Source organism: Pedobacter sp. MR2016-24 (genome assembly GCF_026239655.1).
Taxonomy (GTDB): Bacteria; Bacteroidota; Bacteroidia; order Sphingobacteriales; family Sphingobacteriaceae; genus Pedobacter.
Genome location: NZ_JAPIVO010000001.1, coordinates 346,029 through 461,371 on the forward strand (window position 1 = coordinate 346,029; position 115,343 = coordinate 461,371).

Genomic DNA, 115,343 nt, shown 5'->3' on the forward strand with positions numbered 1-115,343 from the left:
CACCAATGTTAGTGATATTATATAATTCAATATTACTGGCAGAAGCATGGATATAATCAGCGATATCATCAACCGCACTGGCTAAGGCATGTATATCTTCCCTGTCAAATGGCGTAATGAAGTTTTTACTTAATTCCAGGAAGATAGAATGCGTGATGTCGTCTCCAACATGCTCTAAACGCTCAATTTCTTTGATATACTCTTTTCTTTTTTCAAGGTCTTTCGCACTTAAAGCAAGAAAAAGCGCTTCTGAGATCTTCAATACATTACTTCCGGCTTGTTCAAAAAGCGGTTGGAATTTTTTGTCTTTGGGTGTAAAGAACTTAAAGATGTTATTCATGTTAACTATAAAATATGATTACAAAAGTAGCAAGCCTATGTTAAGTTAGTGTTAACTGTTAACATTAAATGCGTTTTTCTTTAAAATTAGCCAAGTTTTTGTAAGGTAAACGCGAAAGTAGTACCAATTTGCAGAGTGCTTCTTACTGATATAATCTGCTGATGTGCCTCTAATATGTGTTTAACGATGGCCAGACCCAGACCGGTTCCACCGACTTCTCTCGACCGGTGAGAGTCGATCCTGTAAAAACGTTCAAATAATCTGGAAAGGTGTTTTTCATCAATTCCAATCCCGTCATCAGTCACTTCAACCAGATATTGATCATGTAATTCAAAAATCTTTATGGCAGTTGAGCCGTTTGTATTTCCATATTTAATGGAATTGGAAATAAGATTAATCATTACCTGCCTGATCTTCTCCCTGTCTGCATTCACAAAAGCCGGGTGCATATATTTCTCTTTAAAAAAGAGTTTAATGTCTCTTTTTTTTGCTTTGTCTTCCAGGCTCTCCATTACTTCTTTTGCCAGTAATACAAAGTCAAATTTCTGATAATCAATAGGGATTTCTCCTGTCTCAAGTTTAGAGATAGAATCAAGGTCGTTAATCAGGTAACTGAGGCGCTCTACGTTCTTTTCTGCTTTCTTCAGGAATTTTACTGCCATCTCAGGATCATCGATCAGGCAGTCCTGCAAAGTTTCTATATATCCCTGAATAGCAAATAGCGGAGTTTTAAATTCATGTGAAACATTGGAAAGGAATTCTTTCCTGAACTGCTCTTGTTTTTTTAGGAGGTCTATTTCCTTTTTTTTTGCTCCTGCCCATTCTTTTACTTCATTTTCTACATCATTAATAGGATCTGAACTTACATATTCTCCTAAAGCATCTTTAAGGTCCTTACCCAATTTCAGGTTATGGATCAGCTTATAGATGAGTTTGATTTTAGAGTATATATATTTTTCAAGCAGGTAGTAAAACATGATAAAACTCGTAATAAAGGACACTCCGAAAGAAACCAGCATAAAATACCAGCTTTGCTGAAAGTGAAAATTTACCAGCCCGATAGACAGGCCTACTGCCAGTGCAGTGATTAATACGAGAATGCTTAACTTCATAGAGGCAATTTACAAGATAATTTTAAAATTCCATGTTAAGTTTTAAGCCCTTGATTTTATAGCTATACTTGTTTTTCAGTCAGGTATTTCCAATACCTCTTTGGTACATGCTGTACATGCAGTTTTGTATTTTTTCTTGCCGGAATATTGGCACTTTTAAAATAATCCTTCCATAGTAATGCATACAGTCCTTCTTTCTCCGAGAGTACATGCGCAGAAGATTGTAAGAGAGTTGGCCTTTCCTTGAAATCTATATTGATTTCTTCTACTTTATCTAAATCGTAAAACAAACCATAGTTTCTCTTGATGTCATAAATAATCCATTGCTGATCTGCATAACGGTTTCTGAAATGGTTCATGATGAGTGGTAAAACATTAAAATCAGGATCTATACCGCAGTAAAATATGCCATCTGCGGTGTGCTGGAACCGGATAAAAGCTTCCATCCTGTGTTTCTCCCTTTCAACTTTCCTGGCAATCTGACTCAGTAGCAATACATCCGGATTACCATAGTTTTTTTCTGCTCCCGGCGGGTTAACAAACAGGTAACAGCTAAATTCAAATAATGCAGTATAAGCTTCTTCCAGTTCTGATAGGTAAGTGCAGTAAAACCGGCGAATCCAGTCCTTCGCTAATTTGCCCTGTAAGCCTTTCCAGACCCGCTCTGCTTTTTTAGGATCATTATGAATAAATAGCGGAGTAGTGAAAGCTTCGGGTTGAAAAGTAGCTTCTGGCTTCAAACATATTTTTCCGGGCTTGCGCTCAAACCACTCAAAAACTGTACAAAGCAAGCCTTCAAAACTGCCATCGAAAACGTAGATTTCCATTTAAAAAAGAATAAGTTGACTGGTATCCGTCTTCAGGTATTTACTCTGGCTTTCAGCAAGAATAAATGATTTAATTTGAGTACCCTGAAAATCCTTGAGCTGGTAAGGCGTATCTGCACATTTGATAAAATGTTTTGCACGGTTATAGGAAACACCTATCTTTTTTAACTGATCGATACGCAGTTTCCCGAACTTCCTGGCCTGTACAATTTTTTTTGCAGAGCCTACGCCAATGCCCGGAACACGAAGGATTACTTTATATGCAGCTACATTAATATCTACCGGGAAGTGCTGCAGGTTACGCAGCGCCCAGCTTAATTTTGGATCAATATCAATATCCAGGTGTGGATTGGCATCATTCAGGAGTTCATTGACGTGAAATCCATAGAAGCGCATCAGCCAATCTGTTTGATAAAGTCTGTTCTCCCTGACCAATGGTGGTTGTGTGCCAAGAATAGGCAGCCGGTTATCGTTGCTGATAGGAATATAGCCGGAATAATAGACGCGTTTCAATGAGAAATTCCGATAGTAGGCATCAGCAGTATGCATAATGTCTTTGTCAGTTTCTGGTGTTGCGCCAATGACCATTTGCGTACTCTGACCGGCAGGAACAAATTTAGGAACACTTTTAATCAGTTTGCGCTCTTCTTTAAACTGAACAATTTGATTTTGAACAAAACCCAGGGGTTTGATCACATCCTGGTGACTTTTATCGGGTGCGAGCAGTTTTAATCCGCTCTCGGTTGGCATTTCCAGATTTATACTCATCCGATCAGCATACATTCCTGCTTCACGGATCAGTTCTTCACTTGCCCCTGGAATAGTCTTTAAATGGATGTAGCCATTAAAACGCTCTTCCAGTCTTAATTTCTTAACTACCCTGAGCAAACGCTCCATGGTGAAATCGGCATTTTTAAAAATACCTGAACTCAGGAATAAGCCTTCGATGAAATTTCTGCGATAAAAGTTCATGGTCAGCTGTACAACTTCCTCTACAGTAAAGGCCGCTCTTTCGATATCATTGCTTTTGCGGGACACACAATAGGCACAGTCAAAAATACAATGGTTAGTCAACAGAATTTTTAATAAGGAAACGCACCTGCCATCTTCCGTGTAGGTATGACAGATGCCAGAGGCGTGACTGTCGCCAAGCCCTTTATTATCATTTTTTCTATTCCCTCCACTGGAGGAACAGGAGACATCATACTTTGCCGCATCGGCAAGAATGTTAAGTTTTTCTCTAATACGTTCTGACATAGGTATATGTGATTGCTAACAAATATAGTATATTTATACTAATAAAATTAGCTAATCATACCCCTTTAGGGAATAATTCTAGATCAGACCTTCCCATTCTTTATAAAACTGATCCAGGTAGTGTAACATGAAGTCGTGCCGCTGACCCGCAATCTTTCTGCCTTCAGCTGTTTTCATCAGGTCTTTCAGCCTGAGTAGTTTCTCGTAAAAATGGTTGATTGTGGGTGCTGTCGTGTTTTTATAAGCTTCTTTGCTCATATTCAGATCAGGTACGATAGCCGGATCATACATCAGCCTGTTTTTAAAACCACCATAGGTGAATGCCCTGGCTATACCAATAGCCCCGATTGCATCTAATCTGTCCGCATCCTGAACAACATCAAGTTCTTTAGAATAGAATGTTATATGGCCAAGGCTGGCCTTATAACTTAAGTTACGGATGATTTGCTGTACATGAAGGATTGTTTCTTCTTTCAGCAACAGCGTCCTGAGAAAGTTTCCTGCTGTAATCGGACCGATTTCTTCATCGCCATTATTAAATTTACTGTCTGCAATATCATGTAATAAGGCGGCTAAAGCAACAATTAAATGATCGCCCTGCTCAGCCTTATTGATATTCAGGGCAGATTTATATACCCTCTCAATATGAAACCAGTCGTGCCCTGCTTCCGCTCCGGCAAGTGTTTCCTTTACAAAAGCGACTGTTTTCTCTATTATTTCATCAGTATTCAGTTCCATGCAGCAAAGATATCCGAATCCCGCCAGATTTTTCAGTTAACCGAAATTCCGGTAGATGGAGGCATCAGCTGAATTACATCTTTGTGATCTAATGAGATCAGTTGCATCACTTCAACTTCCAGTATAATCGCTATCTGAAATAATCTATCTAGTGTTATTTTACTGTAACCCAACTCAATTTTACTGTAAGCATTCTGAGAAATCAGCAGTTTTGCAGCCAGATAATCCTGTGTATAATTTCTAAATTCTCTAATCTTTCTAATGTTGCCCGCAACAATTTTCGGCTTTAATTCAGTAGTTTCTTTCATAAGAATATATTTTAATTGTTGTTCTTTATGAGTTGTCAGCTTAAAATAAATGCCTCTATAGCCCCCATAAGTCCAATTTATTCTGTTGAGGAGTATTAACGAAAAAATATATAAGGCGGTTTTCGGCAGGGATTATCAGGAACCCTTTCACCAGGATATAAGTAGATAATCGCCTACGTCTTTTGGCTGTGAAGGGTTCAAAGAAATGTAAAACGCAAAGGTGTAATGTATTCCTGTAGGTTGTTCGCAATGTGACCGCTTCGTGATCCTTAATCTTGTCATTCGCGTTAATGTTTAAAACATAAACAAAAGAAAAATAAACTGAGTTTTTGTAGAGGCGTAGCCGAAAACCTAAAATAGAGTAGGCATAACCAAATAGATAAGAAAAATGAATTTTCAGGAATTGAATCAAAACGAAATGGCGGAGATTAATGGTGGCGGATTATTGGATGGTGGATTGTTAGGTGGCGGCACTTCAGGTAATATGCTTGGCGGCTTAACTAGCGGACTGGGTATTAATAATCTTTTGTCGATATCAAATGAAAGTACCAGTACTGGTGGCAACAAAACTTCTATCACAGTTGGTAATGGTTTAGGCCTGAATTTAGGCGGGATTTTAAACGGTCTTAACTTATAACGCACGCTATGTGCGAACGGTCATTAATGCTATTTTGTTGTTTTAAAAACACAACGTGAGGGCGTAATCTATTCAGTCAGGTTGTTTGATAAACAGGTCTTTACAAAACCCAATGGCCATTGTTCGCGTTATTTACCTAAACAAGCATGAAAGAATAAAATCTGATTTCTTGTATAGGAATAGCCGAAAACCTAAAATAGAGTAGGCAATTATTAAATAGTTGAAATTATGAAACTTCAAGAATTGAATCAAAACGAAATGACAGAAATTAACGGTGGCGGATTATTTGGAAACAGTGATTCTGCAAGTCAGGGTGGATTAAATGGTGCCCTGAGCATCGGAAATTTATTATCATTCTCTAATGAGACCCAGGATGGGGATGAGAGTTCTAAAAGTTCATTCTCCCTGGGTAATGGTATCGGTCTGAACTTAGGCGGTATCTTCAATAGTCTTCAAGGCTAAGAAAACGATTGTTTAATAAAAGCAACCAGCATAAAAGGGAGAAACTCACAAGTTTCTCCCTTTTGCTTTACAACTGGTACTAATTAAAATGCATCAGACTATTATAATCTCTAAACTTCTGTATCAGCATATAAAAACACATTATGGGTCCGCATAAATATATTTTTCCTCAGGAGATTATTGAAAATACGGCAGAATTTCATTTTCACAGCCACAATTCAACCACCAAAATAGTGTACCAGGCATTGCTGATTATACTTGCGGTCGCATTTGCAGGTCTTTTTTTTATAAAAGTGGATGTCAACGTAAAGAGCACCGGACTTTTCCGTCCACTGGAAGAGCGTAATGATATCAAACCATTAGTTTCAGGAAGGATAGATTCTGTATTTATCAGGGAAAATGCCCATGTGAAAGCCGGGCAGGTGCTGCTCACCATCAAAAGAGAATCGCTGGAAGGAAAAAACGACGTTTTACATCTGCAGCAAGCCGATGCAGATGCACAGCTTGACGATTTGGGAAAGCTGATTACTGCTTACAAAAAGAATGACTGGTCTAAAAGGCTAAAGCTGGAATCAGGTATTTACAGTCAGCAATATAGTCTGTTTATGCAAAGAATTGCAGAAGCGAGGTCACGTTATGCAGTGGCCAGAAGGAATCATGAGCGTTTTCTTTACTTGTACAGGCGACAAGCTGTGTCTGCGGTAGAATATGATGATGTAAAGCTTAAACTAGATAACATCAGTAATGAACTTTCACTGATAGGTGAAGATCAGGGGAGTAAATGGCAGACGGAACTGAATGCACTGAAGACGCAGACACGTGAGATGAGTTCTCAGGATGAGCAATATGCGGAAGAAAAGGAGTTTTACACCTTACGTGCAACGGTAACCGGCTCGATACAACAGCTAAAAGGTATCCAGCCGGGGAGTCTCATTAGTGCCAATGAATTGCTCGGGGAAATTTCCCCGGATTCGGGCATGATAGCCGAAACCTATGTATTGCCTAAAGACATTGGCCTACTAAAAATCGGAACAAGGGCAAGATTCCAGATCGATGCGTATAATTATAATCAATGGGGCATGGTAAGTGGCAAAGTGATGTCTATTTCAAATGACATTTTTATGGATGGCGGTAAACAACCCTATTTTAAAGTCAGGTGTTTACTGGACAATCATCAGCTCCAGCTAAAAAACGGTTATGTTGGAAAGATAAAAAAGGGGATGACTTTACAGGCAAGGTTTTATGTAACCCGCCGTACTTTATTCCAGTTATTGTATGATAAGGCCGATGATTGGCTAAATCCGAACGTATCTGTATCACCTGAAAAAGGAGGCGAAGCATGAGTGTATTTAAAAAAATAGTAGGATCCTTTAAAAACTATTTATCTGAACGGGATAAAAACAGGCGCATTATTGTGAAACAGCACGATGCGACTGATTGTGGTGCTGCTTGCCTGGCGTCTATCGCAGCACATTACGATCTTGATCTGCCTATCGCGCGCATCCGTCAGTTTGCTTCCACAGATACAAAAGGGACCAACGTACTGGGATTGATTGAAGCTTCCGGTAAAATCGGCTTCACGGCAAAAGGAGTTCGTGGTACTTACGAAAACCTGTTTAATATTCCATTACCGGTTATTGCACATGTTAACCAGCAAAACATGCCGCACTATGTGGTGATTTATAAAATGACGCAGTCTCATCTGGAAATTATGGATCCAGCCTACGGTGAAATGCAGAAGATTACACATGATGAATTCCGGCAAAAGTGGACAGGTGTATTGATCTTATTACTGCCTGGCGATGATTTCTCTGCCGGGAATGAGCGCATCAGTATTGAGCAAAGGTTTATTTATCTGCTTAAACCTCATCGTTCAGTTTTGCTCCAAGTGCTGGTCGGCTCTATTTTTTACACTATACTGGGTTTGTCCACTTCCATCTTTCTGCAAAAAATTGTAGATAATGTGCTGCCAGATGGCAATACAAATCTGCTGAACCTGATGGGAACGGTGATGATTGTAATTATTTTCCTGCAGATATTTATCAATCACGCAAAGGCATTGCTCACAATCAAGACCGGGCAGCAGATTGATGCGCGACTAATCCTGGGATACTACAAACATCTGCTGAAGTTGCCACAGCAGTTTTTTGATACAATGCGTGTTGGCGAGATTATATCCAGGATGAATGATGCAGTAAAAATACGTGCATTTATCAATGATGTCCTGATCGGATTTCTGGTAAACATATTCATCTTATTTTTCTCTTTCGCCCTGATGTTTACCTACTACTGGAAGCTTGCCCTGATCATACTCACTGTTGTGCCTTTATATGCTGTGATCTATTATTTTTCTAATAAGGTCAATAAAAATACCCAGCGCAAAATGATGGAGAAAACAGCTGAACTGGAAAATCAGCTCGTAGAATCAGTTACCGCAGTCAGTACTATTAAAAGGTTCGGCCTGGAAAATTTTACCAATCTTAAAACAGAAATCAGGTTTGTTAACTTGCTGAGGACGATCTACACTTCCGGGATCAACTCTTTATGGATCGGGAATGCAAGTGGATTTATCGGCAGTCTTTTCTCTGTTATATTACTGTGGACAGGTGCTACCTTTGTGATCAATAACCTGATTACTGCGGGCGAGCTTTTATCTTTTTACGCGATTATAGGTTATTTTACTGGTCCGGTAGTCAGCTTAATAGGGATGAACAAGGTTTTACAGGATGCCAGGATTGCGGCGGACAGGCTTTTTGAAATTATGGACCTTGAGCGGGAAACTACGGAAAATAAGGCGGAGCTGACAGTAGATATGCTGGGAGACGTACTGTTTAAAAATGTCAATTTCCGTTATGGAACCAGGGTTACCGTTTTTGATGATTTTAATCTGAACATCCCTCAGGGTAAAATCACTGCGATAGTCGGTGAAAGTGGCTCCGGTAAAACAACCTTACTGTCTTTATTACAAAATATTTATCCCTTGCATTCCGGCAGCATCCAGATTGGCGATTTCGATATCAAGTATATTACCAACGAAAGTTTAAGGAGGATAGTGGGGGTAGTACCGCAGGATGTTCATCTTTTTGCGGGGAATGTGATTGAAAATATAGCAGTGGGCGATATGGAGCCGGATATCAAAAAGATTATCCGGATTTGCGGAGAGATTAATATCCTCGAATTTATTGAAAAACTCCCAAATGGCTTTGATACCTATCTGGGGGAAAATGCCGGGAACTTGTCCGGGGGACAAAGACAGCGTCTTGCTATTGCCCGTGCATTATATAGGGAACCTGAAATTTTGATTCTTGATGAGGCGACTTCCTCACTGGACAGTACCGCAGAAGAGTATATCTACAAAACTATCGCCTACCTGCGTGAGCAGGGAAAAACCATTATACTAATTGCACACCGGCTCAGTACTGTTGTCAATGCCGATAAGATTGCGGTGCTGAATAATGGCTTATTGATCGAAGAGGGTACACATGTGGAATTGCTTCAGCGAAAAGCGGCTTATGCGGCGATGTGGCAAAAGCAATTCCCTATGTTTGAACAATCCGGAACTTAATCTTCCGGTTGTTCCCTGGGTGGTGTTTTAGGCTGTGGTCTTTCATCGTCAGCTCTTTTTGAACCATCATACAGTTCATATTCCAGCATACGGCAGTCCAGCTTGCCGTTATAAAATTCAAGTTTGCGCGAAGCTTTCAGTCCGATTTTTTTAGCAAGATCAGGATTTCCCGTGAAGATGTAACCGCTGTAGCCTTTACATTCTTTTTTCATAAAATCGCCAATGCGCTTATAGGTCAGCTCCAGTTGTGAGTGTACACCTAAACGTTCTCCATATTCCGGATTAAATACTACCACACCTTTTCCGCCTTCAGGAACCTGCGTATCTGCAAAATCACATACTTCAAAAGTAATCAGCGTATCTACACCAGCAGTCTGCGCATTTTTACGACTGATATCTACTGCATCTTCGGAGATGTCAGTTGCAACAATCTGCAGGTCTGCATTTTTAATTACCTGATCCTTAAGGACCCTGCGTTCTGTGAAAAATACCTGTTCGTCATATCCCAGGATATGCATAAAGCCATAATTCATGCGGAACAACCCCGGTCTGCGGTTGGTTGCCATCAATGCGGCTTCAATAGCCAGGGTTCCCGAACCACACATCGGATTAATGAAAGGAGATTTCATATCCCATTTGGTACTCATCACTACGCCTGCAGCAAGTGCTTCCAGCATAGGTGCTTTTCCGGGAATTTTACGGTAACCATGTTTTGCCAGTGTTTCTCCGGAAGTATCCAGGAAAATATCTGCTTCATCGTCTTTCCAGTAAAGGTGAACTACGGTTTTATTAGCATCCGATCCTGAATTGGGACGAATACCTTTTTTGTCTTTTATTCTGTCAACAATAGCATCCTTAACTTTCAGGTTAGTGAAAAGCGGGGTTGTAATTGTTGGGTTGTCAACGTTGGATGTAACTGAAAAATAACCTGAAAAATCGATCAGATCTTCCCATGGCATGTCGACCAGCTCACGGTATAATTCCTCAGGATTATTAGCTTTAAAGCTATTTAAACAGTATAAAATCTGACTTGCACATCTTAAGTTTAAGTTCAGTTTGATACACTCTGTTAAAGTAATATTCAGCTCTACCCCGGTAGGGAAATCTCTTACGATTTCGTAGCCCAATGCTTCAACTTCTGCCACCAGATATGGTGAAAGTCTTTTGTTACAGGTTAAGATAACCTTACTTTTGTTGTGGAAAACTTGCATAATTATTGTGCTAAGTTATCAATAAAAATATAGAGATTTGAAGTTGATAGTAGAATAAAAGAGTATTTGTTATGGAATTAAAAGGAAAAGTGCATGAAATCGGTGCATTACAGCAGGTGAGTGAGACTTTTAAAAAACGCGACCTGATCATAGAATATGCAGAAAACCCTACTTATCCTGAGTATATCAGGTTTGAGGCTTTACAGGATAAAACCGCTTTATTTGACAGTCTGAAAACTGGCGATGATGTTGAAGTTTCTTTCAATCTTCGTGGTCGTCCATGGACAGATAAAGCAGGAAAAGTGTCCTATTTCAATAGTTTGGTAGTTTGGCGTATCAATGCACTTACTAATAGTGCTGGTGCTGCTGCAACGCCACAATATGCACCTCCGGCAGATTTAAACAATGCGCCAGGTGAAGAGGATGATCTTCCATTCTAAGATTTTTTAAGAAAACAAATTTTACGTTGGGTGCCGGAATTTATTCCGGCATTTTTTTTTGCTCAAGTGTTTGACATTTACTGTGTTAAAAATTGTTAAAATCACTCTTTATTCTATACTCTTGCTTATTTTTGACAATCATTTATGAAGAAAAAAAGCCTTTGGTTGATTACCGGTTTGATGACCATAGCCTTGCTTGGCGTTTTCGTCATGCAGTTGTATTATATCAGGGAGGCATACCGGCTCAAATCACAGCTTTTCGAGCAGGAAGTCAATCAGGCGCTGAGCGGCGTTGCCAATAAAGTGCAGCGTTTAAACGCGGTAGACCAGATCAATAAAAAGGATTTGGAATGGCGGATTAAAATGGAGAATCAGCACAGAGATAAAACGCTGAAACTGATTGAGCTTGACCAGAAATTTAAGGAAGAAGAGCGTAAAAGGAAATTTGCACAACAGAAGCAGGTGATTGACGAGCTTAATTACCAGGACGGAATGATCAGAAAGTTCTATCTTAATCCTACCATCATCTCTGAAGCTGAATATTTTGCTCTTGCTAACCAGTCCACTACCCCTTTAGATGTGGATGTAAATGTAGGCTTTGATGCAGATCTTAAAATTATTGGTGGTGATGTGCGAAAAACCTTTCGTATGGGTTCTGCCAAGACATTTGATCTCGAGCCTCAGAAGCTGCCTGACAGTATCCGTTATTTGGTTTACAGTAAATATGATATGCAGCCTTTCAGAGTGTCCCTGCCAAGCCTGAATGGAGATATGCGTGTGAAATTCAGAATTGAGGATGAAACAGCAAAAAGAAGACATGAAAATGAACTGAAAGCATTGCAGGATGACACTGTACAACAGATCAGTCAGAATGATTTCAACGTGCTTGAAGCTGCAGCGAAAGAGATGAGTCAGGTTGCTGTGCCATTAAATCAACGGATCTCCCCTGCTGTACTGGATGCTATTTTACGGGCAGAGCTGCTCAATAAAAATATTAACCTGAAATATGGCTTCTGGTTGAAAAGTGTAACGGGCGATTCTGTCCTTTTCCGAAAAGTTGCAGCAATGGAGGGAGAACCTTTGCAGGCGAATACTTTTAAAACTACCCTCTTTAGTAATGATGTAATCAGAGATCCGGGGATGCTTTATGTAAATTTTCCGGAAAGAAATTCATTGATATTCAGTAATCTGAGCGTTACCATGGCTTCTTCAGCCGGTTTGCTGCTGGTATTGATCTCTATTTTCTCTTATACGCTTTATGCGATTCTGAGACAGAAAAAGATATCAGAGATGAAGACGGATTTTATCAATAATATGACCCACGAGTTTAAAACACCGGTCTCCACAATTATGATTGCCAGTGAAGCGCTCAGAGATCCGGAAATTCTCGAAGATAAAAAAAGGATCAGCAGGCTGGCAGGAATTATTTATGATGAGAATGTAAGACTGGGCAATCATATTGAGCGTGTGCTGAGCATTGCACGTCTGGAGAACAAGGAGCTGGAGTTCCATGTTGAGCCGGTAGAGATGAATACCCTGATTGCTGCAGTGGCAGACAGTATGCATCTGCAACTGGATAAAAAAGGAGCAGAACTGATTTTAGAGCTGGATGCAGACCCTTCGGTTATTAATGGCGACGAACTGCATTTGTCCAATGTCATCTATAACCTGATCGATAATGCCAATAAATACAGTGTTGATCCACCAATAATTACACTCCGGACAAGAAATGCCGGAAAAAACTTAATCATCGAAATTGAAGATGAAGGAATTGGAATGACTAAAGAGCAGAGCAAACGTATTTTTGATCAGTTTTACAGGGTTCCTACAGGTAACCTGCATGATGTGAAAGGATTCGGGCTTGGATTAAATTATGTACAGGATATCATCGTGCAAATGAATGGCAGTATTAAAGTACGCAGTGAGAAGGACAAAGGAACAGTGTTTGAAATAATTATACCCCTTAATTGACATGAAGAAAATTTTATTAGTAGAAGACGATCCTAATCTTGGCATGTTATTGCAGGATTATTTACAACTGAAAGGTAAGTTTAATGTTGTGCTTTGTGTTGATGGGGAAGAGGGGCTGCGCACTTTCAATAAACAAAGTTTTGATTTATGTATCCTCGATGTGATGATGCCAAAAAAGGATGGATTTGCACTGGGTAAAGAAATCAGAAAGACCAATGAAGATGTACCTATTATATTTGCCACAGCTAAGGCGATGATGGAGGATAAAGCTTCTGCTTATGATCTTGGCGGGGATGATTATATCACAAAACCTTTTCGCATTGAAGAGTTACTGCTGCGGATTAATGCACTCCTGAAGCGCGTATCGGTGAAAGAAGTTAAACCTGCAGGGCCTTTACAATCACAGTTCCAGATTGGGGAGTACAATTTTGATTTTACCACACAAATGATCCAGTTCAGAGGTCAGCAGCAAAAATTGTCAACCAAAGAAGCAGAACTGCTGCAATTGCTTTGTTTAAAACAAAATGCTGTGCTTACCCGTGAAGAGGCTTTGTTGAGCATCTGGCATGACGACAACTATTTTAACGGGCGTAGTATGGACGTGTTTTTAAGCAAACTCCGTAAATATTTAAAAGAAGATCCAAAGGTAGAAATACTTAATGTCCATGGTAAGGGCTACAAACTGCTGGTAAACTAATTGGCGCGGGGTTGATTTAGCTTAAGGATCTTAATCTTTAATTAATTATATTGTTAATTAAATATCTTCTATTCTTATTACCTTTGTCACCAATGATCGTATCGCTAAATTTGAGCTACCAATATGTCTGAATATAATCCTGCTGAACTTGCTGCCAAATTTATCAATTATACTTCAAGGCATATCTTCCTTACGGGTAAGGCTGGTACGGGGAAGACTACTTTTTTAAGGAGCTTAATTGAACTGACACATAAAAAGGCAGTTATCGTAGCTCCCACGGGGATTGCTGCGATTAATGCTGCGGGGGTGACTATCCATTCCCTGTTTCAGCTCCCTTTTGGTACCTATCTACCTAAACAGCCTACAAACGAACCTTTTAACCAGCAATACAATACGCCAAAATCTATTGTCCGTCATTTACAGATGAACACCACCAAAAGGAGGATTTTTCAGGATCTTGAATTGCTGATCATAGATGAGGTGAGTATGCTGCGTGCCGATCTCCTGGATGCAATTGATATGGTTTTACGTTATATCAGAAAAAATAATGCAAGTTTTGGTGGCGTTCAGGTATTGTTTATCGGCGATTTACATCAGCTCCCCCCGGTTGTTAAATCTAATGAATGGCAGTTGCTCGGAGAGTTTTATAACAGTGTTTATTTCTTTGATGCACATGCGTTGCAGCAAAGTCCGCCAGTATATATTGAACTGGAAAAAATATATCGTCAGGCAGATTCAGTATTTATCAATCTGCTCAATAACCTGAGGAATAATGAAATTACAGTAGATGATATCAACCTGCTGGAGAAGTATTACAGCGCTGATTTTGTACCGGCGAAGTCGGAAAAATATATTACGCTGACTACCCATAACCAGCGGGCAGATACGCTCAATAAAAAAAGCCTGGAAGAGCTGGCCGGGAAATCGCACTATTTTAAGTCGGCCGTAGAAGGTGAATTCGCTGAAAATTCTTATCCTGCAGAGCATTTGCTTGAACTAAAGCTTGGTGCGCAGATCATGTTTATCAAAAACGATCAGTCAGGTGAGCGCCGGTTTTTCAATGGTAAGATTGCCACGGTGATCGATCTTAAAGAAGATACTATCGAGGTAGAGACCGAAGGGGAAAGAGAAAGGATCATCCTGGAAAAATACACCTGGAAAAACATCAGGTATACCAACCATAAGGTCACCAATGAGATAGAGGAAGAGGTGATTGGTAAGTTTATTCAGTACCCTATCAAACTGGCCTGGGCCATCACCGTACATAAAAGTCAGGGTTTAACTTTTGATAAAGCGATTATAGATATTGGGAATGCTTTCGCGCCCGGACAAATTTACGTGGCGTTATCACGCCTCCGTTCTTTGGATGGACTGGTGCTTACCTCGCAGATTTCCCGTACAGGGATTCGTCAGGACCAGAATGTATCTCATTTTGCAAAAAACAAACAGCAGCAGGAAGCGCTGGACGCACAGATTAAACTGGAAAGTGAGTCCTTCTTAAGGACTTATCTGATGCAGTGTTTCGATCTGAATCCGCTGGATAATTTTGTTTATGAGCATGTGCATTCCTACAGCAAAGACATCAACAAATCTGCAAAGCAGAAACATGTGAAATGGGCACAGCAGCTGTTGAAAGATCTCAGTGAGATTAAGCTGCATGCAAATAAATTCCTGAACCAGATACAGCGCTTAAGCCACGAACAAACGGAGGAAGGGCTGGCTATACTTTTTGAGCGTACCAGACTTGCTGAAAACTATTTTAATCCATTGATTCTGGACCTCTCTGCCCGAATTTTTGAGCGTATGGAGCTGGTGAAACAAGATAAGCAGGTGACAGCCTTTTTAACCGAACTGCTGGAAATGGAATCATTGTTTTATGAGCAGTACAAAAAGATGCGTAAAGCTACCGCCTTGTTAAAAGCGACTATAGAGGGAACCGAATTTACCAAAACCGATGTAAGTGCTTTACTTAATCAGGCGGACCGCGAGCTGCAGATGAAGAAAGTTTTTGCAATGCCGAATACGCTCGACTTTACAGCGAAGAAACCACGGGCAGCAAAGACGGCGAAGGTGAAAGTGCCCAAGCCGGACACAAAAGAGGCTTCTCTGGAAATGTTCCGGGCAGGAAAGTCCATCGAGGAGATTGCCAGAGAACGGAATATGGTGGCAGGGACAATTGAAGGACATCTTGCACATTATATTGCTTTGCAGGAGATCTCTGCGAAAGATATTCTTGGTGCTAAAAAGCTGGACAAGATACTGGAAGCCATAAAATTATTGAAGACGCTAAATCTCAATCCGATAAGGGCACACCTGGGCAGTAAATACACATTTGGTGAAATCAAGATCGGTATTGCAGCACATCTGGCGGAGGGAAACTAGATTTTAATTTCACCTTCAAAAACCAGTTCAGCAGGACCACAAAGAAATACATTGGTAAATTGATGCCCATCATAATTAAATTCGATGCGTAGTTTTCCACCCAAAACTTTAATGTCGGTTTTTAGATCGCCGGTTTGCTGGTTGTGCTGTGCCATAGCCAGGGCTACCGCAGTAACACCTGTACCACAGGCATGAGTTTCATCTTCAACGCCGCGTTCAAATGTGCGTACGAATAAGTGATCGCCTTTATCTTCAACAAAGTTCACGTTGATTCCCTCTTCTTTATAAGTGGGGTTATTACGAATAGCAGCGCCTGCGTTAAAAACGTCCAGTTGATCCAGTGCCGTAGTCTGTTCTACATAATGCGGAGACCCGGTGTTCATTACATACGCGCTTCCGTCTCTGCTTACTTTATCCACGTCAATCATTTGTAAATCAACCCAGTTACCCTCTGCTGAAATTTTGGCATAATGCATGCCATCTACTGCCAGAAAGTTAGTTTCCTGAGTTATGATTCCCAGGTGCTTAGCGAAAGCAACGATACATCTGCCTCCATTTCCACACATGCTGCCCAGTTTCCCGTCAGCATTAAAATAGAGCATTTCAAAATCGTAAGCTGGATGGTTCTGTAATAACATCAAACCATCGCCACCTACGCCGAAACGCCTGTCGCACAATTGTAAAACACTATTATTATCCTTATATTGAAAATGTTCATCCCTGTTGTCAATTAAGACAAAGTCGTTGCCCGCGCCCTGATATTTATAGAAATGAGTAGTTGCTGGATGTGCTGGTTTGGTATTTAACATTTTTTAACAGTTATAGGATGTTCTGGTGATACAAATATCGCGCTAATGGTATTAAATTTGAATATAAAGATGAAAAGAAATGTTGCTGTTCAGATTTGAAATAACACATTAAATTTTAAGGTTACATTTTTCGGATACAATTAACTAACAATAACACATATGAAAAGAATAGCATTAATAGTTTTAGCTGCATTTATAGGTGGTGCAGCAGCAATTGGTGGTTACAAGATGTTAGAAAATAACACCACCGGTCTAACGCTGGCAGAAAAGCAGAATGTTCATTTTGCCAGTAACCCAAGTACAATCTCATCGGCAGGATCAGTAGATTTTGTTCAGGCTGCAGCAGCGGTTTCCCCTGCGGTAGTCCATATTAAAACAACATTTGCTTCTTCAGGCAGTTCTGGTGGCGGTTCGCCGATGGATATGATGGAAGAGTTCTTCGGTGGCGGTCGCGGTGGCAGAAGTCAGCGTGCACCAAGAGCAGCATCTGGTTCCGGAGTAATTCTCACTCCTGACGGTTATATAGTGACGAATAACCATGTAGTGGAAAACGCAGAAAAGATCCAGGTGATTTTATCAGACAGACGTAAGGTTGAAGCCCGCGTGATTGGTAGAGATGCCAATACTGACCTGGCCTTGATTAAAGTTGACGCTTCTGATCTGCCTGTAGTGAAAATGGGTAACTCGGATAACGTGCAGGTAGGTGAATGGGTGTTGGCAGTAGGTTTCCCGCTGGATTTGCAAACTACCGTAACAGCAGGTATCGTAAGTGCAAAAGCACGCTCTATAGGTATTCTGGGCAGAGGACAGCAGCCAACTGAAGAAGAGTATGAAGAATATCAGCGTACGGGTAAAGTAAAACAAAGAACAAATAACTCGATTGAATCCTATATTCAGACTGATGCAGCGATTAACCCTGGAAACAGTGGTGGTGCATTGGTGAATGCGAATGGAGAGCTGGTGGGTATCAACTCCGCTATTGCCTCTCAGACAGGTACCAATGAAGGTTATGGTTTCGCTATTCCTGTAAATCTTGCGAAAAAGATCCTGGAAGATTTCAAAAAATACGGTAGTGTAAAACGTGGTTATGTAGGCGTAACCTTCCAGGAATTGAACGCAGATGCAGCTGAAGAACTAAAAGTAAGTGATGTAAGCGGATTGTATGTAAGTGATGTATTGCCAAATGGTGGTGGTGCTGCGGCAGGTATCCGTAAAGGTGATATTATCAAAAAAGTAGGCGGCAGAGAGATCTTTTCTTCTCCTGATCTGCAGGAAACAATCGGTCGTTTAAGTCCGGGTGATAAAGTGCAGCTGACCATTTCCAGAGACGGAAAAGAGCAGAACGTGGGGGTAACCCTGAAGGGCGACGAAAGCATAGGCAAACCAAGTACAGCTCTTGCCTCGCGTGCTACAGGAACAACCATCAGTAAACTGGGCGCATCATTTGCACCGGCATCTGCAGCTACCAAAGCGAAATATGGTGTTAAAAATGGTGTTGTTGTAACCGGAGTAGAACCGGGTAAGGCATTTGATAACCTTGACATCCCTAAAGGATTACTGGTAACAGCTATTAATGGTAAAGCGGTGAATAACGTAAGAGATATAGAAGCGGCTCTGCCGACCTCGAGAAGTGGTAAAACCACAGTATCGGGAGTAGGGCCAAATGGTAATTATACCTTCAGCTTCAACTAATATTTAAAAATGTAGATTTCCGGACGGGAAGTGGCAAATGTCGCTTTCCGTTTTTTTATGCAATTGATTGTAGCTGATCAGACTGCAATCGATAAGAATCAGCTTCAAAAGCGATTAGAACGTTTCTAAATAGATTTTAGAACTTGCATCTGTATAAATTAAGTCATTTATTAAATACTTTTGCAGGAATAGAACTCAAATATATAAATCTAATGGCTAGTTTCGGAAACGCTTTTTCCTCATCTATAGGAAAAAAACTAATAATGGGTATCACCGGCCTGTTTCTAATCTTATTTCTTATCGTGCATTGTTTCATCAATTCATTGATATTTCTGAATGACGGTGGTCTAACATTCAACCTTGGTGCTCATTTCATGGCAACCAACTGGTTAATCAGAGGATCTGAGATTATCCTGATGCTGGGTTTATTGGCTCACATTGTTCAGGGTCTGCGTTTAACCTTCCTGAACCAGGCAGCACGTCCTGTAAAGTATGCGGTAAATAGCGGTAATGCAAACAGTAAATGGTATTCCCGCTCTATGGGATTGCTTGGAACACTGTTATTAATATTCCTGATTGTTCATTTGTCTAACTTCTGGGTGGTTTCCCGTTTTACCGGTATTCCTACTGAAGATGCAAACGGGCATGAGGATTTGTTCGCTGTAATGAAAGAGACCTTCCAGAATGTATGGATCGTGGTATTGTATGTATTGGCTATGGCTTCTTTGTTATACCACTTACTACACGGTTTTGCTTCTGCATTCCAGACACTTGGATGGAACCACAGAAAGTATTCTCCACTAATTAAAAGCGTAGGTGTCTGGTATTCAATTATCTTATCAGTCCTTTTCGCAGCCATGCCTGTAGCTATCTATACAGGTCTTATTAAATAAATTTCGAACGTATAACGCTAAATAAAATGGCAGATTTTAATGCAAATATACCGGAAGGGGAACTAACCGTAAAGTGGACCAAGTTAAGGTCTTCTATGCCTCTGGTTAACCCGGCCAATAAAAGAAGTATAGAAATTGTTGTAGTAGGTTCAGGACTTGCAGGTGCTTCGGCAGCTTCAACCCTTGCCGAAATGGGATATAAAGTAAAGGTTTTTTGTTTTCAGGATTCACCAAGACGGGCGCACTCTATCGCTGCTCAGGGTGGTATCAATGCGGCAAAAAATTATCAGAATGATGGTGACAGTGTTTACCGTTTATTCTATGATACAATCAAAGGTGGTGATTACCGTGCCCGCGAAGCTAACGTTCATCGTTTAGCTGAAGTAAGTACAAGTATCATCGATCAGTGTGTGGCTCAGGGTGTACCTCTGGCAAGAGAGTACGGCGGACTGCTGGATAACCGTTCATTCGGTGGTACACAGGTACAGCGTACGTTCTATGCAGCAGGGCAGACTGGTCAGCAGTTACTTCTTGGTGCTTACAGTGCGCTTGAGCGTCAGATTGGTATGGGTAAAGTAGAGATGTTTACCCGTCATGAAATGCTGGAAGTAGTGGTAATTGAAGGTAAAGCACGTGGTATTATTGCACGTAACCTGATCACCGGAGAACTGGAGCGTCATTTTGGTCATGCTGTTTTATTAGGTACAGGTGGTTATGGAAACGTATTTTACCTGTCTACCAATGCCATGGGAAGTAATGTTACTGCGGCATGGAAAGCACATAAAAAAGGAGCTTTCTTTGGTAATCCTTGTTTTACACAGATTCATCCTACATGTATTCCTGTTTCAGGAGATCACCAGTCTAAATTAACCCTGATGTCTGAGTCATTACGTAATGACGGACGTATCTGGGTGCCTAAAAAGAAAGATGATCAGCGTAAAGCTTCGGAGATTCCTGAAGATGAAAGAGATTATTATTTAGAACGTCGTTATCCTGCTTTTGGTAACCTTGTACCACGTGATGTGGCCTCAAGAGCTGCTAAAGAGCGTTGTGATGCCGGTTATGGTGTAGGTAAGTCTAAACTGGCTGTTTACCTTGACTTTGCTGCTAACACGGAGCGCTACGGACGTATTGAAGCTACTAAACACAATATTCAGAATCCGGATCATGCAACTTGCATGCGCCTTGGACGTGAAGTGGTAAAAGAGAAATATGGTAACTTGTTTGATATGTACGCGCAGATTACGGGTGAAGATCCATATGAATTGCCAATGCGTATTTATCCTGCAGTTCACTATACCATGGGTGGTTTATGGGTTGATTATAACCTGATGACAACTGTACCTGGATTATATGCATTAGGTGAGGCCAATTTCTCTGACCATGGTGCCAACCGCTTAGGGGCATCTGCTTTAATGCAGGGCCTGGCAGATGGTTATTTTGTAATCCCTTATACTATTGGGGCTTACTTATCAAAGGAACTGGCAACAAAACCAATTCCACTAGATCATCCTGCTTTTGTTGAGGCCGAAGCCAGTGTAAAATCTATCCTGGATAAGTTTATCAGCATCAAAGGAACCAAATCTGTCGATTTCTTCCATAAGAAACTGGGTCTGATTATGTGGGATAAATGTGGAATGGCACGTAATGCTAAAGGCTTAACTGAAGCAATTGCAGAAATCCAGCAGTTGCGCAGAGATTTCTGGAGCGATGTACGTGTTCCCGGAACCGCTGATGAATTCAATCCTGAACTGGAAAAAGCTGGTCGTGTGGCCGACTTTATCGAGCTGGGTGAACTGATGTGTATTGATGCATTAAACAGAAATGAATCTTGCGGAGGACACTTCAGAGAAGAATATCAGACTGAAGAAGGAGAAGCTTTAAGGGACGATGAAAACTACGCATATGTAGCTGCATGGGAATTTAAAGAAGGTGTTAAATTTGAGCTGCATAAAGAAGAGCTGAAATTCGAGAATATCAAGATTGCACAAAGAAGTTATAAATAATCTAGTACTAAAATCTCAATACCATGAGTACAGGAAATATGAATTTAACGCTGAAAGTTTGGCGTCAGAAGAATAATAAAGCCAAAGGTAATTTGGTGGATTATAAATTATCAGAAATTTCTCCTGATATGTCTTTCTTAGAGATGTTCGATGTTTTAAACGAGCAGCTGATTAACAAGGGCGATGAACCAATTGTGTTTGATCACGATTGCAGAGAAGGTATTTGCGGTGCATGTTCAATGTATATCAATGGAAGACCACATGGTCCGAAAGAGGGTATCACTACCTGCCAGCTGCACATGCGCTCATTTAAAGATGGAGATACCATTGTTGTAGAACCATGGAGAGCGAAGGCTTTTCCGGTAATCAAAGATTTAACGGTAGATCGTACTGCGTTTGATAGAATTATTGCTGCAGGTGGCTTTATTTCAGTTAATACAGGGAATGCACAAGATGCTAACGCATTGCCTATTCCTAAGCTTCAGGCAGATGCTGCTTTTGAAGCTGCGGCTTGTATAGGTTGTGGTGCTTGTGTAGCTACTTGTAAAAATGCTTCTGCAATGCTTTTCACTTCAGCTAAGATTTCTCAGCTGGCATTATTGCCTCAGGGTCAGCCGGAACGCTACCGTCGCGCGCAAAGCATGGTAGCGCAAATGGATGCTGAAGGTTTTGGAAACTGTACAAATACAGGTGCCTGTGAAGCGGAATGTCCTAAAGGAATCTCTCTGGAGAACATCGCAAGGATGAATAGAGATTTTTATGCTGCTAAATTTGTTTCTGAGGAAGAAGTTTAATAAATTTAGGCAACGAGACAAGGATTTAACATAAAAACCCCGGACAAATTGCCCGGGGTTTTGTGTTTATTATGCAGTTTAATTATGCTGTTCAGGCTTGATCGTGCTCTCTTTAGCTTCCGATTTCTTTCCTTTTTTTAAGGTAATCAGGATCACCCCGTTTTTCGCATCTTCTCCATAAGTTGAAGTCGCACTGGCATCTTTAAGTACGGATATTGATTCTATATCGTCTGTTTTTATCTTTTTCATGTCACTCTCCATAGCACGTATACCGTCAATGATATAAAGTGGCGGAACCTTTCCATCTTTAGTCCTCACTGAAATATCTGTTTTTGGATCTTTATTGTCAAGAGTGAATGATATAGGGATATTGTATTTTACACGTACGGGTGTATTACCATCATATCCGGGATCCCAGTTGGGCGAATTCTCCAATATTCTTACTGCTTCTTCATCCAGTCCGCTGCCAATTCCCCTTTCAACTTTGATATCTGTCAGTTTTCCACTGGTTTCAACAACGTAAGATAAATAAACTCTGCCTTGTACATTGTTTTTTAGTGCCTCTTCAGGATATTTTACACTGGCAGCAATATATTTATAAAATTTATCCATACCGCCCGGGAATGAAGGCTGTTGGGTTAAGGAAACGAAATCATATACTTTGCCTTCGTTATCCTGAGCATCAGCCGTAATCCTTATCTTTGATGCTGAATTGGCCTTTACTGTCACTGGATTCAGCACGGTATAACCTTCCGGATAAGCTTCATCAGCATTTTTTAAAGGAGTTTTCATTCCTTCTGCTCTAAAGTTTACTTTCAAAGTGTATTTGCCGTCATCTATTAGCGCAAATCCCTTATAGGCCAATATTGTTTTCATGACTTCAGCGTCACAGCCCATACCTAATTTAGTACTTACACCGATATCATTTACTTCAGCTTTACTCACTGTAAACTGAACTATTGAATTCCCCTGCAATTGCTTTTCTAATGCCGTTGCGGGATATTTAATTGATCTCGACAAATGGTCGTAAAAAGGCTTGAGGTCGTTTGCGGCTAAAATTTCCTGTGCGGGTCTGCTAATCTCTTCAGCAACAGCTTTTAATTCTTCATTTTTGCGGATAGTCGCAGAAGAAAGGAGCAGCGTAACTGCAAATAGGGGCAAAAACAGGCCATACTTTAAGATGGCGGTTTTTCCAGAACGTTGTTTGTGTAACATATAAATTCTTTTTTTTAACAGTGATTTATTGAAAAAACTATTAGTGAGTACATTCTGGTTCACACCAAAAGCTTTACTGAGCAGCAGCATGGCATATTGTTCCTTATCTCCCTGGAAATGGGCTGCCGCATCATCTGCCAGGTATTCATGGATATTTTTGATGGTATGCTTATAGACGTAAATTACAGGATTACACCAGTTAACAATACCCAGTAACTCAAAGAACAGCACATCTATCGTATGGAGCTGGCGGATATGAACTTCTTCGTGCTGATGGATAGTGTCCAGTTGAGGAAGACGATGATCTATCTGTTTTTTATTTAAAAATGAGAACGCCATTCCTGTTTCAGGAGTATGGAGTAAACGTCGGACCCCTATTAGCCGGAACAGGAATAAAAGCGTAAAAAATGCTGCGCCGATGATATAGACCGCCAATGCAAATTTAGCCCAGTTGAACCGGTCCGGATCAGGAGCAATAACTACTTGCGCAATCATTGCATTAAGGTCTTCCACCCTGATCTGTACCTGGCGCGCTGCAGGTTGGGCAGCAAACCATTCCGGCCTAATAAAAGGAATAACCAGGGAGAGTACGCCCGCAGACAGCAGGTATAACCTGTTCAACATGAAATAAGTCTCTTTAGCTAGTAATAGCTTGTAAAATGCGTAAAATATAACCAGGTATATATTTACTTGCAGGAGATAATGGGCCCAGGTCATTTTGTTTTCTTTTTAAGTTTGCTAATCATTTTCAGAATCTCATCCACATCACCTACATCCATCTTTTCTTCCTTTACAAAGAAGGAGAACATACTCTCCACAGAGTTTTCGAAATAGTTTCCCAGTAATTTCTCTGTTGCATGTCTTTTGTAATCGTCTCGCGAGATCAACGCATAATACTGATGTGATTTCCCCAGTGCCTCGTGACCAATAAATCCTTTTACTTCAAGGATCCGGATAATGGTGGAAACCGTATTATATGCAGGCTTTGGTTCCGGTAGCAAGTCGATCACCTCTTTTACGAAGCCTTTATCTATTTGCCAGATGATTTGCATGATCTGCTCTTCTGCTTTAGTTAAGTCTTTAATCTCCATAGGTTTATATTTTGTATTTTATGACTGTTTTTCTGTGAACTAAGAATATAGTTATAAATGTATAAACTAATTATTTAGTTTCAAAATGTAGATGCATCTTTTTTTAACAAAAAAAAAGTGGTGGCCATCCAGCCATCACTTTCTAACTATTAACTAAAACTAAATTTTCGGGTTGATCTCTGCTTATCTTATTCGCGGAGTATTTGTTGTTGCCACCTCAGTATGCGGCGCTGTTTTCATTGCTACTTCGTTATCATTCACTGTCTGTACATTTAATGACAGGGAAATCACCATCATCATAAAAACAGGAACCAACAGCAATAAAAAAGGAGAGACATTTGTTAACTTTTTCATGGTATAGGTATAGATAGTCATCAGGAATGAAGTGTCTAAATTCATTTGGTAAGAAGCCTGCATTACTTTATGCATTGGATTTTCCAGTTGGTAACCTGATAGATTTTTCATAATCGTTTCGTTTTGATGAAACAAATAGAATCATAAAAAAATACCTGCTAAAATCTTTTAGACGAAGTGGATATTATCCTAGATAAACGCATTAAGGGGGAATTAGTCGGGATGTTGACGGATAATTCCTGTTCGTAGAAAAAAAATGCCAGTTCGTCGAAAGGAATAGCCTTTACACGTTCCTCCTTTTTATATTTAGGGATGAACAATAAAAGGGAACTGATTGCACATTTCATTTATTGGCTGTTTATCGGAGGTATCTTATTTTTGTTGATATTCCTCGGTGAGCGGAAGCTGACCTATGATGAAATTGTTGTCAATTTCGTTTATTTCGCTGTTATCAATATTTCTACTTTTTATATCAATTACACACTGCTGATTCCTCAGCTGCTCAAAAAATCCTGGTATTATATTCTTGCGCTGATTGCACTAATTGCGGTGATGTCTGCTGCAAAAACAATTCTGGCTGTCTTATACAGGGATGTACTTTTGCAGCATAAGGACGGAAAAACAGGTGAGATTACTTATACAGCGATTCATATCTATGCTTTAAGTTCTGTTTTTACCTCCGGTTTTTTTATTATCTCCGGATGCCTCATTAAATTTACACTCGCCTGGTTTAGCAATATCAATATTCAGCGCAGCCTGGAAACGGAGAAAAAAGATATGGAACTGCAGTTCCTGAAGTCGCAGTTAAATCCTCATTTTCTGTTCAACTCACTTAATAATATCTATTCACTAGCCTATCAGAAGTCGGATAAAACCGCAGATGCGATACTGAAACTCTCAGATATTATGCGTTACATGATCTATGAAAGTAACGACAGCTGGGTGTCGCTCAGTAAAGAGATTGAATACCTGAAGAGTTATATCGAACTGCAGAAACTGAGGTTTAAAGATGGCGCTGCTGTAAATATGACGCTCAATGGAGAGATTGACGATCAGCAGATTATCCCCCTGATTCTGATTGCATTCGTTGAAAATGCTTTTAAACATGGTGTTGCGAATGATCATTCTGACCCTATCAGAATAAATATAATTGCCAATCAGAAAATATTGCACTTTAGTATTACCAACAAAAAGAGCAATGGAAATAAAGATGAGGTTGGTGGGGTAGGACTCAACAATGTAGAACGAAGATTGCAGCTCCTTTATCCTGGACGATATAAATTAAATATTGTAAATTCGACCACCCACTACACCAGTGAATTAATGCTTGATATATGATGAAATTAAAATGTATTGCTGTTGACGATGAGCCCTTAGCGCTTGATATTATTGAAGATTATATATCTAAGGTGCCCTTCCTGGAGCTGGTTAAAAGGACAGAGAATGCAATTGAAGGCCTGCAGTTGGTGCAGGCTGGTGGTATTGACCTGGTTTTCCTTGATATTCAGATGCCGGATTTAACAGGGATACAGTTCCTTAAAATTGCCAATAATAAAGCGAGCTACATTTTAACTACTGCCTATTCACAGTATGCACTGGAAAGTTATGACCTGAATGTGTCAGATTACCTGTTGAAGCCAATTGCATTTGACAGATTTTATAAGGCGGTGGAGAAAGTACATAACCAGCAGAAAAATAATGCAGAGCCTGCAGTTGCCGCAGTTCCTGTTCCGGCACCGGTGGTTACTCCATCACAGGCCGTTCAGGATTTTATCTTCGTGAAAACAGAGCATAAAATCCAGAAGATCGAATTGGATGATATCCTCTACATTGAAGGATTGAAGGACTATATTTCCATCTTCACCAAAACTGAAAGAGTAATTACACTACAGAATATGAAAAGGATGGAAGAAACACTTCCTGCTTCGCAATTTATCCGCGTGCATAAATCTTATATTATTGCGCTCGACAAAATTGAGAGCATCGAACGCAGCAGGATTACCATCTGTGGCAAAATCATTCCGATAGGAGATACTTACCGTGATGAATTCTTCAAAAGGATAGAAAATAATAATATTTAAGCCTTAACAGGTTGTTTTAAAAATGACCTGATGGCCATTTCTGCAGCTAAAGTAAGCTCTTCTGCGTTTTTATCTGCTGTAGAAACCGGCGGCAGAACAGTCCAGCGGATCTTTTCACCGGCACTCAGGGGATAACCACCATATTGTACAATTTTCCACGAGTTTTCTATCGCAATAGGAACCACCAGGGCATTGGGTGCGGCTTTAAGTAAGGTCGCAATTCCACCTACCTGGAAGGGTTTCATTTGCCCGTCCTTGGCGCGGGTGCCTTCTGCAAATATCATGGCCGACCAGTTATTGTCTTTCATTCTCCGTCCCAGTTTGATGATCTCGGATACCGCCTGTTTGCTATCCTTTCTGTTGATATTTGCACCTCCCCCATATTTAAGGTTAAATGAAATAGAAGGAATCCCTTTGGTGAGCTCAATCTTGGAGATAAACTTCACATGGTATTTTCTCATAAACCAAATAATCCCGGGGATATCGTACATGCTCTGGTGATTGGCGACAAATATGATAGGCTGATTCAGTGGCAGGGGCTGTGTGTTCACAAAAGTGGTGGTGTTGCCCAAAAATACCTGGCTATAGGTAAGGAAAAAATTCAGAAAATCTACCGAGCGTTTATGTGCCTGATAACCGAAAAAGCGGTAGCAAACCCATTGGATAGGCTGAAAAATGATCAGCGTCAGAAAAAAGAAAAAGTAAAATACGGGAGTTAAGATGTATCCCAACAATTTGTTCATAAATGATTTTATAATTTGCCTTCCTGTATTAATATATTGGCTTTAAGTATAGCCGCAACACTCATGCTATCGGTGATCCTGCCATCCATAACCATTGCATATGCTTCATCAAAGTGAACCTTTCGTAAAACCAGCTCCTCCGTTTCTTCTGGCGCTGCTATGCCCATCGTTAAACCTGTTGCAATATAAATAATCGCCAGCTCATTGCTTACCGAATTTGATAAGTGCATTCTTTGGAGTTCAGTCCAGGTTGTTGCCGTTAGTCCTGTTTCTTCCAGCAATTCACGTTTAGCACTATCCAATGGAGGTAATTCCAAAGGACCGCCACCTTCCGGGATTTCCCAGCTATAGGCCTTAAGTGGAAACCGGTATTGTCCAACCAGCCAGGTGTTCCTGTTTTCGTCTAAGGGAAGAATACCAATGGCAAGGTTTTTAAAGTGGATTTCTCCATATATTCCTGGTCCGCCGGATGGATTAATTACCTGATGCTCAGTTAATCCAATCCAGTTGTTTTCATATATTTTACGGCTTTCCACAGTAACCCAGGGGTTCTTCTCTTCCATGCTGCAAGATACAAATTTCTTATTTCAGCAAAAGCAAAAAAGACCACCAGTAAAGGGTGGTCTTTTGATCAATATTTATTTAGAATGAACCTTCGTCAGGCTTCATTTCCTGCTGTTCCTGTTTTTTAGGTTTTTTCATGAAAGTAGTTTTACCGAAACGGTAAGAGAAAGTGAGGTTGCCCATCGCACCTGCCATTTTCCGCTGGAAATCGGTTATTGAATTTGCGTCTTCTACATACATGCCCCATCTTTGGGTATTTAATACGTTTCTTACATTCAGACTCAGGGAAGCTTTTTTATTAGGGAAGTCATATTTAGCACCGGCATCCAGACCATAGTTTTCTTTCCATTTACCCTGGGCTATCACTTCGTCAGATTCATATTCACCTCTCAGCTGCAACGTAATATTATGTGGCAGTACAAAATTGCTGGTTACGTTTGCATTCCAGTTGTAGCCGGAGTTGCCATTGATATTGTATTCTGGTACAGCGTCTATTTTACTGTGGTAGATATTCACGTTTGCAGTAAAGTTCCAGGCCTTAACAACATCTACTTTTGCAATAAATTCCAGTCCGCTTGCCAGGTTCCTGGTTAAATTCTGAGGCTTTGTAACGATGATCCCATCAGCATCAGGAATTGATCTTACCCTTTGAATAAGGTCGTTTGTACGACGCATATAAGCCGTAGAAATCAAAGTTACTTTCGGCCAGAATTTACTGAATCCCAATTCGAAAGAGTGGACGTCTTCAGGTAAAAGACTTGGATTTCCCTGACGCCAGTTGAGCGGGTCTGAATAATCAACAAAAGGATTGGTATCCCAGGGTCTTGGTCTGTTTACTCTTCTGGTGTAACTCAACTGTAATTGCTGATCACCTTTAAATTTCTGCGTGATATAAACACTAGGATATAAACGTTTGTAGGCGATACTACCAGGAATATAAATCAGGTCATTCGCCCGGTCAAATCCGCCGGAGCTGGTATTTAATTTCGCATCCTCACCTCTTAATCCAATCTGGTAACCAAAGTTTTTGATCTGGTTCTGATAGTTAAAATACAAAGCATGGACCTGATCCTTACTGTTAAATTCATTCGACAGCAGATAGTCCTTATCGTATTCCCCGGTTGTAGCATTAAAAAGGTTGGCTACCGCACTGTTGTCGGATAGCCTGATCTGGCTGCGATACCCGGTTTCTATTTTACCCAATTTACCCATAGGCACGGTATAATCTGCCTGGATATTATAATTGCTGTTGATTCCGTCATTCTGGTTATTTCTCAATTCTCCTGCAATAGTAACAGGTGCTCCGTTAACATTACTGATCTGTGTATTGTATAACTGGAAATTATCGTTGCTTCCCTCAGAATAGCCAAAGTTGAAAGTCAGCTCTTCCCCTTGTTTTTTGAACTTATGGCTATAATCGAAATTCAGATCATAACTTTTACCACTGCCGTTATTGGTATTGGTACGGTTACTGAACTCCACCGCACGTTGTCCGGCCCCATACTTATTGATGTCCAGTCTGTCGTTCCGATCATTGTCCCTGATATTAAAACCACCCGAGAAGCTCAGGATATCTTTATCCGTCAGATAATAATCCAGTCCGGCTTTTGCATTATGGCTTTTATCCAGCGATGTTGAATTAGTGATCTGTGACGCGTAAGTTATCTCATCAGTACCAACAGGTGTTTTGTAAGTAATATTGTTGAAGCCTTCTCCGGGACGATTTCCATAGCGGTAACCATAATTACCATAAATATTGATCTTCTTGTTCTGGAAGCTGACACTCGCATTTCCGTTATAATTGTCCCTGTTCCCTGCGGTCAAAGCAACGTTTCCATTTAAGCCCAGTTTAGTGTTTTTCTTCAATACAATATTGATAATACCCGACTGACCTTCAGCATCGTATTTTGACGAGGGGTTGGTGATCACTTCCACTGTTTCAATTGAGCTTGCAGGAATAGAGGCCAGTACCTGTGCCACATTTCCTCCTGCAATTAATGAAGGTTTACCGTCTATCAGTACTCTCACACCAGTAGACCCCCGCAGACTAACATTACCGTCAACATCTGTCTGAATGGAGGGCACATTCTGTAATAAATCGCCCGCAGATCCACCTTCGCTGACCAGACTCTGATCTACCGAAAAAACTTTTTTATCAATACCCAGCTGAATAGGAGCCTTCGTAGCGGTAATAGTCACCTCACTCAGGATATTACCATTGGCGGCTTTCATTTTTATCGTTCCGAGATTAATCAGTTCCCTGCCTTTAAGGATCGATATGGAATCTCTTACCATGGTCTGATAACCAACATAACTGATTTTTACCGTAAATACGCCATCAGGAATATTGGTGATGATCAGATTTCCATTGATGTCGGTCTGACCGGTTTTTACAATAGCTTTTGTTTTTCTGTCCAATACAACTGCAGATGCATATGGAACGGTTTCATTATTTTGGACATCTACAACTTTTCCCGTAAGTTTACCGGACGCGGTTGTCTGCGCGCTGATTTTTAATGCTGTTGCCGTACAAATTGTTAGCGTTATAAATATATATTTATAGAGGTTCTTCTTCATTTAGAATTATATCGATTTAGGTATTTTTAATAGAGGGACAAAGTAACGGCAGAGAAGTTTAAAAAACGGGGCGTAACTATTTTATTACAGCAGAATTATGGTTAATTATAGTAATATTTTTGTGAATGAAGGATTATCCTATCTAAAGTACAGGAATCTGGTTAGTTCACTACTTGAAAATAACAAGACAACAGGAGGCGACCATAGTGAAGCAATGTTGCAATACAGTAAGTTAAACGTTCAAAGGATGAACAGGGTAGATAAAACTACTGTGTTAAACGAGGAGCTGACTGCAGCAATTGGAACAGTAAAAGGCCACTACAGTTTACTCGTGATTTCCGAGGGCTGGTGTGGAGATGCGGCACAGCTTGTTCCGGTGTTCCAGAAGATTGCAGATTTGGCCCCTGCGCAGTTTGAATTGAAACTGATCTTACGTGATACCAACCTTCCATTAATTGACGCACATCTCACTAACGGGGGCAGAGCCATCCCTAAGTTATTGGTGCTTAATAGCAATGGCGTGCTGGTAGCAGAGTGGGGTCCGAGACCGCATGCGCTGCAGCTATTGCTCAATGAATGGAAAAAAGAAATTCAGGATCTTTTTGCACTGGCAGAAAAGTTACATTCCTGGTATGCTAAAGATAAAACCCAGACTTCTCAGCATGAACTGGCCAGTCTTTTCAGGGAACTGGAATAATTTATTCTACCGTAACCGTTAAACCTTCCTGCTGAAGGATCTTGCGGTAAACTTCCATTTCTGTAAATGAGCCTTCCAATACTGCGCATTTGCCTTTATTGTGCACTTCCCAGGCAATCCTTTCTGCCTGAGAATCTGTATAGTCAAGATATTTTGTCATACAATAGATTACATGATCAAAACTGTTTACATCATCGTTCCATAAAATGAGACGGTGAGAGGTTTTCAGAGAGGTTAAAATCTCTTCCAGTGTGAATGTTTCTTCTTTTGTTTCTGTTGACATGATACAAAAATAAGGTATTTTCAAAATAATGCCACTTTAAAATAATAATTGATGAATAAAAATCTAGCTGCCCTTTGCAGATCTCGTCATCTGCTCGAAAGCATCCCACATTTCAGCAGGAATAGCTTCCAGTCCGTTAAACTGACCCGCGCCCTGCAACCATTCCCCGCCATCGATACTGATTACTTCTCCATTAATATAACCAGAGAAATCACTCACTAAAAATGCCGCCAGATTAGCCAGCTCCTGATGCTCACCCACACGTTTCAGGGGCACCCTGTTTTTAAAATCAAATTTCTCCGCAAGATCTCCTGGTAATAAACGTTCCCATGCGCCCTTGGTTGGAAAAGGTCCTGGTGCAATTGCATTTGTTCTGATGCCATATTTGCCCCATTCTACTGCAAGAGAACGTGTCATTGCCAGCACGCCACCTTTCGCACAGGCAGAAGGGACAACAAAGGCAGAGCCTGTAAATGCATAGGTGGTCACAATGTTCAAAATACTGGCAGCCTGCTTTTCTTTAATCCAGTGTTTACCGAAGGCCAGGGTACAATTAACCGATCCTTTCAGAACGATATCTATAATAGTGGAAAAGGCATTGGCTGATAAACGCTCTGTAGGAGAAATAAAATTGCCGGCAGCATTGTTCAGCAGGCTGTCTACCCGTCCAAAAGTTTTTATAGTTTCTGCAAGCACACTTTCTACCTGCTCATATTCTCTTACATCACAAGCTACCGCCAGAACTTTACCTCCGGTCTCCTGCTCCATCTCTTCGGCTGTTTTTTGCAGTACATCCAGCTTACGACTGGTGATGACCAGGTTTGCACCCAGTTTCAGGAAATAGGTACCCATGGCTTTCCCCAAACCTGTACCACCGCCTGTTACTACAATGGTTTTACCTTTTAAGGCATCGTCTCTTAACATGGGTTGACTATACATTTGTTATTTCTTTTGAAGGTTATCAATAATCATTTTTAGCAGGCCGCGTGTGGCGGGCGACCACCACTGGGTGATCATCATATCCAAAGTCTGCGACTGGTCGGCCGACATCCCTGCAATCAGTTCTTTTCTGATGTTCAGTTTGCTTTGCTGCCAGGTATTTGGCTCAAAAGCCATATATTTTCTGATCCGGCGTTCTGCCGCAGTCATAATGCTGTCCGGATTAACCAGTTCATCCACCAATCCTATAGTCAGGGCTTCCTCCGGACTAAATAGTTTACCTTCCAGCAGGCTTCTGCAGGCATGAGCACTTCCCAGCCAGAAAGCATATAACTTAAAGATACTGTCTGGTACAATGATGCCTACAGGTACCTCATTAAGGCCAATAATGTATTTTCCTTCGGCCATTACCCTGCCATCACAGGCAAGCGCAATTACACAGCCTCCAGCAGGTGCATGCCCGTTAATTGCTGCAACCAAAGGCTTTTTGAAAGCAGTAATATTCGACGTAAACTCCAGGAACAACAGCCAGAAAGACCGTATTTCTTCTTCATTATAGCCATAAAGTTCTATCAGGTCTAATCCGGCAGAAAAAAAATGCTCCCTGCCTGTAATGATTGCTCCGCCAATATTTGCATCGTTCGCAATATTGTGCAGCATGTCATTCAGTTCTGTGATCATTTCCCTGTTCAGCGCATTTGATTTGTTGCGGTTAAGCGTGATCAAAGCCAAACGATCTTTTATTGTCACATTAATTGTGTTCATCATATTCTATTTTACTTCATAGGTATAAACAGCTCTTGCCAAATGGCCCGCATCATTTATCCCCTCAATAACAACTCTGTAAATTCCCGGTTCGTCTGTGTTATAAAAATTAAATTTAGCAATTCCATTTACATCTGTAGCAAAATGTGGTTGCCAGTAAACGGTAGTTCTTCGATCCTGCCCGCTGATTGTATTTCCTGGCGTATACTGCGGCGAATAAAATTCGCGCACCGCATAAAAACCTCTCGGTGCATAAGTCATTACTCCCGGAGAATACCTCGAATAGCTTAAATCTCCGCCACCGCGTTTGGTCGTGATAATGATCACCCCACCACCACCTCTAGAACCATAGATTGCTGTATTTCCTATACTCTTTAAAATCTCAATCGTTTCTACATCTGTTGGCTGAATATTATCCAGGAAATCAGGCTCCACATACATCCCATCGAGAATGATCTGCATCGGTGTTCCATTGCTGCGCATCAGAAAGGCCTGTCCGTTCTGGATCATCAGTCCCGCAACTCTGCCCTGTAAACATTGCGATAAAGTGATGCATGTGCCCAGATCTTTTGCTGTAATGACTGCATCTGCATTCCCCGCACCGTTCAGGTTCGCGGAGTTTTTTGCAGGATTTTTCTTCTGTACGATATTCACCTGATCCAGCAGAAAACTTCGTTCCAGCAGTCCGCGGCGGGTCAGCTCATCAAAATACCCCTCACTCTTCTTAATATATCCGCTGATTGCTTCATTCACATTCACTACCACGTCACCTGTATTTTTATTTTTCGTGACTACCTGATCAGGGACCACATCCAGGTTAATCTCTACATATTTTTTGTTCTTTGCATTACGTGCCTGTACAATAAATTTAGTACTGTCACCAAAAGAAAGATTCTCAAATGCAAAACGTCCCTTAGCATCAGTTAAGGTATCTATCATAAACAATCCACCCGAAGTAGAAAACAATGATACTCTTCCATTAGGAACGGGTTTACCACCCGTCGTCGTAATTGTTCCGCTTACTCTTAAAGCCTTTTCAACTGGGAAAACAGGTGCTGGTACAGGTGTATTTGTCAATATGTCCTTCCATAACAGTCTTGTCCATCCCTGCGTAAGCATCAGGTTATCCAGATTTTCCCGCGTAGTCCTGTCATCATTTTTAAGGTATTCATTCGGTTTTTCCACGTATCCTTTTAAGTCGCCCGTTAACAGCAGGCTAGTCAGGATATTCGTCTCATTATCTACATCCGGCTCTACAATACTGCCATTGGTTACTGCAACAGAGAAACTGCCTTGCGTAGGTTTACCCCCGTCTTTAGCCAAAAATTCCAGCTGCATGTTCTCTCTCTTTCCATAATTGCCCTTTAAATTCGTTAAAGTTGCATCAATCTTTCCTGCGGCATTATTGATGAAGATCATCCTTTCTGCTACCGGAATATTATCCGCACTGAATAACGTGAAGTGAAGTATTCCCGAAGGAATTTCATTTTTAGCAATAGAAAAGGTCGTGATCTGTTTTCCGGGCTTTGTCTTCAACACCGCATAAACAGTATTGTTATGCTGAATCACCAGCTTCAGTTCACCCTTGTTCATCACCGCTTCGCTCATCAGAATTTTGGCGTACACTTTACTGCTATCCGTATTGTTAATAGCTAAAACATAACCTTCGGGCATCACTTTCGGGAGTGGAATATCCTGCGTACCCCCGTTTTTCAGCTTAATTTTCAGCATATAGGTCTTATCTGACTGGGGGTTGATTATAAAATTTCCCAGACCACGGTGTGTTGTTTCAAAAGTGAGTACTTCCGTACCGAGGTCGTCATACAGTGCTCCCTGAACATTTTCACCAAGCCCCATTGCATTTATGGCTTTGATACCCACCTTAGAAGGCAGGTTGCTGACCAGATTTCCTCCTTCAGGAAACAGCTGCACTGAAATCGCATCAGTTGCGGCTCTGACAGGAATACTTTTGCTGATTTTCTGTTTATTTGGAAGTGTTAAGATCGCATTGATACGGCCATCCACAGCTGTACCCGGATTGGGATTATTAAAAGTTGCAAAAATTTCTCCCCCCGCATTTGTGGTCGCTTTTCCGCGGGCTGTAATTTTGTTCTTTAGCTCCACTTCGTAAGTCACCACCTGCCCGGCATAAGGCTGCCCCTGCTTATCACTAAACTTTATCGCAGCACTTACACTTTCTCCATTATCTTTTTTGCTAAAGGTGTAAGCAGTGCTCGTAAATACTTTATTAGCCCATGCATTTCCTATTTTTATCGTTTTATCGAAAAAGTAATCCGGCCCGGAGTTCCTCATCCATTGCGTATAGGCCCTGATCCTGTAATTTCCTTCTGTCAGGGAGTCTGTCAGTTTGAAATCTCCCCATGTTACTCCAGCCAGCAGTGGCAATTTGATCTGTTTTTTTATAGAATCTTCTTCATTGATCAGTTCCACGTATAAGGCCTTACTGATCGTAGTGGGTTCATCCGTATTGTTATCCGTTACATAAGCTTTGAACCAGATATTATCGCCAATAGCATAATAGGGTTTATCCAGATGGAGATGTACCTTTTCCTGCGGATGCGCCTGTATATAATCTGTTATTTTTTTTAATAGTATATCAAAAGGATCATCAGCCAGTCTGAAAGCGCAGAAAAAGGTACAAATGAATAACAGGAGCGATAACGCGGTATACTTGATTTTCATATTTTGCCGTAAAAAATAAAAGCCTCAATATAAGTATATTGAGGCTCAAAAGCTATAGCTGTTAATGCATAGTTTAAAATTTATTCTTCCACATCATGCTTTCCACAGGCTTGGTGGTTTTATTACTGTATTTAGCATCGTTTTTAGCATTATACATGGTTTCGATATTGCCTTCAACTGCAAAATAAATCAGCTGACCTATAGGCATGCCCGCATAAATCCTGACTGGTTGTGCACAGGAAATTTCCAGTGTCCATGTATTGCAGAAACCAACGTCGCCTTTGCCGGCTGTAGCATGTATATCAATACCTAAACGACCTGTACTGGATTTACCTTCCAGAAAAGGAACGTGCGCATGAGTTTCTGTATATTCCAGGGTTACGCCAAGATATAATGTTCCCGGCTGAAGTACAAAACCATCTTTAGGGATCTCAAAATGCTGAATTTTATTGTGTGCTTTTGCATCCAGTACCCTGTCCATATAGGTAGCCAAATATTTACCCAGATGAACATCATAGGAATTTGTGCCTAAACACTCGGGTTTAAAGGGCTCAATAATTATTGTTCCTTTGTCTATTTCTTCTAGAATGCGTTTATCGGAAAGTATCATTTGTAAAGTCTTTGGGCGAAATTATGATTAATTTAAGATACTTTTGCATTGATTTTTTAAATAGGATGCCTGTAATCTATAATAAAAATATTGACGAGCAGACCATACTTGCCGTATGGAAGATTGAAGAAGGGGAAGAAGAACTCCTTTCCGGTCTTCAGTTAAAGCAGCATGAGCTGGATTTTATTGCCTCACTAAATAATGGCAAGCGATTGCTGCACTGGTTAAGTACGCGCCTGCTGCTGCGCAAAATGTTGAATACGCAGGAATATATCGACTGCCGTATGGATGAACACGGGAAGCCGTATCTTGTCAATTCTCCCTATCATATTTCACTCAGTCATTCTTATGATTATGCTGCTGTAATGATTGGGAAAGACAGGAGTGTTGGTGTAGATATAGAGCAGATTAAAACCAAGATCCACCGTATCCAGCAAAAATTCCTCTCTCCTCCGGAGCTCGCGCAGCCTAATGTAAAGGATGATACCAATGGATTATACGTTTGCTGGTGTGTGAAAGAAGCAGTCTATAAATGGTACGGAAAAAAAGGGTTTGAATTTAAAAGAGATATCCATATCCAGCCTTTTGAATTAAAAGATGAAGGGTCGATGACGGTTATTGTACATCTGCCGGAAGGAATCAGGACATTAACAGTAAATTATTTCAACACCATTCCAGGGTATATGCTTGGTTATGTTGTTGCTTAACTGACAGAGATGAATAAAAAGGTAGAATTTGTGGATTGGGGACTGGTAGATTATCAGGAAGCCTGGGATCGTCAGGAACTTATTTTCAACAGTACTATAGCCATTAAAACCAATAACCGAAATAACGGGACAACAGAAGAGACACCTAATTTTCTCGTTTTTTGTGAACATCCCCATGTATATACATTAGGTAAAAGCGGTCATCCCGGGAACTTACTCCTGGATGAAAAAGGGCTCGAAGATAAAGCCGCTACTTATTACAAAATCAATCGCGGAGGTGATATCACTTACCACGGGCCGGGACAACTGGTTGGTTACCCTATTCTGGATCTTGATAATTTTTTTACCGACATTCATTTGTATCTCCGCACCCTGGAAGAGGCTGTTATTCTTACCCTTGCTGCATATAATATCAACGCCGGCAGGTATCCGGGATTTACAGGAGTATGGATTGATGCTGATAATGAAAAAGCAAGAAAAATCTGTGCGATGGGCGTGAGATGCAGTCGCTGGGTAACCATGCATGGCTTTGCTTTTAACGTAAATGCTAACCTGGATTATTTTAGAAATATAATTCCTTGTGGGATAGATGATAAAGATGTGACATCCATGGAGCGTGAATTAGGACATCCGGTTGATATGTCTGATGTGAAGAAATTACTTAAAAAAAACATCGCAGACTTATTCCAAATGGAGTTATACTAAATTATCACTAAAAAAGTAATACCATAATTTCTATTTAGAGTTTTTATTCTTACCTTCCTTGAAAAATAAATAGAATTAAACTTATGGATTACAACTCTACAGATTCTTCAGTATTTGGCGCCATATTTGGTGTCGGCATGATCTTTTATTTCGCCATACTAATCTTGGTGATCGCTTCATTATGGAAGCTCTACGAAAAAGCCGGCAAACCGGGCTGGGCTTCAATAGTACCTGTTTACAACAGTCTTGTGATGATTGAGATTGTAGGAAAACCGACAATCTGGATTCTCTGGTTGTTAATTCCTTGCGTAAACATCGTGTTCGCTATATGGTTGCTTAATCTTTTCGTGAAAAGTTTCGGCAAATCTGAAGGTTATACTGTTGGGGTAATCCTTTTGCCATTTGTATTTATCCCTATGCTGGCTTTCGGGAATAACCCGTATTTAGGTCCAACAGCAGCAGAAGCAAACCAGGGCTTTAATCCTAACTTTAACCCTAATAATCGTTTTGGCACAGATAATCCTTTCAACAAACCACCCACAACTCCAGAAGCTTAATAATTAATGTTTCTCATATGCATCATATTCGCTTTCTCTTCTTTTTGGGAGAAAGTGAATATGTTTTTGATACCCTGCCCCTTTAAATATTTAACCGGATATGATTGTCCGGGTTGCGGATTTCAACGCGCTTTGATCGCACTCATCAAAGGCGATTTTCAGGAGAGCTTTCAGCTCTACCCGCCAATTGTTCCATTACTGCTAACCTTCATCATCAGCCTGTCTGCCAATTACTGGTGGGGTGCAAGAAGTAAAGGTCTTGTTAATAGCTTAGCGATAATCGCTGGCTCAATCGTGATCATCAGCTATGTGATTAAGCTAGCTGTTCCACATTCGCATTAGCAAAGCAACAAAATTATACTGTTTAGTTATACTGACATCTATAAAGGAGATTCCTTCGTATTTTCAGCTATGAATATTACACCAGTTATCGTTTTGTTAATATCTTTACTGGGCTGTGCAAAAAGCAGCACACATACAGATATTGGAATGGATACAATTCAAACAGAACAGTCAGGCAATCAGCTCAGCTATCTTGCGCTAGGCGACTCTTATACCATTGGTGAGGCGGTTCCGCAGGATCAGAGTTTTCCTTCTCAGCTGGCTGCCGCAGCAAATCTGCAGAACTTAAAGATAGGCAAACCAACTATTGTAGCTACAACCGGCTGGACCACTAATGAATTACAAACTGCTATAAAATCCAGCTCTCTTCAGCCCAAATATGATATGGTAACTTTACTTATTGGCGTAAACAACCAATACAGAGGTTATTCAATTGATACTTACCGTACGGAATTTAAGGATCTGCTGCAAACAGCGATTGCCTACGCTGGTGGAAATACTGCTCACGTATTTGTGGTTTCTATTCCTGACTGGGGAGCTACGCCTTTCGGGAAACAAAGCGGAAGGAATATAGCTGAAATAGCCAAAGAAATCGATGCATTTAATGCCGTAAACAGAGAAGAGACGCTTAAACGATCAGTTAGTTATATAGATATTACGCCTGCTTCCAGAAATGCTGCTACTGATAGTACGCTTGTTGCCGGAGACGGACTTCATCCATCCGGTAAAATGTATCAGGATTGGGCCGCTCATATTTTGCCATCAGTATTAGCTGTATTTAAAAAGTAGGAGTCAATTTATTTGTAAGATTAACATTCCGGCAAACTGATCGGAATGTTAGTCGCCAGGCCACCATCTGATGTTTCTTTGTATTTAGAATTCATATCCAGCGCGGTTTCCCACATGGTGTTTACTACAGCTCCTAAACTTACTTTAGCTTTATCGGGGTTACTTTGCAGTGCAAGCTGACTTGCCGTTATTGCTTTAATTGCACCCATTGTGTTTCTTTCAATACAGGGAATCTGCACCAGTCCCCCAATAGGATCGCAGGTTAAGCCCAGGTGATGTTCCATGGCAATTTCTGCAGCCATCATTACCTGGCGTTGTGATCCGCCGAGGCATTCCGTTAAAGCTGCCGCAGCCATCGCAGAGGATACGCCGATCTCTGCCTGACAACCACCCATTGCAGCAGAAATTGTTGCACCCTTTTTAAAGATGCTACCGATCTCAGATGCGCAGGCCACAAACTGGATAATTTTATCTTCCGTAAAACCGTCACAGAAGGCGATATAGTATTGTAATACTGCCGGGATAACACCCGCTGCACCATTCGTTGGCGCTGTAACTACGCGACCAAATGAGGCATTCTCTTCATTAACCGCCAAGGCGAAACAACTTACCCAGTCCAGCGTATAATTAAAACTATTGCCGCCTTCCCTGATTGCTGTTATCCAGCTTTCGTAATCAGTGTATGGTCTGTCTTTTATCAGTCTTTTATTTAAAGCCGCAGCACGACGCCCAACATTTAATCCCCCGGGTAGAAATCCTCCGGTATGGCAGCCACGGAAAGTACATTCTTTCATCACCTTAAAATGCTGCATGATACCCTGTTTGGTTTCTGCTTCCTTGCGCCATGCACATTCATTCTCCATTACTACTTCAGATACTTTTAATCCCGTAGTCAGGCACCAGTGTAGCAGGTCGCCCGCCACCTCCACAGGAAATGGAAGTTCTACCTGCTCTTTGTCATGTCCGCTTTCACCTTCTTTCACTACAAAGCCGCCACCTACAGAATAGTAAGTTTCAGAAAATGCTTTACCCGTATTCAGAAAAGCCTGAAAAGTAACTGCATTTGGATGGAAAGGAAGGCTTTCATTGTAAAGAAAAACCAGGTCATCATTATAGTCGAAGCTAATTAATCTTGAACCTGCCAGGACCAGTAACTGATCTTTTTTGATGGTTGCAATTGTTGAATCAATTGCATTTACATCAAAAGTTACGGGGTCTGCACCAGTCATTCCCAATAAAATAGCAATGTCAGTACCGTGGCCAACCCCTGTTTTAGCAAGAGAACCGTATAGTAATATTTTAATCTGCTCCACGTCATTCAGCATACCCTTTGCTGCCAATGATGCAGTAAACTGCTGTGCTGCTCTCCAGGGGCCTAATGTGTGCGAACTTGACGGACCAATGCCGATTTTAAAAATATCAAATACGGAGATTTGTTCTCTATGCATGGCGTAAAGCTAAATAGTTAAAATGAATTAGGAAAGGGTTTTAACAGAGAGATTTATAATTAATAGAAATCATAGCAGCGCAGTCCATTAAACTTGTTATAGCTTGAGCTATTCGGGAAATATTTTTCATATCCTACACTAGCTTCGGTTGTGCCATTTGTATTGGTATAATTTATTTTAGACGTAGTTGCATCGTGACTCAGACCGAGACGAAGTTTTTCTCCGTTTTTACCGCCAGAAAAGATGTCAAATATCAGCGATACTACCAGTGCATCCGGTCCGCCTTCACCAGCCGTACGGTACCAAAGGCCTGCATTGATAGCCCTGTACTTATATTGCATACCCGCACTCATAGAGGAAACATTTCCTTGTTTATAATATACTACGGAAGGTATTAAGAAAGCACCATCTTCAGATCCGTAGGTGTTACTAGATGTAAGGGGTAGCCGGTAACTCGCATTAGCCGTGATCCGTCTGGGTAATTTTGCCTGTGCGCCACTAAAAGATTCATCCGGCTCATTCACGTGATGCAATGCAATGCCTGCCATAAATTTGCCATAAACAAGGTTGACACCTGTTGCGGGATCAAAGAAAAACTTATTCGCCATATCCGGCATCTGGGCACTGCTGATTGATCCCGGGATATAACCCAGGCGGTTGTCTATCTGGTCAGAAAATACCAGCTTACTCCAGTTGATTTGTCTGTTCGTAAACCCTGCCTGAATACCGAATGATAAAACGAAATCCTCACTTCCCACACTGTAGGAGTAGCTGGCTGCCACATTATTTTTTACCAAAAAAGCTGTTCCCTCAGAGCTGCGGTTAAACTGCAGTCCTAAACCACCACCAAAACGGGGAATGTTCACATCCACAGCCGCATGCAAATAAGATAGATTTCCGCTGATACCTGTCCATTGATTTCTGTAAATCATATTCATCCTTAAATCTCCTTCAAACTGCCCAGTTAAAGAAGGATTAAGGTACAGCGGCGCATTAAAAAACTGAGAATATATATGGTCCTGTCCTGAGGCGGTAACCGACCAGGCAGATAAAAACAGGACAACTATATATTTTAAAAATAACTTCATTCTTTTTATCTGATTAAATGGATTACACCTGTCTTCTTCGGAGCGCTGGAGTCGTAGGTCATTCCCTTCCATTCCGTACCATTTATAAATTCTATATCGATCTTCCAGAAGAACACCCCTTGCGGTTGTACGGTTCCCTGGAATGTTCCGTCCCATCCTTTAGCAGGGCGACCTTCATTTAACTCTGTAGTTTCCCATAGTGTTTGTCCCCATTTATTAAAGACACTCATTTTCCAGGTTTTGATACCAGATCCTTTTGCCTTAAACTCTCTCAGCTCGGGATTCTCACCTCCCGGCATAAATGAATTCGGTACAAAAAGGTATCCCGGAACACCGACTATCTGCACTGTTTTAAACGTATTCGTTGAACAACCTTGCTGATTGGCTACCCTTAATCTCACCACATAAGATCCCGTATCTGCATAAGTATGCGATGGGTTTTGCAGAGATGAGGTGGTGCCGTCTCCAAAATCCCATGCCCAGATAGTAGGGTTATTTGTGCTTTCATCCTCAAATCTAAATGTATAATTTGGAATACTGATTACTGTAGATGGATTTACATTAAATCGTGCAACCGGAGGAAGGACAATATGGATATATTGATTCTTGATCACAGCAATAGAGCATCCTAATGTATTTGTTGCGGTTAGTGTAACTGTATAATATTCCTGCTCGCCATCATAAGTATGTATCGGTTCAAACTCATCAGAAGTCGTTCCGTCTCCAAAATCCCATCTGTAACTAAAGCCATCCTGGGTAGTATTTCTGAATTGCACCGCTAAACCTGCACATCCCAGTGTAATGTCTGCATTAAAGTCGGCCACCGGCTGTGGAAGAACTGTGATTGTTTCTGTCGTTGCAATTTCAGAGCAACTGTTATAAGCGGTCATTGTAACCGTATAGGTTCCTGGTCTGGTAAAGGTATGCTGAACCCTTCCCGGGCTAACCGTATTTGCAGTTCCGCCATCTCCGAAATCAAATGTGAACCGTGTTGCACCAATTGAATTGTTATCAAAATTCACCAGTAAAGGAGCGCAACCTTCTTTCTCATTGGCATCCACCACTAACTCAGGAGTGATGTTTTGAGGCGCTACACGGATGTTATATCCCCGAACGTCTGTTCCACATTCATTCACAACAGTCAAGGTCGCCCGGAACGTCTGTGTCGTTGTTGTATTGTAGGTATGGCTTACCGGACTTTTATCTGTTTTTTCCAGAATCGGTGTTCCATCACCAAAATCATAGAAATATCTATTCGTGCTTCCCGGAGATGTATTGGTAAAGTTAACCAGCATTGGGGAGCAGCCGTCAGTTTTGCTGGGAGAGAATACCGCTACTGGTTTCGCTTTCACAAATACTGTTGAAGTAACTGAGCTCGTTCCGCAAGAGGTTATTGCAGTTAGGGTTACTGTGTAGATCGTATCTCTGCCGGTTGCTTCTGGTTGGAAAGTAATTGCCGACGGTTGTGCTGATGAAGAAGTTGATCCGTTGCCAAAGTCCCATCTGAATGTAGCGTCGGCCAAAGAAGCAGAGGTGTTAACAAAGTTTATCAATAATGGTCCACAGCCTTCGGTAGCACTTTGTGTATAGGATGCTGCTGCGCTCTGATTCGTACTGAACACATGACTCATTTCGTCGTTCTGGCATCCAGTACTTGGTGTCACTATTAATTTGATAGTTACAGACTCATTACTGCTATTGATCGTATAACCGGGAAAGGTTGGTCCTGTGCCGATTTGTAGTGCGTCTGCAAACCATGTATAGGTTGCATTTCGGTCAGGATACTCACGTACACTAATGATATTGGAATTGATAACGAATGGAGTACAATCTTTATCTTTTGTCCATGTAAACTCTGCTTTTGCATTTGGTTTAACCGTGATCGTTACAGGGTCACTGATGTTTTTTTGGTCTCCGTTACAGGTGATTGTACTTACAATTCTTCTGTAAAGTGTAGTAACAGTTAATGCAACCGGCTGATAGGTAGGGCCAACAGCAGTTGTAATATCTGTCCAGGTCGTACCACCGTCAATGCTAGATTGCCATTTGTAATTAAAGTTGCCACCACCACCTGTAGGAGTTGTCCCGGTGAGCAAGGCGGGTGTTAATCCTGTACAAAAGGTCTGATCTGCAGAAATAATATTATTATCGATTGGGGGCTCTGCAATAATCTGATATTCATTACTTATTGAAGGGCAGGCACCACTGTTAACGGTTCTTCTGAATTTGGTTGTGACAGTGATTAGGAAAGTTAAATCTTTACCCGCTCCATCAGACACAACGTCCCATGTATTTCCGTTGTCAGTACTGATTTCCCAAAGATATATATAGGAGCCAGTTCCGCCAGTGGGTTGACTTCCGTTTAGCAGAACAGTTTGTCCTGAACAGACATTTGCACTGGTACTACTAGCGGTATTCCCTGTAATTGGTGGAAGGTTAACGATAACTACATTGTCTTCGGTCGGTCCGCAAGCCGAGGGGCCTGTGATTGTCCATTTAAATGTATAAGTTTGCCCGATCACCAATCCGGTTACCTCTGTTGTAGGGCTGGTAGGATTAACAATATTGATAGTTGGGTTTGTTGGATTGGCCGGCACTAAAGTCCATAATCCACTTTCTCCAGGTTTTAATGGTGTGCTTGCATTTGCCGCTAAGGTGACACTAAGCTGGTTACAAAGTTGCTGATCTGTCCCTGCATCTGCACGTGTATCAGTAGGTGTTACAGTAATAGTAACAATATTGGTTTCTTTGGATTGACAACTTCCGTTTTGGACTACAGCCCGATATTGAGTAGTGATAGTAAGGTTTGGGTATGTAAGTGATGTTGTGGTGTTTGCAATTGCTTCCCACGTTAAACCACCATCGATTGAGCTTTCCCATTTTATAATACTTCCGATCTGACCTGCAAGTGTAATGGGAGAGCCACTCGTGCCGATACAAATAGTGGCATCGCTGCTTATTATTCCTGCTACAGTAGGTTCATTAACAGTAATAACAACTTCGTCAGAGCTTGGTAAACAAGTAGTTGGTGCAGAAATTGTCCATTTGAAAGTGTAAAATTGTCCGGCTCTTAATCCAGTTATCGCTGTATTTGGTAAGTTAGGGTTGACGATAGTAATATCTACTTGGCCAGAAGTGAGTGTCCATGTACCTGTTTCATTTGGTATCTCTGGAGCATTTCCTTGTAGAGTGAAATTATCCTGATCACAGATACTCTCATCATTACCAGCCTTGGCAGTAGTAACCGCTGGGTCAACAAGAATAGTGATATCAACAGGTGTCCCCGGACAACCAGCTGCTGAAATAGGTGTGATAGTATAGATAACAGTGGCTTGTTCCTTACTTGTATTTATTAAAATATCATTTATAACTCCAGTAGTCGTTGATTGAGCATTATTTGTGTTTCCCTCAATAGTCCCTGTCGTAACGACACTTGTCCAGATGTAAGAAGTTGAAGGCGGTGCTGGTAGGTTTGAAGACATGGTAATTCCTGCACCTGTACCGCTACAGATCGTAGGCGCTGCCAGATTAACAGTAACAACTGGTCTGGGAGTAACGGTTACTGTGAAAGTAAACGGAACACCGTCGCATCCGTTTGCTTTTGGTGTGATTGTATATACCACTACTGCATTGGCCGTAGGATTCGTATTTACAATAGTTTCTTCGATTTTACCTGAACCAACAGTTCTGATTCCTGATGCATTTCCATCAGCATTAGTAGCTGTCCAAGTGAAAATGCTCCCAGATACTGTCGATGTAGGTAAAAATGCTACCTGATTGCCTGTACATATATTTTGGGATCTTGAAGCAACAGGATTTGTTGTTGTATTTTCCGGAAATATGGTAATGGAGGATAGTGTTTCTACCTGAGAACAGGTGCCAACCAATCCTGTTTGTACAACTAGTTTTATGTTCGCTACGCCAGCTACTCGTTCTGCGTTTGTGGGCGTATAGATTGTTGTAAGATTGTTGACAGGAGTAAATGTGCCAGAACCTACCCATTGAAATGTCGTATTAGGGTTGTTATTATCTATTCTACCTGTGAGGTTAATATTATCATTATAACATACTGTAGAAGGGGTCGCAGTGATAACAGGAATAGGTGCAGGAGAGAAAGTAATTTGCTGTACATCCGTTGCTGTATTACAATTATTGGTATGGGTAAGCGTAACTGTATAAGTCGCGAAATCTTTGAAATTTATTTTGGGATATCTGCTATTCGCGTTTGTTGGTGCCACGAAATCGAATTGTCCGCCAGTTACTGTCCATGTATAGGTATTAGCTAATACATCTGCAGTACCACTAGTTGTCGTTTTTGTTACAGATGCATTTGGATCAAATGTGTATTCTCCTCTTGCACAAAGTGCAATGTCAGGAGATAGCGAAACTAGCGGGTCAGTATTAACTACTATCCTTTGAGGTATTGTCGTGACTTGACACGTTGCTGATGAAATTGTAAGTGTAATATTGTAGATACCGAGCTGGTTAAACCTAAATTGCGGATTTATACTGTTTGCATTCGTTCCCCCGATATAAGTGACACCGGATGCAGGTGCACCTGTCTCATTGGTCACAGCCCATAGATAAGTTGGGGTATTGGGACATGTGTTGTCGAGAATTGATGTACTTGTTGCTGTAAGTGTGCCGGAAGTTAAGCAAAGGAGGTTTGTCGGAATTGTAAAACTTGGTTTTGGAGGATCCTGTATACAGATCGGTAATTCAATGTTATCTGCTTGGCATCCACCATCACTTGAAGATGTCAACATAATTAAATGTTGTCCTTTAGTTGTGAATACGCGTTCGAAATTAAAGTTCAGCGGTTTATCCTGTGCAATCAGTACACCATCAACATACCATGAGTAAAGCACATTATTATCCGCGCATCCTGGAGAATTTGTGCTTGCTTTTTGCCCTGGAAGTGATAGGTTGGTAAAAACGACATTATCTCCCAAACATGCTATTGGGGGAAATGTAAATCTGTTCTCTGGTCTGGATACAACTCTTGCCGGAGTTGATAGCGGAGATCCGATAGCGCCGCAAAAAGGACTCATAACGCCAACATTTACGCCAAAGGCATTATAAACAGTTTGTGTTCCTGAAGTATAGGATAGTCCACACGATGACCGTGTGAAAGTATGGCCTACCTTGCTGCTGTTTGTTAAAATATCACAATAAGTATAATCATTGAACGTATTATCTCCCCAATCAATATGGTAGGTATTTCCAGGGAAATTTATTTTTATTCCATCGTTTGAATTTACATCAACCCGATATTCAAATGCTCCTGTTGGAAAGCAAACTGTATTTCCACTTGTTGTAGTAAAAGCAGTTACAGCTAGATTGTTTATTAAAAAATAAGCTTTCGTTGAAACCCTTCCATCTGGCATTACTGCCTTTACAAACATGGTAAAATGTGCTAACGTAGCTGTATATGTTTGAATTTCATTAATAGATGTAAATGTCATAACTGTGGGGGGACCGCTATTCAGTTCATTAGTTATGGTTACTGTTACATTAGCTGCAGTGGATGCATTTGTGAACCTAAATGGTGTATTAGGTGTGTTCTCGTCTGTATTGCACGAACCAAACGTTATTTCTGGACTTGTTGAAATGGGAGCAGGACTTGTTAACCTTGCTTCAGTTGAATTACCGGTAATGATAGTAAATGGCAGTGATTCAGTCGAGAATATACCCAGACTAGTTGATCTTATTCTAAGCTTATATCCGGTTCCTGCTGGTGTTCCTCCAGGAATAATACCATTTACATAGGTAGAATAGAACCCAGCATAATTTCCGATAGGTGTATTGGACACAAAATTACCTGTTGCATCTGAAAGGTATAATTCAAAACGATTTCCAATAGGTACACAGGTCGACCCTAAACTAAAAGTTGCAGCAATACTCGACCCCGGTGTATACGGTCCAGCATCCACCGTCCCAATGGTAATTTGAGCTTTAGACTGGAAGGATAAAAAGAGAAGAGTAAGGACGAATAAAGTGCGTAAAATTTTCCTCATATTGTAGCGTTATATAAACATAGTAAGGAATTATCAATTTCCAAACTAAAAATATAACTACGAGTATGAATTTCCCTATAATCAAAAAAACCCGCTACTAATAGCGGGTTTTTAATTGGCTGTTAAACAGGCTTTTGATTACATCATTCCACCCATGCCGCCGCCGCCCATAGGAGGCATGCCAGCACCGCCAGCATTATCTTCCGGATCGTCAGCTAAAACAACCTCAGTTGTTAATAACATAGCTGCGATTGAAGCTGCATTTTCTAATGCTACACGACTTACTTTAGTTGGGTCGATAACACCTGCACCGATTAAGTTTTCATAAACGTTAGTACGGGCATTGTAACCAAAGTCACCTGCTCCTTCTTTAACTTTCTGAACAACGATAGAACCTTCAATACCTGCATTTTCGCAGATCTGACGTAATGGCTCTTCAACTGCACGTTTCACAATAGCGATACCTGTAGTCTCATCTTCGTTTTCACCTTTCAATCCATCTAATGCTTCAATAGCACGGATGAAAGCAACACCACCACCAGCAACGATACCTTCTTCAACTGCTGCACGAGTAGCATGTAAAGCATCATCAACACGGTCTTTTTTCTCTTTCATCTCCACTTCAGAAGCTGCACCTACATAAAGAACTGCAACACCGCCAGCTAATTTAGCCAAACGCTCTTGTAATTTTTCTTTATCATAGTCAGATGTAGTAGTTTCGATTTGTGCTTTGATCTGGTTAACGCGAGATTTAATGTCTTCAGACTGACCAGCACCGTTAATTACAGTTGTATTGTCTTTGTCAACAATGATTTTCTCAGCAGTACCCAGGTAAGTAAGGTCAGCGTTCTCTAATTTATAACCTCTTTCTTCAGAGATTACAGTACCACCTGTTAAGATAGCTAAGTCTTCTAACATTGCTTTTCTACGGTCACCAAAACCTGGAGCTTTAACAGCAACAACTTTCAGGGAACCACGGATTTTATTTACTACCAAAGTAGCTAATGCTTCACCATCTAAATCTTCAGCGATGATTAACAATGGTTTGCCAGTTTGAACTTGTTTCTCTAAAATCGGTAACAATTCTTTCATGTTACTGATTTTTTTGTCATAGATCAAAATGTAAGGGTTTTCTAATTCCGCTTCCATTTTGTCTGCATTAGTTACAAAGTATGGAGATAAGTAACCACGGTCAAATTGCATACCTTCAACTGTTTTAACTTCAGTTTCAGTACCTTTTGCTTCTTCAACAGTAATTACACCATCTTTACCTACTTTAGCCATTGCCTCAGCAATCAGTGAACCGATTACTTCGTCATTGTTTGCAGAGATAGACGCAACTTGTTTGATTTTGTTGTTGTCTTCACCAACAGTTTGCGACTGAGATTTTAAGTTAGCAACGATTGCAGAAACTGCTTTGTCGATACCACGTTTCAAATCCATTGGATTTGCACCAGCAGCAACGTTTTTGATACCAGCAGTAACGATCGCCTGAGCTAAAACAGTTGCAGTTGTTGTTCCGTCACCTGCAATATCTGCAGTTTTAGAAGCAACTTCTTTAACCATCTGAGCACCCATATTTTCGATAGGATCTTTCAGTTCAATTTCTTTTGCTACAGTAACACCATCCTTAGTGATTGATGGTGAACCGAATTTCTTGTCTATAATTACGTTACGTCCTTTTGGTCCTAATGTAACTTTTACAGCATTAGCCAAAGTGTCAACACCTCTTTTCAGGGCGTCACGGGCTTCTACGTTATATTTAACTTGTTTTGCCATTTTGATAAAATGTTTTTTAAACTATTTTGTGTGATTTGCTGAAATCCAGCGATTAAAGAACTGCGTAAAGATCAGTTTCACGCATAATCAGATACTCTTTACCTTCATAAGTAATTTCAGTACCTCCGTATTTGCCATATAAAACTACGTCACCAACTTTAACGCTCAATGGAATAAGGCTACCTGTCGACTCAGCATATTTGCCTGGTCCAACTGCAACTACTGTTCCTTGCTGAGGTTTTTCTTTCGCTGTATCCGGGATGTAGATACCCGAAGCAGTTTTTTCTTCGGCAGGAGCAGCTTCAACAACTACTCTATCTGCAATGGGTTTAATGTTTAAAGCCATAACTTATTATCGATTTTAATTTAAAGGTTAACGTTATAAATACTAAGATTCACACTAAGCCTGTAACAGTTTTTATGCCAAGGGCGTTTTGCTTGACAAATTTACGCAGGCTTGTCAGCTAATAGAATCAGGCTGTGTTTTTTCGTGTCAGACTGGCAGGATAGAAAACAAAAAAGCCCGCTAGGATTCCTAACGGGCTTCTCAATATCAGATCGCTTTAAGCTTATTTTTTCGTCGTATCCTGAGTTGCAGGAGCCGGAGCAGGAGTTGCAGTAGATGGAGCAACGCCACTTCCAATTGGAGATTGTGTAGGCGTTTTATCCAGTTGTTCCTGAAGTTTCGGATCGATACCACCCGAAGTAGATGAACCACCAGTTTTACCAATAGTAGTAACGGCTAAAGATAGCACTACTACAAGTGTCAATAATACCCAGGTGCCTTTTTCCAAAACATCTCCTGTACGTTGTACGCCGAACATGTTGCTGCCAGAACCGCCAGTTGCAAGACCACCGCCTTTAGGGTTTTGTATTAAAACAAAAAGACCTAATGCAACACAAATAATGATCAATAAAATAATTAAAAAAAGCATAGTATGTTAAATGGTTAAATTTTCTTTTCTACAGATTGGATAAGGTCGGCAAAGTAACGGCTTTTTTCTGGGAACTTCAAACTTAATTTTTGATAAGTATCTATCGCCTTGTCATAAAGCATTTGTTCTATGTAGATGCTGGCCAGCGTTTCCGATACCAGGTCATTCTGGTCTTCCGCACTTTTCTTTGCCTTATTTTCATTGTCGATCTGCTCCGCATTGGGTGGTGCAATCTGAGGATCTTTCCTGATAAAGTTTTCGATGATCTCAGAATCTTTTGTCACAGGTTTAGGGTGATCCGTATTTTCAGTCAAATCTTCATTTTCCGGAAGGTGACTCTGAACATGGAATATATGCTCCACATATTGCTGCTGTAACTCATTCCCCTGTTCCTTTTTGGGCATCGCATAAGGCTGAAATGAACTCTGATGCTCTTTTCGGGTTTTATCCAGCCACCATAGGAAAGTATAAGGCAGCTTCTCGTCATTGTAATTGCTAACCTGGTTTTCTGGTTTTATTCCTTCTGCAGCTATATTCGGGGCTGGAGTTTGTACCTCTTCCTGTGTAGACTCTTCAACAGTATCGATACTGAATGATTCCTCAAAAGCGAAAAAGTCTGACGAAGCAATGCTTTCAAAAACGAAATCATCTGTTAAAGACCTGCGTTCAGGAGTTTCAGCAACTGGTATGACCGCATCTCCGTTACCTGTGCTGTCAGAATTTCTGAAAGGCCTGTATTGAGATAAATCTACTTCAGAAATTTCTTCGAAAATCTCATCTTCTTTATCGTTTTCGTCAATTGAAGTATATGGATCGCTTATTTCTTCAAATGTTTCCTGCTCATCGGCTGCGGGAGTTTCTGATATAATTTCAACGGGCTGATGGTAAATATCAAATGCTGCTGTTTCTTCAGGCTGAGTATGCAGGAAGTGATATAATAACTGACCATTGGTATAAAGTGAAGCTTTTGCAAGAGTATTTGCCTCCTCCGCCTGCTCCTTATTCGCTTTCGCCAACAATAGATGCAAGGGTTGATAATAGGGGTATTCCTGCAATAACTGTTTTAACAATGCAGTGTCCTCTGCCGATACCTGCTGAGGGTTAGAAAGCAAGTCTGCAAGTTGTTTTTTAATGTCTTTTTCCAGCTCCACGATGCTAAGTTAATGATTGATATTCATTTTCACTACCATTGTGCAAAGGCACGGTTAAAAATATCTTCGGTGAGCTGTAAGTTAATATCTTTATTATATTGCTGCTGAATAGTCTGTAAAGGCTGAGTTCCAATGTTGAAATCCTTAAACCTTTCGAAGGTTTCCTCAAAGCTCTGCTTGGGGTTCAGGTTGTTCGTGTATTTCACGCTTACTTTTATCGTAATCCTGTTACCGCCGGCAGTAGGGGCATTGTTATTCTGTAAGGCAATAGGTCTGATGTCGTATCCTGTAATTCTTCCTTCAAATATCGCATGGGCATCAGTTTGGGTAATGCTCAATCTGGTTTGGTTACGGATACGCAGCTTTAAAGCCTCGGTAAAATCCTGACTTAAGTTGGGTACTACCATGGCCGCATTATTCTCAAAGAATTGTACGGTTACAGTCTTCATTTCTGGAGGAATAGATGCTCCGTTCAACTTTACCGAACAAGAATTCAGGACCATTAATGGTATAAAAAGTAATAACAAACAGCTCTTTTTCATCCTAATTTAAATTCAGTTCTTTGATTTTTCTATACAATGTACGCTCGGAGATACCCAGTTCCTGAGCGGCAAATTTACGCTTGCCTTTATGCTTTTTCAAAGCTTTTTTGATCAGGTCTGATTCTTTGTCAATTAAAGATAAGGACTCTTCAACTTCTTCTGCATCGTGTGCGTAGTTATAATCTACAGGTGCATTTTGTGAAGGCTTTTTGATCGTTAACGTAGGATCATTATTGATCTTCTGATCTATTTCCTGATACAGTTGATTAATATAATGCGGATTCTCGGCCATGATATGTGAAGTATTTCCACCACTCTGAATAATCTCAGCAACCAATTTCTTTAAATCCATCATGTCCTTTTTCATATCAAAAAGAACTTTGTATAGTATATCGCGCTCTGAGAAGTCTTCCTTGTTATTTCCGTTAATGGCCATCGGCAAATTGCTGCCACCCTCATTTGGAATATAATTCATCAAAGCAGCCGCGGTAACATTCCGGTCTTTTTCCAGTACGCAAACCTGTTCGGCAATATTTTTCAATTGTCTTACGTTTCCAGGCCAGCTATAGTTGGACAGCAATTGTATCGCGTCTGGCTCCAGATGGATACCCGGACTGCGGTACTTATCGCTAAAATCTGCTGAGAATTTTCTGAACAGTAAAAAGATGTCTTCTTTACGTTCATGTAAGGCTGGAATACGTAGCGGTACCGTGTTTAAACGGTAGTATAAATCTTCCCGGAACTTCCCGTTTTTAACCCTGTTATATACATCGACATTCGTTGCTGCAATAATACGCACATCAGTCTTCTGCACTTTGGAAGATCCTACACGCAGGTACTCTCCGCTTTCCAAAATCCTCAGTAAACGCGCCTGTGTACCTAATGGAAGTTCTGCAACCTCATCCAAAAAGATTGTGCCGCCATTCGCCACTTCAAAGTATCCCTTACGTGCCTCATGTGCACCTGTAAATGAACCTTTTTCATGGCCGAATAACTCCGAATCTATAGTCCCCTCAGGAATAGCCCCGCAGTTTACGGCAATGAAAGCACCGTGTTTACGTGTGCTCATCTGATGGATGATATGGGAAAACACTTCTTTTCCGCTACCGCTTTCACCAGTAATCAAAACAGACATATCTGTCGGAGATACCTGTCTTGCAATATCTATAGCACGGTTTAAAAGTGGAGATCCACCAATAATTCCGAACCTGTTTTTTATATCTTGTACGTCCAAAATAATTAATTTTAAGTATTTGGTCTGTTAATCTGCAATTCTTCCCAGTAATGTCGCTGATGTACAACGCTCAATTACCACATTTACATATTGACCCGGTTTAATATGGTCAGCCGCCGGAAATACGATCATTGCATTCTGGTCATTCCTTCCGCATAAATCTTTGTCAGATTTTTTAGAGAAACCTTCCACAAGAATTCTTACTGTTTTGCCTACCGACTCCTGCAGTCTTCTCAACGAGGATACCTGCTGTTTCAGCAAGATTTCCTGCAAACGCAATTTCTTTACTTCTTCAGGAATATCATCTTCCAGTTTTCTCGCTGCGAGTGTTCCGGGTCTTTCCGAATAGCTAAAGCAAAAGGCAAAATCATAACCTACGTAATCCATCATTTGAAGTGTTTCCTGGTGATCTTCTTCCGTCTCTGTACAGAAACCTGCAATGATATCCGTAGAGATCGCACAATCAGGGATAATATTTCTGATGGCATCAACCCTGTTCATATACCATTCACGTGTATAGGTACGGTTCATCAGATCTAACATTCTTGAACTGCCCGATTGTACCGGCAAATGAATATTGTTACAAATATTATCGTACTTTTTAATGGTATATAAAACTTCGTCAGTAATATCTTTAGGGTGTGAGGTAGAAAAACGAATGCGCAATTCCGGACTGATTAAGGCCACTTTTTCCAGTAACTGGGCAAAGTTCACCATAATCTCAGCACCATCTTCCGCTTCAGCACTACCTTTCCATTTGTAAGAATCTACATTCTGACCCAATAAAGTAACTTCCTTATAACCTCGCTGATGCAAGTCAAGCGCCTCAGCTAAAATGGAATCCGGATCACGACTCCGTTCACGGCCACGGGTAAAAGGTACCACGCAGAAAGAACACATATTATCACAGCCGCGCATGATGGAGATAAAAGCAGTGATGCCATTACCATTCAGACGCACCGGACTAATATCGGCGTAGGTTTCCTCCCTGGAAAGTAAAACGTTAATTGCCTTCTGGCCTTCACCTACCTGTTCAATCAGCTGTGGCAGATCACGATAGGCATCAGGACCAACAACCATGTCAACCAGTTTCTCTTCTTCTAAAAATTTAGATTTTAAACGCTCTGCCATGCAGCCTAAAACCCCAACTATCAGTTTAGGATTTCTGCGTTTTTCTATCCCGAACTGTGACAGCCGGTTACGCACACGCTGCTCTGCGTTTTCACGTATAGAACAGGTGTTAATAAATATAGCATCCGCCTCATGATAGTCGCCAGTTGTCTCAAAACCCTGGTCTAACAGAATAGAGGCAACAATTTCACTATCAGCAAAATTCATCTGACAACCATAGCTTTCGATGTATAGCTTTCTGGCATTGATCATTTTTGGTGCATCAATCACCAGGGCTTCACCTTGTCGCTCTTCATCGTGTGTCTTGTCCGCTAGCTGTAATTCAATCATAAATGGGTAACGTTTTTACTGGATGCAAAAATACTAAATTTAATTTGTAAATGACAAATTGGCAGAATTTAAAAAATATTGTAATACACCGTAAAAAACATTATTACTGCCGAACTTGTATACTATATATAATCTACACTTATGGCAAACGCTCAATCAGGAAAAAATAGAATATGGAAGTGGGTTGCCGGGATAATAGGTGTCCTGATGCTTATCATAGCCGGCATTTCAATTTATTTCAGTATAAAGTGGAAGCCTGTACTTACCGAAAAGATAAAGGAAGTCGTGTATGAAGGATCCAAACATTTGTACCGTATCGACTTTAAAGATGTGCACCTCAACCTGGTTACGGGGAGTGTTGTGGTTGACAGTATTTTACTTTCCCCTGATACTGCAGTATTTAATGCCAGCAGAAAGGCGGGTACAGCTCCCACGCATTTATTTAACATTAAACTGGCGAAACTGCAATTACGCAGAATTGGTATCTATAATGTTTACTTCAATAAAAAAATTGATATGACGGATATTATTTTAGACCGTCCTTCCATCAACATGATTTATAATAAGGTTTACAAAAAGCCTGATACCAGTAAAGATAACCGCAGCTTGTATGAGCGCATATCTAAAACGCTTAAATCTGTACGCATTAAAGGAATTAAAATTGAAGATGCTGATTTTGACTATGTCAGCGGCGCAACAGGCGAAATTCTTAATTCTGTTAAACACCTGAACCTGCAGGTAAGAGATTTTCTGCTGGATGCAGATGCGGAAAAGGACAGTACGCGGTTCTATTATACCAAAGATGTTTCTTTCGAACTGGCAGGCTATAAATCGCTCTCAAAAAATAAAATGTATACCATGAAAGTGGATACCGTAACTGGGTCCGCGACAGGTGGAACGGTTCACATTAAAGGTTTGAAAATGATTCCGATGTATCCTGATCTGACATTTAGCAGGATGCTGAAAACGCAGAAGGATCGTTATGATCTTTCATTTGATCAGATTGATTTTACAGGTGTAGATTTTATGAAATTGAATACGGATGGGGTGCTGCACGCGAAGGCATTGACGATAGATAAAGGTTTGGCTAAAGTATTTATGAACCGGGAAATGCCTCCGGGAGAAGTTAACAAAGGTTCGAACTTTCCGCATATGGCACTGAAAAGATTGCCGGTACAAACAACTATTGATACGCTGAGGTTAAAAAGTGTAAATGTGGCTTACACAGAATACAATCCAATTACACAGAAAAGAGGAACGGTAAATATTGATCAGCTGAACGGAAGTGTGAGGAATGTAACTAACGACTCCGTTTCACTGGCTAAAAGCCATCATGCTATAGCTCAACTAAATGCTTTTATGGTTAAAGCTGCACAGCTGGATATTCGTATAGATTTCGACCTGTCATCTAAAATAGGCGCTTTTACGTTCAAAGGAAATATTGGCAAGATGGATATGGTGAAGTTAAATCCGCTTGCCGCTCCGTTAGGCTTAGTTAAAATCGAAACCGGGCAAATTCAAAAAATAGATTTTGATGTAACTGCAAATGAAAAAGGATCAACGGGCATAATGCACCTCTATTATAATAACCTGAAGGTGGAACTGTTAAAAGAAGGGGAGGATGGGGCACCGGCTAAAAAGAAAGGGCTACTTTCTTTCCTGGCCAATACATTGATTATCAAAGATGCTAATCCTTCAAAAGGGGAAGCTTTGCGGACGGCTAAAATTAATTTTGTGCGCCCTCCGGGTGCGTCTTTCTTTAACTTACTTTGGAAAAGTGTTTTCATTGGCATGAGGGAGACTGTAGGCCTGGGTATCGTACCGATGAAGAGCCCGGAAAAGGGCAGGGAAATTATTGTTGACAAGATGAAGGAACGAAAAGAAAAACGTGCAGAAAAGAAAGAGAAAAGACAGGAAGAACGTGCCAGGAGGAAAGCTGAAAAGAATAAGAATTAAATATAATAATTGCTTCCTGTCCACCTGAAGGCAATTATATTCTAATGAATTTGTATATTGGAAAATCATACCCTGATACTGCATGAATGAAAAATCCAGAAAAACACTTCTTATCTTTAAATGGGTTGCTGGAATCGCATTTCTGCTGTTTATAGCAGCGGATGCAGGATCATGGTACTTAAGCAGAAAGATGAGGCCGGCAATTATGCGGGAGCTGAAAGATCTGGTGCTCAACTCCACGGACAGTCTATACCGGATTGAATTCTCCACTGTGAATACTAATTTTCTGTTTGGAAATGCATCCGTAGTGGATGTGAATATCATTCCGGATACGAATATTTTTAATAAACTGGTTTTACTCCAGCGGGCGCCCAATAATATTTATGAGGTGCGCCTAAAGAAACTGACCATCCGTAACTTTCACCCGCTCCGGTTTTATCGGGAAAAGAAGATCAATGTAGATCAGCTGCTGTTTGAACACCCTAGTGTGGTCATGATCAACAAACAGTTCGAATTCAACGAGAACAGACCGCCGCGACCACTAAAGTCGCCCTACGCCTATATCTCCAAATTCCTGAAAGAAGTGCGTGTGAAGAGCATCAACCTGAGGGATATCCGCTTCAAATACGTGAATAAAAACCATGCTGTTACGGAAACAGATTCGCTGAAAAACCTGGACATCACGTTGAAAGACTGGCTCATCGACGCAAACTCAGCTACGGATACCACTCGCTTTTTTTTATTAAAGGATGTTCTGATAGATTTGAACGATTATGGTTATGCTACACCCGACAGCTTGTACCATATCAATGTAAATGAGTTTTCTTTCAAGGCTTCTACCGGGCAATTGAATATCAAAAAGTTCAGTGTTGTGCCAAGATATTCAGAAATGGACTTTGGCCGTGCTGTGGGATATGCAAAGGACAGGTTTAATATCCAGATGAGTGATATCTCTCTGAATGGTATTGATTTGCCGCTATATGTGCGGAAACAGGCACTATTTGCCAGGGAGATGAATATTACCAATGGCTATGTTTCGGTTTTTAATAACAATGAACTTCCTTCCCGTGGCGTAGAACGAATGGGGAAATTTCCGCATCAGCTACTGCAAACGTTAAAGGGAAAACTTACCGTCAAAAAATTAAATTTGAGCAACGTAGATTTAAGTTATGCAGAGTATGACCGTGATAGCAGGCAAAAAGGAAAGATAACTTTTGAAAATACTTCCGGAACGGTAACAAATGCAACGAATGAAACCAGGGAAAAATTAAAGAATCCTTTTATGTTGGCTAACCTGAGCACCTACATGATGGGGCAGGGGAAAATGAATGTGCATTTCAAGTTTGATCTTAACGCTAAAGATGGTGCTTTTTCTTATGATGGCAATTTAACCCGGATGAATGGTAATGTACTCAACAGGATCACGAAGCCTTTGGGGATGGTTCAGGTAAAAAGTGGAGTAGTACAAAAGTTAAGCTTTAAAGTAGTCGCAAACGACAGGAAGGCTAATGGTAAAATGGATTTCGCCTATAAGGATTTATCGATAGGGCTGATGAAAAAAGTAGAGGGGAGTGACCGGCTGCGAAAACAGGGACTGATTTCTATGCTGGCAAATGCACTCGTCATTAATCCCGACAATCCCAATGCGAAAGGACAGTTCATTTCAGCACCGATATATTTTGAGCGCGACCCGACCAATTCATTCTTCAGCTTTGTCTGGAAAACGCTGTTCCAGGGAATTAAATATAGCGTTGGATTAACGCCCCGGAAAGAGGCTGAAATTGAAGCACAGATCGCCAGGTTTGAAAAGATGAAGGAAGACCGCGAGAAAAGGCGTGAGGCAAGGCAAAGAAGAAAAGATAGCAATCCCTGATCTGCTGTTGAGCAAACCAGGGATATATTTTTATTTCAGGAGTTCTGCAGGAGCAGGTTTATCAAGTAAGTTCTGATAATAAAAGCGGACACGTTCTGTGAAGTCATGTCTGCCCTTGGTAGAAGTCCAGCCATGCCGGCCCCCTGGATAGATCATCAGTTCAAAATGTTTGTTTGCATCCTCCATTTTATTAATGAACTGTATCGTATTCTGCATATGTACATTATCATCCATATCGCCATGCATGATGCGCAGTAAACCTTTATATCGATCTATATAAGTCAGCACTGAAGCATTTTTATAACCCTCAGGATTCTCCTGTGGTGTATCCATCAGTCTTTCCGCATAACTGCTGTCGTATAATTCCCAGCTCGTAACCGGAGCTCCGGCATAACCATAATCAAAGTAATCTGCACCATATGTCAATGCCATTGTAGTCACATAACCACCATAACTGTGTCCTGTAATCAGCAATTTTTTACTGTCTACCCATGGTTTTGCTTTCAGCCATTTTGCTGCAGTGATATAGTCTTTCATTTCCCATTTACCAAGGTTCCTGTGCATTAAGGCTACACCTTCTTTCCCAAACTGACCGGAAGAGCGGTGATCTACAGCAATCTGAATAATTCCTTCATTTGCCCACCATTGTGGTGCAGTACCTTTCCAGGTATTCGTAACTGTTCCTGCAGCGGGACCACCGTAAATACTAAATACAACAGGATATTGCTTCGTCTGATCGAAGTCGGTAGGATAAGTGATCACCGCCGGCAGGTTATAGCCATCATCTGTAGGAATAGTGACCATTTCGGTTTTACCGATATCAAATTTATCGAAATCAGCAGATTTACTATCTGCAATTTCTTTAATAATTTTTCCGGTATGGTCTACCAATGCCCGTTTCGGTGGTGTATTTACACTGGAGTAGGTGGTAATAAATTGCGTGCCCGCTGGAGACAGTGCTATCTGGTGCGTATACTCCCCGAAGGTAAGTCGCTTCAGTCCCTTTCCATTGTAATTGACACGGTAAAAATCTGTTCTGGTAGAAGCCTCTTTGCGTGCAGAAAAATAAACCACTTTATGCTTTTCATCTACCTGTACCAGATCTGTCACCTGCCACTTTCCACTGGTAAGTGGATTAATCAGTTTGCCGTCCAGCGTATACAGGTAATAATGCGCCCATCCTGTTCGATCACTTTTCAGGATATAGTGTTTTTTATCTTCCAGGTAAGTAATGCGTTCATCATAATCCAGATCTACCCATGACGATTGTTTCTCATCATAAATTTCTTTTTTAACACCCGTTTCCGGGTTTACTTTGTAAAACTTCAGATTGTCCTGTCCCCGGTTCATCCATTGTACCATCATACTGCTGCCGTTATAACTCCAGTAGGGTGTACCAAAATACTGGTCGTCTTTTTCATTGAAATCTGCCCAGACTACTGCTCCGCCTGTAGTAGGTACAAAGCCCACTTTAACTTCAGGATTGGGGTCTCCGGCTTTAGGATATCTTGTTTTCTCTGTATAGCCATGCTGGCCGGTGGAGCCATTGATAGGAAACATCGGCACTTTTGTATCGTCGAAACGCATAAACGCAATGTGTTTACTGTCCGGAGCCCACCAGAAGGCCCTGTATTTAGTCGGCCGCCCCAGGATTTCCTCAAAATACACCCATGAAGAATATCCGTTATAAATTACGTCCGTTGCATCTGTTGTATACCTGATTTCTTTACCATTGGCCACATCTACTGCAAACAAATCGCTGTTGCGTGTAAAAGCCACATATTTTCCATCAGGAGAAAGTGTTGGATTTTTCTCCTCGGCGCGGTCGTTTGTTAAACGTTTAGGTTCATCTTTACCATACTGAATATAGATGTCACTATCCCGCACCATCACATTTACATTGCTTTTAGGAGGTGGAGTATAGGATTTCCGCTCGCCAGATTTGATATCAACAGTATATAACTGACGGGTTTTTGCGTCAGATTCTATGTAATGCATTTCATCGCTCCAGCCCAATACGGGACTCAGATTATTGGTTAGCGAAGGTACGGCACCTGTAGTTTGCTGAAAGGTAAGTTTTTGTGCCTGTGCGGTAAAGCCAAAACAAAGGCCCGCGCAGAGTGTGAATAGTAATGGTTTCTTCATTGATGATTTATAAATTGACGCGATGAATATAACAAAAAAGCGCCCCGGTTAAGGGCGCCTTTCAAATATGTTACGCTTAATATAAACCGTTAAACAGTCCAGTTCCAGCCGAATTCATCAGCTGTTACCCCATAACGGATATCGTTTAGTTTTTTTGCAATACTGGTAGAAACCGTGCGCGTGGCAGGGTCGGTAAGCACATAAGCTTTACCTTCATAGCTGATTTCGCTGATCTGCGTAACTGTAGCTGCTGTACCTACTGCAAAAGCTTCTGTTAAAGAACCATTCTCTATATTGTCCAGCACTTCCTGGATTAACACTCTTCTTTCTTCTACTTCAATACCCATGCTTTTAGCCAGGTGAATAATCGTATCTCTGGTTACCCCATCAAGAATAGTCTCGCGTACTTCCGGAGTAACAATTTTTCCATTGATCACGAACATCAGGTTGGCCGCACCAGACTCTTCCACAAATGTGTTTGTTTTTGAGTCTGTCCAGATCAGCTGGTCAAAACCTTTTGCCTGTGCTTCTAATGTAGGTAACATTGAACCCGAATAATTACCTCCGGTTTTCGCAGCACCAACACCACCATCGGCCGCCCGTGTATACCGTGTTTCGATCTTAACTTTTAGCGGTTTGCTGTAATAGGGTGCACTTGGATTAGTCAGCACCACAAACTTATAAGTTGCAGATGGTCTGACACCCAGAAAAGGATCGGTAGCAAACATTGTAGGTCTGATATATAAAGAGTAATTTTCTTCATCTGGTACCCATGCCCTGTCGATATCGATCAATGCTGCAATACCCTGCATAAAAACTTCTTCAGGAATAGTTGCCATCGCCATACGGGCAGCAGATTTATTAAAACGTGCAAAGTTTTTATCCGCTCTGAATACGCTTACGCTACCGTCAGCTTGTTTATAAGCTTTCATCCCTTCAAAGATCGTCTGCCCGTAATGAAGCGCAGAAATCGCAGGACTCATAGGAATTGGTCCGTAAGGCAGGATCTCAAAATTCTTCCATTCACCGTCTTCGAAATCAGCTACAAACATGTGGTCTGTAAAAATCTTTCCGAAAGGTAAATCAGTGATATCAGTTTCAGCCAGTCGTGAATGATTGGCTTTTGTGGTTTTTATAGTTAAAGTATCTATCACGGCTTTTTAATTTATTACGGTCAAAATTACGAAAAATTCGCCTTTTAAACCAGTTTATTTTTCTTCATGCAGTGTTTTCAGTACACTAAGCACCCATGATTTTCCCCATTCTTCAATCTGGTTTCCGCTCCATAAAAACGGATAAAAAATTCTTTTCTGAAAGCGTGGAGGCAAATACTTTTGCCAGTTGGTACCACCCGTTGCGGCAATATCCACAGGATCGCGCTCGAGGTATCTTACGGCCGACTTATAATGTGACAAAGGCCACTCCACATTCACGAACAAATCAAGCTTTCTGAGTTCATCTGCCAGTTGTGTTACATCCTGCCCTTCCTGTGCTAATTGATGATACAGCGCAGAGAAATTGGTATGTTCACGGTCCTTGCTCAGTTGTAAAAACTGTGCGGCATATTTCTGTATAAATTGTTTTAAGGTCAATGTTTGCTTCCCGCTGGAAAGCTCTGTCGCGCCAAATTTCCAGTAGATATATTCAAACTTCTCTTCAATCGTAGCGTTTGCCAGTTCTTCTCTCTTACTTTTATCTACCAGTCTGGAGAAATCTGTAGCGCTGATCTCTATCATTCTGTACTGGCCCGACTGAAAACCGCTGGCAGGTAAAAGCGACATGCGGAACTTCAGAAACTGCTCTTTCTCCATTCCATTTACCATTACCTCGAAAGAACTGGTCAGCGCATTAAAGTAAGCATTGATCCTTTTTACACGGTCGGTAAAAAACTTAACGGTCAAAGCCGGATGCTCTGCAATCTGTTTGCACTCATGCAGGGAAAGTTTGAAATACAGTTCTGTTATCTGATGATACATGATGAAAATCTCTTCATCAGGGAAAGGTGTTTTCGGACTCTGTAAGCTCAACAGCGTGTCCAGATGTATGTAATCCCAGTAAGTTAAGAAATCAGCATACAATAAGCCATCAAGATAGGCTGCCATATCCTGACCCATTGCAGCATATTTTTCCTGCAGCTTATCAAGCTTATCTTTAATTTCAGGTGTTAATTCCATTAGTACAGTACTCTGAATTTTATGGTTTGTTCAATTTTCTTTAGTGATTTAAAAACCGCTTTGTCATATTCGGCATTGATGTCTGTGATTGCATATCCAATCGTAGCATTCGTCATCAGGAACTGACCTACAATATTGATATTGTGTTTTGCGAAAACAGTGTTGATCTGCGCCATGATACCAGGTACGTTACGGTGAACGTGAATCAGCCTGTGCGATTTATCAATAAGTGGCAATTGTAAATTCGGGAAGTTATGGCTTAAGTAGGTGGTGCCCTTATTCATGAAATCCATCATCCGCTTAGGGATGAAATTGATATCCCTGGGATTGTTTTTCGGATCATCAAAGATCACAATCCCCATATCCGTGCAGGTCTGGATATCCAGTTTGTTTCGGCTGTTGCCCAAATAACCAATAGTCTTCAGTTTAACGGCAAGTTTCAGTTTCTCAGGATCCAGTTTTTCGCCATCAGCCATCAGTACCATATGTACGTCTTTGACATACTTTTCTTCGAAAGTAGATTTATGACGAACGGAATAACCATCTTTTTTTAATAGTTCTATACTTTCTTTGCTTACCTCACCAATAATCAGGCACAAAATCCTGTTTTTTGGATAGGAAATAGCACGCGGAAGGTTATTGACATACAGAAACTCATCAAAACTTGGCGTAACATGGTCGGCGCGACTCACAATGCTTTCTCTTGAAATGTTCTCTGTGAAAGCATAGAATTTTTTTATCATTCCGCTTTCCCGCAGCTGAAAATCAGAATAGCCGTCACCTATACCGTAAAGGTCGCCTTCCAGATTAAGTAACTGCATCAGTTTCACTTTTCCGCCCTCTTCACTCAGTGGATTGGCATGATCGTAATCTATAATTCTCCCGTCGCCAGTGGTTACAAAAGTATTGGCATATATATTTTCTTTTTTAATATGATACTGGCTCACTACGGGCGTGATAAATTCTTTAAATCCGCCTGATACGATCAGCACCTGATCTGCATGTTTTTTGAAAAAGGCTGCATTCCTTGAAAAGGAGCTGGATACTTTTTTCTTCAGGTGTTTGATCAGCTGTTTCAAATGATCTTCTGTAGCATCCAGTAATTTAACACGCTGCGCCAGACTTTCACTGAACGACAGCTTGCCTTCCATGGCCAGGTTGGTCAGGTCTTCAATTTTTTTGAAAATAGCTTCCTTTTCCGGATGTTTTTTAAGAGAAATACGGGCAAGCTCATCTAAAGCTTCCACTTGTGTAAAAGTACTATCGAAATCAATGATGTAAATATTCTTCTGCTGCATTTTAACTGTTTTTTAGACCTGCGCATGTTTCCTGAATGCTTTGTTGCAGGGACTTAAATTTGATGTCTATAGTATTTATAATTTTATCGTTGCTGTAATAGCTGGTGTTAAGGCTGCTTCTTGCCGCATCGCTGGTTAGCGAAGCTGCTTTCCCTGTAAAGAAAGAAGCCAGTTTTGCGGCACGCCAGGCAATACCCAGCATCCATGGTTTTGCTTCTTTTGGTGGTGCTGCAATGCCAAAACCTTTTGCAATTTCTGCGAAAAACTGTTTGTAATGGTAATTTTCTGAAGATACCGTAAAGCGTTCACCCGTGATTTCACTATCCATTAATGCAATCATGCTTTTCGCTACATCCTGCACGTCAACTATGCCTGTTGCACCTTTGGTATAAAATGAAAGTCCATCTTTAACGAGTTTGAAAATAGCGCCGCTGCCCTTAAAACCGGCCTTTGCGCCAATAATTACAGATGGGTTCACGATTACTGCATCCAGACCTTCGGCTATGCCACGCCACACTTCCATCTCCCCTTCATATTTAGAGATGGCATAAGAGTGCGCTTTGGCATCGTATTCCCAGTAGTCATTTTCAGTAATTTGCTTGCCTTTTTTAGGTTCGCCCAAAGCAGCTACTGAGCTGACATGAATGAGTCTGGCATCATAAGCTGCACACAGATTTACGATATTACCCGTTCCTTCTATGTTAACTTTCAACAATTCAGTTTTATCTTTTGGGTTGAATGATACCAGGGCAGCACAGTGATAAACCCGGGTGATATCTTCAAACGCGTCCTCCAGCGTAGCCACATCATTGATGTCTGCCACTACCCAGTCTATCAGTGGATTGTCTTTAAAAGGGGCCGGGATAACAGAATTATCCCGTTTAAGTGCACGCAGTTTTTTACCTTGTGGCAGCAGCTGATTAATCAGCTCTGAACCTAAAAAACCTGTAGCACCGGTAACCAAAATCATTTCAATTTTATAAGAAGTTCATGAATATATGATCTCAAAAATAGATATTTGAGGCCATACATTTTACTAATTATGTCGTTATCAGATTTTTTCTCCCCCTTAACGCCCGAAAAATTTACCCCGAAACAGGGCTTTTATCGCAGTCAGATGGGATTAAAAGTGAGTTTTTATCTTGAAAATTTTCCGGATTTAAGTGAGAATGAATACGATATCGCAATTTTCGGGGTGCTGGATGATCGTGCTGCGGTAAACAATAGTGGTTGTGCTTTAGGTCCGGATTATTTCAGAGAGCAATTTTACCTCTTGCATGAGGGTGCCTTTAACAGCAGAATGATTGATTTAGGAGACATTAAAGCGGGGGCTACGCTGGCTGACACCTATGTTGCTGTAAAAACTGTAGTGGCAGAACTCGTCAGGCATAAGATTGTTCCTGTTATTATTGGTGGAGGACAAGATCTTACCTATGCTCAGTATATGGCTTACGAACAGCTGGAGCAGAAAGTGGACCTGGTTGTGGTAGACAATAAGTTTGATCTTGATGAAGGGGACGAGACAGGGATCGCCGCCCGGTCTGATACTTATCTGAACAAGATTTTTCTGCATCAGCCAAACTATCTTTTCAATTTCAGTAATGTTGGCTACCAAACCTATTTTGTAAATCAGGACAGCTTAAAAGTGATGGACAAGCTGTATTTTGATGTACATCGCCTGGGAGAATTCCTGAGTGATATTCCTTCTGTGGAGCCGGTCATACGGAATGCAAATATGGTTAGCTTCGATATTTCAGCCGTCCGTTCCGCCGATGCCAGGGGAAATGGAAATGCTACACCAAATGGTTTTTATGGTGATCAGGCTTGTAAAATTGCACATTATGCAGGCCTGAATGATAAGCTGACTTCAATCGGTTTTTATGAGTTTAACCCGGCATTTGACAGTGGTAGTCAGACTGCCCTATTGCTTGCCCAGATGGTGTGGTATTTTGTAGATGGCTTTTATAACCGCAAGAAAGATTTTCCACTAAATCCAAAATCCCAATATTTAATTTACCGTGCCAGCCTGAATGACGGCACCGGTGAACTCCTTTTTGTGAAAAGCAAGAAGTCTGATCGCTGGTGGATGCAGGTTCCTTACCCAACTGGAATGTCAAAAAATGAGAGATACCACCTGGTTCCCTGCCGTTATGAAGATTATAATATGGCGGTAAATGGCGAAATGCCTGATTTATGGTGGCGTACCTATCAAAAACTGCTTTAACAACCTGAGATTCCCTGCACTTTTTTTCTGAACTGATTCGGGAAGGGGTATTGCCTATGCCATACTTTAAGGATCTTTCTGGCATATTTGCAGCATATCATATGTACCCCTAACTTACCATTGATCTACCTCAATACTACTTAAATAGTATATTAGTAGTAAAGTTGTAGTAAAGCTAAGGTAGATTAGGGGTACATATGATGTGCTTGAAGTATGGTATTAGTATGCTGGAATTATCCTTTTAACCAGACTCCTTCCCGATGTTAACCAAACCTTGTATGAGCTTGTCCTGGTGCTCATCTTTTTTTATTGGGGGGCTGTTTCTCTTTTGATTGAAAAAAATGCTGGACATACTGAATGGAGCACTCTTTTTGCCTGCTCTGGACTATACGGCATGGGGTAGGAGCAGTTTGGCACTGGCAGGCATAACTAACTATTGGATAGATTAATTGTAATGAAAGCATTATAAACAGCATCGGCCCGAAATGATCATTCCGGGCCAATGCTGTTTATAAAAAATTATATTTTACATCAGGTCAAATCCGATATCTTCTCTGAAATATTTTCCATCGAAATAGATTCTTGCTGCATCGGCGGTGGCCGACTGTAAAGCTTCAAATTGTGTATCCTGCAAACTGGTAACGGCTAATACCCTTCCGCCGTTACTTTTCACGACGCCACCTTCAAGAGCTGTTCCTGCATGGAAAGCCACAGATTTGCGGAGGTTCTCAATACCTGTAATCGCCTTACCTTTTTCGTAATCTCCCGGATAACCGCCTGCTACAATCATCACTGTCGCTGCACTTTTGGCACTAATCTTTAATTGAACATCTTTCAGCCTTTTTTGAGCAGTTGCCATGAAAAGTTCTACCAGGTCATTCTCAATCCTTGGCAGAACGCTTTCCGTTTCAGGATCACCCATTCTGCAATTATATTCAATGATCATTGGTTTATCACCGACTTTAAATAAGCCGAAAAAGATAAAGCCTGTATAATCAATACCGTCTTTTTTTAATCCGTTAATGGTTGGTATAATAATAGTGTCTTCTACTTCTTTCAGGAATTTTTCATCCGCAAAAGGAACAGGAGAAACAGATCCCATGCCACCAGTATTCAGGCCGGTGTCTGCCTGACCAATTTTTTTATAATCTTTAGCCTCTGGCAGGATCACGTAATTATCGCCATCTGTTAATACAAATACAGAAAGTTCAATTCCCGTAAGATATTCTTCTATCACTACCAATGCTCCGGCATTACCGAACTTACCGCTCAGCATCAGCTTTAATTCTTCCTGCGCATCTGCGGTAGTTTCGCAGATCAATACACCTTTACCGGCTGCCAGTCCATCCGCTTTCAATACTACGGGCAAACTGTGGTGTTGCAGGTAAGCCAAACCTTCGGCAAGCGTTTCAATGGTGAACGATTTAGATCCCGGTGTAGGGATACCGTGGCGTGCCATAAATTCTTTGGAAAAGTCCTTACTGCCTTCAAGGATTGCTCCCTCTTTTTTAGGGCCGATAACAGGAATTTTTGCAATAGCCTCATCGGCAATAAAAAAATCATGAATACCATTTACCAGCGGTTCTTCTGGTCCAACCACTACGAGTTCAATGTTTTCTGCAAGCACGAATTTTTTGATGGCTTCAAAATCATTCGGATTCAGGTTCACATTTTTGCCATAGGCACCTGTACCACCGTTGCCCGGCGCGATAAATAGTTTTGAGCATTGCTCAGACTGGCTCATTTTCCAGGCAAAAGCACTTTCTCTTCCACCAGAACCTAATAATAAGATATTCATATGGGCAAAGATAACCGCTTTAGGTAAATTTTATAGTTTATGTGCATTTAATACTTACAAGAATGTGACAAATTGTACGCGTGTAATTAAATAAAACGGCACACGCTGAACAATTACAGGATATTTTGTATTTTTATGGCCCGACAACTGTCAAATTGGCCTATGTGCTGCACTGGCTTGGTTGTTGTAAAACGATGATTTTAAAATACATAAAACACAAATAGAAACGATGCTAGGATTTTTAACCAAGGTTTTTGGAAGCAAATCGGAAAGAGATATTAAGGCAATCCAACCCCTTGTTGTCAAAATAAACGAAGAATACGCTAAACTTTCGGCTTTAAGCAATGATGAACTGCGTAACAAAACTGTCTACTTTAAGGATGTTATTGCGAAATCATTAGCAGAAATAGACGGTAAGATCGGTGCATTGAAAACTCAGGGTGAGAGCCAGGACTTATCATTGCCTGAAAAAACGGCTTTATATGACCAGATTGATGTGCTGATCAAGGACAGGGATAAGGAACTGGAAGTGGTATTGATGGATATTCTTCCTGCTGCATTTGCGGTGGTTAAAGAAACTTCACGCCGTTTCACTGAAAACGCACAACTTGAGGTTACCGCCTCCGCATATGACAGGGAATATGCCGCACGCAGAAGCAATGTGAAGATAGAGGGTGATAAAGCTTTCTGGGCAAACACATGGGATGCTGCAGGTACACAAGTATTGTGGAATATGGTACATTATGATGTACAGCTGATTGGTGGTATTGTATTGCACAACGGTAAAATTGCGGAGATGGCAACTGGTGAGGGTAAAACGCTGGTAAGTACATTGCCTGCATACCTGAATGCTTTAGCCGGACAGGGTGTTCACATTGTAACGGTGAATGATTACCTGGCACGTCGTGATGCGGAATGGAATGGTCCTTTATTCGAATTCCATGGTTTAAGAGTAGATTGTATTGATAAACATGAGCCTAACTCTCAGGAACGCAGAAATGCATACCTGGCAGATATTACTTATGGTACAAATAATGAATTTGGTTTTGATTATCTGCGTGACAATATGGCGCAGGAGCCGGGACAACTGGTACAGCGTAAGCTGCACTTCGCAATGGTGGATGAGGTCGATTCAGTATTAATTGATGATGCACGTACACCCTTAATCATTTCAGGTCCGGTGCCTTTTGGTGATCAGCATGAATTCCATGAGCTTAAACCACGTATCGAACGTTTGGTCAATGCGCAGAAAGAATATGTGACAAGAGCTTTAAATGAAGCTAAAAAATTATTTAATGAAGGAAAGACCGGAACCGAAGAAGGTGAAGGTGGTTTAGCGCTGTTGAGAGCACACCGTGGTTTACCAAAAAATAAAGCATTAATCAAGTTTTTGAGTGAAGGTGGCAACAAGCAGGTGTTGTTGAAAACTGAGAACAGCTACATGGCTGACCAGTCTAAAAATATGCCGAAGGTTGACTCTGAGCTTTACTTCTATATTGATGAGAAAAACAATCAGGTAGAGCTGACTGAAAAAGGAATTGAACTGATCACTAAATCTGGTGAGGATGAGCATTTCTTTGTATTGCCTGATGTAGGTACTGAAATTGCGGAGATTGAAAAATCTACGTTAAGCAGCGAAGATAAAATTGCACGCAAAGATGAATTGATGCGTGATTACTCTATCAAGGCAGAGCGTGTACACTCGGTTAACCAGTTATTGAAAGCTTATACTTTATTTGAGATTGATGTTGAATATATCATCGATGAAGGTAAGATCAAGATTGTAGATGAGCAGACAGGTCGTATCATGGATGGTCGTCGTTATTCTGATGGTTTACACCAGGCAATTGAAGCAAAAGAGAATGTGAAAGTTGAAGATGCTTCACAAACTTATGCTACGGTTACTTTACAGAATTTCTTCAGGATGTACCATAAATTGTGTGGTATGACGGGTACTGCAACTACGGAAGCGGGTGAGTTCTGGTCTATTTACAAACTGGATGTGGTAGAAATACCTACAAACAGGGTAATGTCGAGAAAAGACCACCAGGATTACGTTTACCGTACCGTGCGTGAAAAATATAATGCGGTTGCTGAAGAGATTGTGAAACTGACACAGGAAGGCAGACCGGTATTGGTGGGAACGACTTCTGTAGAGATTTCGGAGCTGTTAAGCCGTATGTTGAAATTACGTGGTATCAAACATAATGTACTGAATGCTAAAATGCACCAGAAAGAGGCAGATATTGTTGCCGAGGCTGGTCAGGCAGGTCAGGTAACGATCGCTACGAATATGGCTGGTCGTGGTACGGATATCAAGTTAGGTGCCGGTGTAAAAGAAGCTGGTGGTTTAGCGATTGTAGGTACAGAGCGCCATGAGTCTCGTCGTGTAGACAGACAGTTGCGTGGTCGTGCTGGTCGTCAGGGTGATCCGGGATCATCTCAGTTTTTTGTATCACTGGAAGACAACCTGATGCGTTTATTCGGTTCTGAACGTATTTCTAACATCATGGTGAAAATGGGAATTGAAGATGGTGAAGTAATTCAGCATTCTATGATTACCAAATCTATCGAGCGTGCACAGAAAAAAGTTGAAGAAAATAACTTCGGTGTACGTAAGCGTTTGCTGGAATATGATGATGTAATGAACTCACAACGTTCTGTAATTTATTCGAAACGTAAAAATGCACTATTTGGTGAGCGTTTGGATGTGGACATGAACAACATGGTGTTTGATGTTGCAGAAGATGTGGTTTCTGAATATAAAGAAGAAGGTAACTATGAAGGTTTCAAACTGGAAGTGATCAAAAACTTCTCTTTAGATACGGATATTACTGAGCAGGAATTCAATTCAAGAAGCATCCATATCTTAACAGATAAGTTGTTTGAAGAAGCTACTGTATTTTATTCAAGAAAATCTGATAACATTATCGGGCAGGCAATGCCCGTGTTAACACAGGTGTTTGAAGAGCGTGGTGATCATATTGAGCAGATTGTTGTTCCTTTCACTGACGGAATCAGAAGCATCCAGGTTCCGGTAGAATTAAAAAAAGCAATTGAAAACAACGGTAGAGAAGTAACGAAGTCATTCGAGAAAACAATCGTTCTTGCTTTAATTGATGAATCATGGAAAGAGCATTTACGTGAAATGGACGAGTTGAAACAGTCAGTTCAGAATGCCGTTTATGAGCAGAAAGATCCGCTGATCATTTATAAGATGGAAGCATTTAACCTGTTCAAAAACATGCTGAATGCAGTAAATAAAGAAGTAGTAAGTTTCTTATATAAAGGTGGTATTCCTGTACAGCAGGAGGCAGATGACTTAAGAGCGCCACAAGCGCCTAAAGCTGCACCAAGCAGACTGAAAACTTCTAAGCCAGAATTCGCTGCATCAAGCAGTACTGGTGATGTTGAATTTGCAGACACACGTGAGCAAGCTCCTCAGCAACCTATCCGTAAGGAAGTAACAGTAGGAAGAAATGACCTTTGCCCTTGTGGCAGCGGTAAGAAATACAAAAACTGTCACGGTGCAGGATTGTAATTTGTAATACACATAAAGAATGCCGATTTTTGTAAAAAGAAATCGGCATTCTTTTTTTAAGCCCTTTCCAATGAAATTATTCTTTACCTGTATTATCTGTTTATTTGCATTTCCTTTATTCGCTCAGCATAAGGGAGAGGTAACGATTATCAAAGATCCGCTGATTGACAGTCTGATTGAAAGAAGAATTCAGTTGAATAAGGTTGCTGCCCCGGCTGCGGCCCGTAATGGTGGCGCAATTGTATCCAGGATGGGCTACCGTGTACAGATATTTTATGGGTCGGACCGCCGAGAGACTTATGCAGAGCAGGCACGATTTAAAGCTGAATATCCAAAACTGAATACTTATATCACTTATAAAGAACCGAATTATTATTTACGCGTTGGGGATTTCAGGACACGTCTTGAAGCCCAGAGCCTGATGAATGAACTGAGGTCTGGCTTTTCGACCTTATTCATCTTCAGAGAAAAAATCAATGCACCTAGTTTATAGCGAAAAATGATTACTAAAGAACAGATCCAAAGTTTAGCTGGTACAATTTTCCAGGATATTGTAGGCTTTCGCCGTCACCTGCACGCCAATCCTGAACTATCTTTTAAAGAGTTTGAAACCTCTGCTTTTATTCAGGCGAAGCTAACAGAATGGGGAATTCCGTTCACCAGCATGGCTGGTACGGGTGTAGTTGGTTTAATTACCGGAGATTTGCCTTCAGAAGAGGTCATCGCCTTGCGTGGTGATATTGACGCACTGCCGATTATTGAAGCTAATGATAAGCCATATGTGTCCAAAAATCATGGGGTAATGCATGCTTGCGGACATGATGTACATACTTCTTCGCTCCTGGGTGCTGCTTATATCTTAAATAACCTGAAAGCTGAATTTGGCGGTACGATCAAGCTGATCTTTCAGCCTGGAGAAGAAATTCTTCCTGGTGGTGCCAGTGTAATGATCGCTGAAGGGGTGCTTGAAAATCCAAAGCCACAGCATATTATCGGCCAGCATGTGATGCCAATGATTGATGCTGGTAAGGTTGGGTTCCGTTCGGGGATTTATATGGCCTCTGCTGATGAATTATATGTAACAGTTTATGGTAAAGGCGGCCACGGTGCACAACCACAGCAGAATATAGATCCGGTACTAATTACGGCGCATATTCTTGTGGCTTTGCAGCAGATTGTTAGTCGGAATGCCGACCCAAGATTACCTTCTGTATTGTCCTTCGGTAAAGTGATCGCTAATGGTGCGACGAATATTATTCCCAATGAGGTGAAGATTGAAGGTACCTTCAGGACGCTGAATGAGGAATGGCGTGCAGAGGCGAAGCGATTGATGAAAAAAATGGCTGAAGGAATTGCTGAAAGTATGGGTGGAAGCTGTGATTTTGATATTCATCATGGATACCCTTTTCTTGTAAATGAAGAGAAACTGACGGCAAGAACACGTGGTTATGCGGTAGACTATTTAGGGGAAGAAAATGTGGTTGACCTGGATATCTGGATGGCGGCAGAAGATTTTGCCTATTATTCTCAGGTAACGGATGCTTGTTTTTATCGTCTGGGTACTGGAAATGCAGAAAAGGGAACTAAGTATTCTGTGCACCACCCTAATTTTGATGTGGACGAGGATGCGTTGAAAATCTCGACAGGTTTAATGGCTTATATCGCGCTGAAACAGCTGGGGAATTAAATGAAGGGTATCATTGCTTTTTTTTCGCTGATAGGAGTAGCATGCGGGTCTTTTGCGCAGCAGATCCCCCGCTTTAATCCGGATACGGTGAAAACCATTACGCTTGGTGATAATGTGAATATCGTTTCGCAAAAACTCAGTGTAGAGACATTTATCAAAGCAATTACGACAGATACTACCTTCTATACTGCTTTCAGAAAGATGAAAAAGTATAGTTTTACGGCAGAGAACCGGATCTATACGTATGATAAGAAGAATAAGGTCAATGGGAAGGTTTACCGCAAAATCAGGCATCATAACAGCGGACCTGTAAAAGTTGAATACCTGGCGAAGCAGGATACAGGAAAAGTTTTTAAAAAGAACGGAAAATACCAGTTGTATACACTGGAGATGTTCGACTATATTTTTATGAATGCCTATGCAAGTGATTTTGTTCCCAATGCGCCTGCCGGCGACGGAGGAGGTGGAACAAATGCAAGTTATAAACAGAAACTAAAAACACTGATTTTCAATCCCGGGCGACCAGTAAAGGGAATCCCTTTTATTGGCAGCAAAACAGAAATATTCACTGCAAATATGCGTCAGTATTATGATTATGGCTTTCAAAGCGGAATGTATTTAGACTCCATTCCTGTTTACCGTTTTAAGGTAAGTGTGAAAGAAGACCTGAGCAGCTGGACTAAAGATGGATTAATGATCAAAGAGCTGGTCACGATTTTTGATAAGCGTAACTTCGAGATTCTGGGCCGTTATGTGGATATGAAATACAGCAATATGCTGTTTGATTTCGATGTGCAGATGAATATTGAAATGAGTTATTTTGGCGAGGATAAATTACCGTCAAAAATTACCTATCAGGGCAACTGGAATGTTCCGTTTAAAAAAGAAGAACGGGCAAGTTTCCTGATTTTGCAAAAAGACTATGCTGCCGGGGATTTAAAATAGAATCGTTAGCTGTTCCTTGCAAACCGAACATTTAATATTACAATTGCAAGGATGATAGCTAATTTTTGTACCGATCCAACACCAGACAAATATTTGTTTTTCCTTCAGATAAGGTTTAGTTACCTTTGAACTGTAGACCTGTTAATTGTCACCATTAAAACCATTCATGATATGTTAATGAAGAAAATAATCCTACCTGTTGCTGTTGTGGCATTGTCCTTACTGCTTTTTTCTTTTGCAGGGATGAGGGCTAAAACTAAAAAAATAATCTTCTTCGGGGATTCGATTACGCAGCAGGGGGTGAAACCCGGCGGTTATGTTGATCTGATCAAAAAGGCATTGGATGCTTCGAAATACGAAGTGATCGGCGCTGGAATTGGGGGCAATAAGGTATATGATTTATACCTTCGTATGGAAGAGGATGTACTGAATAAAAAACCAGATCTGGTAGTGCTCTATATTGGTGTAAACGATGTGTGGCATAAGTTATCATCCAGAACGGGTACTGATCAGGATAAATTTGTGAAATTCTATCAGGCACTGATCAATAAAATTCAGGCAAATGGTGCAAAGGTAGTGCTTTGTACGCCTGCAGTTATCGGCGAGAAGAAAAACGGCGTGAATGAAATGGATGGTGATCTGGATAAATATTCAGAGGAAATCCGCAAGCTGGCGGTAAAAAATAAATTGCCTTTATGCGATCTGAGGAAAATCGTAACCACTTACGATCTGGAACATAATCCGGAAGATCTGTATAAAGGAATCCTGACCACAGATGGCGTGCACATGAATGATTTGGGTAACAAAACTCTGGCAGACACGTTATTACCTTTTGTAAAATAAGTTCTATTAATGATCAATCAGGATACCATTAACAAGATCATGGACACCGCCCGTATTGAGGAGGTTGTTGGTGATTTTGTCTCCTTAAAAAAACGTGGTACCAGCTTAATTGGGAACTGCCCGTTTCATAATGAGAAGACCCCTTCGTTTAACGTTTCTGTAACTAAAGGTATTTATAAATGTTTTGGATGCGGTAAGGGAGGGGATTCCGTGCGCTTTATCATGGATCATGAAAAGTATTCCTATCCGGAAGCTTTGAAGTTCCTGGCGCAGAAGTATAATATTGAAGTTGAAGAGAAGGAGGAAACTCCGCGTGATATTGAAGCAAATCATGCAAGGGAGAGCTTATTTGTAGTCTCTGAGTATGGTGCTAATTATTTCAGTAATGAATTATGGACCGGTGAGGAAGGTCGCGCTGTAGGCTTAAGCTACTTCAAAGAGCGTGGTTTTCGTGAGGACATCATCAAAAAGTTTGCACTGGGATATTCGCCGGATCAATGGGATGCGTTGATCTTAAGTGCTGCTGCTGCCGGACATAAGGAGGAATTCCTGGAGCGTAGCGGTTTGGCGATCAGAAATGATAAAGGGAAGCTGTACGACCGGTTCAGGGGTAGGGTAATGTTCCCGATCCATGGTTTTACAGGTCGCGTGATCGGCTTTGGTGGTCGTACACTAAAAACGGATAAAAAAGTTCCTAAATATGTAAACTCTCCGGAGAGTGAAATTTACCATAAGTCGAATGTGCTGTACGGCCTGTTCCAGGCTAAGAAAGCAATTCGTGAAGCGGATAACTGTTACCTGGTGGAAGGTTATGCGGATGTGCTTTCCGTGCATCAGGCTGGAGTAGAAAATGTTGTTGCATCTTCTGGTACCTCACTGACCATCGAGCAGATCCGGTTGATCGGCCGCTTTACGCAGAACGTAACCATTTTATATGATGGGGATGCTGCGGGAATTAAGGCCTCGTTGCGCGGACTGGACATGATTCTGGAAGAGGGGCTGAATGTGAAAGTAGTCAACTTTCCTGAAGGGCATGACCCCGATTCTTATATGCACAAGGTTGGTGCCGGGGCTTTCAAAAATTACATCGAAAATAGTCGTAAAGACTTTATTTTATACAAAGCGGATACGCTGCTAAAGGAAGCGGGTAATGACCCTATTAAACGTGCGGGCATTATCAGGGATATTGTAGAAAGTATCGCTAAGATACCTGACGATATCAAGGCATCCGTATTTATCAGGGAATGCAGCCATATCCTGCAGGTAGAAGAGCGGATGTTGCTGACGGAGCTGAATAAAATGCGCGTGGCCAAGTTTAAAAAGGCAGGTGAAAAACAGCAGCAGCAATATCAGCCTAAGCAGCAGTTCTCTCCCGGATCACCTTTCCAGGATGGTCCGCCGGATAATCTTTTTGATGATAATCCGGACAAACCGCTGCTGGAGCCGGAACCTGAAGTTAAGGCAGATGATGATTTACTGCAGGAGCATGAAATCATCAGGTTGTTGCTTGCTTTCGGGCATGAATTGGTGAGCTGGGATAAGATTGATAATATGTATATCGGTTCATTTATCATGCAGAATCTTTCGGATGTTACTTTCGAGGATGAGACCTGCAGAATGATTATTGAAAATTATAAAGAGGAAATCGAAAACGGTCATTTACCGGTAGCTAACCAGTTTATTAAAAATGAGAACCGCGATATTGCCGATTTAGCCATTACCTTGTCCACCTCACCTTATTCGCTAAGTGAAAACTGGTATAACAAACATAAGATTTATGTAAGGGATGAGACGGTGAATCTGAAAGCTACTATCCTGGGCGGATTGTTCCATTTGAAAAAGAGAAAGGTAGACCGGATGCTGCTGGGTTTGTTGCAGGAAATTAAAACGGAAATTGATCCTGTAAATCAGGAAATATTAATGCAGCGTTATGCGTTTATAAAAAATGTAGAACGTGAAATTTCTAAGTTTCTGGGCTCTGTAATTTTGAAATAATGGCAGAACACAATGATCTTGGCAGATATGGAGAGATTTTAGCAGAAACTTATCTGGCAGATCGGGGTTATCACATACTGGAAAAGAATTGGGTTTATGGAAGGGCAGAGATTGACCTGATTGCTTTTCATGAAGAAAAGCTCATCTTTGTGGAAGTGAAAACAAGGCGGTCTGTGGATCATGGCGAGCCGGAAGACTTTGTAAACTGGAAGAAGGAGAAACAAATGGAGTTTGCGTCTTCGGTTTATATAGAAAGAAAAAATCATCAGGGCGAAATACGCTTTGATATAGTTGCAATAGTTTTTGAAAATAAGGACATTTATAAAATTAATCATATTGAAGATGCATTTTGGCCGACTTAGTACCATTTTTAGTTCCCGTAAAATAACTTTTCTGATTGCTGCGGCTTTTGTTGGCAGTGTGGTCTCTTCTTGTAAGGATGATGAAGATAAAGTGGAAGCAATTGGTTTTAAACTTCCTGAGCAGGGGCAGAGTTTTAGTCTGGGTGATGAGGTGAAAGTACAACTGGACTTGCCGGGGGATGCTAAAGTGACTTCGGTTGATTATCTGCTGGATGGTAAGTCTGTAGGTACAAAAAATAATGGAGAACAGTTTGCGTTTCAGACGAAGGACCTTTCACTGGGGTATAAACTGATCACTGCTGTTGTTGACAATGGTGCTAAAAAAGATACGGTAACGATTAATATCGTATTGAAGTCTGCCGTTAAACCTGCTGAATTCACCTATAAAGTAGTAAATACCTACCCTCATGATACCGCTTCTTATACGCAGGGGCTGGAATACCATAACGGCCGGTTTTTGGAAAGTACAGGTGAGCGTGGATACTCCCAGTTAAAATGGGTAGAACTTCAGACCGGTAAAGCGATACAGAAAATTGACCTCGACAAAAAATATTTCGGCGAAGGCTCTGCTATGGTAGGTAATAAAATTATCATGCTGACCTGGCTGGAAAATGTCGGTTTTGTATATGATGGGAAGTCATTAGCCTTACTGGACACTTTTCCTTACCAGAACAGCAGAGAAGGCTGGGGATTAACTTTTGATGGACAGCAGCTGATTAAATCTGACGGGACCAACAGGATCTGGTTCCTGAATAAAGACAATTATAAAGAAGAACAATATATTGATGTGTATGACAACAATGGCGCTGTTGATCAGTTGAACGAACTGGAGTACATTGACGGGAAGATTTATGCTAACATTTATCAAACAGATAAAATTGCGGTGATTAACCCTAAAAACGGCGCTATAGAGCAATATATTGACCTGACCGGAATATTGCCTGATAAAGACAGATTCGCGAATACAGACGTGCTGAATGGCATTGCCTGGGATGCTGCAGGAAAGAGATTATTTGTGACCGGAAAGAAGTTTGATAAGTTGTTTCATATCGCAGTTATTCCTGCCGGTCAGAAATAGATTATTGTTTTTTGACTTTTTGTTCTGCCAGATACCCGTTGAAAGTGATGGGCTGCTGGTTATTGCTATTCACCGTTAAGGTAGCGTAACCAGTGGTAGTTACATTCAGCATCAGATTATAGTTGGCGTTAAAATCGTCTTTTACATCCTTTGGTTTAATGGAGATGATCCAGCCGCCTTTTTTACGGACTTCTTTTTTATAGGTGAAATCTTTTGATTTGAACTTGATTCCGCCTTCATTGTTGCCTATTCTGGCAGTGAAAGCGCGGCCATAATAAGGTAGAAAAGCAACTACACTGTCCTTCGTCACGTTCAGGTCGTAATTTGATCCGTTCAGGTTAATTGCACCGCCACTGTTTGCACCGGGCATCCTGTTCAGGATCTTACTGATGTCGGCAGAGTTCATTGGAAAAGCCATTGTTGCGACAAATACATAGTTCTGCGCATCAATAATTTTTTGGGTAGTCGCTTTGTCTGTCTGTGCTTTTAGCTGTGTTACCGAAAGTAGTAAAACAGCCAGGAAGATATTTTTAAGCGTTTTCATATGTATATCATTTTATATATAGACAGTCTGCCTGTATAAAAGTTTAATATACACATAAAAACGCTCAGATTTTATGGTTGATTCCGGGAGTTATCTCCAGCTTTTATACTGGTTGATTAAACCGTTTGTAGAGGTATCATGTGTAGAAACCGGCGCATCATCCTTCAATTCCGGGAGGATACTTTTTGCCAGCTGTTTACCTAATTCCACACCCCACTGATCGAAACTAAAGATATTCCAGATAATGCCCTGAACAAAGATTTTATGTTCATAGATTGCAATCAGGCTGCCCAGACTGCGTGGCGTTACTTTTTTCAATAAGATAGAGTTGGTTGGTCTGTTTCCTTCAAAAACTTTGAAAGGTGCCAGTTGCTGTATTTCTTCGTCAGATTTACCTTCTTTTTTCAGCTCCGCAGTAACCTGCTCATCTGTTTTACCGTTCATCAGGGCTTCTGTTTGTGCAAAGAAGTTAGACAATAAAATCGGATGGTGTTCGCCTATAGGGTTTAAACTCTGTGCAGGTGCAATAAAATCACAAGGGATCAGACGCGTTCCCTGATGAATCAGTTGATAAAATGCATGCTGACCGTTTGTACCCGGCTCGCCCCAGATAATCGGACCTGTTTCATAAGTTACCTCTTTACCATTACGGTCTACATGTTTACCGTTACTTTCCATGTCACCTTGCTGGAAATAAGCAGCAAAACGGTGCATATACTGATCATATGGAAGAATAGCCTGTGTTTCTGCATCAAAGAAATTAATGTACCAAACACCAAGCAGACCCAGGATTACAGGGATATTACTTTCAAACGGTGTGCTTTCAAAGTGCTGATCTGCTGCATGTGCACCTTCCAGTAATTCTTTAAAATGAGCAAAGCCTACGCTTAAAGCGATAGGCAGGCCGATTGCGCTCCATAGAGAGTATCTTCCGCCAACCCAGTCCCAGAAGCCGAACATGTTTTCCGTATCAATTCCAAAAGCGGATACATCTTTTGCATTGGTAGATAAGGCAGCAAAATGTTTAGCTACATCTTCCTGTTGAGCGCCCTTACCCAGGAACCAGTCCTTCGCCGTATTGGCATTGGTTAAAGTTTCCTGTGTAGTGAAAGTCTTTGAAGCAATGATAAACAGCGTTGTTTCAGGGTCTACGGTTTTCAACGTTTCTGCTATATGTGTACCATCAATATTTGATACAAAATGCATAGTGAGGTGGTTCTTATAGGCCTTTAATGCTTCAGTTACCATCACCGGACCTAAATCTGAACCGCCAATACCAATATTCACGACATCGGTAATTGCTTTTCCGGTGTAACCTTTCCATGCGCCGGATATAATCTGGTCACTGAATTTCTCCATTTTAGCCAGCACTTCATTTACATCATCCATTACATTTTTACCATCAGCATAAACAGGCGTATTGCTCTGGTTACGTAATGCAGTATGCAACACAGCACGGTCTTCTGTCTGATTGATCTTATCTCCGCTAAACATCGCTTTAATCGCTTCGTCCAGTTTACATTCTCTGGCCAGCTGTACCAGCAAAGCGAAAGTAGTGTCGTTGATCCTGTTTTTAGAATAATCTACCAGGATGTCTTCAAAAATCACCGAGAATTTTTCAAAGCGCTGCTCATCTTCCGCAAACAATTGCTTTAAATTTTTCTCATTAATATCAATGAAGTGATCAGCCAGATATTTGTAGGCTGCCGTCTCTGTAAAGTTTATGGTTGGTAACATAATGGTTATTGTTTTTGTAAATGTAACAGTTTATTTTATCTGCTCAAATCAGGTACAATTTTTCTGCCGATAAAAAATAATCGGACGTATTAACTTATATTTAACGTAAAAAAGACTTGCGTATGAAACTACTTTACTTTAATCTGCTGGTATTGCTCTCTGCGCCCGCCTTTGCGCAGCAAAAAACCTTAAGGGCAGAGGTAGCTGTAAAGGCTGCCGGAATTGAACAAAAGGTAATTGAATGGAGGCGGGATTTCCACGAACATCCGGAACTGGGAAACAGTGAAACCAGAACGGCAGGCATTATAGCCAAACACCTGGAGGGATTGGGACTGACAGTCATTACGGGGGTGGCTAAAACCGGAGTGGTTGGGATACTGAAAGGCGGCAAACCGGGACCAGTGGTTGCACTAAGAGCAGATATGGATGGGTTGCCCGTAACGGAGCGGGTGGATGTTCCCTTTGCCTCCAAGGTAAGGACTACCTATAATGGTCAGGAGGTAGGGGTAATGCATGCCTGCGGGCATGATTCACATGTGGCCATCCTCATGGGTGTAGCAGAAGTACTGGCTTCCATGAAAAAAGAGATTCCTGGTACGGTAAAGTTTATCTTTCAGCCTGCAGAAGAAGGGGCACCGGTAGGTGAAGAAGGTGGTGCTGAACGTATGGTGAAAGAAGGTGTACTGGCCAATCCTAAAGTAGAGGTCATTTTCGGACTGCATATTAATTCTCAGACGCCGGTTGGTGATATCACCTATCGCCCTGGCGGAACAATGGCTGCGGTGAATGATATGCAGATCATTGTAAATGGAAAACAGGCACATGGTGCTTATCCCTGGAGCAGTATTGACCCTGTGGTCATCTCTGCGCAGATCGTAAATAGCCTGCAAACAATTGTAAGCAGGAATTTGAATGTAACAGAAAACCCGGGTGTGGTGACTATCGGGGCTATCAATGGTGGTATCAGATCAAATATTATCCCTGAGAAAGTAGAGATGCTGGGTACCATCCGGAATTTCAGTAAGGAAGATGAAGCTATGTTTATAGAACGAATCAGGACTATTGCTACCAAAACTGCTGAAGCAGGAGGAGGAACAGCTGAGGTCAGGATTCCCTATACTACACATTATCCGGTTACGTTTAACGATGTGGCACTTACGGAAAAGATGCTGCCTAGTTTAAAGGCGACTGCGGGTGCAGCGCATCTTCAGCTCAGACTGCCGGTAACGGGAGCAGAAGATTTCTCTTTTTACCAGGAAAAAGTGCCCGGCTTATTCATTTTCCTTGGCGGAATGCCTAAAGGGAAAGATCCGTTGAAGTCGCCCTCACACCATACGCCAGATTTTTATATCGATGAAGGAGGTTTTGTACTGGGGGTAAAAGCACTGGCCAACCTGGCGCTCGATTATATGGCGATAAAGAAATAATACTATATATTTGCGATTATGACTAAAGAACAAATACAGGATTTAAGGGACAGATTAGCGTCGCTGAGGAGGCATCTTTGACGTCGAAACCCGACTCGAAGCTATTTATATAGAACAGGAGCTTACCTTACAACCAGGTTTTTGGGATGATCCCAAGAAAGCTGAAAAGCATTTGGCAGAGATGAATTCTAAAAAGGTGTGGACAGACGCCTGGCAGAAAGCGAATGCTGAATTTGAAGATACACAGGTGTTATTCGATTTCCTGCAATCAGGAGATGCGACGAAGGAGGAGATGGAAGAGCAGTATGAAAAAAGTCTGCGACTGATAGAAGATCTGGAGTTGAAGAACATGCTGAGCAGTAAAGAAGACCAGCTGGATGCCGTGATGCAGATTACTGCAGGGGCAGGCGGTACTGAAAGCTGCGATTGGGCAGCAATGCTGATGCGGATGTATATCATGTGGGGCGAAAAGAATGGCTATAAGGTGACCGAACAGGATTTTCAGGCTGGTGAGGTTACAGGAGTAAAATCTGTAACGCTGCAGTTTGCCGGTGAGTTTTCTTATGGTTATCTGAAAGGTGAGAATGGAGTACATCGTCTGGTACGTATCTCTCCCTTCGATTCTAACGCACGCAGACATACTTCCTTTGCCTCTGTTTACGTTTATCCCCTGGTAGACGATACCATTGAAATTGATATTAAGGATTCTGAGATAGAATTTGAAACCTTCCGTTCCGGTGGAGCCGGCGGGCAGAATGTAAATAAAGTTGAAACTGCGGTTAGGTTGTACCACAAACCTTCGGGCATTGTGATCAAAAATCAGGAATCGCGTTCTCAATTGCAGAACAAGGAAAATGCTATGCGTTTACTGCGCTCCCAGTTATATGAGGCTGAAATGCGGAAACGTATGGAAGCGTCTGCCGCTGTTGAAGGTTCCAAGATGAAGATAGAATGGGGATCACAAATCAGGAATTACGTTTTACATCCGTATAAACTGGTTAAAGATCTGCGAACAAACTATGAGACCTCTAATGCGCAGGGTGTGCTGGACGGGGAGTTAAATGAATTTTTAAAAGCCTATTTAATGGAATTCTAATGAAGAAGATCTTTTTGCTAAGTATACTGATGGGAATAACTGGTTTTAATTTTTTAAAAGCACAACAGGTGATGGATTTATATCCGGGAAAAATCCCTGGTGCTAAAGCGATACCCGCTGCTTACAAAGAGATTCAAACATTAAATAAGGGTAAAGTAGCCGGACTGAGTAAAGTTTTTCATCCTACGCTGGCTGTTTATCAGCCTGTAAAAGGGAAGAGTAACGGGACGGCTGTGATCATCTGTCCGGGTGGTGGTTATTCGCACCTGGCTATCGGGCATGAAGGTGAAGAGGTGGCACTAACCTTTGCAAAAATAGGCGTTACAGCCTTTGTATTGAAATATCGTCTGCCGGAAGACAGTATCATGGAAGATAAATCGTTCGCTCCCTTACAAGACGCTGAACAGGCCATTTATACAGTTCGTCAAAATGCAGACAAATGGGGTGTTGACCCTGCGAAGGTCGGCATCATGGGCTTTTCGGCTGGCGGACACCTTGCCTCTACATTAACGGTACATTATATGGATAGCAAAATTGCGAATCCTGAAAAAATAAGTTTAAGACCGGATTTTGCAGTATTGATTTATCCTGTGATTAGTTTTCTGTCATCCCCTCATGTGGGATCGATGCATAATCTGATAGGGAAGGACGGTTCACAGGCGCAAAGAGAGTATTTTTCAAATGAGATGGGGGTGAATGCGAATACACCTCCATCCTTTCTTGTTCATGCGAATGATGACGATGCGGTACCTGTAGAAAACAGTATTTTATTTAATCAGGCGCTGGTTAAAAACAAGGTGCCAGTAGAAACACATCTCTATCAGGCAGGCGGACATGGATTTGGCTTACATAATAAAACCACTGCTGATGAGTGGTTTGCGAGATTGGAAAACTGGATGAAGTCGAATAAATTTTTATAATCAATCAAGGTCATCACTCAACAGGATATTCTGTAATTCTTTCAGTTCCTTTACCTTTTCCTCTGAGCCTAAGTTTTCATAAGCAGATACCAGGTTACGTATAATCCTTCGGATAATCTCTACATTACTGCAGGGTGCGTAAAAACCCGGCTGCGGCTGCAGGTTGAGCTGGCGTAAAAACTGGTCTACATCATGTTTCCCGAAAATGGATCCCTTGTTAAAAGCATTGATGTAAAAAAGCACCCCAAATTCGTGGTCTTCTATTTTACTCTGATCGATATAACCGAGGATAAAATGCTGTGGCAGGTTAACGCCATATACAGGGATATCCAGTTTCTGTGCGAGTGTAGAATAGATGATTGCAAGCGAAATCTGGTTTCCTTTTTTGCTTTCCAGCACCTGGCTGATATAGGAATTCTGCGGATCGTGATGGTTTTTTGTATTTCCGCTAAAGCCGTATACCGTATAAAAGATGTGGTTAATGAGTTTAATCTTCTCCACCGAACTCATTTCATGCTGTAATCCCAGCCAGATATCTCTTTTGATATCTTCAATCTGGATCAGAATTTTACTTTCATCAAGATCAGGATATTGGTAGCGGTTAATGACCATTGCTCCCTGCAGCAGATCAAATGCACCACTCTGGTACCAAAGGTTCAGATCTTCTTTTACATTGTTAAACTGAATCTGATGTACGATGTTCTCAATTCTTTCCTGCAGCAGGGTATCCAGCGATTTTTCCCATTCTGTTTCCAGAAAATGAATCACAGAACTGCCATGTTCAAGCAGGCGTTTTTCTACGTGCTGAAAGACTTCCGGATCAGGATCATCCAGTAATTTTACCAATGCGCTTATTTCTGTACTATTTTCCATTAAATATGCTATTACAATTGCGTGTTTACCTATTTTTGCGCTATGGTATTACAATTTGTCAGTGATTTTCTGAAGCATCGTTTAACCGCTAAAAGCAGGCATGGTACACATTCACCTTTTGTTTATAAGCTGGTGGATGAGGTAATTTACGATTTTAAGTCCAAAACTGAATACAATAGTGTTGAGCAGCAAAGAAAAAAACTTTTACATGACGATGCCATAATCAACGTTACAGACCTTGGTGCCGGCTCTCACCTGAACAAAAACCGTACAAAACCTGTAAAAGAGATTGCAAAAAATGCATTAAAGTCGCCGCGACTTGCCCAGTTAATTTACAGGCTGGCAAAGAGCAGTAATCCTGCAAACTTGCTGGAGCTTGGTACCTGCCTGGGTATCACTACCGCCTATCTTTCCAAAGCTTGTCCCGAGGCAGATATCATTACCATTGAAGGCTGTCCGGAGACTGCTAAAAAAGCATATCAGAATTTTAAGGAACTGGAGCTGGAAAATGTGGAGCTGCAGGTAGGTAATTTTGATGAGTTGTTACCTAAAGTGATCGAAGAAAGTGCACAACTGGATTTTGTCTATATCGACGGTAATCACCGCAAAGATGCTACTATCAACTACTTTAAGTGGTGTTTGCCTAAAGTACATGAGCACTCACTATTGATTTTTGATGATATTTACTGGAGTAAAGGGATGAAAGAAGCATGGGAAGAAATCAAAAGTCACCCGGATGTAACGGTGACTGTCGATCTTTTCTGGATAGGTTTGGTTTACTTTAAAAAAGGACAGGTAAAAGAGCATTTTAAGATCAAATTTTAGGACAGCTTTATTTATTGATTTTTTAAAAAGCTTCCGCCAGACTGAGGTAGAAGCCTGATTGTCTGGCTTCACCACTGCGTTTTTCTCCAACAGCATAATCTGCTCTTACACTTAATCCCTTAGCAGGGTCATAGAAATACCTGATTCCGGCACCATAAGATGGTTTAAACTGTTTCAGCGAGAAACCGCCGTTTTCGAAAACGCGTCCACCGCCCCCAAAAGCAACCAGGCCGAATCGATTACTAAAGCGATACCTTAATTCTGTTTGTGCCGCAAGGAGGTTCTCATCCCGGTAGCGGCCGGAGTAATAACCCCTCATGATCTCATCGTTTCCTAATTGTGGCAGCAGGTAAAATGGCGTACTGTTACTCTGAACGGTATAATATATTCCATTTACGCCCAGTACCAGCTTTTTTGCCAGCGGCCAGAAATTACGTAATACTACACGGATCTGGCTGCCACTGAAATCATTTCCTCCAAAAATATCAGGTGCATATTGATAGGAAACGCGACCAAAAAATCCTTTAGTAGGGTAATTATTTGAATTTCTGGTGTCGTATGTCTGCGAAACGCCAATAAAGAGTACATTGCCACCTGGTTTTCCCAGTACTGCGGGGTTAGTATCGTATAAACCACCGATTTCTTTATCCTTGAAACTGTAATTTTCAAATCCCAGGGATACTCCTGTATAAGTGAAAGGAAGTATATTTTTCTCTACATCGAACATAGCCTTTACCTGGTGCTGTACAATCCGGTCTTTGCCGGACTCCAGTGTCTGGTTACCGATGCCGAAAAAGTCGAACGGCATACTGCGGAAACGCATCTCACCGATAAGGTGATAGGCATTGTGTTTGGTCCACACATCCCCTTTCAAACTCACATTATAAGTTTTCTTGGTGGAATAGGATAAAACAGCAGCAAAATTTGAACTCCTGTTAGTGCTGTCACTTTTATCTACATAAGTAGAATATAAACCTCCGGCGCCAAATTCCAGTCCTACTTCCTGGGAATACCTTAATAAGGGCAGGGGCATAAAACTGGCTCTACGCGTGGTATCTACATCTTCTGATAACATACGTTTAATCAGTTTCATCTGGGCTGATCCAGAAAAGGCAGAGAGCAGAAGGAAGTTACAGATCAGGAATCGTTTCATTTTAATGACTCGGATAATAGGTATAGCCGGCGAAATTAAACAATTTGAACGAATTACCTTGTACCGGGTTCTGTTCCCATTAAGGTATAGACCTCTTTCATATAAATGGCTTCGTTCAGCATGGACCTGAACTCTTCCAGTTCTTCCGAGGTGAACGCAAAGCTGATGTCTTCGTTGGGACTGCGCAATAAAATCCTTTCCTTTTTATCAGGGAAAGGCAGGGAGGTTTCTGTGAAAGATGCATTTGTTATGATCTCCCTGAAGCTGAGAAATTCCTGCCCGGAAAAGGAAAGTACAAGGTTATTATGCCATACGTAATATACTTTGCAGCAGGGACAATGTGAGATTGCCGTGTGTTCTCCTGAACTTAAAACTATTGTTTTACACATATAATTGGGTTTTATTATTTCTTTAATGCAATCCTGACCCGGCAACAAAATAGTACTGGGGCCAGGACGGGAGCGCGCATTTCATTTTAGTTTTAACCTGTTTTCTATCATCTGTTCTTCAGGTAATATCAGGGGACTGTTACGAGTTGCCTGCACCGAGGAAGATCGTGTAGCTGTGCCGTTTATGTCTTTTAATACAGCCCTGAGGCAGTCTTCTTCAGGATCTCCCAGTATTGGGTTTGCAGGGTTGGAAATGGTAATGTCTGCAGGAATACCTGTAAAGTAGTCTGACCATCCGCTGGCATTTTTGATCAGGAAACTGGCGAGATAGACCGTGTATTTATCAATGTTTATCGCAAAAAATCCAACTGGTTTCCCATAGGTTGTTGAGCCGGCAAGCTTCACTTTAAAATAGGGTTTCAGACTGCTGATCAATAGCTCGCTGGCCGATGCGGTATGGGTGGATACGATGAAATAAACGGTTGTAATGGTTTCCAGAGTTCCTTTTTTACTGAAGTAATGTGTGTTTCCGGCTTCCGTGAAATTAACGTCGGCCATAGTGGCCATTCTTCCATTGTACATCACCATTTTCCCTTCATTATCGTAGTAAGGCTGATTTTTAAGGATCGTTGCTTTCCCTGTCTGCAACTGCGTATTATATTGCTCTGAGTAGATTACTTTCCCGTTTAAGGAGGTACCTGCAACCAGGTTGGCGACGTATTCTGCTGTTTCTACATAGCCACCGCCATTGCTTCTTAAATCAATCACAAGAATGCCCGGATGCGCCGCTGCGAGCATAGCGAACGCATCATCAAGGGCCGTTTTACATAAGCTGAGTCTGGGGAACGATCCCAGTGCCATATAGGCGATCTGCTGATTTCCGGAGCTGATCAGGGCGGTTTTTAGAATGGCCTGATCAGTTGCTGTACCAGTTGCCGCACTTACACCGGTAGTATTTCCGCTCTGGAGATACGAATATTTTGATGATGTGCCGCCAGACGAAAATTCATACGGACTTCCTGTTGCTGAATTTATTTTTAGCTGTGAATAGTTAAACAGCTCAGTTTTAAATGCCGTGATTTCAGGATTTATCGCTGCGTATTGACGTGGATTAAATTCGGCATAAGTGGGAAGGACGTCATTCCATAGGTATACTTGTTTTGCATACAGATAAATAGAGTCCAGTGTAAATTCGGTACGTGTTCCTGTCGTTGGTGATACGGGTACTTCGATCGTAACAGGGGAGTCTTTTTTACAAGAGATCATACTCAAAGTTATTGCCAGATAAAATATACAATAAAGCTGTCGTTTAAATCTATGAATCATGTTCTCCTGTCTGATGAATGTGTTATTCAGTTATCGTGATGAGCGGCGTAGAAATAGTCGCCCTGCCACCCGCATAATACTTGCTTTCCGGATAAGTGTAGAGGATCAGAGAGTAGGTGCCAACAGGAAAATCAGCGGGAACTTTCAATGACCAGCCGGTAGTTTTTGCTTCCAGCAGTGTAAGTGAGACGATCACCCTTGTTACACTATTTCTTATCTGCACGAGTGTAACTTTTTCCATGTTTTCACCGCCGCTCCAGGCGAACTCCTGACCTCGCTTTAAGGTAACAGCTGTGGTAACCGGTGCCGTAGCTAATCTTGGAGCCGGACTTTTTGCAAGTACTTCAAATGTCTTATCTATGGTGAAAGACCGGTTGTTTGATACTATTTTAACTTTTTGATACAAACCCGGCGTTGCTGTTGTTACATCTGCCCGGATAGGCGTAATGCTGGATATTGTTGCGGGAATTTCTGCATTATCGTTATTGATGAAATATATTTTAGTAAGACCTGCATTCGTGTTGAAGTAATCACCATTCACGGTGATATTCGCATTGATTTCTGTAAAAAAATACCCGTTGTAATCCAATATGGACACCGAGCTGATATAAGGCCTGGTAGAATTGACAACTGGTTTTAATTTATAAGTAGTCGTCTTGCCATCTTCTGCAGTAACGATGAAGGTGGTATTTTCATTGAATTTTACAGTTGCCCCTGACGCAGGTTGTATTGTTGCTTTATCAGAGACCGTGATTACCGGCGATATGTTTTCTGGTACTTCCTGTGAAGGTGGCCAGTATAAGGTAATTTCGTTATTTTCTATCGCAGCTTTGATCGCTGCGCCAGTATTGTCTTTGATGGTGAAATTGATTATTTCACTATAAGGCAGCGAAGGGTATTCTTTTTTACAGGCAGAAAAGGTAAACAACAATAAACAGAGAATTAAAATGTGATGGAGAGAAGTTCTGCTGGTTGTTGTACCTAAGTATTTATTTTTCATGATGTTGCATTAAAGACTTTTTTTTATATTTTTGAGCCCTTTAAAGACAGGGTAATGTTTTTTTAATTTCATTACCCTGTAATTTTAAACAATCCGGGGCTTTTATCTGGCGGTATTTCTGCTGACAGATCTCGGTGAATCTTTAGAAGAGGGGCTGACCTCGTACGCCAGCCTCTTTTTAATCCGCTTAGAATAGCTTATTCAGTTAATTTATTATTTCAATCGTTTTGTATGGAAAGCTACAGCTGTGTTATATGGTCCTGTACCAGTACCAACAATTGAATCTAACTGTACTACAAGTACTTTTGTAGCTGCTGCTACTGTAGAAGCATTTGCTATGATGATGTATCTTGATGCTACAGGTGCTATGGTTCTGGTAGTGGTATTATAGTTATACCACCCAGCAACAGTTGTTGTGTTGTTCCCTAATGTAGTTGCGGCAGTCAGGCCAGTAGAAACATTCGCCAAAGTTACATCTGCTACGTTAGCAACAGAAGGAAGGTCAGTATAGCTTAAAAAGAAACCTGTAGCCGGAGAAATATTCCCGTTGAAATTCTGAGAGAATAATGCTTCGGGATCATCGCTGTCGATCAGGTTTTCTGTAAGGTTATAAGCGATCGTTCCCCAGCCAGATGCTGATGGTACAGCTGCAGAATTGGTGAAACTACCAGCCTCGGTTCCATTTACAGGAATGGTTGCCTGAGCTCCGTTTAATGATAATTGAGCGCTTTCTGAAGGAGCTGCTGTTTCTTTTTTACATGATGCGCCAAGGATGGCAACTAATGCAAGGCTTAATGTGATTTTTAAGATGTTGTTTTTCATTTTTTAATTTTTTATAATTTATTATTGATTTGGGGTTGATGCCCCGGATTGTTTCATGGGTTGGTTATTTGGCGATCACATTTATCGGCCAGTTCAATGTACTAGCTGCCCAACCTCCAAATAAGGCGGTCGGTGCATAAGTTCCCGCAGGTGTGTGATCAGGTACACGTATGACTGCCTGTGTACGTGTATAGGATTCGATAGGCAGCAGTGTCTTCTGACCTCCGGCTACAATACTCAGCTCCTGGAAATCATAAAATACTTCTCCGGATGTAGTGATGGTAAATGTATCCCCCTGTTTTACTGTAATCACTTTATAGTCGATAACAGGTCTTCCGTAAATGAGCTTTATTGGAAGGGTAGTTTCGGTGGTAAGGTGTTGTATTTTTACTCTGACCTTGTAATCGCCGTCTTTCAGCTCCTGCGGTATTTGCAGGTTGGTCAGCGTATATGTTTTCAGTCCGGCAATAATTGCGGGCGTAACTGTGGATCCCTGAGTTGATCCTGTTACCGGATGTTCTACCTGATCTGTTCCCACTAAAAATACTTTAACCTTATTGGGATCTGTCGTATTAAAATTCCCCTGGATACTAATTGTTTTTGAACCGATTGCCCATCCTGCTGTTGTTGTAGCCGTTGAAGGTTCAATGAGTACAAGCGGGCCGAGCTGCTGTACTTCAATATTCAGTTTGTAAGTACTTACCGTTTTATCTGCTCCGGTTACGGTATAAGTCACATTCGTACTCATCACGTCAACGGGCAATATTTCTTCGCTGATCTTTGCTCCTTCGCTTACTTTAATTTGCGGATCAATCACATCCAGCTGGTAATAGAAAGGGATATAAACAGTAATGGTTTTATCAGCTTCATCTATCACACCAGTAATTACACCGTCAGATACCGGGATTTTATACCCGGTGATTCTGCTATTCTGAAGCTCAGGCAGATCCATTGTTTTTTTACAGGCGGAAAATCCGATTGTTATTAACAGAGAAGCGACAGATAATATTAATTTAGATTTCATTTTATATTGGTTATTTATTTGATTTCAAATTTTGTGCTGCCTTTAGGTACCAGTACATATTCGAATGTGAAGAACATATGTGGAGTAGTTCTGAACCAGGTTGCTGGTGTGAATGCATTCTGATAACAGCTGATCATCTTAATCTTTGCAAAATTGCCATTAGCAGTACGCAGAACGATAGTTCTGGCTGGCAGTTTTGTTCCATTAGCGAGCGTTAAACCATCTGCAATAGCATAAGCCACATGTTCTTTCTCGTAACTGCCATCGCCAACAGTGCGCCCGCCGAAATCGTACAGATACCATCCTGTACCTTCTCCGAAATCTCCGTTTTTATCTGTTCCAACTACAGTTCCCCCTGTTTTGAATTGTGCTTCTGCAGGAATGTCTGTTACCTCATCAAAAGATTTCTCCAAAATCAGGATAGCGCCCGTGCCTGATGCACCGTAGCCTAGATTTGTTGCATTTCCGCCGTTATTTCCCGATAGAAAACTGTTATAGAGTCCGTTGAAGCCTACATCCCATCTTGCTGTTTTTGCGAAAGCGGCTTTAATCTCCATCTTATTTTCCAGACTGTAATAAGCGGCCGACTTGGGAACTGTAGGATTCGCATCATCGGTTTCCACTGCAAAATTTTCTACTCGCTGCACTTTATAAAAGGGTACCGTCCCTGTTATTACTTCAGGCGCGGTTTCCGGTGTCGGATCCTCACTTTTAGCGCAGGCACTGATCATAAATGGGATGATGGCGAGCAGGAAAATCCTTTTTGCTGGTTGAATGAATTTTGGCTTCATGTATTTTTCTGTATTTGTCATTGCCGTTTTTTAATCTGCTGTCAATAAGTTTCTGCTCCCATCCTGCTGCACATAATAACGGAAGGTGAAATATGGTGCGGGCCAGTTCAGGTCGCTCACCGTTGCAGGTGCGCCCTTGTACATACTGATCAGCTGTAACTTGGCATATTTTCCCTCGGCTGTACGTAGTACGTAGGTTCTGTTGATCACAGGTACAGCAATGTGTGTCTTCAGTTCATAGAAATACCAGCCATTGCCAGCTCCTGAATCCCACCCTGCGGATGTGATAGCATTATTGGTGAACTCCGCGTCCGATGGAGCTTCTGTTACCTGATTATATGCCTTGTTGACCACGATCATGGCACCTTTTCCGGCGGCACCAAAACCAAAGCTCTGGTCGCTGGTGCCATTGTTGATGGATACGTAGGAATTATATTCTTTTGCAAAGGCGATATCCCATTCTGTACTTACCTTTTTATTGCTTTCTACCTTTGCCCCGGTTTTAAAGCTGAAATAAAAAGGTTCAAAAGGTTTCCCGCTACCGACAGTATTACCAATGTCACCCTCCAGATCTCTGATCACGGTACTCACCCCATCTTCCAGTTCCGGTACATTGTTTTCTTTGGTACAAGCCGGCATGGTTGCTATCATTGCAACTGCAATCAGTATTTGCCTGATGAAATTCCTTTTCATTATTTTAGTTTTAAGCTACTGTAACTTCCTGGAATACATCTCCAAAGCGGACAAAGGTTTCGTCAGCTGCAGCTATAGCAATAGCTTCCTGTTCAGGAGTAGCTGCCTGTTGATTCATTACGGATACGAAAACGCCCCATTTCTGGCCAGTTGCTTCACCATATCCTGAGAAGAACGATACTCCTTCTGTAATGCCGCCTTTTCCGAGCATTTTTACGATGATACTACCGCCCATGATGGAGCCTTCCATCACATATAATGCACCCAGTGCCTGTAATTCATTTTGGATGACTGGTACCGCCACGGTACGGATGTCATTTACATTTCCGCCCAGGGCCTCAATATCATTTTTAAGATAAAGAGAGTTTCTGCGGTCTTTATAGTCTGGTAAAAGTCCGGTTGTCATGTAAGGTGCGATGGCCTGTTCTACCTGATTGAAATAAGTGTAGAAATATTTAAGAAAATCTGCGTAGTCAGCATTGCTGCGGATCGTTTTCATTTTCTGGATTACTTTTTTTTCTAAATTAAGATGAGCCTCTTTGGTCGCTTCTTTGATGTTTGTACTTAGCATATTTCTGGTTTTTTGTTGTTACTTGAAAAATCTATAAGTTATGCCCCCTATGATTGCCCTGCCCTGTTGTGCAGGCATGAGCTGGTCGCGGTAATCGAAAATATTATCTGCTGTGAGCTGTAGCGAAAGGTGTTTGTTGAGCAGGGTTTTCTGAATGGATAGGTTAAAGAGGAAATAACCAGACACAAATGTGTCATAGTTGTCGATAAAGTTATTCGCCCTGTTGGCTTCCATAAAACCATATTTGCTGCGGTAGTTTATCCGAAATGAACCGGTGAAGCCAGCTTTGTGCTCATAAATAAATTTAATATTGGCCATGTGGCGGGAACGGTTGGCCATGCCGAAGTAATCCGATCTTTCCGACTTTCGTAAGCTGTTGATTTCTGTATCATAAACCTGAGCAAATAGTCCGGTCTCATTTTTAATAGAATCGATCACACCACGGTCAATCGCATAAAGGAGTTGATAACCGGCATTGATGTTCAGCGATGGAGTGGCCGACCAGTTGATACCGATCTCCGTTCCTGCAAGATAAGCTTTGGCAATATTTACGTAGGAGAATATCTGCTGGTTACTTGTTTTTGTTGCTACTTGTTCTGAGTTGATAAAATTTTTAATGTCGTTGTAAAATACGTTGACATCCAGCTTTACCGACTTAATGGCTGTTAAGGTGAACCCCGTACTGTAAGATACAGAACGCTCTGGTCTGAGTGCACCTATTCTGTTGGCTACAGGCCATATATTCAGGATCTGGCCGGCATCCTGCAATATTTTAATTTCTCTTGCATACTCCTCAGATCCCAATACTGTATATCCTGTCTGAATATTGGTAAACACCAGGTAGAGCTGTTGAAAGTTAGGCGTTTTGAAGCCTGTACCTACTGCCGCTCTAAAGACGAGGTCTTTAATGGGGGTAAATTTCAGTCCCAGACTGGGATTGATTTTACTGCCATATTTATCATGATAATCGAACCTTGCACCACCCGTAAATTGTACTGCGCCGGTCGCCCTCCAGTCGGCCTGCCCGTAGATAAAATAATTTGTCATTGTTTTTGTACCCCTGTAAGACACGCTATTTAATTGTTCATAGGCCGCACCTGTACCTGTAGTCACACTCAATCTGCTACTGAATTCACGCGCTGCCTGTAACTCTCCGCGGTGCAGATACTGAGTGAATCGGTTTCCCGGTAACTGAGCACCGCTGTTCAGGTCGGTAAAATCCTGTCCGCTTTGATAACGTGTAAGGTAATATTGAGATTTAAGTCTGGTACCGTTACTGAAATTGCTGTTCAGGGAAACAGAGCCGTTGAGATCACGCTCATCCATCACATCAGTGCTCGGTTTTACTCCGTAATTCAAATTGTTCACTGAATGACGGGTAGCATAACGGGTGTTAAAATTAAGGGTATTAACGGCGTTGAGCTGGTAAGCGGCTCTTGTTTGTAAAGCATAGCTGTCAAATGGCGGCGCTGTTTTTCCTTCGATGAGATAAGGGTTGGAATTGAAACCATCTGTTCGGTAGTAATTCCCCGATATATATACTGATCCTTTTTTTCCGGCGAATGGTGTTTCTCCTTCTAATGTGGCATCTACCATATTAAAGCTACCGTAACGCAATGCAGCGAGTCCCTGTGCGGCCTTTATATTTTTACGGGTAACAATGTTGACTACCCCTGCAAGGGCCTCACTTCCAAACAGACAGGAAGATGCGCCTTTAATGATTTCGATCCGCTCTATGTTTGAAACAGTGATCCGGGAGAGATCAAGGTTGCCTGAGTTGCGGCCCGTCATCGGCTGACCGTCTATCATGATCATGGTATAACCACTGTCGAAACCCTGCATCTGGAGACCAACGGCCCTGTTGCCATTGCCGATATCGTTTACGATGGCTAATCCGGTTTGTTCTTTCAGCACCTCGTCCAGTCGCCTGCTTCCCATTTGTTCTATTGCTTTACGGGTAATGATTGTACTTGGCATTACTGTGTTGATCATGTCAATCAGGTTATCCGGATTTTTATGGCTGCTGCTGATACTTACTTCATCCAGTCCGTTTTCTGCAGCTTTTAGCCGGATTTTTATCTGTTCATTGTTTTCCGGATTAATCTCGACTTCCGAAGTGTAGGCTGTGTAACCTACTGCTGTTATTTTTAGCTGATAGGTTCCGGTATAGAGCTGGTCAATTATAAATTCACCTTTTCTGTTTGCAATGACTGTTCTGTGGTCTGGCTCCAATAACACTGAAGCACCGGGAATACCTTTGTTCTGTTCATCTGATACAATACCTTTCAAGCTCCCTTTTGTCTGGGCGCAAAGTCTGGTTGTTAGTAAAAGTGATAATAGTAACATCAGATAAAGTTTATTCATGTTTAATTAGATAGACCCCTTTTAGCCTATTATTTTTAATCAATCTAAATAAGCTGGTGATGCAAAACTGTATAATTAATTCCATATATGATTTGTGCAAAGCGTATTAAATTTTATTCAAAGCGTATTAAGTTTTATTCCATCCGTATTATAATTATCGTTTTATCACACATGTGCACAATGTAATTTCTCATTAAAGTGTTGTAATTTGTTGTTGTATAGATGTATATGAATATTTCTGATCAGCTTTAGCCATTAATTATGCATAATACGGATTGCACTAATAGAAATAAAGGGGTTGTATTTAGACCGATTAAACACGTTGTTTGCAGGATAAACCAAGAAGATATCCATCAATCATGAAGAAAATACGCTATCTGCTTTTGTTACTTTGCAGCAGTCTATATGTGAATGCTGCTATTCCTAAACGGATTATCACGTTAAGTGCTGCGCTTACTGAAACGGCGGATGCCCTGGGCTTTGGGAAAAATATTGTCGCGGTAGATGTAACCAGCATGTATCCTGCCTTTGTTAACAAATTGCCTAAAGTAAGTAACAACCGCTCTGTGTCTGCCGAAGGTCTTATTGCTTTCGCACCTGATCTTGTTCTTGCTCCTGAGGGATCAGTGTCTAAAGAAATACAATACCAGTTGAAATCTGCCGGCATCAGGTTTGTTGGAATTAAACAGGAATATTCAGTTGCCGGCGCGCTTGCCTTTATCCGTACTGTAGCTGCCGCTCTTCAGTCGGCCTCAAAAGGAGAAATCCTTGCAAAGCAGACCGAAATAAAAATAAAACAATCATTAGCGACTATTAAAACCGGGGGAAAGGTTCCCAAGGTTCTTTTTATTTATGCAAGAGGAACAGGTACAATGCTGGTCGCCGGTAAAAAAACCAGTATGGATGCGATTATCACCCTATCGGGAGGTAAAAATGCTGTCCAGGAATTCAATGAATTTAAACCCTATACTACTGAGGCGCTGATTAAGGCTGATCCTGATGTCATCCTGATGTTCGAGTTCGGTTATAATAGTCTGGGTGGTATCAACAGTATTTTAAAAATGCCCGGAGTGGGACAAACGAAAGCGGGTAAAAATAAAAAGATAGTACAGTTGGATGCGGACCTGCTGGTAAATTTTAGCGTGCGACTTGATCAGGCTATAAAGGCATTGAATAATCAACTTTAATTGCCGGCTATAGTAATGAAACCTACTGTTATCTACTTGGCATTGACTGCCGCATTATTTATTGCTGTATCTTTTTCCCTTGGCATGGGCGCGATGGATATCCCGGTAAAGGAAGTCATGCTGATTCTGCTCAAAAAAACAGGCCTGTTCAGTAAGCAGGAAATACTGCCGCAATATAACGCGGTGATCACTATTGTTCGTTTACCCAGAGTAATACTCGGTATCCTGGTAGGTGCCGGGTTGGGAATCTCAGGTGCTGCGGTGCAGGGTATTTTTAGAAATCCGCTGGCGGAGCCTGGTCTGATCGGCATCTCAGCGGGAGCGTCATTAATTGCTGTAGCAATTATTGCTTTAGAGATTGGACTGATTACAGGATTGAGTAATTTAATAGGCTACTACCTGTTAGCCTTTGGTGCATTTTCCGGGGCCGGATTGGCTGCGATGCTGGTTTACCAGATCTCGCGTACGGACGGGCGTTCAAATGTAGCGACGATGTTGCTGGCAGGAATTGCGATAAACGCAATGGCCGGGGCGCTGACGGGACTGATTACTTACCTGGCTAATGAGCAGCAGTTGCGTAACATTACTTTCTGGATGCTTGGCAGTTTGGGTGGGGCTACCTGGGAAACCGTATGGGCACTATTTCCCTTTGTACTGATTCCGGTAATTGCGCTTCCTTTTATGGGTAAAGCATTGAATGCATTTGCGCTGGGCGAATCGCAGGCAGATCATCTCGGTTTAAAGATCAATCAGGTAAAGCGGAATGTAGTGATCTTGTCTACTATGGCAGTTGGCGCCTCAGTATCTGTTTCGGGTATAATAGGTTTTGTGGGATTGCTTGTTCCGCATACGGTGCGTCTTGTGACAGGAGTGGATAACAAATACGTGTTGCCTGCTTCAGCTTTACTGGGGGCATTGATTCTGACGCTGGCGGATCTGATTGCAAGAACGGTAGTATCTCCGGTAGAGCTGCCAATAGGAGTAATCACTGCGCTCTTAGGTACGCCATTATTTCTCTATATTTTAATTAAAGACAAAAAGAAACTTCTTCAATAATAGATTTATGTTAACAGTTGAAAATGTAACCTTCGAAATTAATAAGAGAACGCTGATCAGGAATGTCTCTTTTAATATGCGTTGTGGTGAGGTAGTCGCCATTCTTGGTGCCAATGGCGCGGGGAAGTCGACATTACTGCGGATGCTGAGTGGGGAAAAGAAAACTTCGGAGGGAAATATACTGTTGAACGGCAGGTGCATTACAGCTTATGGTCCTGCAGAATTAGCAAAGAAGAGAGCTGTGATGAGTCAGCATAACGTGGTAAACATGGATTTCACGGCTAAGGAGATTGTAATGATGGGGCGTTATCCGCATTACAAGAACAATCCTACGGAGAACGATAAATCTGTTGTACGGCAGACGATGAATGTTTGTGGCGTTACACAGCTCGAGGAAAGATCAATATTGACCTTATCCGGCGGGGAGCAGCAAAGGGTGCAGCTGGCCAGGGTACTTGCGCAGATCTGGGATTGTCCTGGTGCCCTACTCTTAATGGATGAACCGGTGTCTGCGATGGATCTGCAATATCAGCAGCAAACGCTGGCCATTGTTACCGCACTGGCAAGAAAGAACTTTATGGTGATTGCAGTATTGCATGATATTAATCTTGCTGCTCAATATGCTGACCGGCTGTTATTGTTGAAAAACGGGCGAAAGTGGAATGACGGTACACCAGCAGAGGTGCTCAATCCAAAAAATATTTATAATATATTTTCTATTGAAGCCCAGGTAAGCGTTAACCTGCATACGCTGAAACCGTTTGTGCTGCCGAAAGAAATCAGGATAGATTATACGGAGCTACATGCTATACTTTAATGCCACTGGGCAGTACGCCGAAATATTTTTTAAATGCTTTACTGAAATTTGCCTGGTGTTTGAAACCTGACAAACCTGATACTTCGTAGATACTCATCCTTTCATCCAGCAGCAGCTTTCTCGCCTGTTCCATTCGCAGACGTGTGATATAATCATACATGGTTACGCCATAATATTCTTTAAAGCCTGTACGCAGCTTAAACTCGTTCAGCAATATTTCTTTGGCCAGTTCCTTATGTGTAGGCGGATTTACAAAGCGCTCATTTAAAATAGTTCTTGCTTCTTCCAGACGGTCAAAATCACCCGTCTTTAACACTTCATGTTTTTGTATGCTGCTGTCATTCCGAAGCTGTTCCAGCTGATACATTAACAATTCCAGAATTTTGGACTCTGTATGTAATCTTTTAAGTTCGCCCGACTGGCGGCAGTCGCGGATATCATTAATCACCTTTCTCATTTCCGGTGTTACCGCCATGTCTTCTGTAGAGAAGGAAGTGAACTGGCCTTTTTCAATGTCTTTCACAAAACGTTCATGAAGGATAGAATGGCGGTCGATCAGTGAGAAATAATACTCTTTGGAAAGGACTACCATGAAATAGGTGTATTCTACGTTTGCACTTAATTCGTGACTTGCCTGCGTGGAGGGAATGTAACGTATATTATGTCTGCTATGTCCGTATGATGCTGTGGTTGTTTTTTTTCCGGTGGAATTTTTATAAAAAACGAACTGACTTGTTATGGTTTCTCCATTGATATCGGTGTGTATGCTGGTTGGATGTTCAAATTCCATCACTGAGTGCATCAAAAATAATCCTCCTGTTGTCAGCTGGTAATTGCACATCTTTACTGGTGTGCGATGAATGGTTACCTGTTTTTCCGATAAGGTATTATTGGGAGAATAAATGTCCGGCACATCTTCCGTAAACAGCCATTCGTCGATATCGGAAATTTTTGCTTTTACAATCATCGCTTAAGTTTTTCCTTAAATCAAGGTTCAGGATAAGAAGGTTAAAATATGTTAGTTCAAATATAATACTTTATTTATAAAGGTTCTAAATAATTATTCATTTCCATGCAAATGATTTTACAGCGTGGGTGCAGCAGCTCATGAGAAGGTTAAGATATTTTTACTTATTTTTGCGCGCTTACAGCAATTACAATTCAAAACAACCATAAAGATTATAACAATGAGCGTTACGAGAGGACCAATATCTAAATTCATGGAAGGGCATTACCTCCATTTTAATGCAGCAGCCATGATGGATGCAGCTAAAGGCTACGAAACGCATTTAGACGAGGGTGGTAAAATGATGATTACCCTTGCAGGCGCAATGAGTACTGCTGAGCTTGGAATTTCACTGGCGGAGATGATCCGTCAGGATAAGGTTTCCATTATTTCTTGTACAGGTGCAAATCTTGAGGAAGATATTATGAACCTTGTTGCACATTCACATTACAAACGTGTTCCTAACTACCGTGATCTGAGTCCGCAGGACGAATGGGATCTGTTGGAAAACCATTATAACCGTGTAACTGATACTTGTATCCCTGAAGAAGAAGCCTTCAGACGTTTACAAAAACATATTCATAAAATATGGAAAGATGCAGAAACAGCAGGTGAGCGTTATTTCCCGCATGAGTACATGTATAAAATGTTATTGAGCGGCGATTTAGAGCAGTATTACGAAATTGATCCTAAAAATTCATGGATGCTGGCTGCTGCGGAAAAAAATCTGCCGATTGTAGTACCGGGATGGGAAGATTCTACAATGGGTAATATTTTCGCTTCGTACGTGATGAAATCGGAGTTACAGGCAACGACCATGAAGAGTGGTATTGAGTACATGGGATACCTGGCTGACTGGTATATTCAGAACAGTGCGGGTAAAGGTGTTGGTTTCTTCCAGATTGGTGGTGGTATTGCGGGTGATTTCCCTATATGCGTAGTTCCGATGCTGTACCAGGATATGGAGATGGAAAATATCCCATTCTGGAGTTATTTCTGTCAGATCTCGGATTCAACTACTTCCTATGGCTCATATTCAGGTGCGGTACCCAATGAGAAGATTACCTGGGGTAAACTGGATATTAATACCCCTAAGTTTATCGTAGAATCTGATGCTACAATTGTTGCCCCATTGATTTTTGCATGGATATTAAAAATGTAATTTATATCACCAAATTTTTTTAAATAAATCGACATAGAAGAAAATCAGCAAATCAGAAAATTTGCTGATTTTCCTCGTTTAAAGGCCAAAAAGGGCAAAGTTTAGAATGATTATAAATTGTATTTACTGTCATTTCTTTGTCATTGGTAAATTAATAAATTTTACTTTTGTGGACGATTTAGTCAAGAACGGAAGTTTAAACACTAAAATCTTTGTTACAGTTTTTTAAAATAAAGCATAAAATACTCATTATGAGGAATATCTCATTGATCATTAGAAGAGTTTGGAAGTCGGCATTCATGTTATCGGCTCTATCTGTTTTAATTGTTTCTGGTACACAAGCACAAGACGCGGCAGAAGGAAGAAAGATCTTCAAGGAAAAATGTACTTCATGTCATGCACTGGATCGCGATTTGATCGGTCCGGCCCTACAAACGGTAGTACCTACAAAGAGTGAGGCCTTCCTGTTGAAGTGGATTAACAATGCTCCTGCATTTATTGCATCGGGTGACAAGGAAGCGGTAGAAGCTTCTAAGTTTAACCCAAATGCAGAGATGACTGCATTTCCAAGCCTGACGCCTGAGCAGATTAAAAGCATCCTTGCTTATGTTAAAGTAGGGGAGCCTAAAAAAGCTGAAGCTGCTGGTGCAGCTGGCGGCAGTGGTTCTGATGAAGTGTCAAGTTTCTCTTTAGTCGGAGTGATTGCGGTGATCCTGATCTCTATCGTTGTTTTAGTTGTATTGGGCAGAGCAATTAAAATGCTTGAGCGTTTGATTCTTCAAAAACAAGGCGTAGTCATTGTTGAAGAAGAGAAGGTTTCAATGGCAGCCGGCATCGGACAGTTATTTAAAAACAAGAAGTTTATTTTCTTCTTTATCCTTTGTGTGGTTACTTTCCTTGCCTCTTTTGGATGGATGGGCATGTGGAATACTGGTGTTCACACAGGTTACCAGCCAACACAGCCAATTAAGTTCTCACATGAGTTGCATGCGGGTACAAACCAGATTGATTGTCAGTACTGTCATGCAGGCGCTTTCGAATCGAAAAATGCAACTATACCATCTCTTAACGTATGTATGAACTGTCACAAGTCAGTTCAGGCGAGAGATAACCATGATGGAAACATTTCTCCTGAAATTCAGAAAATCTACAATGCATTGGGTTACGATGCAGATAAAATGACTTATGACAAGTCGAAAGAAAAACCAATTGAGTGGGTACGTGTACACAACCTTCCTGACTTTGCTTATTTCAATCACTCACAACACGTTGTTGTAGCTGAAGAAGCTATCCGTAAGGAAAAAGGACTGAAACCTAACGAGCCGGTATGTTTTGCTTGTCACGGTCCGGTTAATACGATGGAAGAGATTTACCAATACTCTCCGCTGACCATGAAATGGTGTATTAACTGTCACAAAGACACCAAACTGGAAGTTAAGGACAATGCATTCTACACCAAGATTATTGAGGCTCATGAGAAAATCAAGAAAGGTGAGAAAATTACACCTGCAGCATTAGGTGGAATGGAATGTGGTAAATGTCACTACTAACAAATAGAGTTTAATAAAAAGAACGTTCGATAAACAGTAATATAGCTTAAATGGAAAGCAATAAAAAATACTGGAAAGGCTTAGAGGAATTTAATAAGACCTCCGATTTTGTTGAAAACAACAAAAACGAATTTGCGGAGCCGCTTCCAATAGAAGATGTTTTAAATGAAGCAGGATTAAGTACAGTAACTCCTCGCCGTGACTTTTTAAAAGCCTTAGGCTTTGGTCTTGGTGCGGTAACACTGGCAGCTTGTCAGCCTGCTCCTGTACACAAATCAATACCTTACCTGATTAAACCAGAAGAAGTAATTCCGGGTATCCCTAATTACTATGTTTCAAGTTTTAATGGTCAGAGTGTATTGGTTAAAACGAGAGAAGGCCGTCCAATTAAGATTGAACCGAATCCTAATGCAGGACAGTTTAATTGCGGAACTGACGCTACTGCTCAGGCATCAGTGCTTGACCTGTATGATGTTTCTAAGTTAAAAGCACCTCAGTTAAAAGCTGATGGCGACCTGGCTGATACTACATGGGCTAAAGTGGATGCTTTTGTAGCTGCAGAGCTGGCGAAAGTAAAAGCATCAGGCAAAAAAATCAGAATTATTTCTTCTTCAGTAAGCAGCCCGTCAACCAAAGCAGTTGTGGCCGACTTCACTGTAGCTTATCCGACAACAAAACACGTTCAGTATGATGCCGTATCTTATACAGGTATTATCAAAGCGAATGAGAACAGTTTCGGTAAAGCAGTAATTCCTAAATATAATTTCGATAAGGCTGATCTGATCGTAAGTTTTGGTGCTGACTTTTTAGGTACCTGGATTAGCGGAGAAGAGTTTACTTCCCAGTACATCGAGAACAGAAATTACAAAACCCTGGCTAAAGGCAAAATGTCACGTCACTTCCAGTTTGAAGCTGGCATGAGCTTAACAGGAACAAATGCGGATACACGTCTTCCAATCAAATTATCTGAGCAGGGACCTGCGCTGATTACCTTATATAATGCAGTTACCGGTGCTAATTTAGCTGGTGGTGTTTTACCTAATAATACTTCTGCTGAAAAAGCAATTAAATTAGTAGGTAGAGAATTGGTACAGCAAAAAGGAAAAGCTTTAGTCGTTTGCGGATCCAACGATGTCTCTACACAGATTCTGGTAAATGCGATTAACGCAGCTATCGGAAGTTACGGAACAACAATTGACCTTGATAACCCATCTAAACGTTATGCTGGTAATGATGCAGAATTTGCAGAGTTATTAAACGAGATGAACAGGGGAGAAGTTGGTGCAGTATTTTTCTTAGATACAAATCCTGCTTATGATGTGGTAAACACGAAAGCGTTTACTGATGCATTGGCAAAAGTTCCTGTTAAAGTTTCTTTCGCTGACAGAAGTGATGAAACTGCTTCATTATGTGATGTGATTGCTACTAACCAGAACTATCTGGAATCATGGGGTGATGCAAACACGTATGAAGGAACATATTCAATTGTACAACCAACGATTAACCCTGTGTTTAACTCACGTCAGGCAGAGCAAAGTTTATTGATCTGGTCTAACGCGCCTGTTAAAGATTACTACCAGTATGTACGTAACAACTGGGAGAAAAATATATTACCTGCATTAGGTAAAACATGGAATGATGTATTGCAGACAGGTGTATTTGCTGCAGCTCCTAAAGCTGCCGGTACTTATACTTTCAACCTTTCATTAGCGGCTGTTGCTCCTTCTGTATTGAATAGCAGCAAAGCATTAGCTAAAGACATCGAACTTCAGGTTTACGAAAGTATACCAATGCGCGATGGTAAATATGCAAACAATGCATTCCTTCAGGAATTACCTGATCCGGTTTCTAAAGTAACATGGGACAACTATATTGCACTTGCGCCCAAATTTGCTGAGTCTAAAGACATCAAAGAATTTGACGTTGTAGAAATTAAAGGAAGCAATGGATATACCATTACTTTACCTGTTCTGATTCAGCCGGGGCAAGCAGTAGGTACTGCTTCAATCGCTTTGGGTTACGGACGTACGAAAGTTGGTAAAGCTGGTGATAACGTAGGTAAAAATGCTTATCCGTTTGTAACGTTCGCGAATGGAACATTACAGTATGCAAATACGGTAACCATTACTAAAACGGGTGCTACTTACGAACTGGCACAAACACAAACTCACCACTCTTTTGAAGGAAGAAACATTATCCGCGAAGCAAGCTTCAAGGAATATGTGAAAAACCCTGCTGCAGGAACAGGTAAACATGAAGAAGGACATAAATCATACGATTTATGGGATAAATACGAAAAACCAGGAAACAACTGGGTAATGGCAATCGATCTGAATGCTTGTACTGGTTGTGGATCTTGTATTGTAGCTTGTAACGTGGAGAATAATATTCCGGTTGTAGGCCGTGATGAGGTTCGCAGACGCAGAGAGATGCACTGGATTCGTATTGACCGTTACTATAGCTTTGAAGAAGGCGATAAGAGCGTTTCTGAGGAAAAAGAGATTGCGCACATGGAAAACCTTGACCGCGTATCTGTTGTTCACCAGCCGATGTTATGTCAGCACTGTGATCACGCTCCTTGCGAAACCGTTTGCCCGGTACTGGCTACAGTACACTCTTCGGATGGTTTAAACCACATGGCTTATAACCGTTGCGTAGGAACAAGATATTGTGCAAATAACTGCCCGTATAAAGTTCGTCGTTTCAACTGGTTTAACTACTGGAATGATTCACGTTTTGATAACTACCTGAATAATGAATTCACTCAGCTGGTACTTAATCCTGATGTAACTACACGTTCAAGAGGGGTAATGGAGAAATGCTCTATGTGTATCCAAAGAATTCAGGGTGGTAAACTGCAGGCTAAAATGGAGAAACGTCCATTGAAAGACGGTGATATCAAAATGGCTTGTCAGGAAGCTTGTTCAGCCAATGCAATTATATTTGGTGATGGCAACGATCCTAACTCGGAAGTATCTAAAGCATTACGTAGTGAGCGTATCTACTATGTACTGGAAGAAGTTAATACACAACCGGGAATAGGTTACATGACTAAAATTAGAAACACAGATTCATTACCAACAGTACAAGCGTAAGCTGATATTAAAGAAAATATAATTATGTCAGGACATAACGAATCAATTTTAAGAGAACCACTAATCACCGGCACCCATATCACGTATGCAAAAATTACGAATGATATTCTACTGCCAGTTGAGAATAAGCCGAACAGGGCTTGGTGGATAGGTTTTATAGCCGCCCTATGCGGTGCTACCTTATGGGTAGTAGCAGTGAGTTATACTTTCTGGTTCGGTATCGGATCATGGGGGTTAAACAAAACAGTAGGATGGGCATGGGATATCACCGGTTTCGTATGGTGGGTAGGTATCGGTCACGCCGGAACGTTGATTTCAGCAGTACTTTTACTCTTCCGTCAGAACTGGAGGAATTCAATTAACAGATCTGCAGAGGCGATGACCATCTTCGCCGTTATCTGCGCCGCAACATATGTTGTATCCCACATGGGAAGACCATGGTTAGCTTACTGGGTACTACCATTACCGAATCAGTTTGGTTCATTATGGGTTAACTTTAACTCACCACTGGTTTGGGATATGTTTGCCATCTCCACTTACTTCTCTGTATCCCTGTTATTCTGGTATACAGGTTTATTACCAGATATTGCCACTATCCGTGACCGTGCTACTGGTTTACGCCGCCGTATTTACTCGATCTTCTCTTTCGGATGGAACGGTAACGTTAAAACATGGCAGCGTTTTGAGACGGTGTCTCTGATCCTTGCGGGTATTTCTACTCCACTGGTACTTTCGGTACACACGATTGTATCTATGGACTTTGCAACCTCGGTAATTCCGGGATGGCATACCACGATCTTCCCTCCATATTTCGTGGCAGGTGCGATCTTCTCTGGTTTCGCAATGGTATTGACATTATTACTTGTTGCACGTAAAGTATTAGGTTTAGAGAACTACATCACCATGTTCCACATCGAATCGATGAATAAGATCATCATTCTTACGGGTTCAATTGTTGGTGTTGCTTATATCACTGAGTTTTTCATCGCCTGGTATTCAGGTTCTGAATATGAAGCGTATGCATTTATCAACAGATCTACCGGACCATACTGGTGGGCATACTGGATGATGATGACCTGTAACGTAATTTCTCCGCAGTTGCTGTGGTTCAAGAAAATCCGTCTGAGCATTCCTGCTACCTGGATCTTATCTATTGTAGTAAACATCGGTATGTGGTTTGAGCGTTTCGTAATTATCGTGACTTCACTGCACCGTGATTACCTTCCGTCAAGTTGGGCGATGTTCTATCCTACATGGGTAGATGTGAGTGTATTTGTTGGTTCGATAGGAGTATTCTTTACTTTATTCCTGTTGTTCTTAAGGGTTCTTCCATCGATTGCGATTGCAGAGGTGAAACTATTACTTAAAACATCAAGTGAGCAGGCTAAACTTGCACAAATTAAAGAAGGTCATTTGGATAAAGTTCACGTAAAAGAATACGTAGAGTCTTTAGAGAAATTTGATAGTGTTAAACAAGAAGAATACGCAAAAATATAACAATGAGTAATATCAAATATATTTTAGGCAGTTTTGGCGATCCGGACGAAATGATGCATGGCATTGAAAAGTTACAGGAGAACAACATTAAGATCCATGATGTTTATACGCCTATGCCTATCCACGGCATCGAAGCCAAATTAGGGATTAAGAGATCAAGATTGGACATCCTTGCTTTTTTCTGCGGGATTACCGGAACAGTATCAGCGTTCGCATTGATTTATCTGACTTCAGTGGTAGACTGGAGAAATAATATTGGTGGTAAACCATCGTTTGCTCTGCCGGATTTTATTCCGATTATGTTTGAGCTGACCATTTTGTTTACTGCATTTGGTCTGGTAGGATCTTATTATGCATCGACCCACCTCTTCCCAGGAAGAGCGCCAAGGGTAATGGATTTAAGAGCTACTGATGATAGATTTATTATCGCTGTTGATGCACAGGAAAATGCAGAACACAGTAAAATTGATGGATTATTAAAAGAAGCTGGTGCTATAGAAGTTAAGCACAATGAAAGGAAGTATATTAGCTATGAATAAGAATAAAATAGTTGCAGCCTCATTTGTTGTTCTTGCCTTTGTTGCAACGCTTTCAGCATGTAACGATAATAAGAGCACTGGATTGGAATATGCAAGAAATATGTATGATCCGATCGCTTACAATCCGGATCAGGCAAATAAGAACTTTGCAAATGGTCAGACTGCACAAACGCCTCCTGCTAATACCAGCCCGGTAGGTTTTGTAAAGTATGAATATGCGAATACAAAAGAAGGTTACGAAGCAGCAGGATTAAACCTGAAGAATCCTTTGGCTAAATCGGCTCAGAACATGTTATCTGGTAAACATTACTTCACTGTTTTCTGTGGCCCTTGCCATGGTGAAAAAGGTGACGGTAAAGGACACCTGGTACAGATTGAGAAGTTCTTAGGCGTGCCTGCATACCATGGCGACGCAGCTTCTTCACGTGGTGGTTTAATGAAAGATTTATCAGAAGGTAAGATCTATCATACAATCATGTACGGTTTAAATAACATGGGATCACATGCTTCTCAGCTTACTCCGGATCAAAGATGGAAAGTAGTGATGTATGTTCAACAATTACAAAAAATACAATAGAAAAGCAGATATAAATGGGAACTCACAATTATAATTTAACTGAGCAGTTTGAGTTTACAGGAAAGGCTAAAACTTTAAGCATTGTGGCTATCGTAATCGGTATCGCAAGTATTGCTTATGGTTTTACTGACCATGGACTTCATGAGCGGACATTTGCCAACCTGTTACTTATGGCATATTACTTTGCGTGTGTATGTATGTCGGGCGCTTTCTTTCTTGCTGTTCAATTTGTAGCACAGGCCGGATGGTCTGCTTCTATACTTCGCGTACCTCAGGCAATGGCAAAAACACTGCCTTTAGCAGTAGTGTTACTGATCGTGATCATGGGTGCAGGTTTGTACACACATAATCTTTATCACCACTGGCATGCAGAAGGATTAACAGATCCGAATTCACCTCATTACGATAAGTTGATTGACGGTAAATCTGCCTTCCTTAACGTTCCGTTCTTTATGGGTCGCCAGGTGATATTTTTAGGTATCTATTGCTTCTTCGCATTATTGTTATCTAAATTATCAAACAATGAAGATTTAGAAGGGGGATTAAATTCTTACACCAAGAGTTTTAAATACTCTTGTATATTTTTAGTAATCTACGGCTTTACTACACCAATATTTGCCTTTGATACAGTGATGTCTCTTGAAGCACACTGGTTCTCTACCATGTTTGGCTGGTACAACTTCGCAGCAATGTGGGTAAGCAGTTTAGCTACGATGGCAATCATTATCATCCTGTTAAGAAAAGCCGGATACATGCAATGGGTAAACAATAGCCACCTGCATAACTTAGGTCAGTTCATCTTTGGATTCTCTATTTTCTGGACTTACGTATGGTTTTGTCAATTTATGTTGATCTATTATGCTAACATGCCGGAAGAAACTGTGTATTTTTACAAACGTTTTGAATTTTACAAATTCTGGTTCTTCCTGAATTTAGTCCTGAACTTCTTAACACCGGTACTTTTACTGATGGACCGTGATAATAAAAGACAGGAAAATATCCTATTGGGCGTGTCTATAGTTGTATTGTGTGGTCACTGGGTAGATTATTACCAGATGATTATGCCAGGTTCTGTAGAAGAAGGCACCAATGGATTTGGAATTATTGAAATAGGAACAGCAATCGGTTTTGTAGGGTTGTTTACGTTTTCAGTACTGAATGCATTAAGTAAGAAACCTTTAATTGCAAAGAATCACCCTCTTTTACAAGAGAGCCTGAATCATCACTTGTAGTTATCGGGTTAGAGAGTATATAAATTAATCGTATAGTAGAAGTACATCGTACTACTTTAAGAAAATGAGTTTAAGAAAATATATAAGCAATAAGACAATAGCAGCCCTGGCAGTAATTGTTACTGTATTTGCAAATACAAGCGCATTTGCACAAGAAGCAGCCGCTGGTGCTGCCGCTGCCAACAAACCTGTTGATATGTTTCCGATTTACAAATCGGCCGCATTTTACACCATGTTATTTTTACTGCTTTGCTTGTTCATAGCAATAGTGGGTAAAGCGATCACAGTGTATGAACTGACACGCGAAGCTCAGGATAAACCTGCGGGAATCAACTGGAATACTGTAAATGGTGTTCTGTTTGTACTTTTCTTAATCGTCGGATTGTATGGTGTTTATTTTGAATATACTGTTCACGGACATATGATTCTGCCGGATGCGGCTTCGGAACATGGTGCGAAGATTGACCAGATGTTTAACATTACGCTGATCCTGACTACAATCGTATTTATCGGAACGCACATCGTATTATTCCTGTTCTCTTACTTCTACAAAAACTCCGGTAAAAGAAAAGCATATTACTATCCGCATAACAATGCATTAGAGCGTATCTGGACTATCGTTCCGGCTTTAGTGCTGACTGTATTGGTATTAATGGGATTCCTTACCTGGAGATCAATTTTTTACAAGATTGAAGATCCGAACAATAAGCCTTTAAGTATTGAGATTACTTCTCAGCAATTTGTATGGACAATTCGTTATCCGGGTGCTGACGGGGTAGTTGGTTTGAAAAACTACAAACTGATTACTGGAACGAATGCACTGGGTATGGACTTTAAAGACAAGAACAATCTTGATGATCAGCAAGCTGATGAGATGGTTATTCCTGTTAACAAACCAGTAAGATTAATCCTGACCAGTAAAGATGTACTGCATAGTTTTTATATGCCACATTTCAGAATACAATTGAATACTGTACCGGGTATGACTTCATACTTTGAATTTACACCGACCATTACTACTGTAGATATGCAGACTAAAGTAAATGATCCGGCGTTTAAATTCCTGTTCTACTGTTCAAAAATCTGTGGATCTGGTCACTATAACATGCAAAAAGTTGTTAGAGTTGTATCTCAGGCAGAATATGATGCATGGGTAGTGAAACAACCTAAGTTTATCAATAACGATTTGAGAAAGCAATTTGACTTACCAATCGTACCTGAGGCAGGCGCACCAGCATCTGCACCAGCTGATAGCACCGCAAAACCTGCAAAAGACTCTTCTGCTGTAGCAATGAATAAACCGGCTTTAAAAAAATAATTATACTGGAATAGCGCATTATGTCAACTATAACATTAAACGATACACATAACAACGATCACCATGACGATCACGCTCATGGTCATCATAAACAATCTTTCATAACGAAGTACATCTTTAGTCAGGATCACAAGATGATCGCTAAACAGTTTTTAATAACTGGTATCGTTATGGCTGTTATTGCAATGGGCTTGTCTATCTTATTCAGGATCCAGCTTGCATGGCCTGATAAAAGTTTTCCTATTCTGGAAACATTTTTAGGCAAATGGGCTGAAGGCGGAAGGATTAAACCCGACTTCTATCTGGCTCTGGTTACTATACATGGTACTATCATGGTATTTTTTGTATTGACTGCAGGACTGAGTGGTACATTTAGTAATTTACTGATTCCGCTGCAGCTGGGGGTAAGGGATATGGCTTCTCCGTTTATGAATATGCTTTCTTACTGGATGTTCTTCCTTGCCTGTATCATCATGATGAGTTCATTCTTTATTGAGACGGGACCTGCAAGTGCTGGTTGGACAGTATATCCGCCGCTATCAGCATTGCCGAAAGCGATTCCGGGATCTGGTTTGGGTATGACATTGTGGTTAGCGAGTATGTTCATCTTTGTGGCTTCTCAGTTAATGGGTGGTATCAACTATGTAAGTACAGTGTTAAACATGCGTACTAAAGGTATGGACCTTTGGAAAATGCCGTTGACTATCTGGGCCTTCTTCCTTACTGCTATTTTAGGTATCTTATCTTTCCCTGTTCTTGTAGCGGGTGTGGTGTTGTTGATCTTTGACCGTAGTTTTGGTACAAGTTTCTACTTATCTGATATCGTTATGGGAACTCAGGTTCTTCCAAATGAAGGTGGTTCTCCAATCTTATGGCAACATTTATTCTGGTTCCTTGGTCACCCTGAGGTATATATTGTAATTATGCCAGCGTTGGGTATCTCTTCAGAAGTGATCTCGGTAAACTCAAGAAAACCAATTTTCGGTTACCATGCGATGGTTTATTCATTGATTGGTATTACTATACTTTCCTTCATCGTATGGGGTCACCATATGTTCGTGACGGGAATGAATCCATTATTAGGTGGTGTGTTTATGATCACTACGCTGATTATTGCGGTTCCATCTGCGGTAAAAACTTTCAACTATCTGGCTACACTCTGGCGGGGTAATATCAGGTTCACACCTGCGATGTTATGCGCAATAGGTATGGTTTCATTCTTTATCTCTGGTGGTTTAACGGGTATCTTTTTAGGTAACGCATCACTGGATATCAATTTACATGATACTTACTTTGTAGTTGCCCACTTCCACCTTGTGATGGGATCAGCTGCTATCTTCGGTATGCTTGCGGGTGTTTATCACTGGTATCCAAAGATGTTCGGTAGAATGATGAATGCTAAATTGGGTTACCTTCACTTCTGGGTTACTTTTATCTGTGCTTATCTTGTATTCTTCCCGCTTCACTTCTTAGGATTAGATGGTGTACCACGTCGTTACTATGCTTTCACTGAGTTTGAATTCATGCAGAAATGGGTTACGGTAAATATCTTTGTTACCTGGTCTGCAATTGTTGCGGCTTTAGCTCAGGTAGCTTTCTTATTCAACTTCTTCTATTCTATATTCAGAGGGAAAAAAGCTGTTCAGAATCCTTGGGAATCTAATACTTTAGAGTGGACTACTCCGGTTGAGCATTTACATGGTAACTGGCCGGGAGAGATACCTACAGTTTACCGTTGGCCATATGACTACAGTAAGCCAGGTGCTGAAGAAGACTTTATTCCTCAGACGGTTCCTTACTCTCAGACGATGAGTTCTAACATGCCTCATGATTTTGAAGGTAATGCAGAGTCAGAACGTATCCAGAGAGAATGGGATGCTAAAAATGCGCCGGATAAAGCTGATGTACATTTTCACTAATATCATTTTTTAAAATATACAAATGAGGTTATCTGCTTGAGTATATACTTATCAGTAACCTCATTTTCTTTTTAACAGTAAATGCAAATGGTTCCTAAATCTGAACATAGATTTATCCGGCTTAACCTTATCACTATTATCGTCACGTTGGTACTCATCCTTGCGGGGGCAGTAGTGCGTAGTACGGGTTCTGGTATGGGATGCCCGGATTGGCCAAAGTGTTTTGATCAGTACGTACCACCTACATCTGCTGACCAGTTGCCTGCAGGTTATAAAGAGAAATATGTTGCCGGCAGAACAGCAAAAAACGAAAAGTTTGCTAAACTGCTGGATAAAATGGGAAAGAGTAATCTCGCTGATAGTATTCGTCATGATCAGACGATCACTGTTCCTGAAAATTTTAATGTAGCAAAAACCTGGACTGAATATATTAACCGGCTCACCGGCGCTTTTACAGGCTTTTTATTACTGGGCCTTACTATATTGTCATTCCAGTACCGCAAGAAGGCAAAACGTATTATTGTTCTTAGTCTGCTGAATCTTGTTGTTGTCGGATTTCAGGCCTGGCTCGGTTCTATTGTAGTTTCTACAAACCTCCTGGCCTGGATAGTTACCGTTCACATGCTCCTGGCACTGGTGATCCTGGCAATCCTGGTCTATACTTATTATTACGCGAGCCGTATTTACAGGGATTATACGGTCATTATATCAAAGGTAGTATGGTTGAAAGTATTGTTATTAGTGGCTATTTTACTGAGTGTAGCGCAAATTACATTAGGTACCGAAGTAAGGGAGGCCATTGATGCCATTTCAAAAAGCCTGTTGTATCAGGAGCGTGCTACCTGGGTCGGTAAAATAGGTCAGACTTTTTCTTATCACCGGGATCTTGCGATCTTTGTGGTTGTAGTCAATATATTTATTTATCAGTTTGTGATGGATAAGTTTGGAGGGAAGGCTACAGAGTTAAGGCTGGGCAATTCAATCATAGTGGTTTTACTGATTCAGATTGCAAGTGGTTTAATATTGTCTAACTTTGCATTGCCGCCATTTGCGCAGGTCATACATTTAGTGTTCTCAACAGTGCTGTTCACCTTACAGTTTTACCTCTATCTTTTGGTGTACCGGACAAATACTTATAATCAATAACATTAAACAAATAGGAATTGAAATTATTTTTCTCAGATTTATCTAAACTTATAAAATTCAGACTTACTTTTTTAGTTGTGTTTTCTGCGTCGATCACGTTTTTGATCGGTTCCAGGATGCAGGTGGCTAGGGGAGAAGTTCCTGCAATTGACTGGGGAAACTGGATGATCCTGGTAGCCGGAGGCTTTTTAGTTACTGCTGCCGCCAACTGCTTTAATGAAATTATTGAAGTGGATCTGGATAAATTGAT

The 115,343-nt window shown here is 41.1% G+C and carries 98 protein-coding genes (2 of these 98 cut by a window edge); 49 read left to right on the plus strand and 49 right to left on the minus strand.

The window, feature by feature from the left end; all coding sequences use genetic code 11:
- From OQX62_RS01590 to OQX62_RS01615, 6 genes are all read right to left on the minus strand, one after another.
- Window positions 1-340 carry the 5' portion of a DUF47 domain-containing protein gene (locus tag OQX62_RS01590; RefSeq protein WP_265829601.1) on the minus strand. The gene continues 302 nt to the left of window position 1, outside the view, so the window shows 340 of its 642 coding nt (coding positions 1-340); its start codon is at window positions 338-340; its stop codon lies beyond the left edge, outside the window.
- 86 nt (window positions 341-426) lie between these two features.
- Window positions 427-1,452 carry a sensor histidine kinase gene (locus OQX62_RS01595; RefSeq protein ID WP_265829603.1) on the minus strand — a complete coding sequence of 342 codons (1,026 nt, stop codon included), beginning with the start codon at window positions 1,450-1,452 and terminating at the stop codon, window positions 427-429.
- Between the two features lie 62 nt (window positions 1,453-1,514).
- A complete protein-coding gene (locus tag OQX62_RS01600) occupies window positions 1,515-2,279 on the minus strand; it encodes a TIGR03915 family putative DNA repair protein (protein ID WP_265829605.1) in 765 nt (254 codons plus the stop codon).
- Window positions 2,280-3,536 carry a putative DNA modification/repair radical SAM protein gene (locus tag OQX62_RS01605; protein WP_265829607.1) on the minus strand — a complete coding sequence of 419 codons (1,257 nt, stop codon included), beginning with the start codon at window positions 3,534-3,536 and terminating at the stop codon, window positions 2,280-2,282.
- A 78-nt stretch (window positions 3,537-3,614) separates the two neighbouring features.
- Complete coding sequence (locus OQX62_RS01610) at window positions 3,615-4,274, minus strand: HD domain-containing protein (protein WP_265829609.1); 660 nt, start codon at window positions 4,272-4,274, stop codon at window positions 3,615-3,617.
- Window positions 4,275-4,306: 32 nt separating this feature from the next.
- Window positions 4,307-4,582, minus strand: a complete 276-nt coding sequence (locus OQX62_RS01615; protein WP_265829611.1) for a helix-turn-helix domain-containing protein — start codon at window positions 4,580-4,582, stop codon at window positions 4,307-4,309.
- Between the two features lie 388 nt (window positions 4,583-4,970).
- Here OQX62_RS01615 and OQX62_RS01620 point away from each other — a divergent pair, with 388 nt between their 5' ends.
- The 4 genes from OQX62_RS01620 to OQX62_RS01635 all read left to right on the plus strand — a co-directional run bounded on the left by OQX62_RS01620 (window position 4,971) and on the right by OQX62_RS01635 (window position 9,246).
- Complete coding sequence (locus OQX62_RS01620) at window positions 4,971-5,219, plus strand: bacteriocin (protein ID WP_265829613.1); 249 nt, start codon at window positions 4,971-4,973, stop codon at window positions 5,217-5,219.
- Window positions 5,220-5,447: 228 nt separating this feature from the next.
- The gene (locus OQX62_RS01625) at window positions 5,448-5,681 is read left to right on the plus strand and encodes a hypothetical protein (protein WP_265829615.1); all 234 of its coding nucleotides are present in this window, start codon (window positions 5,448-5,450) and stop codon (window positions 5,679-5,681) included.
- Between the two features lie 143 nt (window positions 5,682-5,824).
- Complete coding sequence (locus tag OQX62_RS01630; RefSeq protein ID WP_265829617.1) at window positions 5,825-7,024, plus strand: HlyD family secretion protein; 1,200 nt, start codon at window positions 5,825-5,827, stop codon at window positions 7,022-7,024.
- Window positions 7,021-9,246, plus strand: a complete 2,226-nt coding sequence (locus OQX62_RS01635) for a peptidase domain-containing ABC transporter (protein ID WP_265829619.1) — start codon at window positions 7,021-7,023, stop codon at window positions 9,244-9,246. Before OQX62_RS01630 ends, OQX62_RS01635 begins: the two co-directional genes overlap by 4 nt.
- Here the strand turns inward: OQX62_RS01635 and OQX62_RS01640 are convergent.
- Window positions 9,243-10,457, minus strand: a complete 1,215-nt coding sequence (locus OQX62_RS01640; RefSeq protein ID WP_265829621.1) for a THUMP domain-containing class I SAM-dependent RNA methyltransferase — start codon at window positions 10,455-10,457, stop codon at window positions 9,243-9,245. The genes OQX62_RS01635 and OQX62_RS01640 overlap by 4 nt on opposite strands.
- Window positions 10,458-10,528: 71 nt before the next feature.
- On the opposite strand from OQX62_RS01640, the gene OQX62_RS01645 reads away from it, so the two are divergent.
- From OQX62_RS01645 to OQX62_RS01660, 4 genes are all read left to right on the plus strand, one after another.
- Window positions 10,529-10,897 carry a DUF3127 domain-containing protein gene (locus OQX62_RS01645; protein ID WP_265829624.1) on the plus strand — a complete coding sequence of 123 codons (369 nt, stop codon included), beginning with the start codon at window positions 10,529-10,531 and terminating at the stop codon, window positions 10,895-10,897.
- 144 nt (window positions 10,898-11,041) lie between these two features.
- Window positions 11,042-12,868, plus strand: a complete 1,827-nt coding sequence (locus tag OQX62_RS01650) for a sensor histidine kinase (protein WP_265829626.1) — start codon at window positions 11,042-11,044, stop codon at window positions 12,866-12,868.
- A 1-nt stretch (window position 12,869) separates the two neighbouring features.
- On the plus strand, window positions 12,870-13,565 hold the full coding sequence (locus OQX62_RS01655) for a response regulator transcription factor (protein ID WP_265829628.1): 696 nt from the start codon (window positions 12,870-12,872) through the stop codon (window positions 13,563-13,565).
- 123 nt (window positions 13,566-13,688) lie between these two features.
- Entirely contained in the window at window positions 13,689-15,947 is a 2,259-nt protein-coding gene (locus tag OQX62_RS01660) for a helix-turn-helix domain-containing protein (protein WP_265829631.1), read from the plus strand.
- Here the strand turns inward: OQX62_RS01660 and dapF are convergent.
- Window positions 15,944-16,756, minus strand: coding sequence for a diaminopimelate epimerase (gene dapF / locus OQX62_RS01665; protein WP_265829633.1), 813 nt, complete (start codon window positions 16,754-16,756; stop codon window positions 15,944-15,946). The two genes, OQX62_RS01660 and dapF, sit on opposite strands and share 4 nt — an antisense overlap.
- Window positions 16,757-16,915: 159 nt before the next feature.
- On the opposite strand from dapF, the gene OQX62_RS01670 reads away from it, so the two are divergent.
- The 4 genes from OQX62_RS01670 (at window position 16,916) to OQX62_RS01685 (ending at window position 22,141) form a co-directional block, all read left to right on the plus strand.
- Window positions 16,916-18,448, plus strand: a complete 1,533-nt coding sequence (locus tag OQX62_RS01670) for a trypsin-like peptidase domain-containing protein (RefSeq protein ID WP_265829635.1) — start codon at window positions 16,916-16,918, stop codon at window positions 18,446-18,448.
- 212 nt (window positions 18,449-18,660) lie between these two features.
- Window positions 18,661-19,341, plus strand: a complete 681-nt coding sequence (locus OQX62_RS01675) for a succinate dehydrogenase cytochrome b subunit (protein WP_265829637.1) — start codon at window positions 18,661-18,663, stop codon at window positions 19,339-19,341.
- 26 nt (window positions 19,342-19,367) lie between these two features.
- The gene (locus tag OQX62_RS01680; RefSeq protein WP_265829639.1) at window positions 19,368-21,347 is read left to right on the plus strand and encodes a fumarate reductase/succinate dehydrogenase flavoprotein subunit; all 1,980 of its coding nucleotides are present in this window, start codon (window positions 19,368-19,370) and stop codon (window positions 21,345-21,347) included.
- A gap of 23 nt (window positions 21,348-21,370) precedes the next feature.
- Window positions 21,371-22,141, plus strand: a complete 771-nt coding sequence (locus tag OQX62_RS01685) for a succinate dehydrogenase/fumarate reductase iron-sulfur subunit (RefSeq protein WP_265829641.1) — start codon at window positions 21,371-21,373, stop codon at window positions 22,139-22,141.
- A 78-nt stretch (window positions 22,142-22,219) separates the two neighbouring features.
- Here the strand turns inward: OQX62_RS01685 and OQX62_RS01690 are convergent, their stop codons facing one another.
- The 3 genes from OQX62_RS01690 to OQX62_RS01700 form a co-directional block, all read right to left on the minus strand.
- Entirely contained in the window at window positions 22,220-24,073 is a 1,854-nt protein-coding gene (locus OQX62_RS01690) for a TonB family protein (RefSeq protein ID WP_265829643.1), read from the minus strand.
- Window positions 24,070-24,447: a BlaI/MecI/CopY family transcriptional regulator gene (locus tag OQX62_RS01695; RefSeq protein WP_265829645.1), complete on the minus strand. Its 378-nt coding sequence runs from the start codon at window positions 24,445-24,447 to the stop codon at window positions 24,070-24,072. The genes OQX62_RS01690 and OQX62_RS01695 overlap by 4 nt, the downstream gene beginning before the upstream one ends.
- Before the next feature lie 183 nt (window positions 24,448-24,630).
- Entirely contained in the window at window positions 24,631-24,912 is a 282-nt protein-coding gene (locus tag OQX62_RS01700) for a hypothetical protein (RefSeq protein WP_265829646.1), read from the minus strand.
- Window positions 24,913-25,113: 201 nt separating this feature from the next.
- On the opposite strand from OQX62_RS01700, the gene OQX62_RS01705 reads away from it, so the two are divergent.
- Window positions 25,114-26,139 carry a sensor histidine kinase gene (locus OQX62_RS01705; RefSeq protein ID WP_265829648.1) on the plus strand — a complete coding sequence of 342 codons (1,026 nt, stop codon included), beginning with the start codon at window positions 25,114-25,116 and terminating at the stop codon, window positions 26,137-26,139.
- On the plus strand, window positions 26,136-26,882 hold the full coding sequence (locus OQX62_RS01710; RefSeq protein WP_265829649.1) for a LytR/AlgR family response regulator transcription factor: 747 nt from the start codon (window positions 26,136-26,138) through the stop codon (window positions 26,880-26,882). Before OQX62_RS01705 ends, OQX62_RS01710 begins: the two co-directional genes overlap by 4 nt.
- Here OQX62_RS01710 and OQX62_RS01715 read toward each other — a convergent pair.
- The 3 genes from OQX62_RS01715 to OQX62_RS01725 all read right to left on the minus strand — a co-directional run bounded on the left by OQX62_RS01715 (window position 26,879) and on the right by OQX62_RS01725 (window position 30,766).
- Entirely contained in the window at window positions 26,879-27,625 is a 747-nt protein-coding gene (locus tag OQX62_RS01715) for a lysophospholipid acyltransferase family protein (protein WP_265829650.1), read from the minus strand. The two genes, OQX62_RS01710 and OQX62_RS01715, sit on opposite strands and share 4 nt — an antisense overlap.
- Before the next feature lie 8 nt (window positions 27,626-27,633).
- The gene (locus tag OQX62_RS01720; protein WP_265829651.1) at window positions 27,634-28,188 is read right to left on the minus strand and encodes an NUDIX domain-containing protein; all 555 of its coding nucleotides are present in this window, start codon (window positions 28,186-28,188) and stop codon (window positions 27,634-27,636) included.
- A 79-nt stretch (window positions 28,189-28,267) separates the two neighbouring features.
- Window positions 28,268-30,766 (minus strand): TonB-dependent receptor domain-containing protein, encoded by a 2,499-nt coding sequence (locus tag OQX62_RS01725; protein WP_265829652.1) that lies wholly within the window; start codon window positions 30,764-30,766, stop codon window positions 28,268-28,270.
- Window positions 30,767-30,863: 97 nt separating this feature from the next.
- On the opposite strand from OQX62_RS01725, the gene OQX62_RS01730 reads away from it, so the two are divergent.
- On the plus strand, window positions 30,864-31,463 hold the full coding sequence (locus tag OQX62_RS01730; protein ID WP_265829653.1) for a thioredoxin family protein: 600 nt from the start codon (window positions 30,864-30,866) through the stop codon (window positions 31,461-31,463).
- A 1-nt stretch (window position 31,464) separates the two neighbouring features.
- Here the strand turns inward: OQX62_RS01730 and OQX62_RS01735 are convergent, their stop codons facing one another.
- The 5 genes from OQX62_RS01735 to dcd all read right to left on the minus strand — a co-directional run bounded on the left by OQX62_RS01735 (window position 31,465) and on the right by dcd (window position 36,763).
- Window positions 31,465-31,746 (minus strand): ATP-dependent Clp protease adaptor ClpS, encoded by a 282-nt coding sequence (locus OQX62_RS01735; protein ID WP_265829654.1) that lies wholly within the window; start codon window positions 31,744-31,746, stop codon window positions 31,465-31,467.
- A gap of 63 nt (window positions 31,747-31,809) precedes the next feature.
- The gene (locus tag OQX62_RS01740; protein ID WP_265829655.1) at window positions 31,810-32,685 is read right to left on the minus strand and encodes an SDR family oxidoreductase; all 876 of its coding nucleotides are present in this window, start codon (window positions 32,683-32,685) and stop codon (window positions 31,810-31,812) included.
- Between the two features lie 3 nt (window positions 32,686-32,688).
- Window positions 32,689-33,453, minus strand: a complete 765-nt coding sequence (locus OQX62_RS01745) for an enoyl-CoA hydratase/isomerase family protein (RefSeq protein ID WP_322973665.1) — start codon at window positions 33,451-33,453, stop codon at window positions 32,689-32,691.
- 3 nt (window positions 33,454-33,456) lie between these two features.
- Complete coding sequence (locus OQX62_RS01750) at window positions 33,457-36,153, minus strand: carboxypeptidase-like regulatory domain-containing protein (protein ID WP_265829656.1); 2,697 nt, start codon at window positions 36,151-36,153, stop codon at window positions 33,457-33,459.
- 73 nt (window positions 36,154-36,226) lie between these two features.
- Window positions 36,227-36,763: a dCTP deaminase gene (dcd, locus tag OQX62_RS01755; protein WP_265829657.1), complete on the minus strand. Its 537-nt coding sequence runs from the start codon at window positions 36,761-36,763 to the stop codon at window positions 36,227-36,229.
- 65 nt (window positions 36,764-36,828) lie between these two features.
- Between dcd and OQX62_RS01760 the strand changes: the two genes are divergently transcribed.
- From OQX62_RS01760 to OQX62_RS01780, 5 genes are all read left to right on the plus strand, one after another.
- A complete protein-coding gene (locus tag OQX62_RS01760; protein ID WP_265829658.1) occupies window positions 36,829-37,470 on the plus strand; it encodes a 4'-phosphopantetheinyl transferase family protein in 642 nt (213 codons plus the stop codon).
- A 9-nt stretch (window positions 37,471-37,479) separates the two neighbouring features.
- Window positions 37,480-38,175 (plus strand): lipoyl(octanoyl) transferase LipB, encoded by a 696-nt coding sequence (gene lipB / locus OQX62_RS01765; RefSeq protein ID WP_265829659.1) that lies wholly within the window; start codon window positions 37,480-37,482, stop codon window positions 38,173-38,175.
- A gap of 83 nt (window positions 38,176-38,258) precedes the next feature.
- Window positions 38,259-38,732 (plus strand): DUF5684 domain-containing protein, encoded by a 474-nt coding sequence (locus tag OQX62_RS01770; protein WP_265829660.1) that lies wholly within the window; start codon window positions 38,259-38,261, stop codon window positions 38,730-38,732.
- 6 nt (window positions 38,733-38,738) lie between these two features.
- On the plus strand, window positions 38,739-39,074 hold the full coding sequence (locus OQX62_RS01775) for a DUF2752 domain-containing protein (RefSeq protein ID WP_265829661.1): 336 nt from the start codon (window positions 38,739-38,741) through the stop codon (window positions 39,072-39,074).
- Between the two features lie 147 nt (window positions 39,075-39,221).
- Window positions 39,222-39,863: an SGNH/GDSL hydrolase family protein gene (locus OQX62_RS01780; protein ID WP_265829662.1), complete on the plus strand. Its 642-nt coding sequence runs from the start codon at window positions 39,222-39,224 to the stop codon at window positions 39,861-39,863.
- Between the two features lie 20 nt (window positions 39,864-39,883).
- On the opposite strand, the gene OQX62_RS01785 is transcribed toward OQX62_RS01780, so the two are convergent.
- The 10 genes from OQX62_RS01785 to miaB form a co-directional block, all read right to left on the minus strand.
- A complete protein-coding gene (locus OQX62_RS01785) occupies window positions 39,884-41,311 on the minus strand; it encodes an L-serine ammonia-lyase (protein WP_265829663.1) in 1,428 nt (475 codons plus the stop codon).
- Window positions 41,312-41,370: 59 nt separating this feature from the next.
- Window positions 41,371-42,399 carry a PorP/SprF family type IX secretion system membrane protein gene (locus OQX62_RS01790; protein WP_265829665.1) on the minus strand — a complete coding sequence of 343 codons (1,029 nt, stop codon included), beginning with the start codon at window positions 42,397-42,399 and terminating at the stop codon, window positions 41,371-41,373.
- A gap of 5 nt (window positions 42,400-42,404) precedes the next feature.
- A complete protein-coding gene (locus OQX62_RS01795) occupies window positions 42,405-48,416 on the minus strand; it encodes a PKD domain-containing protein (RefSeq protein ID WP_265829666.1) in 6,012 nt (2,003 codons plus the stop codon).
- A gap of 138 nt (window positions 48,417-48,554) precedes the next feature.
- Window positions 48,555-50,195: a chaperonin GroEL gene (gene groL, locus OQX62_RS01800; protein WP_265829667.1), complete on the minus strand. Its 1,641-nt coding sequence runs from the start codon at window positions 50,193-50,195 to the stop codon at window positions 48,555-48,557.
- A 52-nt stretch (window positions 50,196-50,247) separates the two neighbouring features.
- Window positions 50,248-50,541, minus strand: coding sequence for a co-chaperone GroES (gene groES / locus OQX62_RS01805; RefSeq protein WP_265829668.1), 294 nt, complete (start codon window positions 50,539-50,541; stop codon window positions 50,248-50,250).
- 223 nt (window positions 50,542-50,764) lie between these two features.
- On the minus strand, window positions 50,765-51,130 hold the full coding sequence (gene secG, locus OQX62_RS01810) for a preprotein translocase subunit SecG (protein ID WP_265829669.1): 366 nt from the start codon (window positions 51,128-51,130) through the stop codon (window positions 50,765-50,767).
- Between the two features lie 14 nt (window positions 51,131-51,144).
- Window positions 51,145-52,281, minus strand: coding sequence for a hypothetical protein (locus OQX62_RS01815; protein ID WP_265829670.1), 1,137 nt, complete (start codon window positions 52,279-52,281; stop codon window positions 51,145-51,147).
- A 32-nt stretch (window positions 52,282-52,313) separates the two neighbouring features.
- Window positions 52,314-52,730, minus strand: coding sequence for an LptE family protein (locus OQX62_RS01820; RefSeq protein WP_322973666.1), 417 nt, complete (start codon window positions 52,728-52,730; stop codon window positions 52,314-52,316).
- Between the two features lie 94 nt (window positions 52,731-52,824).
- Window positions 52,825-54,057: a sigma-54 interaction domain-containing protein gene (locus OQX62_RS01825; RefSeq protein WP_265829672.1), complete on the minus strand. Its 1,233-nt coding sequence runs from the start codon at window positions 54,055-54,057 to the stop codon at window positions 52,825-52,827.
- A 27-nt stretch (window positions 54,058-54,084) separates the two neighbouring features.
- Window positions 54,085-55,518 (minus strand): tRNA (N6-isopentenyl adenosine(37)-C2)-methylthiotransferase MiaB, encoded by a 1,434-nt coding sequence (gene miaB, locus OQX62_RS01830; RefSeq protein WP_265829673.1) that lies wholly within the window; start codon window positions 55,516-55,518, stop codon window positions 54,085-54,087.
- Between the two features lie 141 nt (window positions 55,519-55,659).
- Here miaB and OQX62_RS01835 point away from each other — a divergent pair, with 141 nt between their 5' ends.
- Both OQX62_RS01835 and OQX62_RS01840 read left to right on the plus strand, forming a co-directional pair.
- Complete coding sequence (locus tag OQX62_RS01835; protein WP_265829674.1) at window positions 55,660-57,474, plus strand: hypothetical protein; 1,815 nt, start codon at window positions 55,660-55,662, stop codon at window positions 57,472-57,474.
- An 82-nt stretch (window positions 57,475-57,556) separates the two neighbouring features.
- Entirely contained in the window at window positions 57,557-59,347 is a 1,791-nt protein-coding gene (locus OQX62_RS01840; RefSeq protein ID WP_265829675.1) for a hypothetical protein, read from the plus strand.
- Between the two features lie 30 nt (window positions 59,348-59,377).
- Here OQX62_RS01840 and OQX62_RS01845 read toward each other — a convergent pair whose 3' ends face one another.
- The 5 genes from OQX62_RS01845 to OQX62_RS01865 form a co-directional block, all read right to left on the minus strand.
- On the minus strand, window positions 59,378-61,492 hold the full coding sequence (locus tag OQX62_RS01845; protein ID WP_265829676.1) for a S9 family peptidase: 2,115 nt from the start codon (window positions 61,490-61,492) through the stop codon (window positions 59,378-59,380).
- A gap of 89 nt (window positions 61,493-61,581) precedes the next feature.
- A complete protein-coding gene (locus tag OQX62_RS01850; RefSeq protein WP_265829678.1) occupies window positions 61,582-62,646 on the minus strand; it encodes a branched-chain amino acid aminotransferase in 1,065 nt (354 codons plus the stop codon).
- 54 nt (window positions 62,647-62,700) lie between these two features.
- Complete coding sequence (locus OQX62_RS01855; protein ID WP_265829679.1) at window positions 62,701-63,666, minus strand: tryptophan 2,3-dioxygenase family protein; 966 nt, start codon at window positions 63,664-63,666, stop codon at window positions 62,701-62,703.
- The gene (locus tag OQX62_RS01860; RefSeq protein ID WP_265829680.1) at window positions 63,666-64,964 is read right to left on the minus strand and encodes an HAD-IB family phosphatase; all 1,299 of its coding nucleotides are present in this window, start codon (window positions 64,962-64,964) and stop codon (window positions 63,666-63,668) included. Before OQX62_RS01860 ends, OQX62_RS01855 begins: the two co-directional genes overlap by 1 nt.
- 1 nt (window position 64,965) lies before the next feature.
- The gene (locus OQX62_RS01865) at window positions 64,966-65,934 is read right to left on the minus strand and encodes an NAD-dependent epimerase/dehydratase family protein (RefSeq protein ID WP_265829681.1); all 969 of its coding nucleotides are present in this window, start codon (window positions 65,932-65,934) and stop codon (window positions 64,966-64,968) included.
- Window positions 65,935-66,006: 72 nt separating this feature from the next.
- On the opposite strand from OQX62_RS01865, the gene OQX62_RS01870 reads away from it, so the two are divergent.
- A complete protein-coding gene (locus OQX62_RS01870) occupies window positions 66,007-67,188 on the plus strand; it encodes a formimidoylglutamase (protein ID WP_265829682.1) in 1,182 nt (393 codons plus the stop codon).
- Between the two features lie 526 nt (window positions 67,189-67,714).
- On the opposite strand, the gene purD is transcribed toward OQX62_RS01870, so the two are convergent.
- Window positions 67,715-68,986, minus strand: coding sequence for a phosphoribosylamine--glycine ligase (purD, locus tag OQX62_RS01875; protein WP_265829683.1), 1,272 nt, complete (start codon window positions 68,984-68,986; stop codon window positions 67,715-67,717).
- Window positions 68,987-69,215: 229 nt separating this feature from the next.
- Here purD and secA point away from each other — a divergent pair, with 229 nt between their 5' ends.
- From secA to OQX62_RS01915, 8 genes are all read left to right on the plus strand, one after another.
- Window positions 69,216-72,527 carry a preprotein translocase subunit SecA gene (gene secA / locus OQX62_RS01880; RefSeq protein ID WP_265829684.1) on the plus strand — a complete coding sequence of 1,104 codons (3,312 nt, stop codon included), beginning with the start codon at window positions 69,216-69,218 and terminating at the stop codon, window positions 72,525-72,527.
- A 70-nt stretch (window positions 72,528-72,597) separates the two neighbouring features.
- Window positions 72,598-73,020, plus strand: coding sequence for an SPOR domain-containing protein (locus OQX62_RS01885; protein ID WP_265829685.1), 423 nt, complete (start codon window positions 72,598-72,600; stop codon window positions 73,018-73,020).
- Window positions 73,021-73,026: 6 nt separating this feature from the next.
- The gene (locus OQX62_RS01890; RefSeq protein ID WP_265829686.1) at window positions 73,027-74,214 is read left to right on the plus strand and encodes a M20 metallopeptidase family protein; all 1,188 of its coding nucleotides are present in this window, start codon (window positions 73,027-73,029) and stop codon (window positions 74,212-74,214) included.
- Entirely contained in the window at window positions 74,215-75,159 is a 945-nt protein-coding gene (locus tag OQX62_RS01895; RefSeq protein WP_265829687.1) for a hypothetical protein, read from the plus strand.
- A gap of 177 nt (window positions 75,160-75,336) precedes the next feature.
- Complete coding sequence (locus OQX62_RS01900; RefSeq protein ID WP_265829688.1) at window positions 75,337-76,002, plus strand: SGNH/GDSL hydrolase family protein; 666 nt, start codon at window positions 75,337-75,339, stop codon at window positions 76,000-76,002.
- A gap of 9 nt (window positions 76,003-76,011) precedes the next feature.
- Window positions 76,012-77,997 carry a DNA primase gene (dnaG, locus tag OQX62_RS01905; RefSeq protein ID WP_265829689.1) on the plus strand — a complete coding sequence of 662 codons (1,986 nt, stop codon included), beginning with the start codon at window positions 76,012-76,014 and terminating at the stop codon, window positions 77,995-77,997.
- Window positions 77,997-78,359, plus strand: coding sequence for a YraN family protein (locus OQX62_RS01910; protein WP_265829690.1), 363 nt, complete (start codon window positions 77,997-77,999; stop codon window positions 78,357-78,359). Before dnaG ends, OQX62_RS01910 begins: the two co-directional genes overlap by 1 nt.
- Window positions 78,340-79,437 (plus strand): glutaminyl-peptide cyclotransferase, encoded by a 1,098-nt coding sequence (locus OQX62_RS01915; RefSeq protein ID WP_265830148.1) that lies wholly within the window; start codon window positions 78,340-78,342, stop codon window positions 79,435-79,437. Before OQX62_RS01910 ends, OQX62_RS01915 begins: the two co-directional genes overlap by 20 nt.
- A 1-nt stretch (window position 79,438) precedes the next feature.
- Here OQX62_RS01915 and OQX62_RS01920 read toward each other — a convergent pair whose 3' ends face one another.
- Entirely contained in the window at window positions 79,439-79,981 is a 543-nt protein-coding gene (locus OQX62_RS01920; protein ID WP_265829692.1) for a DUF4251 domain-containing protein, read from the minus strand.
- A 90-nt stretch (window positions 79,982-80,071) separates the two neighbouring features.
- Complete coding sequence (gene pgi / locus OQX62_RS01925; protein ID WP_265829694.1) at window positions 80,072-81,718, minus strand: glucose-6-phosphate isomerase; 1,647 nt, start codon at window positions 81,716-81,718, stop codon at window positions 80,072-80,074.
- A 122-nt stretch (window positions 81,719-81,840) separates the two neighbouring features.
- Here pgi and OQX62_RS01930 point away from each other — a divergent pair, with 122 nt between their 5' ends.
- The 3 genes from OQX62_RS01930 to OQX62_RS01940 all read left to right on the plus strand — a co-directional run bounded on the left by OQX62_RS01930 (window position 81,841) and on the right by OQX62_RS01940 (window position 85,161).
- The gene (locus OQX62_RS01930; protein WP_265829695.1) at window positions 81,841-83,145 is read left to right on the plus strand and encodes an amidohydrolase; all 1,305 of its coding nucleotides are present in this window, start codon (window positions 81,841-81,843) and stop codon (window positions 83,143-83,145) included.
- 18 nt (window positions 83,146-83,163) lie between these two features.
- A protein-coding gene (gene prfB, locus OQX62_RS01935; RefSeq protein ID WP_265829696.1) for a peptide chain release factor 2 occupies window positions 83,164-84,241 on the plus strand; the annotation gives its coding sequence in 2 pieces (ribosomal slippage) (window positions 83,164-83,223 and window positions 83,225-84,241; 1,077 coding nt in all).
- Window positions 84,241-85,161: an alpha/beta hydrolase gene (locus OQX62_RS01940; protein ID WP_265829698.1), complete on the plus strand. Its 921-nt coding sequence runs from the start codon at window positions 84,241-84,243 to the stop codon at window positions 85,159-85,161. The genes prfB and OQX62_RS01940 overlap by 1 nt, the downstream gene beginning before the upstream one ends.
- On the opposite strand, the gene OQX62_RS01945 is transcribed toward OQX62_RS01940, so the two are convergent.
- Window positions 85,162-86,034, minus strand: coding sequence for a transglutaminase-like domain-containing protein (locus OQX62_RS01945; protein ID WP_265829700.1), 873 nt, complete (start codon window positions 86,032-86,034; stop codon window positions 85,162-85,164).
- Between the two features lie 42 nt (window positions 86,035-86,076).
- Here OQX62_RS01945 and OQX62_RS01950 point away from each other — a divergent pair, with 42 nt between their 5' ends.
- Window positions 86,077-86,859, plus strand: a complete 783-nt coding sequence (locus OQX62_RS01950) for an O-methyltransferase (protein WP_265829701.1) — start codon at window positions 86,077-86,079, stop codon at window positions 86,857-86,859.
- Window positions 86,860-86,881: 22 nt separating this feature from the next.
- Here OQX62_RS01950 and OQX62_RS01955 read toward each other — a convergent pair whose 3' ends face one another.
- From OQX62_RS01955 to OQX62_RS02000, 10 genes are all read right to left on the minus strand, one after another.
- Window positions 86,882-88,012: a BamA/TamA family outer membrane protein gene (locus tag OQX62_RS01955; protein ID WP_265829702.1), complete on the minus strand. Its 1,131-nt coding sequence runs from the start codon at window positions 88,010-88,012 to the stop codon at window positions 86,882-86,884.
- A gap of 53 nt (window positions 88,013-88,065) precedes the next feature.
- A complete protein-coding gene (locus OQX62_RS01960; RefSeq protein ID WP_265829703.1) occupies window positions 88,066-88,401 on the minus strand; it encodes a DUF6686 family protein in 336 nt (111 codons plus the stop codon).
- 81 nt (window positions 88,402-88,482) lie between these two features.
- The gene (locus OQX62_RS01965) at window positions 88,483-89,667 is read right to left on the minus strand and encodes a S41 family peptidase (protein WP_265829704.1); all 1,185 of its coding nucleotides are present in this window, start codon (window positions 89,665-89,667) and stop codon (window positions 88,483-88,485) included.
- Between the two features lie 82 nt (window positions 89,668-89,749).
- On the minus strand, window positions 89,750-90,727 hold the full coding sequence (locus OQX62_RS01970; protein WP_265829705.1) for a hypothetical protein: 978 nt from the start codon (window positions 90,725-90,727) through the stop codon (window positions 89,750-89,752).
- A 213-nt stretch (window positions 90,728-90,940) separates the two neighbouring features.
- Window positions 90,941-91,549 (minus strand): hypothetical protein, encoded by a 609-nt coding sequence (locus tag OQX62_RS01975; protein ID WP_265829706.1) that lies wholly within the window; start codon window positions 91,547-91,549, stop codon window positions 90,941-90,943.
- Window positions 91,550-91,613: 64 nt separating this feature from the next.
- Complete coding sequence (locus OQX62_RS01980) at window positions 91,614-92,573, minus strand: hypothetical protein (RefSeq protein ID WP_265829707.1); 960 nt, start codon at window positions 92,571-92,573, stop codon at window positions 91,614-91,616.
- 14 nt (window positions 92,574-92,587) lie between these two features.
- Window positions 92,588-93,385, minus strand: a complete 798-nt coding sequence (locus tag OQX62_RS01985; protein ID WP_265829708.1) for an HmuY family protein — start codon at window positions 93,383-93,385, stop codon at window positions 92,588-92,590.
- A gap of 9 nt (window positions 93,386-93,394) precedes the next feature.
- Window positions 93,395-94,057, minus strand: coding sequence for an HmuY family protein (locus OQX62_RS01990; RefSeq protein WP_265829709.1), 663 nt, complete (start codon window positions 94,055-94,057; stop codon window positions 93,395-93,397).
- A gap of 10 nt (window positions 94,058-94,067) precedes the next feature.
- The gene (locus OQX62_RS01995) at window positions 94,068-94,628 is read right to left on the minus strand and encodes a biliverdin-producing heme oxygenase (protein WP_265829710.1); all 561 of its coding nucleotides are present in this window, start codon (window positions 94,626-94,628) and stop codon (window positions 94,068-94,070) included.
- A gap of 18 nt (window positions 94,629-94,646) precedes the next feature.
- Window positions 94,647-96,992 (minus strand): TonB-dependent receptor, encoded by a 2,346-nt coding sequence (locus OQX62_RS02000; protein ID WP_265829712.1) that lies wholly within the window; start codon window positions 96,990-96,992, stop codon window positions 94,647-94,649.
- A 359-nt stretch (window positions 96,993-97,351) separates the two neighbouring features.
- Between OQX62_RS02000 and OQX62_RS02005 the strand changes: the two genes are divergently transcribed.
- From OQX62_RS02005 to OQX62_RS02015, 3 genes are read left to right on the plus strand one after another with little or no spacing between them, the layout of a single operon-like run.
- On the plus strand, window positions 97,352-98,179 hold the full coding sequence (locus tag OQX62_RS02005) for a heme/hemin ABC transporter substrate-binding protein (protein ID WP_265829713.1): 828 nt from the start codon (window positions 97,352-97,354) through the stop codon (window positions 98,177-98,179).
- Between the two features lie 15 nt (window positions 98,180-98,194).
- Window positions 98,195-99,235, plus strand: a complete 1,041-nt coding sequence (locus tag OQX62_RS02010) for a FecCD family ABC transporter permease (protein WP_265829714.1) — start codon at window positions 98,195-98,197, stop codon at window positions 99,233-99,235.
- A 7-nt stretch (window positions 99,236-99,242) separates the two neighbouring features.
- Complete coding sequence (locus OQX62_RS02015; RefSeq protein ID WP_265829715.1) at window positions 99,243-100,052, plus strand: heme ABC transporter ATP-binding protein; 810 nt, start codon at window positions 99,243-99,245, stop codon at window positions 100,050-100,052.
- Here OQX62_RS02015 and OQX62_RS02020 read toward each other — a convergent pair.
- The gene (locus OQX62_RS02020) at window positions 100,042-101,019 is read right to left on the minus strand and encodes a helix-turn-helix transcriptional regulator (RefSeq protein WP_265829716.1); all 978 of its coding nucleotides are present in this window, start codon (window positions 101,017-101,019) and stop codon (window positions 100,042-100,044) included. The two genes, OQX62_RS02015 and OQX62_RS02020, sit on opposite strands and share 11 nt — an antisense overlap.
- 220 nt (window positions 101,020-101,239) lie before the next feature.
- Here OQX62_RS02020 and OQX62_RS02025 point away from each other — a divergent pair, with 220 nt between their 5' ends.
- From OQX62_RS02025 to cyoE, 11 genes are all read left to right on the plus strand, one after another.
- Window positions 101,240-102,220 carry a deoxyhypusine synthase family protein gene (locus OQX62_RS02025; protein ID WP_265829717.1) on the plus strand — a complete coding sequence of 327 codons (981 nt, stop codon included), beginning with the start codon at window positions 101,240-101,242 and terminating at the stop codon, window positions 102,218-102,220.
- Window positions 102,221-102,471: 251 nt separating this feature from the next.
- Window positions 102,472-103,770, plus strand: a complete 1,299-nt coding sequence (locus OQX62_RS02030) for a c-type cytochrome (protein WP_265829718.1) — start codon at window positions 102,472-102,474, stop codon at window positions 103,768-103,770.
- 50 nt (window positions 103,771-103,820) lie between these two features.
- Window positions 103,821-106,865: a TAT-variant-translocated molybdopterin oxidoreductase gene (locus tag OQX62_RS02035; RefSeq protein WP_265829719.1), complete on the plus strand. Its 3,045-nt coding sequence runs from the start codon at window positions 103,821-103,823 to the stop codon at window positions 106,863-106,865.
- A 24-nt stretch (window positions 106,866-106,889) separates the two neighbouring features.
- A complete protein-coding gene (nrfD, locus tag OQX62_RS02040) occupies window positions 106,890-108,362 on the plus strand; it encodes an NrfD/PsrC family molybdoenzyme membrane anchor subunit (protein ID WP_265829721.1) in 1,473 nt (490 codons plus the stop codon).
- A 2-nt stretch (window positions 108,363-108,364) separates the two neighbouring features.
- The gene (locus OQX62_RS02045; RefSeq protein ID WP_265829722.1) at window positions 108,365-108,901 is read left to right on the plus strand and encodes a DUF3341 domain-containing protein; all 537 of its coding nucleotides are present in this window, start codon (window positions 108,365-108,367) and stop codon (window positions 108,899-108,901) included.
- Window positions 108,894-109,478 carry a c-type cytochrome gene (locus OQX62_RS02050; protein WP_265829723.1) on the plus strand — a complete coding sequence of 195 codons (585 nt, stop codon included), beginning with the start codon at window positions 108,894-108,896 and terminating at the stop codon, window positions 109,476-109,478. The genes OQX62_RS02045 and OQX62_RS02050 overlap by 8 nt, the downstream gene beginning before the upstream one ends.
- Window positions 109,479-109,492: 14 nt before the next feature.
- Window positions 109,493-110,710, plus strand: a complete 1,218-nt coding sequence (locus OQX62_RS02055; protein ID WP_265829724.1) for a quinol:cytochrome C oxidoreductase — start codon at window positions 109,493-109,495, stop codon at window positions 110,708-110,710.
- 64 nt (window positions 110,711-110,774) lie between these two features.
- Entirely contained in the window at window positions 110,775-112,028 is a 1,254-nt protein-coding gene (locus OQX62_RS02060) for a cytochrome c oxidase subunit II (protein ID WP_265829726.1), read from the plus strand.
- 20 nt (window positions 112,029-112,048) lie between these two features.
- Window positions 112,049-113,947: a cytochrome c oxidase subunit I gene (locus OQX62_RS02065; RefSeq protein WP_265829727.1), complete on the plus strand. Its 1,899-nt coding sequence runs from the start codon at window positions 112,049-112,051 to the stop codon at window positions 113,945-113,947.
- A gap of 87 nt (window positions 113,948-114,034) precedes the next feature.
- Window positions 114,035-115,093: a COX15/CtaA family protein gene (locus OQX62_RS02070; protein ID WP_265829728.1), complete on the plus strand. Its 1,059-nt coding sequence runs from the start codon at window positions 114,035-114,037 to the stop codon at window positions 115,091-115,093.
- A gap of 17 nt (window positions 115,094-115,110) precedes the next feature.
- On the plus strand, window positions 115,111-115,343 hold the 5' end (the start) of the coding sequence (cyoE, locus tag OQX62_RS02075) for a heme o synthase (protein ID WP_265829729.1). It continues 670 nt past the right edge of the window; only the first 233 of its 903 coding nucleotides appear in the window; its start codon is at window positions 115,111-115,113; the stop codon falls past the right edge of the window.

Excerpts from the sequence above, each read along its gene's own strand:
- OQX62_RS01700 (WP_265829646.1), bottom strand. The coding sequence starts at position 24,912 with ATGAAAAATCTATCAGGTTACCAACTGGAAAATCCAATGCATAAAGTA.
- OQX62_RS01890 (WP_265829686.1), top strand. The coding sequence starts at position 73,027 with ATGATTACTAAAGAACAGATCCAAAGTTTAGCTGGTACAATTTTCCAG.
- OQX62_RS01845 (WP_265829676.1), bottom strand. The coding sequence starts at position 61,492 with ATGAAGAAACCATTACTATTCACACTCTGCGCGGGCCTTTGTTTTGGC.
- OQX62_RS01760 (WP_265829658.1), top strand. The coding sequence starts at position 36,829 with ATGCCTGTAATCTATAATAAAAATATTGACGAGCAGACCATACTTGCC.
- OQX62_RS01635 (WP_265829619.1), top strand. The coding sequence starts at position 7,021 with ATGAGTGTATTTAAAAAAATAGTAGGATCCTTTAAAAACTATTTATCT.
- secG (WP_265829669.1), bottom strand. The coding sequence starts at position 51,130 with ATGCTTTTTTTAATTATTTTATTGATCATTATTTGTGTTGCATTAGGT.
- OQX62_RS01680 (WP_265829639.1), top strand. The coding sequence starts at position 19,368 with ATGGCAGATTTTAATGCAAATATACCGGAAGGGGAACTAACCGTAAAG.
- OQX62_RS01720 (WP_265829651.1), bottom strand. The coding sequence starts at position 28,188 with ATGGAAGAGAAGAACCCCTGGGTTACTGTGGAAAGCCGTAAAATATAT.
- OQX62_RS01625 (WP_265829615.1), top strand. The coding sequence starts at position 5,448 with ATGAAACTTCAAGAATTGAATCAAAACGAAATGACAGAAATTAACGGT.
- OQX62_RS02025 (WP_265829717.1), top strand. The coding sequence starts at position 101,240 with ATGAGCGTTACGAGAGGACCAATATCTAAATTCATGGAAGGGCATTAC.
- OQX62_RS02065 (WP_265829727.1), top strand. The coding sequence starts at position 112,049 with ATGTCAACTATAACATTAAACGATACACATAACAACGATCACCATGAC.
- OQX62_RS01610 (WP_265829609.1), bottom strand. The coding sequence starts at position 4,274 with ATGGAACTGAATACTGATGAAATAATAGAGAAAACAGTCGCTTTTGTA.
- OQX62_RS02030 (WP_265829718.1), top strand. The coding sequence starts at position 102,472 with ATGAGGAATATCTCATTGATCATTAGAAGAGTTTGGAAGTCGGCATTC.
- OQX62_RS01715 (WP_265829650.1), bottom strand. The coding sequence starts at position 27,625 with ATGAACAAATTGTTGGGATACATCTTAACTCCCGTATTTTACTTTTTC.
- groES (WP_265829668.1), bottom strand. The coding sequence starts at position 50,541 with ATGGCTTTAAACATTAAACCCATTGCAGATAGAGTAGTTGTTGAAGCT.
- OQX62_RS01725 (WP_265829652.1), bottom strand. The coding sequence starts at position 30,766 with ATGAAGAAGAACCTCTATAAATATATATTTATAACGCTAACAATTTGT.
- OQX62_RS02000 (WP_265829712.1), bottom strand. The coding sequence starts at position 96,992 with ATGAATAAACTTTATCTGATGTTACTATTATCACTTTTACTAACAACC.
- OQX62_RS01795 (WP_265829666.1), bottom strand. The coding sequence starts at position 48,416 with ATGAGGAAAATTTTACGCACTTTATTCGTCCTTACTCTTCTCTTTTTA.
- purD (WP_265829683.1), bottom strand. The coding sequence starts at position 68,986 with ATGAATATCTTATTATTAGGTTCTGGTGGAAGAGAAAGTGCTTTTGCC.
- OQX62_RS01840 (WP_265829675.1), top strand. The coding sequence starts at position 57,557 with ATGAATGAAAAATCCAGAAAAACACTTCTTATCTTTAAATGGGTTGCT.
- OQX62_RS02070 (WP_265829728.1), top strand. The coding sequence starts at position 114,035 with ATGGTTCCTAAATCTGAACATAGATTTATCCGGCTTAACCTTATCACT.
- OQX62_RS01650 (WP_265829626.1), top strand. The coding sequence starts at position 11,042 with ATGAAGAAAAAAAGCCTTTGGTTGATTACCGGTTTGATGACCATAGCC.
- OQX62_RS01675 (WP_265829637.1), top strand. The coding sequence starts at position 18,661 with ATGGCTAGTTTCGGAAACGCTTTTTCCTCATCTATAGGAAAAAAACTA.
- OQX62_RS01985 (WP_265829708.1), bottom strand. The coding sequence starts at position 93,385 with ATGACAAATACAGAAAAATACATGAAGCCAAAATTCATTCAACCAGCA.
- OQX62_RS01885 (WP_265829685.1), top strand. The coding sequence starts at position 72,598 with ATGAAATTATTCTTTACCTGTATTATCTGTTTATTTGCATTTCCTTTA.
- OQX62_RS01970 (WP_265829705.1), bottom strand. The coding sequence starts at position 90,727 with ATGAAAAATAAATACTTAGGTACAACAACCAGCAGAACTTCTCTCCAT.
- OQX62_RS01640 (WP_265829621.1), bottom strand. The coding sequence starts at position 10,457 with ATGCAAGTTTTCCACAACAAAAGTAAGGTTATCTTAACCTGTAACAAA.
- OQX62_RS01855 (WP_265829679.1), bottom strand. The coding sequence starts at position 63,666 with ATGGAATTAACACCTGAAATTAAAGATAAGCTTGATAAGCTGCAGGAA.
- OQX62_RS01600 (WP_265829605.1), bottom strand. The coding sequence starts at position 2,279 with ATGGAAATCTACGTTTTCGATGGCAGTTTTGAAGGCTTGCTTTGTACA.
- OQX62_RS01895 (WP_265829687.1), top strand. The coding sequence starts at position 74,215 with ATGAAGGGTATCATTGCTTTTTTTTCGCTGATAGGAGTAGCATGCGGG.
- nrfD (WP_265829721.1), top strand. The coding sequence starts at position 106,890 with ATGTCAGGACATAACGAATCAATTTTAAGAGAACCACTAATCACCGGC.
- dcd (WP_265829657.1), bottom strand. The coding sequence starts at position 36,763 with ATGATACTTTCCGATAAACGCATTCTAGAAGAAATAGACAAAGGAACA.
- OQX62_RS01595 (WP_265829603.1), bottom strand. The coding sequence starts at position 1,452 with ATGAAGTTAAGCATTCTCGTATTAATCACTGCACTGGCAGTAGGCCTG.
- OQX62_RS01750 (WP_265829656.1), bottom strand. The coding sequence starts at position 36,153 with ATGAAAATCAAGTATACCGCGTTATCGCTCCTGTTATTCATTTGTACC.
- OQX62_RS01615 (WP_265829611.1), bottom strand. The coding sequence starts at position 4,582 with ATGAAAGAAACTACTGAATTAAAGCCGAAAATTGTTGCGGGCAACATT.
- OQX62_RS01605 (WP_265829607.1), bottom strand. The coding sequence starts at position 3,536 with ATGTCAGAACGTATTAGAGAAAAACTTAACATTCTTGCCGATGCGGCA.
- dapF (WP_265829633.1), bottom strand. The coding sequence starts at position 16,756 with ATGTTAAATACCAAACCAGCACATCCAGCAACTACTCATTTCTATAAA.
- OQX62_RS02050 (WP_265829723.1), top strand. The coding sequence starts at position 108,894 with ATGAATAAGAATAAAATAGTTGCAGCCTCATTTGTTGTTCTTGCCTTT.
- OQX62_RS01930 (WP_265829695.1), top strand. The coding sequence starts at position 81,841 with ATGAAACTACTTTACTTTAATCTGCTGGTATTGCTCTCTGCGCCCGCC.
- OQX62_RS01740 (WP_265829655.1), bottom strand. The coding sequence starts at position 32,685 with ATGTATAGTCAACCCATGTTAAGAGACGATGCCTTAAAAGGTAAAACC.
- OQX62_RS01770 (WP_265829660.1), top strand. The coding sequence starts at position 38,259 with ATGGATTACAACTCTACAGATTCTTCAGTATTTGGCGCCATATTTGGT.
- secA (WP_265829684.1), top strand. The coding sequence starts at position 69,216 with ATGCTAGGATTTTTAACCAAGGTTTTTGGAAGCAAATCGGAAAGAGAT.
- OQX62_RS02055 (WP_265829724.1), top strand. The coding sequence starts at position 109,493 with ATGGGAACTCACAATTATAATTTAACTGAGCAGTTTGAGTTTACAGGA.
- OQX62_RS02035 (WP_265829719.1), top strand. The coding sequence starts at position 103,821 with ATGGAAAGCAATAAAAAATACTGGAAAGGCTTAGAGGAATTTAATAAG.
- OQX62_RS01995 (WP_265829710.1), bottom strand. The coding sequence starts at position 94,628 with ATGCTAAGTACAAACATCAAAGAAGCGACCAAAGAGGCTCATCTTAAT.
- OQX62_RS01730 (WP_265829653.1), top strand. The coding sequence starts at position 30,864 with ATGGTTAATTATAGTAATATTTTTGTGAATGAAGGATTATCCTATCTA.
- lipB (WP_265829659.1), top strand. The coding sequence starts at position 37,480 with ATGAATAAAAAGGTAGAATTTGTGGATTGGGGACTGGTAGATTATCAG.
- OQX62_RS01915 (WP_265830148.1), top strand. The coding sequence starts at position 78,340 with ATGCATTTTGGCCGACTTAGTACCATTTTTAGTTCCCGTAAAATAACT.
- OQX62_RS01695 (WP_265829645.1), bottom strand. The coding sequence starts at position 24,447 with ATGGAGATTAAAGACTTAACTAAAGCAGAAGAGCAGATCATGCAAATC.
- OQX62_RS01705 (WP_265829648.1), top strand. The coding sequence starts at position 25,114 with ATGAACAATAAAAGGGAACTGATTGCACATTTCATTTATTGGCTGTTT.
- groL (WP_265829667.1), bottom strand. The coding sequence starts at position 50,195 with ATGGCAAAACAAGTTAAATATAACGTAGAAGCCCGTGACGCCCTGAAA.
- OQX62_RS01860 (WP_265829680.1), bottom strand. The coding sequence starts at position 64,964 with ATGCAGCAGAAGAATATTTACATCATTGATTTCGATAGTACTTTTACA.
- OQX62_RS01955 (WP_265829702.1), bottom strand. The coding sequence starts at position 88,012 with ATGAAACGATTCCTGATCTGTAACTTCCTTCTGCTCTCTGCCTTTTCT.
- OQX62_RS02060 (WP_265829726.1), top strand. The coding sequence starts at position 110,775 with ATGAGTTTAAGAAAATATATAAGCAATAAGACAATAGCAGCCCTGGCA.
- OQX62_RS01865 (WP_265829681.1), bottom strand. The coding sequence starts at position 65,934 with ATGATTTTGGTTACCGGTGCTACAGGTTTTTTAGGTTCAGAGCTGATT.
- OQX62_RS01945 (WP_265829700.1), bottom strand. The coding sequence starts at position 86,034 with ATGGAAAATAGTACAGAAATAAGCGCATTGGTAAAATTACTGGATGAT.
- OQX62_RS01660 (WP_265829631.1), top strand. The coding sequence starts at position 13,689 with ATGTCTGAATATAATCCTGCTGAACTTGCTGCCAAATTTATCAATTAT.
- OQX62_RS01965 (WP_265829704.1), bottom strand. The coding sequence starts at position 89,667 with ATGATCTCTTGTAAAAAAGACTCCCCTGTTACGATCGAAGTACCCGTA.
- OQX62_RS01975 (WP_265829706.1), bottom strand. The coding sequence starts at position 91,549 with ATGAAAAACAACATCTTAAAAATCACATTAAGCCTTGCATTAGTTGCC.
- OQX62_RS01990 (WP_265829709.1), bottom strand. The coding sequence starts at position 94,057 with ATGAAAAGGAATTTCATCAGGCAAATACTGATTGCAGTTGCAATGATA.
- OQX62_RS01620 (WP_265829613.1), top strand. The coding sequence starts at position 4,971 with ATGAATTTTCAGGAATTGAATCAAAACGAAATGGCGGAGATTAATGGT.
- OQX62_RS01780 (WP_265829662.1), top strand. The coding sequence starts at position 39,222 with ATGGATACAATTCAAACAGAACAGTCAGGCAATCAGCTCAGCTATCTT.
- OQX62_RS01910 (WP_265829690.1), top strand. The coding sequence starts at position 77,997 with ATGGCAGAACACAATGATCTTGGCAGATATGGAGAGATTTTAGCAGAA.
- OQX62_RS01790 (WP_265829665.1), bottom strand. The coding sequence starts at position 42,399 with ATGAAGTTATTTTTAAAATATATAGTTGTCCTGTTTTTATCTGCCTGG.
- OQX62_RS02045 (WP_265829722.1), top strand. The coding sequence starts at position 108,365 with ATGAGTAATATCAAATATATTTTAGGCAGTTTTGGCGATCCGGACGAA.
- OQX62_RS01685 (WP_265829641.1), top strand. The coding sequence starts at position 21,371 with ATGAGTACAGGAAATATGAATTTAACGCTGAAAGTTTGGCGTCAGAAG.
- OQX62_RS02005 (WP_265829713.1), top strand. The coding sequence starts at position 97,352 with ATGAAGAAAATACGCTATCTGCTTTTGTTACTTTGCAGCAGTCTATAT.
- OQX62_RS01645 (WP_265829624.1), top strand. The coding sequence starts at position 10,529 with ATGGAATTAAAAGGAAAAGTGCATGAAATCGGTGCATTACAGCAGGTG.
- OQX62_RS01980 (WP_265829707.1), bottom strand. The coding sequence starts at position 92,573 with ATGAAATCTAAATTAATATTATCTGTCGCTTCTCTGTTAATAACAATC.
- OQX62_RS02010 (WP_265829714.1), top strand. The coding sequence starts at position 98,195 with ATGAAACCTACTGTTATCTACTTGGCATTGACTGCCGCATTATTTATT.
- OQX62_RS01900 (WP_265829688.1), top strand. The coding sequence starts at position 75,337 with ATGAAGAAAATAATCCTACCTGTTGCTGTTGTGGCATTGTCCTTACTG.
- OQX62_RS01870 (WP_265829682.1), top strand. The coding sequence starts at position 66,007 with ATGTCGTTATCAGATTTTTTCTCCCCCTTAACGCCCGAAAAATTTACC.
- OQX62_RS01785 (WP_265829663.1), bottom strand. The coding sequence starts at position 41,311 with ATGCATAGAGAACAAATCTCCGTATTTGATATTTTTAAAATCGGCATT.
- OQX62_RS01745 (WP_322973665.1), bottom strand. The coding sequence starts at position 33,453 with ATGATGAACACAATTAATGTGACAATAAAAGATCGTTTGGCTTTGATC.
- OQX62_RS01960 (WP_265829703.1), bottom strand. The coding sequence starts at position 88,401 with ATGTGTAAAACAATAGTTTTAAGTTCAGGAGAACACACGGCAATCTCA.
- OQX62_RS02015 (WP_265829715.1), top strand. The coding sequence starts at position 99,243 with ATGTTAACAGTTGAAAATGTAACCTTCGAAATTAATAAGAGAACGCTG.
- OQX62_RS01670 (WP_265829635.1), top strand. The coding sequence starts at position 16,916 with ATGAAAAGAATAGCATTAATAGTTTTAGCTGCATTTATAGGTGGTGCA.
- OQX62_RS01735 (WP_265829654.1), bottom strand. The coding sequence starts at position 31,746 with ATGTCAACAGAAACAAAAGAAGAAACATTCACACTGGAAGAGATTTTA.
- OQX62_RS01940 (WP_265829698.1), top strand. The coding sequence starts at position 84,241 with ATGAAGAAGATCTTTTTGCTAAGTATACTGATGGGAATAACTGGTTTT.
- OQX62_RS01630 (WP_265829617.1), top strand. The coding sequence starts at position 5,825 with ATGGGTCCGCATAAATATATTTTTCCTCAGGAGATTATTGAAAATACG.
- pgi (WP_265829694.1), bottom strand. The coding sequence starts at position 81,718 with ATGTTACCAACCATAAACTTTACAGAGACGGCAGCCTACAAATATCTG.
- OQX62_RS01775 (WP_265829661.1), top strand. The coding sequence starts at position 38,739 with ATGTTTCTCATATGCATCATATTCGCTTTCTCTTCTTTTTGGGAGAAA.
- dnaG (WP_265829689.1), top strand. The coding sequence starts at position 76,012 with ATGATCAATCAGGATACCATTAACAAGATCATGGACACCGCCCGTATT.
- OQX62_RS02020 (WP_265829716.1), bottom strand. The coding sequence starts at position 101,019 with ATGATTGTAAAAGCAAAAATTTCCGATATCGACGAATGGCTGTTTACG.
- OQX62_RS01835 (WP_265829674.1), top strand. The coding sequence starts at position 55,660 with ATGGCAAACGCTCAATCAGGAAAAAATAGAATATGGAAGTGGGTTGCC.
- OQX62_RS01655 (WP_265829628.1), top strand. The coding sequence starts at position 12,870 with ATGAAGAAAATTTTATTAGTAGAAGACGATCCTAATCTTGGCATGTTA.
- miaB (WP_265829673.1), bottom strand. The coding sequence starts at position 55,518 with ATGATTGAATTACAGCTAGCGGACAAGACACACGATGAAGAGCGACAA.
- OQX62_RS01710 (WP_265829649.1), top strand. The coding sequence starts at position 26,136 with ATGATGAAATTAAAATGTATTGCTGTTGACGATGAGCCCTTAGCGCTT.
- OQX62_RS01820 (WP_322973666.1), bottom strand. The coding sequence starts at position 52,730 with ATGAAGACTGTAACCGTACAATTCTTTGAGAATAATGCGGCCATGGTA.
- OQX62_RS01950 (WP_265829701.1), top strand. The coding sequence starts at position 86,077 with ATGGTATTACAATTTGTCAGTGATTTTCTGAAGCATCGTTTAACCGCT.
- OQX62_RS01690 (WP_265829643.1), bottom strand. The coding sequence starts at position 24,073 with ATGACCTGGGCCCATTATCTCCTGCAAGTAAATATATACCTGGTTATA.
- OQX62_RS01920 (WP_265829692.1), bottom strand. The coding sequence starts at position 79,981 with ATGAAAACGCTTAAAAATATCTTCCTGGCTGTTTTACTACTTTCGGTA.